Genomic DNA, 82316 nt, shown 5'->3' on the forward strand with positions numbered 1-82316 from the left:
CGGCCAGTTGCTGCAACTTGCGCCCGTTTGGGCTGGCGGCACCGAACCGCGCCACATCCGCATCCCGCGTGTCGAACAGAATCATTCCGCCCGAGCGCAGATAGGCGTTGAGCTTGGCATAGGCCTCGACCGAGGGCTGCGGCTGGTCCGGTGTGATTGGCCAATAAAGCAGCGGGAAAAACGCCAGCTCATCGCGTTCCAGATCGACCCCGATGGGTTCGATCGGCTCCACCGAAGTCCGATAGAACAGCGTTTGCGACAGGCCGCGCATCCCCGCGCGTGCCACGTCGTCGACCTGCGCGTTGCCGGTCAGCACATGGGCGAGCACCAGTTCCTGCGTGGCGTTCAGGGCAAACTCGGTCTCTTCCGGCGTCTGCGCCTGCACGTCGGGCACCAGCAGCACCGCACCCAGCGCAACCGCCGCCGCTTTGGCCAGACCAAGGCGGCCTGACAAGGCCAGCGAGGCAATCACGTCCACGGTCAGCAGCAGCAGCGCAAGGCTGAGCAGCATACCCCCGATGGGCTTCTCATTGGTCACCTCCTGCCCCTTGATCGGCACATCCGAGGGCCAGGTCAGCGGGTTCAGCACCGTATCCTCTGACAGGACATTCAACGCCAGCTTCTGCTTGCCGCTTTCATACAGACCAGGCTGCAAGTCCGGGCCGATTGCGCCCGCGAGCAATTCGGTCCCTTCCACCCCGCCAAGGTTACCTGCATCCGACAAGGTGCCGAACCCGTCCATGACCTGTATCGGCTCCCACGTGGTGCCCTGCAGTTGAGCCTCCTGCCGGGATTTGGCCGCCGAAGCCACGGCCAGACGATCCAACATTTCAACGAACAGGCCAGACAGCGGCAGGCTGGACCATTCCGCATCCGCGGTCACGTGGAACAGCACCACCTGCCCCAAGCCCAGCGCCTTGCGCGTGACCAGAGGCGTGCCGTCCGACAGCGACGCAATGACACGATCTGCCAGATTAGGGTCTGGTTGCGCCATGACCTGCGTGGTGACCGTGACATCGTCGGGCACCTGCAAACCGTAGAAAGGCGAGTTTTCCGGGAAAGGTGCCAGCCCCTTGGCCTCGCCCCAGCTCATCGCGCCGCCGACCGAGCGGCCACCGCTGCGCAGGCGGACGGGCAGCAGGGTGTCCTCGGCGTCTCGGCCCATATCACTGGCGGCCATGCGCGGCCCGGCAAAACGCAGCAGCAACCCACCCTGTTCCACCCACTCGACCAGAGCGGCCTGTTCACCATCGGACAGTTTCGCCACATCGGCCAGAACGATCACATCCGGGTTGGCGGGCAGAACCTCGAGCAACCCGCCTTCGACAAAATCCGCCGTCGGTTTCAGAACCTGCGTCAGGTAATGCAACGGCGAGAGCAGCTCCAGCCCCTCGCGGTTCAGGGCTCCGGCGATCAGGGCGACCTCGCGCCGACGCAAGCTGTCATCAGTCAGCGTCACCGCACCGGCCGAACGCTGGCCTTGGATCTCGAACCGGGTGATCCGGGCGCGCAGTTCGGATGGCAGGGCCAGATTCACCTGCGCCAGGGTTTCTCCGCCGGGGAATTCCATCTCGGCCGATTGCAGAACACGCATCGCACCGGCCGGATCGCGGCCCTGCGCCAGCACCGTGATACGGTCGGCTGGCCCCGGCACCGCGCGTTGGGCGGTCAACTGGATCACACCGTCCTGATAGGCGGCAGGCAGGATCGCAACCACAGGTGCCTTGGATTGATACACCGTCACCGCACCCCGCGCCTGTACCGCCGCCAGAATCCGGTCATGGCCGCCATAGGCCACACGGTCACTGAACCAATGGGTATCAAACCCTCCGTCCAGTTGATCCAGCGCAGCCAGCGCCTGATCAATCTGCGTTTCGGTGGGCTGCCACGGAGTTGGCGTTAGGCCCGGCAGCCGACCGCGCCATGCCTCAGCCGCCTGAAACACCGGCGTTTCGGGTTCGGTCAGGCGCAGGATGGCCACGGTGCGCCCCGCCCGCCCGGCCTCGGACAGTTGCACGTCGATCTGATCCAGCGTCGACGACCACCGCGTCGCCCCCGCCCAGCTGGCATCCAGAACCAGCAAGAGCGGCCCCGTCCCGGTTTCATCCCGCGAGGGGTTCAGGACCGGACCGGCCAGCCCGATGATGATCGCTGCCGCCGCCAACATCCGCAGCAACATCAACCACCACGGGGTGCGGTCCGAGACGCTTTCGTCATCCTTCAGCCCCAGCAGCAGCGTCACCGCCGGGAACAGGCGGCGGATCGGGGCAGGCGGCACCGCGCGCAGGATCAGCCACAGGATCGGCAGGGTCAGCAGACCCAGCAGCACCCATGGGGCGGTAAAGCCGATGCCCGCCAGAACCGTCATCGCGTTCCCCCGTCCAAGGCCCGATAAAGCCACAACAGAGCCGCTTGCGCACTGTCACCGGTATGGTGCAGGCCCAGCTGCCAACCGGTCGCGCGACACAGCTGCGTCAGCGCATCTTTGCGTTTGGCGAGGCGTTCCAAATAGCGGTCGCGCAAATCCCCGGCCTTGAGGGTTTCATGCCGGACCGAGCCGCCAACGCTTTCAAAGATCGTCCGACCGCGATAGGGAAAGGTCTCTTCGCCCGGATCGAGAACTTGCAGCAGCACGCCCCGCACGCCCCGGTCGGCGGCTTTGGTCAAGGCCAGTTCGACCTCATCCAAGGGGCCAAGGAAATCGGAAATGAACACGGCACGGGCGTGCGGGATCATGGCGCGGTGTTCAGGCGGGGTATAGTCGGTGTCGGAATCCTCGGACCAGGCCTGCGCCAGACGGATGACCTGCGCATTGCCGCGCCGAGGCGGCAAAGTGGTGCCGGTCAGGCCGACCCGCTCGCCACCACGCACCAGCAGGATGGCTGTGGACAGGCCCAGCAGCCGCGCGCGGTCAGCCTTGGTGGGCAGAGACTTGTCCGACGCAAACTGCATCGACGCGCCCTGATCGACCCACAGCATCACCGACTGCGCAATCTGCCATTCGCGTTCGCGTACAAACTGCTGATCCCCGCGGGCCGAACGCCTGTGGTCGATCATCCGGCGGCTATCGCCGATCTGCGCCGGGCGGTATTGCCAGAAATCATCGCCAAGGCCCGAACGTCTGCGCCCGTGATCCCCCAGCAGCACCGTTCCGGCTAGATGTTCGGCCCGCGCCAAAAGGGGCGGCAGCCGGGACGCCTCGGCCTCGGATCTTTCGCGAAGGGTCAGCGCGGCATTCACGCCGCAGCCTCGGTGCGGATCAGGCCGGCCGCGGTCGCGTCGATCAGATCGGCCAGACTGTCACCCCGTGCCCGCGCCGCGAAGTTCAGCGCCATCCGGTGGCTGAGCACCGGGCGCGCCATGTCCAGCACGTCCTCGGCATTGGGGGCCAGCCGTCCTTGCAGCATCGCCCGTGCCCGCACCGTCATCATCAGCGCCTGCGCAGCGCGGGGACCGGGGCCCCAGGCGACGGTTTCGGCCACCCGTTCGGACACGCCTGCCTCTTCAGGACGGAAGGCGCGGACCAGATCGAGGATCAGTTCCACAACCGAATCCCCCACCGGCATCCGGCGCAGCAAGACCTGTGCGGCCAACAATTCCTCTTTGGTGAAAATCTCGTGCGCGTTTTCTTCTTCGACGCCCGTGGTCGCCAACAGGATATCGCGCTCGGTCTGACGATCCGGGTAGTCCACGTCGATCTGCACCAGAAAACGGTCCAGCTGCGCTTCGGGCAGCGGATAGGTGCCCTCTTGCTCAATCGGGTTCTGCGTGGCCAGCACGTGGAACGGCTCACCCAGCGAGCGGTCCTCACCCGCCACGGTCACGGTGCGTTCCTGCATCGCCTGCAACAGCGCCGACTGAGTCCGCGGGCTGGCGCGGTTGATCTCATCTGCCATCAGCAACTGACAGAAGATCGGGCCGGAGATGAACCGGAAATGGCGGCTGCCGTCATCGGCGGTGTCCAGAACCTCGGACCCCAGAATATCGGCAGGCATCAGGTCGGGCGTGAACTGGATACGGTTGCCATGCAGGCCCATCACGGTCGAAAGCGTCTCAACCAGCCGTGTCTTGCCCAGACCTGGCAAACCGATCAACAAAGCGTGACCACCGCACAACAGCGCAGTCAGGGTCAGATCCACGACCCTTTCCTGCCCGATAAAGCGGCGGGTGATCGAGGATTTGGCCTCTTGCAGCTTGATTTCCAGCGCTTCGATCTCGGACACGAGGTCGGCAGGTTCGGTCATGACTTTCCCTTCCGTGGACTATTATGATTGAAGTGTATCGCGCTGAGAGGAAATGGCAAAAGCAATGAGCGGACAAAAACCTGTGACACCTTCACCTGATGGCCTGGCCGCATCAGTCAAAGCAGCCAAAACCAAGGGATTGCCCCCCGTTCACCTGTGGAATCCTCCGTTTTGCGGCGATCTGGACATCCGGATCGCAAAAGATGGCTCTTGGAGTTATTTAGGCTCGCCCATCAACCGGTTCGAGCTTGTGAAGCTTTTTTCTTCAATTCTTAAGAAAGAAGATGGGAAATACTTTCTGGTGACTCCGGTCGAAAAGGTGGGAATCACGGTCGAGGATGCCCCCTTTGTGGCCGTCGATTTCGACATTCAGGGCGAAGGTGAGGCACAAAACCTGAGTTTCGCCACCCATGTCGGCGACACGGCGGTGGCCGGGCCGGACCATCCGATCCGCATTGTCATCGATCCCGAAACAGATGAGCCATCACCCTATATATTGGTTCGCGCGAACCTTGAGGCGCGGATTGACCGCAAAAGCTTCTATCGCCTCGTGGACATCGCCGAACACAGCGGCGACTGGTTCGGTGTCTGGTCCGGCGGGCAGTTTTTCCCCCTGATCAAATCCGACGACCTGCCGGGTTAAGCGAAGCTCGCGACCTTCCGGTCCTGCGCCAGCACAACCGCCATCGCCACGATCCCCGCGCCCAGTGCGCGGGTCCAGTTCCACTCTTCCCCCAGCACCAGCATGATGAGCATCACGTAAAACGGCGCGATGTTGATGTGGAACGAGGCCAGCGCCACGCCCAGCCGCCCCACGGACGAGATGAACAGAACCTGACTCACCCCCATCGCCACCAACGCGTAGATCCCCAACATACCGACCTGCTGACCATCGATCGGTGCGGTCGGCATGACCTCCATCCCCATTTGCCCGGCAACGAAGAACAGCAGCAGCGCCGAAACCAGCGCGCCCGTAAAAGTAATGGTGCTGCGCCCGGTCTGACTGAGTTCGGGAAAATCGCGTGCGGTCGCCATACAGGCCCAGCAGAACAAGCCGGTGGACGCGATGGCGCAGGCCGCCCCCAGCCCCAGTTGCGCCGGCGCCACAGCGCTGGTGGCGATCACGCCGCCAATGATCGAAACAATCACGCCCAGGGCAAAGTTCCACCGCAACCGCCGCGTTCCCGTCGCCAGCTCAATCAGTGTCGCAAACAACGGCGCACATGAAGCGATGATCGCTACAGTCACCGGATCGGTCATCTTTTGCGCCAGTATGAGCAGGAACATACCCGCACCCAGCATTCCGCCGACAAACAACGCATGCCCCCAGCGCGCCCGCGACACACGGTCCGACCCATCGATCAGGAACCAGATCGGCAGCATGACCGCCACCGCCACCGCCAGCCGTGCGGCAAGCAACGCGACCGGAGGCCAGCTCTGCAGCAAAACCTCAGCCGCCGGGAACCCGGCCGCCCATGTCAGCATCGAAGCAACGGCCAAACCATTGCCGGACAAAGCTGAATTGCCGCCACCGGACACAGAGAGAGTGTTCCCGCGCGCGGGGTCAGGGCTCATTGCCATGGGGTTCATACCTTCTGTTGGCACGGCGCCGTTGAAATGATTCGCCGTATTATTCGGAACGTCCCTGATTTGCGCGGGGCGTTCTGGCCGATTTTCGACAATCTGTCGTTTTTGATCCTCTTTCGCTGAAAACGTCTCACCGCTAATCTCCGCGCAGAAACTGACCGAGACCGCCCATGCCCAAATTCGCCGCCAATATCTCCTTGCTCTTTCCCGAGCTTCCCTATCTCGAACGGTTTCAGGCGGCAGCCGAGGCCGGGTTCAAGGCGGTCGAGATCCTGTTCCCCTATGAGCTGGCCGCCAAGGAAACCCGCCGCGCGTTGCTGGCCAACGGCTTGGAATTGGTGCTGATCAACGCGCCGCCGCCGAATTACACCGGGGCTGAGCCCGGCTATGCCGCCATTCCGGGTGGTGAGGCGCGGTTTCAATCCGATATCCGCCACGTGCTGCGCTATGCCGATATCCTGAGGCCGGGGCTGATCCACATCATGTCAGGCTATGCCTCTGGGCCGGATGCGCAGGAGAGCTTTGTGCGCAACCTGCAATGGGCCGCAGATTTCGCCCCGCAACAGCTATTCACGATCGAGCCGCTCAACCCGGTGTCGCAGCCCGGTTACTTCCTGAACGACTACGAACTGGCGGCGCAGGTGCTGGACCGGGTAGACCGCCCCAATATTGGCCTGCAATTTGACAGCTTCCACGCCCATATGATCCACGGCGATGCACAAGCGGTCTGGGATCGCTTTCACCCTCGGGTCGCCCACGCCCAGATCGGTGCCGCCCCGGATCGCAGCGAACCGGGCCTTGGGCCAACAGATTTCGCTCGTCTGTTCACCGCCATGGATGCGGCGGGCTATTCCGGCTGGGTCAGCGCCGAATACACACCCTCAACACCTCGAACCCCCGACAGTCTTGGTTGGATGCAGGTCTAGCTCTGGCCTTTTGACGGAAAATGCAGCACATCAGGAACATCTCGACCATCAGGATGCCTAAAATGATTTCTGCCCGTTACACCCGTGCCTTGTTCAGCCTGATCATGTCCGGTCTCATGTCCTGCATCGTGACCGGCATCGCGACCGTGAAAGCCATTGGACTTGGGCCCAACACCGTCAGCGACTGGATGGCGTCCTGGGCCTTCAGCTGGCCCATCGCCTTCACCGTCATCCTGCTGTTTGGCCCTTCCGTACAACGGCTGGTGAACCGCATGGTCAGTCCACAGGACTGACCCGCTGCGAAGAGGGCCCGTTGGGCCTGATGAGCAGCGCGCCCTAGTGCGCCTCGGCCCAGTTGGCACCCTGCCCGGCATCCACGCTCAGCTTCACATCCAGCTTTACGGCAGGATCAGAGGCGCCTTCCATGACGTCGCGCGCCACGTCAATCACCTGATCCACGGCACCTTCGGCCACTTCGAACAGCAATTCGTCATGCACCTGCAGCAGCATCTTTGCAGGCAACCCGTTGATCGCATCCGGCATCCGCACCATCGCGCGCCGGATCACATCCGCCGCAGTGCCCTGAATCGGCGCGTTGATTGCCGCCCGGCGCGAGAAGCCAGCATGCGGCCCCTTGGCATTGATCTCGGGCGTGTGGATTTTGCGACCGAACAGCGTCTGCACATAGCCATGCTCTTTGGCGAAGGCGACCGTGTCATCCATATAGCGCCGAATACCCGGGAACCGTTCGAAATAGCGGTCGATAAAGCCCTGCGCCTCGGCCCGCGGGATGCGCAGGTTGCGCGCCAGACCAAAGCCCGAGATGCCGTAGATCACACCAAAGTTGATCGCCTTGGCCTGACGGCGGATATCCGGCGTCATCTCGTCCAGCGGCACATCGAACATCTCGGACGCGGTCATGGCGTGAATGTCCAGCCCATCGGCAAAGGCCTGTTTCAGCGCCGGAATATCGGCGATATGCGCCAAAATCCGCAACTCGATCTGGCTATAGTCAAGGCTGACCATCACATTGCCCGGCTCGGCAATGAACGCCTCGCGAATGCGCCGCCCCTCTTCGGTGCGCACCGGAATGTTCTGCAGGTTCGGATCGGTCGAGGCCAGACGCCCCGTATTGGCCCCCGTAATCGAATAAGACGTATGCACCCGTCCCGTATCCGGATTGATATGGGTCTGCAGCGCGTCAGTGTAGGTCGATTTCAGTTTGGACAGCTGTCGCCAGTCCAGCACCCGGCGCGGCAGTTCATGCTCGGTCGCCAAGTCCTCAAGAATATCTGCGCCGGTCGAGTATTTCCCGGTCTTGCCCTTCTTGCCGCCCTCAAGCCCCATCTTGTCGAACAGGATTTCCCCCAGCTGTGCGGGTGAGCCGACGTTGAAGTTCTCACCGGCAAGTTCGTGGATCTCAGCCTCTAACCCGGCCATTTTCTGCGCAAACGCGTTCGACATACGGCTCAGCACATCGCGGTCGACCTTGATGCCATGCATCTCCATCTCGGCCAGAACCGGGATCAGCGGGCGTTCGAGCGTTTCATAGACCGTCGTCACCTGCACCTGATGCAGTTGCGGCTTGAACAGCTTCCACAGGCGCAGGGTGATATCCGCATCCTCGGCGGCGTAAGCCGTGGCTTCATCAATCGGAACCTTGTCGAAGGTGATCGCCGATTTGCCCGAGCCCAGCAACGGTTTGATCGGGATCGGCGTGTGGCTCAGATACCGCTCGGACAGCGTATCCATGCCATGCCCGTGCTCACCGCCATGCATGGCATAGGACATCAGCATCGTGTCATCGATCGGAGCCACATCAACACCGTAGCGCTTAAATATCTTGGCGTCATATTTCATGTTCTGCCCGATCTTCAGGATCGACGGGTCCTCGAGCATCGGTTTCAGCAGCGTTAGAGCCTCATCCACTGGCATCTGCCCCTCGGCCAGCGCATCCGAGCCGAACAGGTCATCCGCCGCTCCATCGCGGTGGGTCAACGGGATGTAACAGGCTTCCCCGGCCTCAACACACAGCGAAATCCCCACCAGATCGGCGATCATCTCATTGAGGCCAGTGGTTTCGGTGTCAACGGCCACCCAGCCGCGCTCATAGGTCTGATCAATCCATTTCTGCAGCGCACCGGCATCGCGGACGCATTCATATTTCGACGCATCGAATGGCAGCGCTTCGGCCTCTTCGACCTCGGCAACAGGGGCAGGTGCATCAGCAATCACCGGAGCCTCGGCCCCCAGCTTGTCAGCGATGCGCTTGGTCAGGGTGCGGAACTCCATATCCGCCAAAAAGCCCAAGAGGGTGTCGGGATCCGGGTCCTTCACCTCCAGATCATCCAGGGTGAAGTCCAGCGGCGTCTGCTCATCCAACTGCACCAGCTTCTTCGACAGCTCGATCTGCTCGCGCTTTTCGATCAGGGTCTGGCGCCGCTTGGGCTGTTTGATCTTCTCGGCATTGTCCAGCAGCGTTTCCAGATCGCCATATTCGTTGATCAGCAGGGCCGCTGTCTTGACCCCGATCCCCGGAGCCCCCGGCACGTTGTCCACCGAATCCCCGGCCAGCGCCTGCACATCGACCACCCGTTCGGGGCCAACGCCGAATTTCTCGAGCACGCCATCCCGGTCGATGCGCTTGTTCTTCATCGCATCCAGCATTTCAACGCCGCCGCCGACTAGCTGCATCAGGTCCTTGTCGGAGCTGACGATGGTCACACGGCCCCCAGCCTCACGCGCCTGCACGGCGAGGGTGGCAATGATGTCGTCGGCCTCGTAACCCTCAAGCTCTTTGCAGGCGATGTTGAAGGCGCGCGTCGCCTCACGGGTCAGGGGCATTTGCGGGCGCAGATCCTCGGGCATCGCCTCGCGGTTGGCCTTGTAGAGATCATAGAGATCGTTGCGGAACGTGTGCGAGCCCTTGTCGAAAATTACCGCCACGTGGGTCGGCGCATCCGGCCCGGCGTTGCCCTCGACATATTTCTGCAGCATGTTGCAGAACCCCGAAACCGCCCCGATCGGCAGCCCGTCCGACTTGCGCGTCAATGGTGGCAGCGCGTGATAGGCCCTGAAAATAAAGGCCGATCCGTCGATCAGATGCAGGTGACACCCTTTTCCGAATTCGCTCTTGCTCATGCTGGTGCGCCTCATAAGATCGTGGTCATGTTCAGTCTGCACGTTTTATCGGCCATCGCGCCTGTAACCGCAATCGCTCTTGTCGCCACCGCCGCGCATGCTGGCCCGAAATTGCCCGCAGATTGCTTGGCGCATCAAGGCACATCGGCCAATTGCGTACCGATTCTGGCCTGTTTGGGCGACAGCGGGATTTACTTCACCGGTCGCGCGATCGGTTGGAGCACGGGCACTTACGCCGGACGCACAAGCGCAGAGTTCAGTTGCCACGGCGAGTGGCGCGCCCAGGGTCGTCTCGGGTTCGGAGAAGCCACGCTTGAATGTGACAACGGTCTGACGGGAAACGCATTCTTTACCTATCAGCACCCGGAGACAGGCACTGCCAGGGGCCTGGGGCAGCTCAGCAATGGTGAGTCATTCCACGTGTGGTCCGGCGCCAATGTGGATCAGTTCCTGATCACCAGATATGGCGATGTCGACGCGGGTGCGCTGTGTCGGACCTTTGCCAAACCCGGCACCTGACGGACAATCAGCCCTGTTCGGCGCCTTTCAGGGCGTATTTGCAATCGCAATAGGGGCACTCGACCCAGCCACTATCCTCGGGGATTTGCAGCCAGACGCGCGGATGGCCCAATGCGCCTTCGCCGCCATCACAGGCAACACGGGCGGTTTCCACGATCTTGGTTTCCGGCGCTTCGATTGTCACGGCTTGCGATCCTTCTTCGGTTGTCGGCCTCGCGGGCATGTAATAGGTGCGTTTATGAGCGATGAGCAAACCGGGGGCAAGGGTCACATGCGTGATGCGGCAATCAGGATCGACGGGCTGCGCAAGACCTATCGCGGCAGCAAGGGCCAGCCTGAAAAACACGCGCTGAAGGGCATTGACCTGACGGTGCCGCGTGGCTCGGTGTTTGGCCTGCTGGGGCCGAACGGGGCCGGAAAATCGACGCTGATCAACATTCTGGCCGGGCTGGTGGTGAAATCTGCGGGCAAGGTGTCGATCTGGGGCTTCGATCAGGACCAGAACCCACGCCAGTCCCGCGCTGCAATCGGCGTGATGCCGCAAGAGCTGAACCTGGACCCGTTTTTTACCCCACGTGGCGCGTTGGAGGTTCAGGCCGGGCTGTATGGCGTACCCAAGGCGCAGCGCCGCAGCGATGATATTCTGGAACTGGTCGGCCTCAGCGACAAGGCCGAGGCCTATGCCCGCACCCTGTCCGGCGGCATGCGGCGGCGTCTGCTGCTGGCCAAGGCGCTGGTACATCACCCCAAGATTCTGGTGCTGGACGAACCCACCGCGGGCGTGGATATCGAGCTGCGCCAGATGCTCTGGACCAATGTGCGCAAGCTGAACGAGCAGGGCATGACCATCATCCTGACCACCCATTACCTGGAAGAAGCACAGGAGATGTGCGACGAGATCGCCATCATCAATCACGGCGAAAAGATCGCACAGGACAGCACCGCCAACCTGCTCGGCCGCATGGACAGCCGGACCATGGTGATCGCCCCGGACAGCCCGGTCACCGATCTGCCGGTAGCTGAGGGCGTCGAAGCCACCCTGCGCGACGATGGCAGCCTGGTTCTGCAATACCGCAGCGCCCAGACCAGCGCCGAACAGGTGCTGGAATCCGTCCGCGCTGCCAACATCCGTATCCGCGACGTCCGCACCGAAGAGGCTGACCTAGAGGATGTGTTTCTCGCCCTCACCTCTGCCCGTGCGGATGACACCCCGGCGGAGGATCACGATCAGCCGCGCCGGGGGATGCACCGGGTCAAGCTCTAGGCGCGGTCGATTCGCGCCTGATAGCAATTGTTCCGGGCTGAGCGGACGTGGATATAAGCCACGTCCGAACGGGTAAAGATATCTCTGACTTTCGCGCCAATCTGGTCCGTAGGTGTGATCGCTCCGGTGCCATAAACAATTCTGTCATCCTGCCCATAGCCTTTGATCAGGTAGTCGGGCGAGGAGGTCAAAATTTCGGGCATCTCTTCGTCCTCGTACCGCTCACACGGGGCGGCACACAGAAAGATCGGGCCGGTTTCGGCATAAGGATGTGTCTCTAAAAAGGGGCGATGGGCCAAAATCAGCATCGCTTCGCCCTCGGGGATGTTTTGCAGGCAATGACGGCAGGGATTGCCTAGCCCCGTGGAAACGGCCCGCTCTGGTGCGGCACCATAAGCATCCGGATGACCGGCCTGAAGGGCGCGCACCTCGTCGGTTGGCAATGCGGTGATTTTGAACATATCGGACCTCCTTTTTTCCAACCATGCGCATCTGGAACACCCCAAGCGACCCGTTTCCTGCGCAAAGGACTCGAAAAAGAACAAAACGTGAATATAATGTGGAATCGCCATGTATGCCGAGCTGTCGATCACATCGAACTTCACTTTCCTCACCGGGGCCTCGCACCCCGAGGAGTATATGGAGCGTGCCGTCACTCTGGGCCTGCCCGCCATTGCGATTGCCGATGACAACTCGGTTGCCGGGATCGTGCGCGCCCATACCCAAGGACGCGAGATCGCCCGCAAGGTCCGGGAGCGGCTGGAGTGGGAGACGCAGAATACCGCGATCGGCCCACCCTGCCCCGATCATATCCCGAAACCGCCCTCGTACCCCATCCACGCGGTGCCGCGCCTGATCCCGGCGGCGCGGCTGATCTTCACCGACGCGCCCACCGTCACCGCCCTGCCCCTGAACCGGCAGGGCTGGGCCAACCTGTGCCGCATCCTGTCCAAGGGCCGCCTGCGCGCCGAAAAGGGCGACTGCATCCTGCACCTGTCCGACCTGTTGGAGTTCTCTGACGGTCTCCACCTGCTGCTCTGGCCACAAACGGCCCGGTCTCCGGGCGGCGCGGGCGCATGGCGGACACAGGCACAACAGCTGACGCGCCGCTTTGCCGGGCGGATGCACCTGCTGATGCACCCCCGGTATGATGGCGCAGATAGCGCATATTTCTCTGCGTTAGAGACTGAATCACAGCAGCTCGGCATCCTCACCCTCGCCAGTGCCACGCCGATGATGCATCACGGCGCCCGCCGCAAACTGGCAGATGTGGTGACCGCCATCCGCCTGCGCCGCAAGGTGGATGATCTGGGCCGTGAGGCACTGGCCAATGGCGAACAGCGCCTGCGTTCGGAACCTGAAATGCTGCGCATCTTCAAAGGCCATGAGGGCGCCGTTGCCCGCGCGCATGAGCTCAGCGAACAGCTCATTTTTTCGCTTGATGAACTGCGCTATGAATATCCCAGCGAGGGCAGCGAGCAGGAAACCCCGACCGAACGCCTGCACCGTCTGGCGCATGAGGGGCTGAAATGGCGCTATCCGGCGGGCGCGTCCGAGAAGGCAAAAAAGATGCTCGCCCATGAACTCACCCTGATCGGCAAGCTCAAATACGAACCCTATTTCCTGACCGTCCGCGACATCGTCAGCTTCGCCCGCTCGCGCGGTATCCTCTGCCAGGGGCGCGGCTCGGCCGCCAATTCGGTGGTCTGCTTTTGCCTCGGCATCACTGAGGTCAGCCCCGAGATGGGCACGATGGTCTTCGAACGCTTCGTCTCGGAAGCCCGCGATGAGCCGCCCGATATCGATGTGGATTTCGAGCATGAACGGCGTGAAGAGGTCATCCAGCACATCTATGACCGCTATGGCCGCCACCGCGCGGGCCTGTGTGCCACCGTGATCCACTATCGCGGCAAGCGCGCCATCCGCGAGGTCGGCCGCGCCATGGGCCTGACCGAGGACACCATCTCAGCGCTGTCTTCGCAGCTGTGGGGGTTCTTCTCGGCTGCCGGGCTCGAAGCCCAACGCATGCGCGAGATTGGCCTCGACCCCGAGGATCGGCGCCTGAAACAGACCCTAATGCTGGTTTATGAGATCAGCGGCTTCCCCCGCCACCTGTCCCAGCATGTCGGCGGCTTCATCATCACCGAAGGGCGTCTGGATGAACTTGTGCCCATCGAAAACGCCACCATGGAGGACCGCACGGTCATCTGCTGGGACAAGGATGATATCGACAGTCTGGGCATCCTCAAGGTCGATGTCCTCAGTCTCGGGATGCTCACCTGCATCCGCAAGGCATTCGATCTGATCGGTCAGCACCACCAGACCAGCTATACGCTGGCCACCCTGCCGCCCGAGGACCCGGCGGTTTATGACATGCTCTGCAAAGCAGACTCTGTTGGGGTGTTTCAGGTGGAATCACGTGCACAGATGAACTTTCTGCCCCGGATGCGACCGCGCAATTTCTATGACCTGGTGATCGAGGTCGCCATTATCCGCCCCGGCCCCATTCAGGGCGACATGGTCCACCCCTATATCCGCCGCCGCAATGGCGAAGAAGAGGTCAGCTTTCCCTCGGACGAACTGGGCGAGGTGCTGGGTAAAACGCTGGGCGTGCCGCTGTTTCAGGAACAGGCGATGCAGATCGCCATTGTTGGCGCGGGCTTCACCCCCGAACAGGCCGACCGGCTGCGCCGATCGCTGGCGACCTTCAAGAAACATGGCAATGTCAGCGAATTCCGCGCGTTGTTCCTGCGTGGGATGAAGCGCAACGGCTATGCGGACGACTTTGCCGAACGCTGCTTCTCGCAGATCGAAGGCTTCGGCTCTTACGGTTTCCCCGAAAGCCACGCGGCCAGCTTTGCGCTGCTGGTCTATGCCTCGGCCTGGATCAAATGCCACCATCCCGGCATCTTTGCCTGTGCGCTGCTGAACTCGCAGCCGATGGGGTTCTATGCCCCCGCCCAGATCGTGCGCGATGCCCGCGAACACGGGGTTCAGATACGCCCGGTCTGCATCAATGCCAGCTTCTGGGACAACGTGATGGAGCCCGACGGCCATGGTGGGCTGGCCCTGCGGCTGGGGTTCCGCCAGATCAAGGGCCTCAGCGAGGAAGATGCCAGCTGGCTGACCGCCGCGCGCGGCAATGGCTACCATCAGGTCGACGATGTCTGGCGTCGTGCCGGGTTGGGCCCGTCGGTGATCGAACGGCTGGCCGAGGCCGATGCCTTTGCCGCCTGCGACCTGACCCGGCGCGAGGCGTTGTGGCAGGCCAAGGCGATTGCCACCGCGAAACCGCTGCCCCTGTTCTCGCAGGATCTGGAGGGCGAGGCGCTGGATGAGCCCGAGGCCTATCTGCCGCAGATGACCTTGGGCGAACAGGTGGTCGAGGATTATGTCGCCACCCGCCTCAGCCTGAAGGCGCATCCGGTGGCCCTGATCCGGCATCTGCTGACACCCGAGCCGCGCGACAAAACCACACCTGTTGCGTGACACCTGAACCGGATATCCGCCTAGAACAGAGTCGAAAACGGACCACACATGACCCGCCCCACCCTGCCGCCGCGCTTTCCCGCAACACCGGACCAGATCAACGCACAGGTCCGCGCCTTTTACGCTCGCGTGCGCGCGGACGCCGTGCTGGGACCGGTCTTCAACAACCACGTCACCAACTGGCCCGCGCATGAGGGCAAGATCGCGGCCTTCTGGCGCAATGCGATCCTGTTTGAACGCAGCTATGACGGCAACCCGCAGCGGGTCCATGCCGAACGGCCCGACGTGAAACCCGAAATGTTCGCCCATTGGCTGGACCTGTTCGAAGAGGTCGCCACCCAGACCCTGCCCCCGGAAACCGCCACCCCGTGGGTCGCTCTGGCCCGGCGGATCGGGGTGGGGATGAGGGCCGGTGTACAATCGGCGCGCCAACCCAAGGACGCCCCGCCAATCCTGCGTTGATCTCACAACATGGCGGCCATGCGATGTTAGCGATAAATTAGGGGCTATGCGGGCTGTCGAATTGGGTTTACTCAGGGGCAAGACAGCCCCTTTGCGCTGCGACGGCATAGCGCCACCACACCGACATCACCCGAGGCCAATCCATGAGCACTCAGAACAACACCCTCCGGGGGCTTGGCTATGCGTTTGCAGGCTTTGCCGTCTTTGCCAGTCATGACGCGCTGATCAAGGTGTTGGGCGGCACCTATTCGGTGATGCAGATCATCTTTTTCGCCACGCTGTTTTCCTTTGTGCCGATGGCGGTCACGATCCTGACCGACCGCACGACCGGGAATTTCCTGCCGCGCCATCCGTGGCTGGTGCTGCTGCGATCGGCCCTGGTGGTCACGTCCATGGTCTGCGCCTTCTACGCGTTCTCTGTCCTGCCGCTGGCCGAGGTTTATTCGCTGCTGTTTTCCTTCCCCCTGATCGTCACCGTCCTGTCGATCCCGTTGTTGGGAGAGATCGTGCGCGCCCAACGCTGGGCCGCTGTCGGCGTTGGCCTGATCGGGGTGCTGATCGTTCTGCGCCCCGGAACCACCGAGATCACGCTGGGCCACCTCGCAGCACTGACAGCGGCGTTCTGCAGCGCCTTCGGCTCGGTCCTCGTGCGCAAGATCGGCAACGAGGAACGCTCAGCCGTGCTGATCCTCTACCCGATGCTGCTGGCCATTGTGGTGATGAGCCTGATGCAACCCGCGGTCTATCAACCGCCCTCGCTGCTGCATCTGGCAATGATGGCGCTGGTCGGCGTGTTCTCGGTGATCGCGCAACATCTGATCATCCTTGCCTATCGTGCGGCCCCTGCAGGGGTCGTGGCCCCCAGCCAATACAGCCAGATCATCTGGGCCACGCTGTTCGGCATGATCTTCTTTGGCGAGCACCCGGACGGCTGGGTCGCTGTCGGGGCCAGCATCATCATCGCATCGGGCGTGTTCGTGGTCTGGCGCGAGAGCCGGTCGAACGCCTCGGCCAATACACCGGTTCTGCGGGTTCGGTCGCCGCGGTCAGATACAGGGGCGTCAAGGCCGGGGAAGTGACGCGCAATCAACCGGGCACAGGTGCAACAGAACGGGACCAGCCAACGAAAACGCCGTCATTTAACGTGAGTATTGCAATATGCGCGAATAAACAGAGCGTTGATCGACCCCTGCAATTTAGAGAACATCATATGAGACTTACTTCGACGCTTTTGGCCTTGGTGGTTCCAACCATGTCAGCGATGGCTGCTGACAATACCACGACCAGAATTATCGCCGAACATGATGGATCCAGATTTTACACGGAACTATCTGTCCAGGAATGCACCCTCACGGAAGAACAGTGGGAAAAACAAAAGGATGGTAGTCGTATTCTCTGGCATTATGCAGAGTTGGATCTTGTCGGCGCGCAACTCACCCATCCAATGGACGCCATGAGTGACGACATTAAGGCGCAGCTTGCCGAAGCCGGAAATCCAATCCCGGACTCCAAGGTTTTTGATGGGCGCGACTCGGACAATCCCTATGTCTCATTCACAATTTCTGCGCGTGACGGTTGGTCCGGCCCACAAGAATACTGGCACGAGCGCAAAACCGCTCAGAAGAAAATCGAAAAAGGTAAAGCAATCTGGAGCGATCGCAACGGTGGCGATACGCATGTCGTCATTTCATTGGGTCATATTTTGGTGCTGTTTCATGGCGAGGACACATACTCCAAAACAGAAGAAGTCGCGCTGAGAATTAAATCTTACATTGAAGAAAACTGCGAGTTCCTCGGTTAAGTTCGGAAGGCACAGTGGGAACAGGCCGCGCAATTGCGGCCTGCAATAACCAGGTGTCAGTAAACTACAACCGACCGGATGCTCTCACCTTTATGCATCAGGTCGAAGCCGTGGTTGATGTCGTCCAGACCCATGGTGTGGGTGATCATTGGGTCGATCTCGATCTTCCCTTCCATGTACCAGTCGACGATCTTGGGCACGTCGGTCCGGCCACGGGCACCACCAAAGGCTGTGCCGCGCCACGAACGACCGGTGACCAGCTGGAACGGACGGGTCGAGATTTCGGCGCCAGCGGGTGCCACACCGATGATGATGGACTCACCCCAGCCTTTATGCGCCGCTTCCAAAGCGGTCCGCATCACGCCGACATTGCCGGTGGCATCAAAGGTGTAATCCGCGCCGCCCTTGGTCAGGTTGACCAGATAGGGCACCAGATCGCCCTCGACCTCGGTCGGGTTCACGAAGTCGGTCATGCCGAATTTCTGGGCCATTTCCACTTTGGCGGGGTTCAGATCAACGCCGACGATCTGATCGGCTCCGGCCAGACGCAGGCCCTGGATGACGTTCAGGCCGATACCGCCCAGACCGAACACGATGGCACGGCTGCCGATTTCCACCTTGGCGGTGTTGATCACCGCGCCGATACCGGTGGTTACACCACAGCCGATGTAGCAGATCTTGTCGAACGGCGCGTCCTCACGCACTTTGGCCAATGCGATTTCCGGCAGAACCGTGTGGTTTGCGAAGGTCGAGCAGCCCATGTAGTGCAGGATCGGCGTGCCATCCAACATCGAAAAGCGCGAGGTGCCGTCGGGCATCAGGCCCTTGCCCTGCGTCTCACGGATCGCCTGACACAGGTTGGTTTTCGGGTTCAGGCAGTATTCGCACTCACGGCATTCGGGGGTGTAGAGCGGGATCACGTGATCGCCCGGTTTCAGGCTGGTGACACCCGGGCCGACCTCGACCACTACGCCTGCGCCTTCGTGCCCCAGAATGGCCGGGAAAAGGCCTTCGGGATCGGCACCCGACAGGGTGAATTCATCGGTGTGGCAGATGCCGGTGGCCTTGATTTCCACCAGAACCTCGCCCGCCTTGGGGCCTTCGAGGTTCACATCCATCACTTCCAAAGGTTTGCCGGCCTGAACGGCGACGGCGGCACGGGTACGCATGGTGCTTGTCTCCCAGTCAAATTTGCCCCGACCCTGCGTCAATTGCAGGGTGTTTTCAACTGTCGTTTCGTGACAGATTGGCTAATGACTTGATATTGCAGAAACGACATTGCCGGAAAGAGGAGCGCCAATGCGCCGTTTTATCCCGATCCTGATCCTGCTGGCCGCTTGCACCCAGACCCCGCCCGCACCCGAGGACGCCCGCCTTGCGCCCGAAGCGGCACCGGTCGATCTGGCCTTTTGTGAGGGCGACGCCTTTGCCAGTTCCGTTGGTCAGCCGGTTTCGACCATTCAGGCCGCGCTGCCCGAACGCGCGCGCGTGCTGGGACCCGATGGCCTGGCCACGCAGGATTACCGCATCGACCGGTTGAACGTGTTCGTTGATGAGGGTGGGATCATTCAGCGCCTGACCTGCGGGTAAGCGTAGACTCTGCAGGCGATTCTACGGTAAGAACAAAATGGGAACATTTTGATGTCTGCCGATGCCCAAACGCCGAATACTCTCACTGTGGTTCCCCCGTCTGGGGGCTGAACGGCTGGTCCGCGCCGCGCGGGGCCTGCAGGATGGGCCTTTGGCCGTGGTGGCCGAACAGTCGAACATGCAGGTCATCACCTCGCTGAATACTGAGGCCCACGCCGCCGGTCTGCGCGTCGGTCAACCGGTGCGTGACGCCCATGCCATGTGTGCGGCGCTGGTGACGCGCCCCCGCAACGCCCCAGCCGAGGCCGCGTTTCTGACCGCTTTGCGCCGTTGGGCGGGCAAGTTCAGCCCATGGGTGGCTGAGGAGACGCCGGATGGGCTGATCGTCGATCTGTCCGGCTGCGCCCATCTGTTCGGCGGTGAAGAGGCGTTGCTGAGCGTCCTTGAAACCGACTGCGCCGATATGGGGCTGAGCGTGCAGATGGGCATCGCCAACACGCTGGGCGCGGCCTGGGCTTTGGCGCGCTATGCCGGGCAAGAGGCCACCTCTGACCGCAACGGCGACGCCATCAGCCAAGAGGCCCGCGCCACCCGCGCCCGGGCGGGCAAACGGCGGCACTGGACCAAGGGCGGCGCCGCGCCGCAGGTGATGGCCTTGGGCGGCGGCGCACGCATTGCCGCGCCGGGGCAATCCTATGGCGCGCTCAGCCCCCTGCCCATTGCGGCGCTGCGGCTGGAGGATCAGGTGGTCGCGCAACTGAACCGCCTAGGCCTGCGCCGGATCGGCGATCTGCTGGGGCAACCGCGTGCCTCGCTGGCCCGGCGCTTCGGACGCGGGCTGGTGCTGCGGCTGGATCAGGCGATGGGCAGCGCGCCCGAGCCGGTCTCGCCCGCCCGCCCGCCACACCACTTTGCGGTGCGGATGACTCTGCCCAACCCGATCGGGTTGACCGAAGACGTGATGGCCGCCATCGATCGGGTGCTGCCGACGCTCTGCGCCAAGCTGGAAGAGAAGGGCCGCGGCGTCCGTACTCTGCGGCTTGAGGCGCATCGCGCCGATCAGGCGGCCGAGATCATCGAGGTCGGACTGGCCCGCCCAACCCATGACAAACACCGCATTCGCCCTTTGTTAGAGATGAAAATCGACCAGATCGACGCGGGCTATGGCATCGACATGCTGCGGCTCGAGGCGATCCAGACCGAGCCCATCCACGCCCGCACAGTGGCTGGCCATGCCGAAGCCCGCCGCGTGGCCCGCGAGCGGCTGGAGGGCAACACCGCCGTCGATGACCTGATCGGCAAGCTGGGCGCACGGGTGGGGTTGGAGGCGATCACACGGCGACACCCCGCAGCCTCGCATATCCCCGAGAAAACCGCGCAAACGCTGGCGGCGGCGTGGTCGGAACCGGCACGCGACTGGCCCGCTCCACCGCGTCCGCGCCCCTTGCAGATGTGGCAACCCGAACCGGTGATGGCCCCGGAAACCCCGGACGTTCCAACCGCCTTTCGCTGGCGGGGCCGCGACTGGCAACTGGCGCAGGCCACCGGCCCGGAACGGATCGCCCCGGAATGGTGGCTGGACGACCCCAACTGGCGCAGCGGCGTACGCGATTATTGGGTGGTGGTGACCGAACAGGGAGAGCGGCTGTGGCTGTTCTACGGCCATGGCGGCACCCTGTCGGCGGGATGGTTCTGTCAGGGACAGTTTGGCTGAATTGACCTGATTAGGGTCTATTTTCCGCGATACACCAGCCAATCCGGCAGGTAATCCAGCAGTCGGATCACCCAGGAAAACGGGGCTGGAAAATCGGTACGGAAGCGACGGCGCGACATTGCTTTGACCACCCGCTCTGCCGCATCCTCGGGCGTCATCAGCATCGGCATATTAAAGTTGTTCTTCTCGGTCAGCCGGGTCTTGATGAAGCCCGGATTGACGATCCGCACCGTCACCCCGGTGTCCTTCAGATCGAACCGCATCGTTTCGGCCAGCGAGACCAGCGCCGCCTTGCTGGCTGCATATCCCACCGCAGCCGGCAAACCGCGATAGCCGGACAGCGAGCCGATCAGCGTGATATCCCCCCGGCCCTCACGAACAAACCGCGGCACCGTCTCGCCCATAACCCGCAGCGCGCCGGTGTAGTTCACATCGGTCATTGCCAAGACGGCCTCGGTCTCCCAATCGGCCGAGCGCATCGGCTCATAAGACCCGGCGTTGTACACCAACCCATCCACCTCTCCGGCCTCAACCGCGGCACGACGCACCGAGTCCAGATCGGTCACGTCACAGGGCACCGCCTGCGCGTTGGGTAACGCGGCGCAGATCTCGGCCAGGCGGTCGGCATTGCGGGCAGAAAGAACCAGATGCGCACCCTGACGGCTAAGTGCCTCGGCCAGCGCCCGGCCCAGCCCTTCGCTGGCGCCGATGATCCAATAGGTTTTTCCGTCAAAACTGCTCATGCGCCCATTCCAGTTGCATCTGATCTGGTACGGGCGGGGCCAAGCGCTGGATCACTTCACCAGTCCTCACGACATAGTGCGATCGTGAAATCTTCTAATCCGATTGATCCACCTTCGCCCATCCTGCGTATCCTATTGTAAACTGTCGCACAAAGAGGATGGCATGTTCGACGAAACTCGGGGCGCACGCAAGAAAATCGCAATAGTAGGGGCAGGTATCTCAGGCCTGTCGGCCGCTTACTATCTTTCTGAAAACCACGATGTCACCGTATTTGAGGCCGAACCCCGGCTGGGCGGTCACGCACGCACGGTGATGGCGGGTAAGAACGGGGATCAACCGGTCGATACAGGATTCATAGTATTCAACTACGCGACCTACCCTTATCTGACGCGGCTGTTCGACGAGTTGAACGTGCCGGTCATGAAATCCGAGATGAGCTTTGGCGCGACCATCGACAATGGCCGTATCGAATATGGGCTGAACAACCTGCGCACGCTGACAGCGCAGAAACGCAACCTCGCCCGTCCCGCCTATTACAGGATGATCGCCGACATCCTGCGCTTCAGCAAAGAGGCCCCTGAGGCCGCGCAGGACGATGACACCACGATCGGAGAGTTGGTCGACCAGCTGCGCCTGGGCTATTGGTTCCGCCACAACTACCTGGTGCCGATGTGCGGTGCGATCTGGTCCACTCCGGTAGAGTTCGTGGATCAGTTCCCGGCGCGTTCGCTGGTGCAGTTCTTCAAAAACCATGCCCTGCTGGCCAGCGGCCGCGACAAACAGCATCAGTGGTACACAGTCAAAGGCGGCAGTATCGAGTATGTCCGCCGCATCGACGCCGCCCTGCGCGCACGCGGGAGTGAAATCCGGCTGGCCTCTCCCGTCGATCACGTTCATCGTGATGAAACCGGCGTGACCGTTCACAGCCAGGGACAGGGCGATCTGTTTGATGAAATCATACTGGCCACCCATTCCGATCAGTCGCTGGCCATTCTGGGTGAGGCCGCGACGGATGCTGAAAAGTCCGCGTTAGGCTCCATTCGCTATCAACCCAACACCGCAACCCTGCATTGCGATCCGCGCCAGATGCCGCGTCGTCGGGCCTGCTGGTCCAGTTGGACCTACCGCTCGCAAGCCGGGAATGTCGGGGTCACCTATTGGATGAACCGGCTGCAGAACATTCCGGACAGCGATCCGCTATTTGTGACGCTGAACGCGTCGTCGGAAATTCCCGCGGACAAAATCTATGATCAGGTCGAGTTTGCCCATCCGGTCTTCGACAAGGCAGCCCTGAAAGCACAGGGGCAGATCCGCGAGATGCAGGGACAGAACCGAACCTGGTTTGCCGGGGCATATAACCGGCATGGCTTTCATGAAGACGGGATCGCCAGCGCGATGCATGTTGTCGCGCGCATGAACGGCACCCCGCACACGAACGGAGCTGACAATGGCATTCCTGCAAAACAGCCGGTCCTCTCTGCCCCGGCGGAGTTTTAACATCCTGCGCCCCGCGCTGCTGTCCTTCTGTCTGCTGGTCCCCGGCGGGTTGGCAGCATCATCCGGTCTGTCGGAACTGGACGACCCGCAACTGCGCGGCACCGCGACCTTTCGCTATCTCGGGCTGCCTCTGTATGACGCGCAGCTGTTCACTCCGGGCGGTACGGCGTTCAACTGGAAACAGGATTTCGGCCTGCAGCTGCAATACCGCCGCAACGTGAGCCAAAAGGCGTTGATCAACTCGACCCTAGACGAGATGGCGCGCATTGGCCGCGCCGCACCTGTACGCGATCAACTTCAGACCTGTTTCAGGGCGGTCAAAAAGGGGGATCGCTATCTGGCGGTCTCCGAGGGGCCGAATAAAGTTTCCTTCTGGCTGAACGGACGCAAGACCTGCACAATGGCTTATCCCGGCATCAAACGCAGCTTCATGTCCGTTTTCCTGGGTGAAAACACCCGCTCCGCCGCTTTCACACAGAGATTGCGCGGACAGTGATGCTGTATCCGAGGGTCAGTCTCTATGCGTTGATGCTGGCTGCGGCGGGTATCCCGCTGTATATCCACCTGCCGCGCTTTGCTGCTGTAAATCTTGGCATCGGGTTGGGTGTGATCGGCACCGTTCTGCTGGTGATCCGCATCATCGATCTGGTGCAGGACCCGCTGATCGGATGGGCCATCGACCGCTGGCCGGGGGCGCAAATGCTGTTTGCCGCTGCGGCTGCAATTGGTTTGGCGGTTGGGTTTCCGTTACTGTTCGGCCTGCCCCAAGAAGCCAATATCACTTTGTTAGTATCTGTTTTGGTACTTTTGTTCTCAGCCTACAGCCTCGGCACCATCCTGCTCTATGGCCGCAGTGCGACGCTGGCCAAGCAGGCTGACGCGAATGAACTGATGACACTGGCCGCCTGGCGTGAGGGTGGGCAACTGACCGGAGTCATTCTTGCCGCCAGCGCGCCGGCCCTGTTCGTGGCTTTTGGGGCCAGTGCGCAGGGCTATCCGGCCTTTGGGCTGTTTTTGGGCCTGCTCGCCGTCCTGACCCTGATCCTGACCCTGCCCATGTGGCGCCGCACGCCGATCACCGGTCAGGGCCTGTCCTTTGCCGGGCTGGGTCAGGCCGGAGCACTGCGCCTGCTGTTTCTGGCGCTGGTCAACAGCCTGCCGGTCGCGATCACCTCAACCCTGTTTCTGTTCTTTGTCGAGGACCGGCTGCAACTGCCCGGAAAAGCCGGACCGCTGCTGATCCTGTTTTTCCTCAGCGCCGGAGCCAGCGTGCCGCTCTGGGCCAAACTCGGTAACCGGATTGGCCCGAAACAGACCCTGATGATCGCCATGCCGCTGTCAATCGCAGGGTTTATCGGGGCGGCCACTTTGTCAGCCGGTAACCTGGCCGGATTTGCGGTGATCTGTCTGACATCCGGCGCAGCGCTTGGGGCGGATATGGTGGTCCTCCCAACCATGTTCTCCGTGGTGTTGACGCGCGCGGGGCTGAACGCATCCGCCGCTTTCGGCATCTGGTCATTTGCAGGCAAGCTGGGGCTTGCGCTGGCTGCCTTTTTCACATTGCCGCTGCTGGAACGCAGCGGGTTTACTCCGGGGCAAGCAAACTCGGCCGAGGCGTTGCGCACACTCAACCTCGCCTATGCCGTGCTGCCCTGCATCCTGAAACTCGGCGCGTTCGGACTGGTCCTGACGCTGCCAACCGAGGTCTCAGCCAAATGACAGTCGTCACGATCCTTCTGCTCGCCATCCTTGTTCTGATCATCGCCCACCGCCGGTTTCTCAGCTTCCGGGCGCAGGCGCCAACGGACTACGCGGCCACCGGACCTGCCTTCATCATGAAGGAAAACCTGAACGGAGAGATCCTGTCCGAAGGATTGATCTATGGGCCCAACGGCAAGATGTCGAACAGCTTTGTCGCCCGTATGGTGGGGGAGTGGGACGGAAATACCGGCACGCTGGTCGAGTATTTCACGTATTCCAACGGCAAGAAGATGACCCGCAAGTGGTATCTGACACTGGGCACCGGCAACACCTTCACCGCCACGGCGGATGATATCGTGGGTGAAGGTCACGGCACCATTTCGGGGTCGACCGTCAAACTGACCTACCGGATCATCCTGCCCAAGGATGCGGGCGGGCACACGCTGGATGTCACCGACTGGATGTACCTGACCGAGAACGGCGTGGTCATGAACCGGTCCGAGATGCGCAAATTCGGCCTCAAGGTGGCCGAGCTGGTCGCCACCATGCGCCCGGCGCCCGAGGTGAAGTCTGCCCATGTCAGCGGCTCGAACGGCTATGACGCCACGGCCGAGACGAGGACATTGCAATGATCACCCGCCGGATTCTGATCCTGGCCCTCGCTGTCATCGGGCTTGCCGCGCTGGCAGCCTGTTCGGCCAAGCCGCGCGTGCCCAAGACCTTCCTGTCCGACCGGCAGCTGAACCTTGAGGAATTCTTTGAGGGCAAAACCGTCGCCTACGGTCAGTTTCAGGACGTGCTGGGAAATGTACCCCGCCGCTTTAATGTCGATATTGACGGCACATGGGACGGCGAAACCCTGACGCTGGTCGAGGATTTCATCTATGACGACGGCGCCACCGAGCAACGCATCTGGACCCTGACCAAAACCGGCGAAGATAGCTGGACCGGCACCGCTCCGGGTGTGTTGGGCACCGCCAGCGGGATCGAGCGCGGCGATACGTTCAACTGGAAATACAAGATCGACCTGCCCGTGAAAGACGGCACCATGCGGGTAAATTTCGATGATTGGATGTGGTTGCTGAGCGACGACCGGCTACTGAACCGCGCCTATGTCTCACGCTATGGCGTGCGGCTGGGCGAGGTCATTCTGTATTTCGAGAAACTGTAAGCCACCGGCGGTTCAGTTGCTGGAATAGACAAAAGACAGCGACCTGCTGACACCCCCAGGAGGTTTCGGGAAAGGAGAGGCCGCCTGGACCTGCGCCTTGGCCGCTCGTTCAAGATCCGGTGATCCATTGGTGTCCACGACTTCGACATAGGCCAGGGTTCCATCCGGGTTGATCACGAAAAACACCCGCGCAAAGCCCCGCGCCGCCGTGTAAACGATCGGTGCACGGTTCAGGTGCACCAGCACTTTCCCGTTATAGTTGGTTCGATCCGAATTACCGGGACCCCGCCCGCCCGAGCGTGTTCCGCTGTTGCCTGATGTGAACAGATCCTTGCCCTGACGCCGATAGGTGGTCAGGGGCGATTCGACCTCTTGCGTCGGATATTGCAGGTCACTGAAATCCCGTGCGCCGCGCAACGTGGCCGGAGGCTCTGGCTGCGCACGCCGGTCCGGCAGGCGTGGCCGGATCGACGACGTCAGCGCCTGCTCTGCTTCTTCACTGTTTTCATCAGCGTCGGGCACAGGCTCAGCCGGGGTAGCGGGAATATCAGCTTCGATCGTCTCACTTTCAGAAGGCACGACCGGTGCAATCGAGGGCACCGGGTTTTCCGATGGCTCGGGCAGTGCAGCAATCTGCTCGGCCTCGATGGGCTCGGGTGCGGCCGCGGTTTCTTCTGCAGGTTCCGTGGCTTCGGGACTGCCTTCTGGCGCTTCAGCAACCTCGGCCACCTCGACGGGCGGGGTTTCCTCGACCTCATCGCTGGCGGATTTGTCGCCATCCGTGGTGTCCCGCGATTCGGGCGCCTGGGCCTCGACCGGCTCGGGCGCCACCGGTTGCAGAATTTCGGACGTGCCAGTGTCGGGGGAAAAGGTTTTCTGGGGGTCGTCCGAGGCCACATGCACCTCGCTGGTCGGAATCTCGGCCGGTTCCGGTGCGGGTTCCGGGGGCTCTTCCACCGGGGGTTCCGGCGCCTCGGGCGGTTCGGATTCCACCGGTTCGGCGACCGTGTCCACAAGATCCTCGAAACTGTTGCTCAGCTCAACCGAATCCCCCCGGCCTGCGGCATCCGGCTGCTGTATCAGTCTGGGTGCGGTCAGACCCAACCCCATCAGATGCAAGAGCAGCGACAGCAGCGCGGCAAGGGCCGCGATAACGATCGAGCCCCGGATCATTCCAGCGCCTTTTCAGTCACGACAAACACGGAATCCGCCCCCAGGCGACGCAATTCACCAGTGACCTCGATCAGCCGCGCGCCTGAGGCCTCGCGATCCGGTACGATGCGCACCGGCCCGGGATCACGCCCGGCCATATAGGTTTCCGGCCCTATCGGCGTACCGCGAAAGCTGAGCGTGCCGTCCCGGTGCAGCACCAGCGCGTCCGGGGGCTCGCGCCCGTCAAGTTCCGAGGTGTCGACCAGGTTCAGATCGGGGTCCAGCGGCGTGGCCACCGTGCCCGCGATCAGAAAGAAGATCAGCATCAGGAACACGACATTGATCAGCGCAATGGTCGAGTCGCGTTTGCGGCGGGGGCGGTTATAGCGGATCATTCCAGCACCAGAACGCTCAGACCCTCACGCCCACGCAACAGGACCAGCAGATCCACCAAACGCTGTGCGGTCGTGTCGGGATCAAGGCTGACCAGCACCTGCCCGGTGGTCACCTGTGTCGTCAGCTCCTCCAACGTGATGGGCGCGCCGTTCAGCACCAACCGCTCAGCCCCTAACTGGACAAAGGCGCGGTCTTGGGGCGTGTCCGTCGTTGCACCTCCGGTCGTGGCGCTGCTCAGCTCGATCTCGCCGTATTTCGAAAAAGTCGAGGTTAGCATGAAGAACAGCAACAGCAGAAAGATCACGTCGATGAGCGGTGTCATCGCCATGGGCCGTCTGGCAAAGGGTGCGGGGTTACGCATGTCCGGGCGTGGCCGCCATAGGTTGTGCATCCTCGGCCAGCGGAATGGCCTGCCCCGGAATAAGCACCGTGCGCAGGGCCTTGTCGGCAAACACCCGTTCGCGCGCAGTACGGCTTTCGAACCAGGACAATACCATCGAGGTCGGCATCGCCACCGCCAGCCCCACAGCCGTTGTCACCAGCGCCACCCAGATCCCGCCCGCCAACAGCGACGGATCAACCGAAGAGCCCGCGGATTGCAGGCTGCGGAACGCCTCGATCATGCCCAGAACGGTGCCGAACAGACCCAGCAAAGGGGCCAGCTGCGCCACTGTGTCCAGCAGGCGAAACCCACGTTCCAGACCGGCCAACGCCAACCCTGCCTCGGCATCCAGACGCTGATCCAGACCGGGCGCATCCGGCGCGTCCATCGCAACCCCGACCAGCGGTGCAAGATAGCTGTGGCTTTTGGCCAGACGCGCGCGGGCGGTCTGTTCGTCACCGGCATCCCAGGCCTCCAGCGCCTGCGACAACACCCGGTGCCGCCCGACGCCCGAGGCAGCGAACTGCCAGAGCTTGTAAAGCGTCACTGCCAGCGTCACCACGGACATGGCGATCAGGATGGCGACCACCGGCCCGCCAAGGGCCAGGATTTCTCGCAAGGCGTCAAGAATACTCATCCCAAAAGCTCCACTTCTGTTCGGCTGTTCAAGGTTGGTGTCTGGTCGCAGATATCGCTGTCGGCGCCCCCAACGGTGCAGCTGCTGACACCATTGATCAGAACACGCCCGATGTTTTCGCAGGTGGTGCCCCGGATATCAAACTGGCGCACCCGAGGGCGTTCTGCCGGCAGGTCCCGGAACCCGAAAAGGGTGATCCGTTCGAAAACACCTGCGGCATCGAAAATCACCACTTGATAACTGGCACTGTCGATCGAGGTTGAGGTTTGGTTTTCGACCAGAAAGGTCAGACGGCAGGCGCCTTCGACCTCTTCCACCGCATTCAGCTCGACCATCAGGCCCGGCGCGTCTTGCGCCGTTTCAGCCAGAGCCGCAAATGGCAGCGCGCAGAGGATGGCGGCAAGGGCCGGACGGCGAAACTTCATAGATGCGCTCCTGATTGTTCAACGCAGGCAGGGTTTTGGCGGTACCACTCCCGTCATATCCAAGACCGCTGGGGCGCGAAAGGCTTGCCGACACCATTGTGATAAAGGGCGATTTGCGGCCCGTTCAACCCTGCCGCCGCGTGAGTTCAATCGCGGGAACGCGCTACTGCGAGGGCTCGGGGCCGTGCTGATTGACCAACGCGCAGGCCACCAGCCACTCCAAAGCGTTGGACTTGATCCCATGTTCGGCGCAGATTGCGATGCTTCGGCTTTCGAATATCTGCGCATAGATGGGCCAGTGATCCTGTTCGGCCGGGAATATCGCACCGGCGGTCTTGCGCTGCTCCCACTGATGCAGCTTGCCGCCCGCCACGCCAAAGCTGATCTGCCCCGGGATCGGAGGATCTTCGTTTGGGTCAAGCATCAGCGGGTCCGAGAAGTCCCGGTGTCCCAACCCCTGAACAAAACTGGTGTTGGACGGGTTGCAGCCCAGTCCGAACCACATCCCTTCGGCCACGGCATCCGCCATCTGAGGGGGAAGCTCGCCGTTCACGGCGTGATACAGCGCGAATTCCCCGGCCCGCCAGTTTGACCCGGGCCCAAACCGCAGCCAGCCGCGCCCCCAAGGATAGGTGTCAGTGCTGTGCAGGCCGTAGTCGGCCCCCATCCGGTCGGATCGCTTGGCGCGGTACCCGATCCACCCTTCGATAGCCGCGACAATCTCGGGGTCCGTCAGCCTGCCATCCCGCGCGGCCAGCACATATTCGGCATAGGCGTGCGGGTAGTGCCCCTTTTTGATCCCCTGAGCCGGGGTGTCGGATCGCGGCACAAAGGGGTTGTGGCCTTCAAACACATCGCGGGCCGCCGTATCCCCGCTGGCGCGGTACAGTACCGCAGCAGCCGCCACGCGTGCCTGCGCTGTGACTTCTTCCGCCTCGGGATCGCGCGCGCCGCGCTTTTCGGACAGAAAGTCCTGTTCCGCCCAGCGCCATGCCTGAGCGGCCTCTTCCATCAGCGCATCACCCAGAATGGGATCACCGCAGGTGTGTTTGATAACATGCCCAAGTTTCGCGGCGCTCAGGGCGAAATTGTAGGCGGCCCAGTCCTCGGGGCCATAGGCATAGGCGATCTGCACCGGGTTCCACGACACCGAGCCAAAAATCCCCGGGTTCGAATACTCCACGCCACCGATCACTGCACCGTCGGCGCCCTGCGTTCTGCGCCACAGAGAGATGCCCCACAAAGCCTCATGGATCAGGTCCGGCAGAACGGTCATCCCGTCACCCCGGTCCGCTGCGTTCTTGCGGGCCAGCACATCGGGGTGCGCAAAAGGTTTGCCGCTTTCGGGCAGGTTCAGATGCAGGCTGCGGGTATGGTCGAACAGCTCGACGATATCGGCCATGTGAAAGACGACATCCATGTGCTGAATGCGCCGATCCCAGTCCCCGGCATCGTGCCACCCGCCCCAGGCGTCGGGATTGGCCTGCGCCCGCGCCGAGACGGGCACTCCGTCCAGCCCGGTCACCCCGACAGGCTGTTCCGACAACAGCTGGGTCGCGCTGGTTTTGCCGTAGCCTTCTCCGGTGTCACCAAGCCTCACATCGGTCTGCCAGACAGTCAGCCCGTCCTCGGGGTGGCCATTGCGCGGGCGGGTCCGGCCTTCGCCGTAAGGTTCGGTGATTTCACACCCCGACCTCTGGTGAAAATACCAGCGCGCCGCCAGCCGCAACGCCTCGGCATAGGGCGCTGCTGAGATGCGAAACGGAAACGATTGGCCGAACCCGTCAACCTGCAGGATGTATTCGCCCTCGGTATCAATACCCGAGAAGTCGGCCTCGTAGATATCACAACCGTTGAAGTTCTGACCTTTGCGATGCGGGTCAGAGGCCGGTTTGGCCAGCATCAGACTGCCGCTTTGCACCTTTGCCCCATCGGCGGTCGAAATGACCGTCCAGGTGGTTTCCGGCGACAACAGCGCGTCACTGCTGCCCGATCGACCATCGGCGTCATGTCCCCACCAGGCCCCGACATAGGCCTTTTTCGGACCGCTCAGCGGATAACCGGCGTGACACACATGCAGCGCCTCGTTGAAAAGCTTGGGTGACCTACTTTGTTTGACCGCCGGTATGGAGGGTCCTTCGAGCAGCACCTGTGCCCCATCCGGGATCGCACGATCCAGCACCAGTGTCAGATTGTGCCGCTTGGTGCTTTGCCATTCACGTTTGGCCACGGCCAAGGTCCGGATCGGAACGGTCTTGCGGTAAACCGACACGACGCCAGCGGGGTCTCCGTCAATGGTGACTCGCCATTCACCGGGCTGATCCACCGGCGCGCCGCGCTGGAAAAACCCATTGCTGGCGTTGAAGCCAGTCCATTGGCTGTCCGGGACAATCCTGGGCCATGCTGTAAAGCGCTGCGGCTGCGACGGGTTGGTGTCGCCCGAGAAATACCCCTCGACCCCATTAAACCGCCCCATCGCGCCAAAGCTGTCAAACGGATCAGGCGACCACCTGCGGTCGTCCTTTTGGGAAACCGACACAGTCGGAGAGGTATCAAACAGCGTATCAATGACGGTGAGCTGAACGATATTATCTCCGACAAAACCAACCGCGCCATTGGAGTCAGTTCCGGCAAGCGCCATCGGACCCAGAAACGGAACGGACGCCAATATCGCAGTGCCCTGAAGCAGCACTGCACGTCGGGAAAATGCCATTTGTCAGTGCCTCCCCTCGGGTTTCCCTGGCCCAACGGTACCTTGTTTCGCGGATCGGTCCAAACTTTGCAGGAACCGCCAGATCAGCTTGGGCCGAAACAGGCTGTCGGGGTATAGAGCCGCGCCGCACAGCCCTTCGAACAGGGCGGTGGACTTGCGGCCGTATTGGTATTGGTTGCGGACCCCGGACCAGAAGATATCGATCTGCCGGGCCCGTAGCAGGTGGCGCAGCCGTGGCCCGTATTTTTCCCGCATGGCCGGATTGGCCGCCACTTTCTGCAGGCTGGGCACCCCGCGCGCGAAGACCGAGCCGCGCGCCTGATGATTGGCACCGCTGGCCACCTGACGGTACTGCAGCAGCGGCGGTCCCACGACCACTGCAAACGGCCCCAGCAACGCAACCCGGCACCAGAACTCCCAATCCTCGCCCTTGATCAGGTTTTCGTCATACCCACCGGCCTGCCGAGCGATATCGGTCCTGAGCGCCAGCGCCCCGCCGTTGACCACAAAATTCTTGCACAGCAGCGCATCCAGTTGATCCTGCGCCGGTATAAGCGTCCGATTGTCCGAGCCCCGCATTGGATGGCCATCGATATCCATGCGCTGCACACCAGCCACCGCCCCCACCGCAAAGCTGCCTGTCAGGGTGTCATAATAGGTCTGCAGCGCCTCGGTGTGCAGCAGGTCATCGGCGTCCAGAAACAGCACAAACGGCGTTTTGGCCCATGTCAGACCCAGATTCCGGGCCGCGCTGACGCCTTTGGCCGGGCCCTGCACGGCTTGAAACCGGGCATCGCGCTGCGCGTAGCGGTCAAGGATGTCGCGCGTGCCATCGGTCGAACCGTCATCGATACACTTCACCTCGAACGCCCCAAGACTCTGGGCACATACGCTGTCGAGTGTTTCCGCCACGAACCGGTCCGCGTTGCGGGCGGGGATGATGATCGAAAACACGGGCTGGTCCATCTCAGCGCCCTCCGACCCGGTCGACCTTGACCGCCGCGCTGCTGTACTCGGCGAACTCGAACCGAAGCAAACCGGCCATCATGCCGGCGCCGCGGTATATCTCAAGCAGGCCGCGAACCCATCTGGCGCGCGAGCCGAACCCGAGGCACAGGCACATCACCGCACCCCAGCCCATCGCCCCAACGCTTTTGACCGCCCGCATCTTAACACCCTTGCGCCGGATCAGGGCGATGCGGCTGAGCGTATTGCCCTTGCGGAACCAACGACGCCGCAGCCAGCGAATCGAGGCGCGGTGTTCGGGCACGTCATCCCAGATCAGCGCATCTGCCGCTGCGCGGATCGTGCCGCCGCCCGCGCGCAGACGGGTAAAGAACTCTTCATCCTCGCCGCCGGTGATGTTGAACCGCGGATCGAACCTGAGCCAGCGATCACGGATGACCGAAGCCCGCACCATGGAATTGTTGGTGGCCGCCGACACCAGCACAGCCCCCTGTTCATAGGGCCCCATGCGAAACAGGTTCAGTGCCTCGACCCATGCGGGCGGCGTCTGCTGGTAACGCGGCTCGACCGGACCTTGGGCGGCGACCGTATCGGGCAGCGCCATGGTCTTCAGCATTTCAGCCAGCCAGCGATCGGAAACCACCTCGTCATCGTCGAGAAAGGCGATGAAGTCGGCATCCATTGGCGCCTCGGACAGGGTTCGGTTGCGGGCCGCCACGATGCCGCGCTCGGACTCGGTCACGTAGATCAACGGCCAGCGAGACAGTTGTTGGATGTCGCCCAGACTGGCCGCAGCAGTGGCATCAGGCGCGTTGTCTGCAATCACCAGCGTCACATGCACCTGATCCGGCCCCAGCGTCTGAGCATTGAGGCTTTCGATCAAAGACCACAGCCCTTCGGGGCGCAGATATGTGGCAACGCAGATGGCGATATGCGGCCCGGAGGTCATGGCGCGATCACCGCTCATACCCTGCAAGCTCCAGTGCGCGCCCGGCCAGCTTGTCGAATCGCGTCTTTTGCGCATCCGACCACGCGGCCCAGCGTTTGACCGGGTTGAAATCGGATGGCTTGGCCTGCGGCTGCCAGCGCGCCTCGTTCGAGGCGGATGACCGCGACGACCCACGCACTGGCAAGTGATCGACCTGATCCCATGGATAGGTTTCCGGTGTCAGTTCGGTATGGGCCAGCATCTCGGTCACGAAATGCTGCGGGTCCGCGACGATATCCTCGTAGCGGGCCACCATCGTATTGTCGTTTTCATTCACCCCGCCCTCGGCGAAGCTGGTGATGGCTTCGGTCCCAAGGCGCCATTCATCCGCCAGTTGGCGAAAGGTCTTTCGGGTCAGAGAATACCGCGAAAAGGTGTTCAGCGTGGAATCCACCACATCGCGCCCGTCGCGCAGGCACAGGATCAGCTTGGCGTCCGGAAAGATGTACTGCGCCAGAGTCAGGTTATGCACATGCGGGCATTTCAGCAGGATATGCTTGCCCGGAGCCTGCGCCTGCAAGGTGCGGAACCACGCCCCGGCCAGCATCGCCAGTTGGTCGTATTCTTCCAGAACTTCGGCATTGCGCGGGAAATACCTGAGGAAAGCGCGGCCAAACGCGGCTGCGTCATCGGCGGCGTGCAACAGGGGAAATTCATAAAAACGCCCCGGATCCGCCGCCACTTCGGGATGCATGGCTGCAAGGTCCCGGACGAAATTGGTGCCCGAGCGTGGCATCACCCCCAGCACAAGGATTGGCGCGTTGATCTCGCCACTCGCGCCGCGCGCCAGGGCCGCCAGACGCGCGCCCTGTTCCGGGGAAACCGGCGGCAGGAAATCGTCGATGGTCAGAAACCGCGCCCCGATCAGGCGCCGGGCAATCTGACCCATCTGGTTGATGCGCATCTCTCCGAGGGTCCGGGCTGCCTGATTCAATCGCATCGCTTACACGCCGCCCCTGCGCTCGCGCCAGGCCTGCCAGGGCAGATCCACGCGACCGGTGACCTTGGCTACGAACTCCATGTCCGGCGTGAACAGATCGGTCAGTTTCTTGCGCGTCTCGCCGGTGGGCGGCGCGACCCTGGTTTTCAGATGCTGCCTGTTCATGGACAGGGCCTGTTTCAGCCCCGGCAGCCCCTTCACCGTCCGCACCGCCTCGCGCATCCCCAACGAGCGCATCATGTCTCCGCCCCGGCGCAGCGTGCGCTGCACCGTCGGGTTGCGGTAGGTGACGTTTTCATGGTGACGCTCGGACAGCGAGGCCGGGTTGTGATCGGGGGTGATCGCAAGGTGCCGGCAGATCTGGTCATAGGTCCCTTTGGGATCATCCGAGATATCCTCGGAAAACAGCAGCAGCAGCGCGTTGCGGTCAAAACAGTCCAGCCAACGTTCCAGGTTGATCTTGTACTGGCTCTGCCGCGCATAGGCCGGGTTCTGCGCCAGCGCGTCCTCGAACGAGATCGAAGACGCGATATGCCCCTTGCGAATCTCGTGCAGGTGGTTGGAATAGGCGCGCTCGATCGGGTCGCGCAGGATGCAGATCAGCTTGAAATCCTTGTTGTAGTCGCGCGCCCGTTGCGGGGCATCCTGGCTGAAAAAATAGGTGGGTGAGCATTCGCCCTTGATGGTTCCGTCGGGGCCATCGGCAAAACAGCTTTCGTACCAGATATAGCCCCGGTCATAATTGGCGGTGAAAAAGTTCAGTTCCTTGGTGTCGCCCGTGGTCACGGCAGAATGGTCCGAGAGGACATGGTGCAACCATGTCGTCGCCGCTTTCTGCGCACCGATTCCGATGAATTCAACCTTGCTCACTCCAATGAACCTTTCAAAACCCGCCGCGCTGGTAAATGGTGGCGGTTCAACTCAAATTACCCCTGACGTTCTGCCCTCATCTACGGCCAAAGCGGTTGGGCACGTCCTTGCGCAAAACAATGCTCAGCGCGTGCGGCAGGGTCCGCATATATCTTCCGATCAGATGCCGCGGCCCGGTTGCGACGCGGTGCAGCCATTCCAGCCCCACCGTCTGCATCCAGTCGGGTGCGCGCGGGTAGTCACCGACAATATAGTGAAAGCACCCGCCACAGGTCACGATCCATGCACAATGATCCAGTTTCGGCGCGACCCGTTCGGAAAAAAACTGTTCCTTCGGCTTGCCCAGCCCGACCCACAGAATATCGGCGCCGCTGGCATTGATGTCGGCCACCACCTCGTCTTCTTCCGAGGCGTCGAAATACCCGTGCCGCCGCCCGGCCAGTTTCAGGTCGGGATACATCTCGGTCAGTTTCCGGGCGCAGTCTCGGTTGATCTCTTCGACGCCGCCCAGCAAATAGAAACTCAGCCCGTTTGCCGCTGCGGCTTTGGCGGCCGAGTGGATGAAATCGGTTGTCGCGGTCCGTTCGGGGATACCCAGATTCCCATAAGACAGCCGCGACGCCCAAACAACGATCTGACCATCGGCATGGGTGATATCGGCGGAATCCATGGTGCGGGCGAAATTCTCATCGCTGGCATAAAGCGAGATCGCCTGCGCATTCGACGAGAAGACGGTCGTGGCGCGGTTCAGCTTGCCGCTCCGCCGCCGCTGCACGTCTTCAAGCATTACTTCCGTCAGTTCGTCGGCGCCTGCGATCGCAACTGGCATACCTCCGACGAAAGCATGCGGCAGACGCTTATCCAGGATCTTATTCATGTAAAAGCCAACTGGTCACAAAAAAACAAACACAAAAACAGGTTATCAGGCCCAACGATTCTTGCTAGGAAATTCAGCGATTTTGGACCGGATTGGTTCGAATATCGCGAGTATTTTCGCAATTTCAACCAAACTTGCTTACTTTTCGCCGCCAATTGTGGTTTGCTTGGCGCATTGTTGAGTATTTCTGGCCCGCGGCTGACAGCTGCTGACGCAATTTTTGTTGAGCACAGGCTGCCGGGCTTACGTGAACCATATCTGTGCCACACGTTGTTATGAGTGATGACTGATCAGTACCGCCGAGGGCTAGAAGTAGAGTTATCGGGCCTGGGATATGCCACTGCAGGCGACCCCGAACTCAGAATGCTGTCCAACGTTGCCTGGGCCATCCGAAGATCGATTCTGTGGATTCTGGCCATAGCCGTTGGTGGGGCGTTTCTGGCCTACCTGTTCACCTACACCGCGGACACGAAATACACCTCAAGCGCCAAGGTCATGATCGAGACCCGGGTGCAGACGGAAACGCAGTTCACGCCGCAGGTGTCCGGCCTGCCCCTGTCGCTGACGTCGCTGGAAAGCGAATTGCAGCTGCTGCGGTCCACCGACCTAATCGAGAGCGTGGTGGCACGGCTGGATCTGCAGAACGACCCCGAGTTTTCGGGCGAGGGGTCCGGCGTGAACCTGAACCCCATTGCCCTTGCGCGCGGGTTGAAAAACGCCGTGGTCGACGCGCTTTCGGGCGGCGATGACGGGGCCGAGGATGGAGAACGGTCCGAGGACGTCCTGCGCCAAGAGGCGGCCATCGAAAGCCTGCTGAGATCCAGACGCATCGAACAGGTGGGCGACACCTCGGCCGTCTACGAAATTCGCGTCACCTCGGAATCCAAACGCAAGGCGGCCCGGATCGCCAACAGCCTGGCGTCCGAATACCTGTCGGTTCTGACCAGAATGAAACGCGACGCGCTGGGGCAGTCGCAGGACTGGCTGGCCATTCGCATCGGCCAGTTGCGCGAGGATCTGAACACGCTGAGCTCGAACCTCGAGACGCATTCGATCGAAATCCCCTATTCGCCCGATGAATACGCGACCATCAAGGCACAGCGGATCAAGGCAGAGCGGCGGTCTTCGCTGGCAAGTGAAAGCCTGGTTGAGCTGGAAGAACAGACAACGGCGATCAACCTGATGCGCGAACAGGGAAAAAATCAGGAAGCAGTGGATTACGCGGCGCAGGTCGGTCTGCTTTCACGCAGCTCCAACGGCGACATCACCGATCAGGCTGCCATTGCCGCACTGGATGCAATCCAGACGGCCGCAGAGCGGAAAATAGACCAGTTGAATGCCCAGCTGGCCACGCTGAAACAAAGCATCGAGACGTTCAAGGAACAACAGGCCCGTCAGGTACAGCATGACTCGGTCACCAAGCGGATCGAAAACGAGATTCTGGTCACCGAAGCGATCTATCGGGATTTCGTGTCACAGCTGGGCCGCCGGGCGGAACAGGGCGACTATCTGGACGCTGGCGCCCATATTATCGAACGGGCACGCCCCTCGGTTGATCCGTCCGAGCCCAAGCGGTCGCAGACGGCCATCGGCGTCATGTTTGCGATTGTGTTCGGCGGCCTGATCTGGACCGTCCTTCACGAGATTTTTCAAAAACGCCTCCGGACGACGCAGGAATTCGAAAGCGCGACCGGGTCCAAACTGTCTGCGATCCTTCCGGAAATCAGGGATGAACCGCCCTTCGAGACCTTCTTTGCCCATGCGGGGAAACTGGCCCCTGAGCTGCGGCATTTCGGCCGAAAACTGCTGGCCAGCAGCGATATCGGTCTGCGTGTTTCACCCAGTCAGAGTGACCCTGCCGTCGCACAGAATGACCCGTATATCTTGACCAACCCGGACAAAAAGACCGGTCAATCCGTTCCGCAGACCCATTGTGTGATCTTTTCCGGCGCCTCTGCACTGCCGGACGAAGGCAAATCCTCGGCGCTTTTGTTGTTGGCGGCTGTCTGCGCAAAAGCGGAATACCGGACATTGATCATCGACTGCGATACCGTCGCCTCTGCCTACCGCGTCTATTCCCGTATGACACCTGAAGCCCTGCAACACGCCGCAACCGACCCCGAGTTTCTTTTGAATTATGTGGTCGGAAGCCCGCAGGAGGGGCTTGATATCCTGCCGCTGATCCGCGGGCAGGGCGAAGAAGAGCAGACAAATGCCGGGGATTTCCTGTACTCGCCCGCTTTCCTCGATCTGCTGCATTCACTGTCGGACATGTATGATGTGATTCTTCTGGATACTCCGCCGCTCCTGTCGGCCGTCGAGTCCTCGTACCTGTCGCAAATAGCGCACCGCGTCCTGTTGTTCACCCGTTGGAACAGCACGCGCAAAAACGCGGTGTTCCAGGCGATACGCGAGCTGGAGAACGCTGACCTGCGCCCTTCGGCGCTGGTGGCGACGCGGGTCGATTTGAAAAAGGCCAAACTCTATGGCGACCCGAATTTCGGATGAGACACAGTTTGCACCATCCCGGGACTTCCCCTCAGCACGCAAGAGAAGGGGTCCGGACTTTGTTTCCCATTCACCAAGGACTGTCAGGAATAATGCACGATCAGAACCGAAAACCGCTTAACCTTGCCGGGCTATGCGATGATTCCCGCAACCAAAACGCACCGAGTGGGTGACCGTTATGCGAGTCTTGGCAAGTGAAGTAGATTTCAACACGTACGACGTTATCGTCGCCGGTTCCGGCCTGGCGTCTTATGCGATGGCCAAACGCCTTGGCGTACACGGCAAAAGCGCGATTATGCTTGAAACCGGAGAAGCCCAATACAACGACGACATTCAATCCGACTTTGCCCAGATTTACGGTCGCGGGCATCTGGACGGATCGCACTGGCCGCTGCATTGGGTGCGCGCCATGGGCGGAACATCTGCCGTCTGGGCCGGGTATTGCAGCCCACTGATCGACCGCAACTTTCGACAATGGCCAATCACGCGCAGCGATCTGGACCCCTATTACAAAATCGCCGCGGGATATCTGGGCAGGCCCGATCCCTTCCTGACCTATTCATCGGCTTTTGAGCCGGGATTCGTTTACCGGCCCATTTCCACCGAAGACCCGTTGCGTCTGATCCGGGAACCCCAGCTCTACGATCAACTGCCTGCCACCGATCTGGCGCTTGGCGCCACGCTCAGCCACCTGCACCCAAGGGAAGACCGGCAGGGGATCGAGGCGATCTCGATCTACACGCTGGACGGTGGCACCAGACGGATTGACCTGCGGCCCGGGCAGGTGGTTGTGCTTGCAGCCGGGGCCATGGGCAACGCACAGATCCTGCTCAGCTCGCAATCCGAAACCGGGCCTGCGGTCGGCAACGAGAACGATCAGGTCGGTCGCTATCTGATGGAGCATCCGCATTTCCCCGATTGCGCCAAGCTGATCGGCAACGGGGCCTTTCAGTTTCCCACCGTTCCCGAGGGCTTCGGCGAACTGACCGCCCTGCTGGAACCGGACCAGGATCTGTACCGGCAGATCGGCGAGCTTGAGGTCTCTGTCGCCCTGTACCCCGGAAAGTTCATTTCAGAAGATCCCGTCGAAACGATGTTTGCCAGTAAATGGGGCGACGGTGCCGTGGCCTATGGCATCATCGTCCGGGCGGAAATGGATGCCGAGCCTGAAAACAGGGTCACTGTCAGAGAGGGCACCGACCCGGCCGGGCTCAGAAAGCTGCGCACCGATTTCCACATCGGCGCCCGCAGTTTCAGGGCGGTCGATACCTTTCTTGAGACGTTGGGCGAACGGCTGATCGCCGCGGATACCGGGCGGCTGCGGATGTCCAACGAAGAAATCATGTTCGGCGTCACCGGGGGCGGTCACACCCTGGGCACAACGCGGATGGGGGCCAACCCGAAGACAAGCGTCGTCGATGCCGATTGCCGCGTGCACAGGTATCAGAACCTGTTTGTTGCGGGCTCATCAGTGTTCGCATCCGGCGGTCATGCCAATCCTACGCTCACCATCATGGCGCTTGCGGCGCGGCTGGGCGACAAACTGGGGGTGATAAATGAAGTTTGACGTAACCCGCAGAAACCTCATGTTCGGCGCAGGCGGTTTCGCCGCTGGCAGCGCCATCACCGGCGTTGTCGGCTTCAAGTTTCGCGACCAGGTCCGGCAGCTTCTTGGGGTGTCGCGCCCCAACATCGATCAGCTGGGTCTGGCGACCGGGATAGACGACGAATGGCTTCTGACCCCGGAAGACCGGGAAGAACTTGGCCGTCATCTGGCCGAAAACACGGTCTCTGAATAAGCCCCGTCTTTGCTCCAAGGTCCCTATTTCGGGGTGTCACCGGCATCCAGAATACGGCGTGAGAACAGGAAGTTGATGATCATCCCGGCCAGCGTCGACGGCACCAGAGCAACCACCGGATAAGCGCCTGCGATCTCGTTCAGCCGGATCAGGGCAACAAAGACGGCGTAGTTCACCGCCAGCCCAAAGCTCATCGCCAGCACGTAACTGATGAACTCCTTCACGGTGGGCGGCGCCTGGGTGGCAAATGTAAAGGTTCTGTTCAGATACCAAGTCGTGGTCACCGCACCAAGAAAGGACAGGATACGCGCGACCTCGGGTGCCCAGTGAAGCCCCTCGATCGCAACCATCAGCAGCACCGCATCGACCACAAAGGCAATGGCGCCCACGATGGCGAATTTCAGGAACTGAGAAGAGGGCATCTTTAGAACACCACCACTGCAATCAACTTTCCCAAAGTGCCTTTAACCCTGCGCCTGAACCACCCGTCCGCAGGCTAGTGCTTTGTCGGGTTTATCAATTTTCCTTTTGGCACATGCGTATTTCTGGTACTTCTGAACCTATTCTGTGAATCCAAGTTATTTTAGATTTTGGAGGAAAGAAACTGTGTTGAAGGAAAACGAGGCTTCGGATCTGCAGGGTGTCGCCCCGCAAGTTCAAGCTTCAGGTACCGAGTGTCGGGTTGCAGTTGTTTTACCCTGTTACAACGAAGAAGCTGCAATTGGTTTGACGATTTCTGAATTCAGGGCGGCCCTGCCGGATGCCGCCATCTATGTTTTTGACAACAACTCCACCGATGCCACCATCGAAGTCGCCCGGGCTGCCGGCGCCATCGTCCGGACCGAGGCCAATCAGGGCAAGGGCAATGTGGTGCGGCGGATGTTTGCGGATGTCGAGGCGGATATCTACGTGATGGCGGATGGCGATGCCACCTATGACGCCAGCACCGTCGCCGAGATGATCGATCATCTGCGCCGCAACAATCTGGATATGCTGAACGGCGCGCGCCAACACTCGGACGAGGCCGCCTATCGCCCGGGACACAAATTCGGAAACCGGCTGCTGACCTCGATGGTGCGGGTGTTCTTTGGCAAGAACCTTGACGATATGCTGTCAGGCTACCGGATTTTCAGCCGCCGCTTTGTCAAAAGCTTTCCCAGCATGTCCAGCGGGTTTGAGATTGAAACCGAGCTGACCGTCCATGCACTGCAATTGCGGCTGCCGATTGACGAGGTTCCGGTCAACTATCGCGCCAGACCCGAAAACTCGGTGTCGAAACTGTCGACCTATGGCGACGGCCTCAGGATTCTGAGGATGATCAGCTTTCTGGTGAAAGAAGAGAACCCGATGCTGTTCTTCCTGTCACTGGCCGGAGTGATTTTCGTGCCGTCTTTTCTGGTGTTCCTGTCAGTGCTGCTGGAGTTCGTCGAAACCAGTCAGGTGGCGCGGTTCCCGTCGCTGTTTGCATCCTTGACCGGGTTTGTTCTGGCCATTGTCTGCGTGGCCTGCGCCCTGATCCTGGATACCGTGTCACGCGGACGGCGCGAGGCGCGGCGTCTCAGCTATCTGCAATACCCTGCCCCTGCGCCCTAGGCGCGGGCTTCTTGGACGTTTGGAAGACAAGCAGGGTTGCCAGAAACGGCAGCAACCAGATGACCCGTGCCTGATAGCGGTGATGCGGGTCCGACAACACACCGCAGATCACCGCATTCATCAGCAAGGTTGCAAGGATCAGCACACCCAAGGCCAGCGCCGCATTCGTCACCGACCGGCCGCCATAGATATATGCCACCGTCAGCAGGCTGAAAGCGGCGACCGCATAGACAAAGGTGGACATGAAGGCGAAAGGATAACGGCCTTCGACCGCCATCGAGGCGCCGTACCTGCCCAGATCAGAGCCGCTCATGTAATTTGGGGCGCTTTCGGCAAAGACCCGTTTGGCGGTGTCGAATTCATACAGCCCGAACATGCCCAACTGTCTTGCGGTATTTCGCAGTGATGCTTTCAGCTGCATCATCGGATTGGCCTTTGCGGCGGTCAGAAAGACCGAGAAATCCTCGTCACTCAGCCTCTGCTTGGTGTCTTCATCAGCGGATTGGTAAAAACCGTGCGGTTCCCAGAGGAAGAACTGCGAGCCCCGGTTTTCCAGAGGTGCGGCATTACAGATGGCAAAGTCGTGGCCGTAGCAGTCGTTTTCGACCATCTCGGCCACCGGGCCATCCTCGATCCCGCGCGCGGTCAGGAAGGGCAGGCTCTGCGGCCAGCTGCCGAACACCGCGTGGGACACGAAGGCAAAGGCAAAGACCGCCGACACGCCGGTCACGAAGGCAAGACAGGACAGAAGCCAGCCGGATATCAGGGGCCGGACACGCGGCCACAGCCACAGGATCACCAGCAGCGCCAGCAAACCGAAGGTCAGCAATATGTGGCTGCTGTGGATGGCGACAGACGCGGCGAGAACGACCCAGCAGAAGACCTGTTGGGCGGCGGTCAGGCGGCGTCTGGCAAAGCACAGCAGAAACAGGCACAGCGGTACCGTAGCCGCAAACACATCCGGCATGGCATAGGCCGAGAAATAGGGCAGAGGTGTCACCACAGCGCAGATCGCGCCGGTGACAAGATAGGGTCTTGTGGCGTTGCCCGGACAAATCTGGCGCACCACCAGCCAGACCACATAGGCAACGACAAGCGATTGAAACAGCGCCAGAAGGAAGGCTTCGGATTGCAGGAACACGAACACCAAGGCCCCGTAATAGGGGGACCGTGACATCGGAATGGCGCGTTTGCCTTTCCCGGACTGATCTGTCGTTGCTGCACTCGCGTCTTCGGTCGGGGCGGCGTCCTGAACCGGTGCCTCGGCTGCGCCCAGTTTTCCAACTGCAACCTGCACAACAGCCTTGCCCGCATTGTTGTAGCCGCGCGAGTCGAAAAAGATGAACGGATACCCGTTTATTACTGCGGGCACCGTTTGCAACACCGCAAAGCAAAGCACCAGCAGACAGGCTTTGAGGGTGCTGAGATGTGCACCTTCCGAAGGGAGCGCCGCTTTTGCCTTGAGATATGCCATATCAATGTCTTTGCGTTTGAAATCCTGATGCCGATCCTGCTGTATCGTCTGCGCGCGGGTTTTCCGGCCAATGACAGAGAGCCTCGCGCATTATGGGTTCTATCGGTCCTGTTTTATGGGGGGTCACTCCGTCAGCTGGGTTTGCTGCGTCACCTGCTGAACCGAGATCTCGACACTGTCACCCGGCAGCAGCTGGGTCATCTTGTCGGCCCGCAGCTCTTGCAGCTCGCCTTCAACCACCCGGAAGATCGTCACCGCGTAATCAATGTCGCTGATCAGGCTTTCGGTACCGATTTCGCTGGCGGCGCCGGCAAGGTATTTCGCGATCGTATCCATCTGCAGACTGGCGTCCCGCAGCGCCAGATGGGCGTCCCGGCGCTGTTGCAACAGCCGCAAGGACCGTTCCTGTTCGTAATATTCGCGGTCCCTTCTCAGGCGGGTCAAAACCAGATTGGTGGCGGCCAGATCTTCTTCGACCTCCAGCAAACGTGTGGCGGACAAAACCGTGGTCCGGCGCGTATCAGCCAACCGGTTTCCCGCCGTCAGGCCGCGTTCGATCATGTCGATAACGCGCTTTTCTTCCTCTTCATCAGATACCAACGCCTTGGCCAGTTCGGTTTTCTGTTCTTGCAGAATCTCGATACGTTGCAGGGCCTGTTCTTCGGCGTCCTCGAAAAATTCCCGCTCCCCGGCTTCGTTTTCCTGATTGACCGTTCTGATCCTGAGCTGCTCGGCGATCAGTTCTTCCAGAACCGTGTTCGACACCGAGACCTGATCCAGGGTCGGGGCCACCATGTCCAGATTCTGTCTCAGCTCGGACGTGGTCCGCCAAACCTGCGCCATTGCCTGTGCATGTTGAAGTGCGGCCTGGCCATAAGTGGTCTGCCACCGCATCAGCTGGATCGGGTCCACGGTCACGTCATCGGCCAACAACATGCTTCTGACCCCACCGGCCAGAGCGACAGCCTCGCGCGCTGTAATAGCAGGGCGGAAATCAATTTGCCCGGTCCGCGCCACGTCACCACCGATGATGATGGGCCGGTAGCCGTTGCGCGCAACCTCGATTTCATCGCCGTCCAGCTGGATGATGTAGATCTCACCATTCTGGTTGTATTGCTTGACGATCTTTCCGGCCGCATCCAACCGCACCAGATTTTCCAGCTCGTCCGCCAGCAGCCCCTTGGCCTCAAAATGGCCCAGCCACTTGAGGTTGACGTTGCCATGGGCATCGATGATGGCGTCGAAGGACAGCCCCTCAAGGCCGGTCAGGGACACGCGTATCTGGTCGCCCGGCTCAAGCTTGTAATCCGCGTCTGCCGGTCCCGAGATCAAACCGAGCGCCAAGACACCTGCGCAGATGTTTCGAAACACGCCAAAGCACCCGAACCCGCCAGGCGCCGAACGAAAAGCTGTTTTTATCCTAAACGTCATGGTCGTAGCATCACTCCGATTTCGGGCGTTGCAGTGATCGGTTCAGCGGCCGGTGCCGTTGCAGACAGCGCCGATTGTCTGAAACAGAATCTTGAGATCCAGCCACAGGCCGATCCTTCGCGCATATTCACTGTCGAAAACCGCACGGTGCGAGAACTCGACATCGTTGCGTTCGGACACCTGCCACAACCCGGTGATCCCCGGTTTCATCAGGTGGTAGTCAAGACCAGGATACAGCGCTTGTTGCTGGGGCAGCATGGGGCGCGGACCAACCAGGCTCATGTCGCCGACAAGCACGTTCCAAAGCTGGGGCAGCTCATCCAGCGAAGATACCCGGAGAAACCGGCCGATCTTTGTGACACGTGGATCATTTTCCAGCTTTTGCCGCGCTTGCCATTCCGCTGCGGCCGCTGGGCAATCCCGCAAATGATCCTGAAACAGCTGATCTGCGTCGATCATCATCGACCGGAATTTCAGAAAATCAAACTCGCGCCCGCCAATGCCGACCCGCTTTTGTTTGTAAATCGCCGGTCCGCCATCCAGCCTCACACAGATTGCAACCAACAGCATAAGAGGCAGCACAAATGGTGCGCCAATCAGAACCAGAAGAATATCAAGAAGACGTTTGCCTTTTAGCGTATAAAAACCTTCCAGGTTTGCGCGGTCATCCGATTTAGAAATAAAATGTTGATTTGTATTGTAAATGTCGGTCTCTTCTAAAGGAAAAGAACCTCGGTTGTGGTTCATAATGACCCCCAAAAAACGTACTCACTGACTACAAACAACGACCCATAACTCAGGTATCGCTTAACATCGCCACTCGCCAATTCGCCTTAAATCGAGACGATAGCGGTGGAATTCAAACTTCTTTTGCTCAACAGATCAAAGGCGCAACGTCACTGTTTCCGTTGCCCCTCGCAATTATTTTACCCGACTCGTTAAAGATGGGAAGGTCGGGCTCTTGCCAGCAATATAATCGCATTTATTGCCATAGGTGACAACTTGTTTATTAAGAGCCCGGCTGTACGCCACCGCGCTATCCACCCCAGGGCAGAGGCGTTCAGGTCAAATTTTCGAGAATAGCCACGGCCAAAAAAAATCGGCGCTCAGACTGGAATGTGGATCGAAAAAGACCCGGACCGACCAGCAATGAAAGCGTTATTGCCCGGTTTTCAGGGGCAGTTTGTCGATGGTTTTAAGGCGCAGCTTGCTTTTGAACACAAAATGCAGACAGGCAATTACAGCAGGGGCGCAGACACCGGCAACAAGGCCACCGGCCACGGCCATGCCCGTACTTGCACCCGAAACCAGCAAGGCGGTGATCAAAATCGCGGCAATAACAGGGCCTGACAGTAGATACACAATAATCATATCAGACTAAGCTCGTTCGCTTTGTTCATTTCCATTTGTGACGCACCTGCCTAATCATTGCGCAGCATTATGTCGGTTTTTGGGCAGCACCCTCTTAGCGTGTACTCGTCAGGGTCCACGACCCAAAAAAGAAACTCATCAAGAAAGTCCAGAACAGTTTATCACCAATCTATTCCGACCACGAGAGATGTGTGTTCTTTTTGTAGAAATCCAGACCCGATAGGCAATTTAGCACCACCTTATGCGAGAATTCTTGCCCAACGGACATTAATGCAATGTAAACAAACGCATAATTCGAACGCAGATTACCGCGCTAAACCACCTGCAAGCGTGCTTTTTCCCACACGGCCACCGCCGCAACCTGCCGGACACAAACCAGAATCCCGAACATGACAATCAGACCGGCCCCAAGAATTGCAAATTGCAGCATCAGATTCGCCGCCATTTCGGCGGCAAGCCCAAACGGTGCATAGGCAATTGCCCCCAATGCGGCCTTTGACAGCTCTGACATTGGCACCCGCAGAGGATCGACCTTTCGGCCGATGTAATAATAGGCAAAAAAGCTCACCACGCCGCTGATCAGGAACGCGACCGGGGCCCCGGGCGCGCCGAACCGATAGATGATGACAAGCGACAACAGGGCGTGCACCAACAAGGACCCGACACTGATGCCCAGCTGCACTCCGGTCATTTTCGACCGCATGAAAGCATAGCTAAAATAGGCGCCCTGCAACCCGATGATAAAGGCCGCCGGTGCCAGCAATCTTAGGTACAGGTCGGTTTCCGCGGCAAAACCGGGTTCAAACAACAGGTTTGTGAACACACCCGCTGCACAGACAAGCGCGACAACCACCGGCATCGAAATCAGCATCAGGAACGAGAAATAGCGATCCAGCACCGCATCGGATGAGGCAGATCCTTTGGTTTCATGGGCCTCAAAGACACTGGGGGCGACCACGCGCGAAAGGGTCGTCATCGGCAGTTTCAGCGCCTTCGACGCCAGCGTCTGCGCCGCCGCGAAGTATCCGGCGGCGTCCATCCCAGCGAAATAGGCCAAAAGGGACTGCGATGACATTGCAAAGAACGAAGCGCTGGACGACACCACGGCAAGCGGAAAGCCAAATCGGAAATAGGTTCTCAGGGCATCACGGCCCGGCATGACAATCCCGGACCGGCGCACGGCAAGGATCAGCGAATAGGCCCCCGTCAAGGCCGCCCCCATCGACATTCCGATCACCGCGCTTGCATATCCGCCGCCCTGCAACACGAAACTCACCGCCAGAGACACGCCCAGCGCCTGACGCAGCAGGGTGACAGCGGCAAACTTTGGCCCTTCCTTGTATTGGCGCAGACAGACCGTGCCCAGTTCGTACATCGCGTGGCTGGTGCAGAATATGACGGCCAGAAAAAAGCTGCCGACCCAGGCCGCAGGCAGGATCAACCGCACCAGAAGGGCCAGACACAGCAGAAACACCGCCAGCAGTGCTGCCGCACCCAGAACCGTTGCGATCGTTTTCCCTTCGAATTCCCGGGCATGGTGAAACCGGCCGACGGAGATGGCCAGCCAGTGAAACGTAAAGGAAAACAGCAGCATTCCGGCCAGAAGCGTCAGGTTGTAGCGGCCAAAATCCGCAGGCCCCAGAACGCGCGTCATCACGATCAGAATCGCAATCGCGATAAAAGCCGACAGCATTCTTGGAACAAAGTACCATGTCATCGCGGACTGTTTCCTCCGACCGGACAATCGAAACCCATACACTTCACTGGGCCTGATCAGGGGCCCGAACACTCATTAAACTCATCAACTCCCGCAGTGCCGAAAACAAAACCGGCGACGCACAGATCCAACGCAATAGGACTGGTTTTGCAACCTATGGGGATCCGCATGTCTTACCCATACACGTACCGCATCGCGCGCGTTTTCGATAGGATTTTGTCCGATAGGGCACGAATTGGCGCGTTAAATTGAACTGGTGTGTCTGGATCCGCACCAAGATAGACAACTTAACCGCGGCTTCGTAAGCTTATCGGGTTCGCAATTTTCGAAAAAACCGCCGATTTGGATTTTCAGCTCGGCATTTTACTATTTGGCAAGACAGATTTCGCGATGACGGCATTGAACCCAAATAGACCAAATCCGCCTGTGTCGGGTCCGCCATTCCGCCACGTTATCCTTTTGCTTTGCCTGTTTTTCTTCCTGTGTCTCGGCACCGACTTGTTCAATATCGTGCTTTGGCAGAACAAAATGGCCAACAAGCTACAGATCTTGCTCTTGCTGCCTGTCATGGCCGTAACTGCGCTGTATTACCGGCATCTCATTCGTGGTGCTTTTGCGGCTCCGGAAATTGTGATTCTTCTGATCCTGGCGCTGATTTCGACCAGGCAGAGCGCTATGCCCATGTATACGCTCGAGCGTAGCATACCCCTGTTAGTCACAACCACATTTGCCCTTGTTCTGGGCAGCATGATGTCACTGCGGGGGCTGTTGATGTTCATGGCCACGTTTTATGCGGCTGTTATCGCCCTGACGGTTGTGGCCATCGCCACGCTTCCTCAGGCACGAGGCATCCCGCCCTGGGGCGATACCTGGAACGGGATTTTCCTGCACAAGAACGGCTTGGGGGCCGCATGTGTCATGACCATGCTGACGGCGTTCTATGCCATTGGACAAACCCGAGGGAAGCTGAAGCTGGTATTTCAGGTCACACTTGCCATCGCGTTCCTGCTGTTGGTCGCCTCGGAATCGAGGACGTCACAGGTTGTTGGGCTTGTGTCGATGAGTGCCTTGGTCGCCAGCCTGCTCATTCCCCGGTTCGAGGTGACATGGGCGATTTGCTTTATCCTTCTTTCCGTCCTGCTGGTTGGCGTCATCGCCTTTTTGCTGGCGTCTCCGCTGGCGGATCCGCTGTTTGCCCTGATCGGGCGAAAACCCACCTTGTCGGAAAGGATTCCCATCTGGGAGCACACCTGGCCCTATGTCATGGACCGCTTTTGGTTGGGTTGGGGATACAATACGTTCTGGTATCCCGAATCCAGTCACGTGGTGCTGATGTCCAACAAGGGCAATCTTGGCTTTACCCCCCATTACTCGCATAACGGCTTGATCGAGACCTGGCTGAACACCGGCTTTATTGGCGTTGTTTTTCTGACCATTGCCATCCTGCGATTTTTCTTTTCCTCCTTTTTCAACATGCGGTTTCTCAGCAGTCGCGACGGAATTGTCTGCGCCCTTGCCTTGATGATCACCTTTTTGTTCGCAAACACGACCGAAAGCTCAATGTTAAGCCGGATGGAGGCCAACTGGATGTTCTTTGTCGCCTACATCACCAAGATGCATCTGGTCGCCCGGGCGGTCCGGGACAGTATCAAAAACCGTCCAGCACCTGCGCCAGCGGGCGCTGGTGCAGAGCAATCAGGAGGTTCAGACCCGCTCAGTCGGCCAGCACATAGCCAATAGGGGTGTTTCCGGCGTTTTCTGCCCGTTGTGTGACCACAATGATTGACAGCAGCGGTCCGAGTGGTGTCGAATCTTAGTATTCTTACTTTTAATCGTTTGTTCGGTAACCAGTTCCTTGGGGAGGCACCATTGAAAACAGCCATTTTTGCAGGCGGTAAAGGCTCTCGCCTGATTGAAGAGACCCGCGTCCGTCCCAAGCCTCTGGTCGAGATCGCCAACCGGCCGATTCTGTGGCACATCATGCAGCACTATTCGACCTACGGGCATCATGAGTTTGTACTGGCGCTTGGCTATATGGGCGACCTGATCAAGCGCTACATCTCGAACCTGTGCCAGTATCAGGGCAATTTGCGCATCGATTTCAGCCAGCGCGAACTGTTCGGTGAACCCGACTATACAAATGGGGATCTGGAACCGCAGACAACCCCGTGGACCGTCGATCTGATCGACACCGGCATGGACACAATGACCGGTGGGCGCCTGGCGCGGCTGCAACCTTACCTGGGCGATGAGACCTTCATGCTGACCTATGGCGACGGGGTCTCGAACGTTGATCTGGACGCGCTGATCGCCTTTCACAGGTCGCATGGCAAGCTGGCGACGATCACCATGGTGCGCCCACTGACCACTTTTGGTCACCTTGAGGTGCGCGAGGATGGTCTGGTCGAAGGGTTTATGGAGAAACCGGAAACTACCGCCGACTGGATCAATGGCGGTTTCTTCGTACTGGAGCCCGGCGTGTTCGATGCCATCGCCAGCGTCAATGGCGACGAAATCATGTGGGAAGAAGGCCCGCTGCCCAAGCTGATGGAGATGGGCGAGCTGATGGCTTATCGCCATCCGGGGTTCTGGTATTGCATGGATCATTTGGCGGACAAACGCCGGCTTGAGGAGATGTGGAAAAATGGCAACCGTCCGTGGGCAACATGGGAACATTCAGAGCGTTCTGTTAACGGGTCATCTCGGCTACGTGGGGACGGTCACCGCCCCGGTATTGGCCGAGGCGGGAATCCAGGTGACTGGGTGCGATATAAATCTCTTTGACCGGGCCGATTTTGCCCCCGGCGGCGACATTCCCGACATCCCCAATCTGGGCAAGGACATCCGCGACCTGACGGCGGATGATCTGGCGGGGTTCGATGCGGTGGTGCATCTGGCCGCCCTGTCCAACGACCCTCTGGGCCAGCTGCGCCCCGGCCTGACGCAGAAGATCAACCACGAAGGCACCATCCATCTGGCCAAACAGGCCAAAGCGGCGGGAGTGTCGCGGTTCGTCTTTGCCTCCTCCTGTTCCAACTATGGCCGCGCGGGTGAGGATTTCGTCGACGAGAATGGCCAGCTGAACCCGCAGACCGATTATGGCGTGTCGAAAGTACTGGCCGAACGTGATCTGAAACCGCTGGCCGATGACAGTTTCACACCCACCTTCCTGCGCTTTGCCACCGCCTATGGGGCAAGTCCGCGGATGCGCTTTGATATCGTGCTGAACAACCTGATCGCGCACGCCTATACCTCGGGCCGTATTCTGATGATGTCGGACGGCACCCCGTGGCGGCCGATCATCCATGTTGAGGACATGGCCCGCGCCTTTGTCGCCACGCTTGAGGCCGACCCCAAGGTGATCTCGGGCGAGGCGTTCAACGTTTGCCGCACCGAGAACAACTATCAGATCAGGGATCTGGCCGAGATCGTTGCCGATACGGTGCCCGGCGCACAGATCGACTATGCCGCCGATGCGGGGCCGGACAACCGGTCCTACCGCGTAAGTTCCGCAAAGATCGAAAAACACATCCCCGGGTTTGAACCGAAATGGGATGCGGTACGCGGCGCGCAGCAGCTGTATGACGCGGTCAAGGCCTGTGATCTCAAGGTCGAGGATTTCGAGGGCCGCAAGTACAAACGTCTTGCCCAGTTGGAGGCCCTGCTGCAGGAAAAACAGTTGGACAAGGATTTCCGCCGCACCGAACCGATCACCTGACCGGGCGCCTAGGCAGGCACCCCGATCTTGTCCAACACGGTCCGGGCTCCACGCTCACCGGATTTGAAGGCCTCGTCGGTCCACTGGTATCCCCACTCGCCAAAGCGGCCGACATAGTGGATGCCAACCTGATCCAGCCACTCATGCACGACGGGCAGAGCCTCTTCCCGGTCGAGGTCAAAGATGATGTTGGCATGGGTGATCAGCCGCGCATCGGTGTGCAGGATTTTCTCATCCTTCCCGATCAGCCCGATTTTCACCAGATCGTCGATCACCGGCTGGATCAGATCGTCCGGAGACACATCCAGCGGGCGGTATTTGTGCGAATAATAGCACTCGGCCTGGATCGATCCGCAGCCCGGCGGGCAGGTCTTGGCCGACATTTTGTGCGGGAAACTCAGACGGGTAAAGACGATGTCCTCGTCATAGATATAGGTCCATGTGGCGGGTGTGAAATCATCGCGCGCAAGGCCAAGGTTCACCGTGACACAGGTGGTGCAGGCCAGCTTGGCCGCCGCGTCGCGCACGTGATCCGGCGCGCCTTTGACCATCGGGATCAGGTCGGGCAACGGGATCGAGGAAATCAGGTGCTTGTATTGCTCGGTCACACCATTTTCGAAGGTCACCTCGCGGGCCTCGGGGTCGATGGCCACCACCTTGTGATCCAGATGCAGATCGGTCTTTTCCAGGAACGGCTTGAGGTATGAGATGAACCCGCCCTCGGTCGGGTACCGAAAGTCGGTAATGTAATGCACATCCGGGGTTTCCGCGAAGATCGCACCGCGGATCACCTCATCCATCGAAGGGCGATAGAGCCGCGGCCCCATCCAGACCGTGCTCATCTGATCGGCATCGACCGTGTGGTATTTCTTGCCATATACGGCCGGGAAATGGGTGGCGAAGGTCTCTCCAAAGACCGAAATCAGCCATTCCAGATAATTCGCGGGTTTCTCAACCACCTCCTGCTTCGAAGCTTCGATGAAATCCAGAATACACTGGGTTTTCAACTCATCCGGCAGGTTGTGCAGATTGGCCTGCGCCGGGTGTTTGACCCACGCCCCGTGATAGTAGTTGTTTACGTAGGCCTGCAGTTTTTCGTAATCGCCACCAACATTTTCCGCGAACAGGTCCTGAATACGCGGGTCTTTCGAAAATGAGATATGCGGCCCGTCATCGAAGATAAAGCCGCTGTCATGGGCGAAGGTGGCGGTATGGCCGCCGGGAAACGGGTTCTTGTCATACATCCGGCTGGACACGCCGGCCCCGTGCAGGTGATGGGCCGCGCCCAACCCGGACATGCCGGAGCCTAGGATAACAATATTCTGGTCACTCATATCAACGCTCTTTCGCAATTTCGCGGCGCCACCAGCCGATGGTATCCGCGACTCCGGTTTTCAAATTAAATCTCGGGGCCCAGCCCAGCTGATCCTGCAGCCGGGTGATGTCGGCCTCGACCAGGGGTGGATCGCCCGGTCGGGCCTCGCGGGCGCCCAGACGGATCAGATCCTCGGCCTTGGTCTGACGTCCGATCTCGTGGATCAGTTCGGCCAGAGGGATCGCCGTGCCGCTGCCGATATTGACCGGCCCCTGCAGATCGCTGAACAGCAGAGCACCCATCGCGGTGGCCACATCATCGACATGCAGGAAATCGCGTTTCTGCTGGCCGTGGGTGCACAATGCCTCGCGCCGTTGCAGCAACGAGCGGATCACATCCGCGGCCAGCCGCTGCGGGTTCTCACCCGGACCATACAGGAAGAATGGCCGCGCCCAGGCCCCGGACAGACCCAGCGCATTGCACATCGGTCCAAAGGCGGTGAACAATGCCGCCTTGGCCGCGCCATATTTGGTGGAAGGGGTCAGCGGCGTGCTGTCCTCGCGCAGCTTAACCGCCTCGGACCAGTCATATTCCATGCACGACCCGCAGAACGTCACCCGCTTGCCGCCCGCATCCGCAAAGGCAAACAACAGGTCGATCGAATGCTGCACCCAACGGAAATTCTCCAGAGACTGCTGGTTACCCGGCCCCATATACCAGGCCAGAGACAACAGATGACTGGGGCGATGCAGGTGAATTATCGCCCCCACATCCGAGGCGTTGGTCATATCGACCCGAACCCAATGCACATCGCCATAGATTTTCGGAGGGGGATCGCTTCGGTAAGTCGCAATCACCCGATGTCCATGGCGGGCAAGGTCCCGAACGGCGGCCTGCCCGATGAACCCGCCGGCCCCCGTGACCATCACCGTAGTTTTTTTCGTCTTCGCACTCGTCATGGGAAAGTCGTCTTTCCTTGGAATCGCGGCGGGCTCAGCATTGGATCAGCGGCCACCCCGCATCTTTTTCAGAAACAATCGTTACAGGTTGCGGCCATTGTATATTCAACGCCGGGTCATCGTATCGCAGCCCCTGTTCCACACCGGGGGTGTAGAACTCGCTGGCCGAATAATAGGCCTGCGCCCCGTCGGTCAGGGCCAGATAGCCATGGGCAAACATCTCGGGCACGTAAAGGGCGCGCCGGTTCTCGGCCGACAGCTCGATCCCGAAATGCTGAAGGTAGGTGGCACTGTCCGGGCGCATATCCACGATCACGTCGTAGATGGCACCGGTGATGCAGCGCATGAACTTGGCCTCACGCGCCGGGGCCTGCTGGTAATGCAGGCCACGCATCGTTCCTTTTCTTTCGTTGAATGAAAGGTTTATCTGCGCAATGGCCGGTTTCAGGCCATGCTTTTCAAACTCGTTTGCGCAAAAGGCACGGGCAAAAAACCCGCGATCGTCCGAAATCTCGTGCAGATCGACAACATAGGCGCCCGGTAAATGCGTCTCAGTGAAAATCATTAAAAACCGCCTCTTTGGACTGCAACTAGTTAACCACACCAACCCTCATTCACAAAAATATGCCCTGACGAAGCCGGTCAAATTCAGCTGCGCCGTTTGTTGGCACCTGAAGGCAATATCGAAAGCTAACCAGACAATTGGCCCGGTTTCCATGATTCTCGGGCTTTTCCACCGAAATCCCGTTTTTCGAGACCACCTGCCAAAGCGCGCATGTGAATAAACTGTTTAAAAAATGACACTCTGCGTGTGTAATGCGGACTTATTTCGTGCCGATAAAGGATGAGCATTTGAATCCTGCAGACAGAAACGTCCTGGTTTTTTCGCAGCGCAATCTCAACGACAATGTGTCGCGCTGCTCGGGGTTCGAGTTCGAGGACGTCATTGCCGAGATCGAAGACTGCCAGATCGTAGCGCCACGTCTTGCGAACAGCGGGAGGATACCGCTCAACCCCAGGCGGTGGCTGTCGCGGCGCAGCAGCCTGTTCCAATACTGGCCGTCCGGAGTGCAGAAATCCCCCCTGACCCGCAACTATGACCTGTTCTTCTGCAATGCGCAGAAACCACTGGAACTGCTGGCGCTGGATGCGGTTCCGAACTGGCGCGAGCGCTGCGGTCTGGCGGTCTGCGTTCTGGAAGAGGTCTGGACCAGCGGGATCGAACAGCACCTGCCGCTGATTAAATCTCTGTCGAAATTCGATCTGATCGCCAGCGCCTTTGCCGAGCCCTGCGAGGCGCTGCAGCGGATCACCGGCAAACCTGTCATCCATCTGCCGGGCGCGGCCGACATGGTTCGGTTTGCACCGCAGTCGCTGACCGCAGACCGCCCGATCGACATCTATTGCATGGGGCGCCGACGCCCGGAGCTGCATGATCGGTTGCTGACCATTCTGGCCGAGCGGCAAGGGTTTTACCTGTACGACTCGGCCACGAAGCCCCCGATCACGGCGCAGCACAAGGTGCATCGGGACCTGCTGGCCAACCTGATCCAGCATTCCAAACTGTTCATGGTCGATATCGCCAAGATCGGCCATGACGATCAGAAAAAGGGAAACATTGCCTGGGGACCGCGGCATGTCGAGGGTATCGCGGGCGGGGCCATCCAAGTGGGCTATGCGCCCGAGACCGAGGATTACCTGCAGTATTTCGACTGGCCCGAATCCGTGATCCGGCTGCCGCAGGACCCGGACAAGGCCATCGACCGGATTGTGGCGATCCTGGATGACCCAACCGAACAGGAACGGATGCGGCGGATCAATTTTGCGAACGCCCTGCAGAAACATGACTGGCTGAACCGCTGGACGGATATTCTGAAACACCTGAACCTGCCGGAAACCAGCGCAATGGCGACGCGCAGGCAAAACCTGTCCCGCATGGCCGCGGGGTTGACGGGCAAACATCCGTCGCAACCAAGCTCGACGGAACCTGCCTCAGCGCTCTGAGGCCGGTTGCCAGGTATCACCCGGCACTTGCGACCGAGCCATCCGACAACAGCCCCAGATGGGACAGCTGATTGCTGCAACTGTTTTCGATGGGATGAAAAACACCGGAATACTCAAGTTCGACGCCCGTTTCCGCGGACAGCACAACATTGGTCGAGGTCGCGAATTTGACCACGATGGACCGATCCAGCTTGGCCCGTTTGCCCTCGACATAAGGCAGGTTCCCGGCTTTGAAGTTGAAGATAGCATTCGCCACCTGCCCCGACAGACCTTTTTCGATCAGAAAGGTCTCATACCCATCGCAAAACGCCTGTGCTGCCGGTTGCGCGGCAATGTCAGAGCCATAGACCCGTGCGATGACCCGCCGGGCATGGGCTGCGATCCCGCCGGGCAGCAGGGCGAACCCCACCCCGCCCGCAACAGCGGCCAGACACACACCTCCCAACAATGCGCTTCGTCTGGAGATCATCATCGGACCACCTCGGCCGCGCGCAGCGACATTGCGGACAGGGTCAGGGTCGGATTGGCGGGCGAGCAGGTCGGAAACGACCCCGCCCCCAAGGCAAAGACATTCGGAACCTCGTGCAGACGCAGATACTCATCCACCACCCCCTCGGCCGGGTCGGTGCTGATCCGGTGGGTGCCCTGAATATGGGCCTGGCTGGGCAGAAAGCCGCCTGCGGTCACGCTGTCCAGTTCATCCGGAATGACACCCGGCAATCCGTCCAGCGCGCGCTGCAAGCCGCGATAGGCGTAGGGGTGGTGCCCGGTCCATTCGATCACCGGGGCGTCCTCCTCAAGCAGCACCCGGTTTTCGGCGATGGGCAGGTCCTCGGCCACAAGGGTCAGAACCAGGCGGTTGGTCCACTTGCCCGGCTCCTCGCGGATATTGGGGGGCGCGTTCGAGCTTTCGATCAGCACCGCCGCCGCCTCGGACCGGTCTATGTCGTGATAGAAATGGTAACTGTGGCCGGTATCCGACGTGCCGCCGAAATAGTTCTTCAACGTGGCTGTATCGACAATCACGGATTGCGAGGGTTCTTCGTGCAGATACCGCCCCAACGCAGAGGAGGTGACGCCCGACCGCAGCAAGATTGCCGCGTTGAAAATGGCATTGGCGCCCAGCGCAAACACGGCTCCCTTGACTTTGACTTCTTGCCCGTCCGTCCCGCGCAACACCCCGTGCGTCGCGCGCCCGCCTTCAACGACCACCTCGCGGAATTCGGTATCCAGAACATATCTGGCCTTTGGATGTGCAATCTGTTCAAGGCCGTTCAGGATCGTGAATTTCGCATCAATCGGACAGATGCCGCAAACGCCGTTCACGCAGCAGGTGGGCCGCGTGCCCCCATTTGAACGCGCGGTCGGCAGGGGCACCCAGGAATTGCTGTGACTCTGAAGCACGACGTCCGCGCGGGATCCGGTGTGCTCGGGGTAAGGAAACGGCTTGTCGCGGGGCAGGATATGATCCGACCCGCCCCCTGCGATCTCCATCAGGTATTCGGCCCGTTCGTAATAGGGGGCCAGATCGTCATAGCCGAACGGCCAGTCCATTCCCACGCCGAACCGGGAATGCAGCCGGAAGTCATCCGGGTGAAACCGCGGGGTATCACCCCACCAGAAGTTCGAATTTCCGCCGAAAACGATAAAACTGAGCCAATCTTTCCGGAAGCCGGACGAATTGCGCTGCGTGATGTCCTCTCCGGCGCGCCAGCCGTCGCGAAGCTGCGCCTCATGCGGGCGGAAACCGCCTTTTTCGACGATGAGAATGTCCAGATTCTGCGGCAGGGCGTGCGCAAAGAACATCGATGCAAAGCTGCTGCCGACAAGCACCACGTCCCATTCGCTGGCGGCAACCTCTGCAAGGTCAATGCGTTTCATCTATTCACCCATGGCCTCGCAAGAGGCTCAAACCGAATTACTCATACACTCAAATAAGATATCTCAGCGTACCCCGAGACAGAGGTTTGTCAAATCACCAAAGATGATCGGTTTCTTTCCGGAACCAATCTACAAGCCATTCCGCAGTGTCCCGATCCGGCGGCCACGTCAGTCAGAGGTCTTCGCCCCGCCGGTTTTGCGGTTGCCTGCAGCGCGTATGCGATCGGCAATGCTTTGCGTCCGCTGCGGCTGATCGCCCTGAATTTCCAGGGGTTCGACGCTGTCGGCATCCAATCGGAACGTCGCGCGCATGGGCAAAAACCCGTCCACTACCATCATGTTCTGCTCGGACGGATCGATTGTCAGCTTTCCGGTCAGGCGGACGGGCTCGTGAACATAGCTGGGCGTCCAGTCCTCATTCAGCCGCACCCGGATCATCTGATTGGGCGGCGGCGGCGGCATGTGGCTGCACATCCCGCGCTGAGGCACCAAGTAAGCTATGGCATTGCCATCCGCATCGGGTGGTGCCGGAATGGCAAACCCTGCCAGCGTCACAGTCTGACCGTCGAGTTCGGGGTTACCTGCCGCACCGGCGCGCTCTCGGTTCCGGGCCACGACATGCCGCTGGTCCAGCAGCCAGTCGATATCGATTCCATCCGACGCCAGGGCGTCCTCAGTCTCAATCAAAAGCTCCTGCCATTTCAGCCGTTCTTCGGCGCTGCCCACATCCTTATGCAGCCTGCCGCGCAAGCGTACGACGAAAAGCACATCGTCGAACTGTTCCGGGTTGAGATCGCGATACGGGTCATCGAAGACTTGAACGGACGGGTCCGGCAAATCGGACCAGTCCAGTGCGACCCCCGGAGCCGCCACCGCTGACGGGCCGCACAGGACCAGCGCCAGAATCGTTGCAAGAGGAAACCAATATCGCATGCTCGGACTCTATCGCTCTGCCCGGATCAATCCAGTGGGTTTTTGCAAATGTCGTCTTTGCAGGGCGCTCTGTCGCTGCAGGGCTGCGCCGGGAAACAAACCTCCAAGAATCAAATTTATTATTGACGCATCAGGCCATCTCGGGCAGTCAATCTGGTGATGGTTCCCCCAAAAAGGGGATGAAAAGGGAATACGGTGCGGCCCTGTCAATTGGCCAACTCCGTGACTGCCCCCGCAACTGTAAGCGGTGAGCGACGCCATACACCCACTGGCCCTTTGGGCCGGGAAGGATGGCCTAGCATCGACCCGCAAGTCAGGAGACCTGCCATCATATGTTCAACCAACCCGGGGCGGGGCGTCCTGGAAGGAGGCTATGATGACACGTCTGACACGTGTTCCTATGATTGGCACCTTCTCTGCGCGTTTGAAAACGAGCGGAGCGGGCAATGCCGCAAACACCTGATCATTTCCTGCTGATCTGCGAGACCTGCAAAGGTCCGGAGAATGCCCATGCCTTGCGCACCGCGCTGGCGGGCAGTCTGCCTGCGGGCTTTGCGGTTCGGACCGTATCGTGCATGGCGGGATGCGAAAGGCCGACAACCGTTGGATTTCAGGCCGTTGGCAAAGCGCAGTACCTGTTCGGCGATATCCAAACCGAACGCGACATCAACGCAGTGGCCGAGTTTGCGCGGCAGTATCAGCACAGCGTGGACGGATGGACCAACGCCACCGACCGCCCGCGCGCATTGTTCACCAAAACCTTGGCTCGCATGCCCTGTATGAACGTGGAGGAGCGCCCATGACCAACCCCGCGTTTCTGGTTGCTCGTGACCTGGAATACTATGCGCTCAACGGCGATGTCCTGCTGCAGGGTGCGTCGTTCGAACTGGACAAGGGTGCAATCCTGGCCATTGCCGGGCCAAACGGGGCCGGAAAAACAACGCTTTTGAACCTTCTGTGCGGTGCCGCCGAGATGGTTCTGGGCGATGTCCTGATCAACGGGCGCAGCCTGAAACAGATGTCCGCATCGGAACGCGCGCGCATGATTGCCGTGGTCAGTCAGCAGGAGTTTCCGGACGGTCGGTTGCTGCTGCGCGACTACGTTGCGCTGGGTCAGATTCCGATCCGCTCCGACCGGTCCGCCGACGCCCACGCGGCCGAACTTGACCGGATACTGGACCTGACCGGGCTGGACGCTCTGGCCGGCAAGCGGATGGCCCTGCTGTCCGGCGGCGAACGTCAGCGAGCACATATCGCCCGGGCACTGGCGCAGAACCCTTCGCTTCTGTTTCTGGATGAGCCCACCAACCATCTGGACCCTGATGCCAAGGGCCGGATGCTGTCGCTGGTGGCCGAACTGGGCATCACCGTGGTCATGATCGTGCACGATCTGGTCATGATCCCCGAATTCGCCACCCATGTGGCCCTGATGAAATCCACCCGCCTGACCAGCTTTGGGCCCGTGGCCGAGGTTCTGACGCCCGCGCATGTGCGCGACACGTTCGGCGTCGACTACCTGTGTTTCCAGCACGAAGGCCGGGTAATCCCGGCGCTGGATATCCGAAGAACACCCGTTTCAAACTAAAGCAAGGAAACTCCCCCCAATGAAACAAATCTGGTCTGCGGCCCTGATCACCGCCCTCGCAGGCGGCGCCTTTGCACATGAGGTGACGGTCGACAATTGCGGCGCGCCACTGGTTTTCGAGACTCAGCCCGAACGGCTGGTCGTGCATGACATGAACATGACCGACATGGCCTTTGCGCTGGGTCTGCAGGACAAGATCGTTGGCCTGACCGGCATTACTGGCTGGTACAAGACCAGCCCCGAATTCGACACGCTGCGCGGCGACATCCCCGAGCTTGCGCCGAAATACCCGACCGTTGAAAACCTCGTCGCGGTCGAACCCGACCTGTTCTTTGCCGGTTGGTATTACGGCATGAAACCCGGCGGAGACGTGACGCCCGGCACGCTGGAGCCCTTTGGCATCAAGACCATGATCCTGACAGAAAGCTGCGTGCATCTGGACAAGGATCGCCCCGAGGCCAGCATGGACCTGCTGTTCGACGACGTGCTGCGTCTGGGCAAGGTCATGCATGTCGAGGACAAGGCCGACGCGCTGGTATCCGGCTGGAAAGACGAACTGGCAGCCATCGAAGCCCAGACCGCCGATCTGCCCAAACCCCGCGTGTTCCTGCTGGACGGTCCGGCCGATGCGCCCTTCACCGCGGGCAAATTCGCCATCCCCGACGCGATGATCGCCGCTGCGGGCGGTGAGAACGTCACCCATGACATGGACACCAGCTGGGGCCGCACCTCATGGGAGGTCGTCGCCGCATCCAACCCGGAATTTCTGGTACTGCTGGACTACCAGACCGGAAATGGCGCAGCGGATACGTTCAAGTTTCTGCAGGACCATCCGGTGATGTCGCAGATCGACGCCGTGAAAAACGAACGCTGGATCGGCCTGCGCTACGAAGAGCTGACCCCCGGACCGGCGAATATCAAGGCGATCTCGAAAATGGCCCAAGCCATGCATCCGGGCCTCAACTGAAATGGGCCGATTGGGCCTTGTGCTGATCTTGGGGGCGGTCATTCTGGCCGCCCTCTTGCTGATTTCTACCGTTTACGGCACCACGCCGATCCCCGCGCAGGATGCGTTTGACGCGGTCTTGCTGGGCACTGGTCTGACGGATGGGGACATGTCCCCCCTGCACCGGATCGTGTTCGACCTGCGCCTGCCCCGCGCTTTGTTCGCGGCCGTCATTGGCGCCGGGCTGGGCATTGTCGGCGTGGTTCTGCAAACCACCACGCGCAATGATCTGGCCGACCCCTTCCTGTTCGGCCTGTCCTCGGGCGCGGCAGCCGGAGCCGTTTTCGTCATCACTGTGACCGGCGATGTTCTGGGCTTCTGGACCTTGCCGCTGGCAGCGTTCTGTGGCGGACTCGTGGCCTCGGGCATCGTGCTGGCGCTGGTTCACGGGCTGCGAACCAGTGCGCCGGAAAAGCTGATCCTGGCTGGTCTGGCGGTTTCCTTCCTGTTCTCGGCCATCACCAATTACCTGATTTTCGCGGGCGACAGCCGCGCGGCGCATTCGGTCATCTTCTGGATGCTGGGCGGGCTGGGTCTGGCCCGCTGGGAAACCTTCCCACTGGTCTGCGCCGGACTGCTGCTGATCCTGTCCTATTCGCTCTATCGTAGCCGTTGGCTGGATGCCCTGCTGACCGGAGACCTGACCGCCGCAACGCTGGGCGTGCCGGTTCAGGGGCTACGGTTCAGCATGTTCTTTGCCGCAGCCCTTGCCACCGCCGTCTTTGTCTCGGTCGCCGGGGTGATCGGCTTTGTTGGCCTGATGGTGCCGCATATCGCCCGCGGGATCGCTGGACCGCTGCACAACCGGCTTCTGCCCACCGCTGCTATTGTGGGCGCTGCCTTGCTGACAGGGTCAGACATCCTCAGCAGGCTGCTTCTGGCCCCACAGGAATTGCCGGTGGGGATCGTGACGACCTCGATCGGTTCGGTGTTTGTGTTTCTGCTGCTGTTCAGAACCGCACGGGCTCGGCACTAGATTCGGGCATCAATCCCGCTTCGGCCCATTGGCTTGCAACCGGGGCAGATACCCCCAACAGATCGATCGCACGGGCCGCAATTTGGTTGACGATGTCCGACACGCATTGCGGTTTCAGATAAAAGGCCGGCACCGGCGGCAGAACAATTGCGCCCATCTCGGTCACGGTTGTCATGTTTCGCAGATGCACCAACGTTAGCGGCGCCTCACGGGTCAGCAGAACCAGCCGCCTGCGTTCCTTGAGTTGAACGCTGGCCGCGCGGGTCAGCAGGTTGTCATCCAGACCGTGCGCGATTGCCGCCAGGGATCGCATGGAACAGGGGGCAACGATCATCCCGGACACCGGGACCGACCCTGAGGCGATACTGGCGCCGATGTTGTCTATGGAATGGTGGCGGGTTGCCAATCCCCCGAGGGTCTCAAACGCATCCCCCCCGCATTCCTCAAGAAGCGTGCGCTTTGCCGCCTTGCTGGTGACAAGGTCAATCTCAACGCCCAGAACCGATAGCTGCCGCGCCACTGACACCCCGAGCGCTGCACCCGAGGCTCCGGCCACGCCCAAAATCACGCGCTGCTGGCTCATGACCTTCCTCCTGCCATCAGGCGCGAAACAAGATTCGCCGCAAACTCCGCATCCTTGTCCGCTGTTTTCATCACGGTTCCCCATTCCCGGCTGGTTTCGCTTTCGATCTTGGTCGTGGCGTCGATGCCCATTTTCCCCGACAGCCCGGGTTGTGGTGAGGCAAAGTCCAGATAGTCCATCGGCGTGTTCTCCAGCGTCATCACATCCCGAACCGGGTCCATACGCGTGGCAAGCGCCCAGGCGATGTCATCCCAGTTTGCGGGGTCGATATCGTCATCCACCACCACGATCATCTTGGTATAGCTGAATTGCGGCAGCATCCCCCACAGCGCCATCATCACCCGGCGCGCCTGGCCGGGATAGCGTTTGTCGATGCTGACAACGGCCATGCGGTACGAGCACGCGGCGGGCGGCAGCCAGAGGTCGCGGACCTCGGGGATCTGGGCGCGAATGGTGGGCAGCGCGAGGCGGTTGAAAACCTCGCCAATGATCGCAGGTTCATCCGGCGGGCGTCCGGTATAGGTGGACAGGTACAGCGGGTCCTGCCGATGGGTCACGGCTGTAACCTGCATGACCGGGAAAGGCTCGGCCCGGTTGTAGTATCCGGTGTGATCTCCGAACGGCCCCTCGGGCGCGGATTCGGTGGGCGATACCCAACCTTCAAGGATGATCTCGGCCTCGGCCGGAACCATCAAGGGCACCGACTTGGCGGCCACCATACGGGGGCGGGCGCCGTTAAGCGCGCCTGCAAAGGTCATTTCCGACACGGTCTCGGGCAGAGGCAACGCGGCAGATAACAGCGTGGCCGGGTCCGCCCCCAGAACGATGGCAACAGGTGTCTTTTCCCCGCGTTTCGCCCAGCTCCTGTGATGGGCCGCGCCGCCGCGGTGGGGCAGCCACCGCATGATCAGCTTGTCCCGCTCCAACACCTGTGCGCGGTAGATGCCCGCATTATAGGACGTGACATTGCCCGCCTCGGACCCGTGAGGTCGGGTGATGACCACCGGCCAGGTCACAAGCGGCGCCGCATCGCCCGGCCAATGGGTCTGCACCGGGATAGAGGCCAGATCGATTTCCGACCCTTCCAGTACAACCTGCTGGCTAGGGCCAGACTTGGTGATCTTGGGTCGCGTCGCCAGAGCGGCCTTCAACATCGGCCAGCGCGACAGGACATCCCGCACCCCGTCCGGAGGCGTCGGAGTTTTGAGCGCGGCTAGAAACGCGCCCATCTCGTCCAGTTCCACCGGTTTGATCCCAAGTCCGGCGCATACGCGTTCGGTTGTCCCGAACAGGTTCGCGACAACTGGCATTTTTGAAGGGATACCACCGTCCGACACCGGAAAATCGAACCGCAACACCGGGCCGGCCCGTTCCAGCACGTTGCGGTGAACCGCTGTCATCTGATGACGGACAGAGACGGGTTCCGAAACCGTCAGCAACTGATTGGCATCCCCGCACCAGTCAAGGAAACTGCGCAGGCTGGGGAAAGAGGGCAACGATCGCACGAGAGCTCCTGTTCAAGAAAGCCCGGCCTGCCTATCAGCGAAAATCCACAGCGAAATTGACAATCGTCAACTTGCGACAGCGTGCAAACACTTATGAGTGCCCGGCAAGAGACATGTCGACCGTGCCAAAGGAGCCCTGCTTGTCCCAATCGCCCGCTCAGATTCCGCGCTTTCCGCAGGTGGCCACCTATCCGTTGCGCGTTTTGCCGTTCGCCCCTTTGTCGGCCATTCTGTCCGCCTTTTCCCGCAAGATTGCCCAAAAACACCCGGGCATGTTCCGCAGGCTGGGTGAGTATGATCACAGCCGGTTCATCCTTGATCCGACCGACCTGCCTTTTGTGATCTGTCTTGATCCGAACGGCGGCAACCCGCGTGTGTCCGTCACGCGCGGCCCGGCAGATGGTGCCGCACGGATTGCCGGGCCGCTTGCCGCCCTGCTGGGCCTTGTTCACGGCGCATATGACGGGGACGCGCTGTTCTTTTCCCGCGATCTGGTGATCGAAGGCGATACGGCCGCGGCGCTGGCCCTGCGCAACGCCGTCGATGATGCCGAGCTGGACTTCGCGCAGGAACTCTCGGACCTGTCCGGCCCATTGGCGCATTCCATGCAGAGGGTTCTTGCACTGATCGAGCGAAGAACCGGCGTTAACCTGAGCAGACCTGAAGAGGCAGAACTATGGTAATGGAAATTGTCTGCCCCGCTGGCACCCCTGCCGCGTTGCGTGCGGCAGTAAAGGCGGGCGCGCACACGGTTTACTGCGGCTTTGCCGATGAAACCAACGCCCGGAACTTTCCCGGCCTGAATTTCGACCGGGCGGAAATGCGCGAGGGCGTGGCCTTTGCCCACCAGCATGGTGCCAAGGTTCTGGTTGCCATCAACACTTTTCCGCGCGCCGGGCACGAGGCCATCTGGCACAGCGCCGTGGCCGATGCCGAAGCTTGCGGCGCCGATGCGGTGATCCTGGCCGATGCCGGCCTTCTGGCCCACACCGCACACCATCATCCGGGCCTGCGCCGTCACCTGTCGGTACAGGCTGCCGCCGCCAATGCGGATGTCATCAACTACTATGCCGAGACCTTTGGCGTGAAACGTGTCGTGCTGCCGCGCGTGCTTTCAGTGCCGGAAATCGCCGCGATCAACGCCGAAACCGAGGTTGAAACCGAGGTGTTTGTCTTTGGTGGTCTTTGTGTGATGGCCGAGGGCCGCTGTTCGCTGTCGTCCTACGCCACCGGCAAATCGCCCAATATGAACGGCGTCTGCTCTCCGGCAAGTCATGTGGAATACCGTGACGAAAACGGGGTGCTGGATGCGCGCCTGGGCGGTTACATCATTCACCGCGTCAACAAAGGCGAAGCCGCCCCCTATCCGACCCTGTGCAAAGGATGCTTCAGCGCAGGTGAGAAAACCGGCCACCTGTTCGAAGACCCGGTCAGCCTGAACGCCGAGAAGCTGATCCCGCAGTTGCAAAAGGCGGGCGTTACCGCGCTCAAGATCGAAGGCCGCCAACGGTCGCGTTCCTACGTGGCGCAGGTGGTGCGCAACTTCCGCGCCGCCGTGGATGCGCTGGATGCAGGCCGCCCGTTGCCCGAGGGCATGTTGGCCCGTCTGTCCGAGGGTCAGGCCATGACCACCGGCGCCTATAAGAAAACCTGGAGATAAGCCATGGATCTCACTGCTGGGCCGACCCAGTTCTTCTGGTCCAAAGACCGTTGGCTGGAGTTTCACACCTCTTTGGCCGATACCCCCGTTGCCCGTGTCGTTCTGGGTGAACTGGTCTGTTCCAAACGCCTGCCGTTTTATCAGGAGCATATCGCAGAGGCGATCGACACGCTGCAAAACGCAGGCAAAGAGGTCGCCCTGACCAGCCTTGCACTGGTCACCCTGAAACGCGAGCGCAAGCTGACCGCCGATCTTGTCGAAATGGGACTGCCGGTCGAGGTCAACGACCTGTCTGCCCTGCCCCATCTTCCCAAGGGCACGCCGTTCTGGGTTGGTCCGCTGGTCAATGTCTACAACGAAGGCACGCTGACATGGCTTGCTTCGCTGGGCGCCACACGGGTGTGCCTGCCCCCCGAACTGCCGTTGGAAAGCGTTGAGGTGCTGGCCAAAACCGCCGCGGATCTCGGCGTTGCTGTCGAGGTCTGGGGGCATGGCCGCCTGCCCCTGGCAATCTCGGGCCGCTGCTATCACGCACGCCTGCACGGTCGCACCAAAGACAACTGCCAATTTGCCTGCGAAGACGATCCGGACGGGCTGCAGGTCAACACGCTGGAAGGTCAGCCGTTCATGACCATGAACGGTGTGCAAACCCTGTCGGACACCCACGCCGCTGCCGTTTATCAGACCGACACGCTGGCGCGCGCAGGCGTCACCGCCCTGCGCCTGTCGCCGCAATCACAGGGTTTCCCTGCCATCTGCGCAGCCTATCACGCCCTCCAGCAAGGAGATGCCACGGCACAAACAACAGCCGCAGAGCTTCAATCCATCACGCCGGACGCCCGCTTTTCCGATGGGTTCCTGCAAGGTGCATGTGGCGCGGACTGGTCCGCCGACCGGGCCGTCCCGGCAGAGTGACCTCACGATCATTCTGGGCCGCGCCCTATCGCCCCATGTTCAGCGGCGCGGCGCTTTGGGCGCTTGTCTGTATCGGGTGGTGGCCATTGGGCGTGCGTCTGGGTCTGCCGGCTCCGGCGTTCGAGCCAACCGTGCTGTGGCATGTGCATGAGCTGCTGTTCGGCTTTGCCGCACTGGCTGTCGGCGGTTACCTGCTGACCGCCCTGCCCAATTGGGTGGCCAAGCCCCCCGAACAGGGTCTGATTTTGAAACTGCTGATGGGGTTCTGGGCCTTGGGCCGTCTCACAACGGCCATGGCTGATCGCCTCCCCCTCAGCCTGATCCTGATTTGTAACGGGCTCTATTTCATCGCATTGTTTGGCCTTCTGATATGGCGCATCGCAGCCGCAAACGCCTATGTCAAAACTCCGTTTGCTTTCGCAATGCTGGCTTTGGGCCTGGTCGAAGCCACTTACATGGCTCTCGCTAAATCCGGTGATGTCGCCGCCTGCCTGTCCCTTGTTCGCGCGGTGCTGATCGGCTTTGCCATCCTGATCGCCACCATCGGCGTTCGTGCCGTCCCGGCCTTCACCAACACTTGGCGTCAACACCAAAACCTGCCTGTTCTGGATTTGCCCTACAACGAAAGGCTGCGCGTGATCACCATTGCGTTGTTGGCCTGTGGCGCCCTTGCTTTGTTTCTGGACGCCGCCGATTTCGCCAATGCCTTGCTGATTCTCGCCGCCCTTTCCCTGCTTGCGGCGATGTCCCGCTGGCGCAGCTTCAGCACAGGGCGCAACCCGCTGCTCTTCGGTCTGCATGCGGCCTTTCTCTGGCTTCCCCTCGGGCTTTTGTTGATGGGATCATTGTGGTTTTACCCGGCGGCCTACCCCACGCAAGACGCCCTGCATGCCCTCACCATCGGCGCGATTTCCGGCATGATCATGGCCTTCACCGGCCGCGCTGCATCCCACACGTCAGAGGGTTCGCTACGCGCACCGCGCAGCCTGACCTGCGCCATGGTGCTGCTGTGGTGCGCCATCGCAACCCGCCTTACCGCACCGCTAACCGCCCATGGTCAACTCCTGGAAAATTCTGCGGCCCTGTTCTGGTGCGTCAGCTGGGTGTGTTACCTGATCGCCCTGCGTCCTGCTCTCTTGGGCCCAGCGGTCCGACCTGTGCTCAGCGGCAGAAGCCCTAAGACCCGGACCATGTCCACAACCAAGGCAAAAGGAACAGGATAAGCTTGGGGCAGCCTAAGCCAGCCAACAGCACCGAAACCACAGATAATAAAAAAGTGGTGAGCCGTGCAGGATTCGGACCTGCGACCCACTGATTAAAAGAACGGCCAGAGCCATTTCTCCGCATTTCGCCAGATTTCGCCGCACTGACAAAAATGAAGCAAAAACAGTAATTTAAGTTGACAATCGTTGCGCCTTGAATTCATGAGTTACTCCAGAATTCGCCGCCATTTGCTTCCGTATAGCTTCCGGAAGCAGGTCGGAAGAAAGGAGTGTTCTGGATATGTTCAAGCTGACCAAACGCGCGGTAGAGGGTCTTTCCATTGAGGCCAAGGAGTACCTTGTCTGGGACCGTGACATGCGCGGCTTTGGGCTGCGAATCTGCCCCTCCGGCAAGAAGACCTATCCGGTTCAGTACCGGACCGGGCGCCGGACACGTCGGATCACCATCGGCCAACATGGCGTTCTGACCGCCGAGGAAGCGCGGACGCAGGCAAAGCAGCCTTTGGGCGATGTGGCGCGGGTCGGACCCTTCCGCTGAGAGACAGGCCAAACGGCACGCACCGACCGTTGCGGGTCTCTGTGACCGATTCTTAGAGGAATATGTCGACCAGCATTGCAAGCCGACCACTGCCCGCGACTATCACAGCGTGATCCGCCGGTTCATCCGTCCCAAACTTGGCCCAATACCGATTGCCGAGGTAACCCGCGCCGATGTGGTGACCTTTCACCACGGGCTGCGCGAAACCCCCTATCAGGCCAACCGGGCGCCGGCCATGTTGTCGAAGCTGTTTAATCTGGCCGAGGATTGGGGCTTGCGGCAGCCGGGATCAAACCCCGCGCGCCGGATCAAGAAATTCCGCGAAGAAGAAAAGAAACGCTATCTGTCAGACGCGGAACAGATACAGCTTGGTAAAGTACTGGCCGAGGCGCTGGAAGACGGCACAGAGACTGTATACGTCGTCTCGGCCCTGCTGCTGATCTACACCGGATGCCGCCTCAGTGAGATTCTGACGCTGCGCTGGGACTATGTAACCTCGCACCATCTGGAATTGCCGGACAGCAAGACCGGACGCCGCCGCATCCCGTTGCCGAGAGAAGCCTAGGACATCCTGATGGACCTGCCCCGGCAACCGGGAAACCCCTACGTCATATTGGGCGAGTCTGAGACCGGACCGCTCAACAACCTGCAAAAACCGTGGCGACGTATACGTAAGACGGCTGGACTGGAAGATGTCCGCATTCATGATTTGCGGCACACATACGCTTCTGTTGCGATGAAAGATGGGATCGACCCGTTCACCCTGAAAGAGATCATGGGTCACAAGAATCTAACCACGACCCTGCGATATGCGCATCTGGCAGATGACGCGGTTCAAAGAGCGGCTGGATCAGTGGCGACCCGTTTGGCCCGTGCCGTTCGCAAGGACATTCGTTCTGCGCCCTTGAGGGCAGTCAGCTAATCGGAAAAAGAGGTCTAGTGGAGGACGTTGCGCCATTCATCCGTCGTGCTGCGATTGATCATTATTGGCACATTTGAACAAAAGACTGGCGTCGAGTCACAATTCTAAATGGCGATTAGTGGTCATATCGTTCAGACTTTGGATTTCAGCAAGTTAAGGTTGCTATCGCCTAACGAGGAGAAAATGCCCGCAGAATTCTGGTTAGCGCTGTTGGTGGAAATCATTCTGTGCGCATCTCTTATTGGCTCAACACGTAGCTTCTTCGAACGATTTCTGGAAACCAAGCCATCAGGTAATAATCGCGATCCCAAACGTAACCGCCCTGAGAGAGGTCATCGGACCAATCTCAGAGCTGTCCTCGAAGCCGAAGGACAGGAACCACTTGGGCTGTGGCACCGCGAGTCACGAAAGCCAAAAACGTGGAAATCGCTTCAGGAGAACGGCAACCGACGGTCTCGCGAATTGAAACGTCTCGGACTTAGGAATGACAAAGATGGTTGAAGATGTCTAAGTAGCAGACTGGCTGGGAGGATGTCAGTATTTATGACCTGCAAAACACCTTTGCCCCAGCTGCTATGTAAAACGGGATCGACCAGTTCACCCTTAAGGAGATTTAGAACCACAAAAATCTGACCACGACCCTGCGCTATGCACATCTGGCAGATGATGCGGTGCAACGGGCAGCGGGATCGGTTGCAGCCCGTCTGGCACGCGCCGTGCGCTAGGACGTCCAGGTCACCCCTTTGCGGGTCGTTCAATAGCCTCACATTGCTGCGATCCGTCGCTTTGGCAGATAAGTCGCAAGGTGAGACTTAGGGGCGGGTATTTGGAGCGGGTGCCGCTAGGTAAGGTTGTACACCGAATCTCTGAACTTCAATCGCGTTGCCAAAAAACAACGCGCAACAGCCGAGTTTCTTTTTGACGCGCGAAAAAAAGGCACAAAAAGTCTTTGTAAAACAAGCATGAAATTTGCTGCTTAAATTTTAGGCAAACAGAGCGAAACCTTTAGTTTTTAAGATGAAACGCGTACTCAACACCAAATTATCCGCGCACTTATCCACAAAAGCCGTGGATGTCTTACGTGTTGATTGAAGTCAGCAGCCATGTAAAACAGGTGATTCCAAGAATCTGGGTTACAGGCTTACGTGATTCATCTTCGGAACTCCCCCCGCAAATTATCGGAAGTGAACTTGGTTCGGCTTGCTGGTTTCAGTTCCAATTTAGCCAGCGAGTCCGCTTGGACAAAGCGCACGAGTTGTCTTGATGACTTGCGCTATTCGAACTCCGAGGAACCGCGGCACCACCAAAGGTTGTTCAGTTTCACTCCATTACATGGGGCTCATTTCAAGAACTGCGACGCGGTACGAATTGGCATGCCTGCTTATGCTGCGGCTCCACACCGGAGTTACCCCGGGACACGTCGAATCTCTCAACCCGACGTGGGTTAGGTGTTAAACACCCGTACGCATCAGTGCCTGCTAGAAATTTCAAACCGGACACCGAAAAAGTCTCGGATTGCCACTGTTAAGCCTCATTCTCGTAGTCAGTCCGAACCATAACCGCATGTATGTAAAGGAGTATTTCATGCGCAGGTTTTTCACTGCCGTTGCCCTGTTGCCTTTTGTTGCTGCCTGCGCGCAGTCGCCGGATAAGGTCGGTGCCACGTATGTCAGCCCGGCTATCTTTGATGGGCGTTCGTGCCAGCAATTGCACGCCGAGCGCAACCAGATTGCAAGCAACGTTAACAAGTTGACGGCAGACCAAAAGAAAGCGGCTACGGATGACGCAGTCATTACAGGCGTGACGCTGGTTCTGTTCTGGCCTGCCGCGTTGGCTATGGCTGCGACACAGGATCACGCCGACCAATTGGCGGCAGCCAAAGGGAACTACGACGCCATCACGCAGGCCATGCAGACGAAGAATTGCCCCCAAATCGGCGTGACTGGCTAAAGCTGCCAAGCAGCAACAAGGAAAGGGGAGCATGAAGGTGTGTTCCCTTTTCTTACGACGCTTTGCCACCATCTACTTCTTGAGCAGTGCGGCACGCCTCAAAGGCCGTGCCCAAGAGACATAGCGTTCGCTGCCTGAAATAAGAGAACCTCAGCTCTGCGGGTTGTTCAGTAACGTTACCCTACATAGGCAAAGCAGCAAGGGATTGAGCGCTCTACGTATAGGTTACGTTACATAGGGCACCACACAGCAACCATACGTTAGACAACAATACAGGCTTAGGGTCTATGCTGGATAGTCAGGATAAGAAAAGCGAATTGGATTTCGAAAACATGTAGAAGCAGATGCAACTCCCCTTACCAATCGCGGAAGGGTTTGTTGCGGACATTGGTTGGATTGCTCAGCACAACCACCCCAAAGACCAGCGCATAACACCACTACCAGCGAAAGAGCGCAAAGCGATCTACAGCAAGCTGGACAAGACCATCAGTTCTTTGCTGGAGCAGCTTTCAAACCTGCCACCCTCCATCCAATGGGAGTTTGACGAGGTGGGTATGGGTAACGAGCCGGAAAACTACTTTGAAGACTCTTTGGATTCTGGTCACGAATGTCTTGGCTACAGCGAACATCTCGTAGATGCGGTTCAAGAAAAATTGCCGAAGATTCAATTCCTGATCGGCGAGGCGCTGGAACAGCACAAGCGTCCGCGTGCCAGACCGAAGCAAAATGAAAATCTGGAAGAAACAATTCAGCGGCTCGCGCAGATTTTCCAGCACTATACTGGCCGGAGTCCGATGGAGAAGCACCGCTACGACGAAACCGACGCTGACCAGCCTTACAAAAGCGATTTCTTCAGTTTCCTATATGATTTCTTCTGGGTTGACCCCAACCACAGGTTCCCGACATCGCAAGCCATCGGCAACGCGACATTGCGCGTGTTTGGCCTTACAAAATAGGGGATGTCATAAATGGACAAGTTTTAAGCCATATATGACATTAGAATAATCCGCGCCTACACGAAGTCATAGCTCCACACGTGGTTTCGATGCTTTGGCCGCAGCCGTACACATGATCCGTCATTCAACCAGAGCCGCCCCTTCTTTGGTTGTTTCATTGGCACTTCAAGCCCCTGCCGCCGTCAAAGTCTTTCGACCCGTTTGCCATGCACCTGCCAGCCCAAATCTCTCAGCAGCTCTGCGATCCGGCGAAAGCCGTAGCGACCATACTGGCGGGCCAATTTATCATATCCGCCACCAGTCGCTCCTCGTCAGCTTGACCTCTCGGCAGTTTTCGCTGTGTGGATCGGTGCCGTTTCAGGACACGACACGTGCGGCGTTCTGAGACCCGCAGTTTGGAGCGCACATGGTTGATGCAGGCACTGCGATGGGCGGGGCTCAGCAGTTTCCCTTGTTCGCCATTTGGTTCCTCCGTTTTCTTAACTATAGTAGTGGACCACTTCAGTCGGGGAGGATCAGTGGAAATGGTGATTTTAGATTTCCAGCTTGTTGCCGACAAAACCAAGTTTTGCTAGCAGTTTGTTTTGACAAACAAATATTCGAACCTGAGCGAGCGGATAACCTGCCTGAAAATCTTGTCCAATCTAGTGAGCTGATTACAGCTACTCCCGTTACTTTCCGGCACAAATTGTTGGAATATGTGGTACGTGCGTTTGCACGCGCGCCAATGCCGGTATTGAAGATTATTGCGGGGAAACCGGTAGAAGTAGAAGGCAAACGCCTTGACCCGTTGATGCAGATTATTTGTCAGAAGTTTGCGCCAGATCCTCAAAATCCTCCAACTCTGGAAGAAAAACGAAAGGATCTGGATATCCGCGGTGCATGGCTAGCTCACCGATTAGATTCGAATGTATCCATTAAAACCCTTACCGTTCCTGGGCCGGGTGACGACATCAAGTGTGAGTTGCATTGTCCTACAGGACTGCCTTCTTCGGCGCGTGCTATTATTCATTTTCACGGCGGGGGTCACGTAATGGGATCACCTCAAAGCCATCGCAGAACCAGCAATCGAATGGCCAAGGATACGCAAAGTATCGTGGTCGTCCCTGACTATCGTCTTGCTCCAGAAAACCCGTTTCCCGCAGCGATCGAGGACTGCCTCGCAGTTTTCGATTTTGTGGCCGAAAACCATCAGGAGTTAGGCATCGATCCAAACAAGATCGCTTTAGCGGGTGGCAGCGCTGGTGGTAATTTGGCGGCCGTGGTCGCCAATCACCGCCGATCAGCCCCCATCCCACCGTGCCTGCAGATTCTTTGGTATCCAAATACCGAGCGATCAACGGCGCGGCAGTCTTTTGCCACTCTCGGATCAGGGTTCCTCTTGGATCTGAACGAGATTCAAGAGTTTAATGATGCTTACACGCCGAACCCGAAGAACCTTTTGAATCCGCTTGCCACACCGGCATCAGATGACTTGGCCGGCGTGTGCCCAGCCATCATTTTGGCAGCGGGATTCGACCCATATCTGGACGACAATCTGGCCTATGCTGAGCGACTGCGACAGGCCGGCGCCAACGTAGAAATGCGGGTCTACGCGAGCCTTATCCATGGGTTCACCGGCATGTCCGAGTTATCGCAGGGTGCCCGCGAAGCCTGGACTGATACGATGGTGCTGATAAACAAAGCACTCAACTGAGCATGCGGCATAATACTCAGATGGTTGATTGAGGGGGCTTGCCCCTCCCGCCGCCCTTTATAAAAAAGGTTACTTTCTTGGCGTTAAGTACAGCTTCACCCCTCCGGCCGGGCGAAGCACGATACGAGATGTCGGATAAGGTGTATGACCATCTACAGGTTTTATCTCATTCGACCTGACAATCGAGGCTAGGATAGAGACAGCTTCCAGCATTGAAAGCCCCATTCCAATACAAATCCGCGGTCCGCCCGAGAATGGAATGAACTGAAAACGATGATGGCCTTTGGCTCGGTCCGGTGCAAACCGCTCAGGGTCGAACCTGTTGGGATTCTCCCAGAGCTTTTCGTGCCGGTGCATCGGATATGTAGCCAGAACCACAGTGTCGCCGCGGCGAACAGAGGTGCCATCCGGAAACGTCACGTCCTCCAAGGCAACCCTTTCCTGCGCATAGACCGGCGGGAATAATCGCATCGCCTCCTTCACAACCAATTCGTGTTTTTTTAGCTTGCCGATGTGATCCGGCTGTAGTGGGGCATCGCCGCAGATTTCGTTTACTTCCTCCAGCAGCTTCTCCTGCCACTCTGGACTGTTGGCCAACAGATACATTGCCCACGAAAGGGTCAAAGCTACAGTTTCGTGGCCTGCACTAATGAAAGTAATAAGGTTGTCTCTAACCTCAATGTCGGACAAGCCAGTCCCTGTGTCTTGGTCGCGTGCTGAAATCAGCATACTCAACAGGTCATCGCTTTCCACGCCGGAACGACGGCGGCGCCCGATAGTCCTTGTGCACTCTTCCCGCAGACGCTCAACCGCGTCCCTGCCCTTTCGGGCCCAGGGTTTCGGCAAGTCGCGCGTAATCTTGAAGAGATCAAAGAAATCAATCCGGCCGTTATACTCAAGATACAGGTCGATATCTTTGGATATCGCTTCGGCGTTCAAATCAGACCCTTCACCCGACAGCAGTGTTTGCACGATAACCTTGAGCGATGCCCTGTCCATCTTTTCGAATACATCGACAGGACCTTGTTCCAATGAAAGCAATTCAGCTGTCTCATCCGCGATGCGGATAATGCCGGGCAAAAGTTTGTTCAGATGAATCGAGCGGAAAATCGGAGACGTGGCCTTGCGTTGAAACTTCCAGCGTTCCCCTTCGATTGTCAGCAACCCCTCACCGCCCGCACGTTTGAGAATTGACTGCCAGATTTCCGAACGTGGAAACAGGGTGTAGTTCTTTAGTAGCACGTCCTGAACAATGTCTGGATCGGTTACGTGCACATAGCGCTTGCCGAAGAAATTTACTTCATGCGTGAAGTCTTCGTACAGCTTGCGAGGCCATATCTCGACTGGATTTCTGAACATTCTCCTGAGAAGGGCAAAGTTCGATGCGCCTTCAGACAGGGTGTCCACTGTGACTGGTTCAAAAGGCTTGTGATCGATGTTCATAACGTGTCCTGATTTGATCGCTTCCGAGCCCAAAGCGTCAATGGCGTGGCGAAACGCGCAGTTTCATACCGCCTTCTGCGTGAAGGGTTATGCGTGAATTGGGATATGGGACAAACCCCTCGACCGGAGCCAGCCTTACCGTACGGACGACGCTGGCGAGGATGGCCGTGGCTTCGAACATCGCGTATTTTAGGCCACTGCAAATACGCGGCCCAGCCGAAAACGGGATATACTGAAACCGATGGTATGACGACATTCTCTGCGCATCAAACCGGCGCGGTTCAAAGTGATTGGGCCGTTCCCAGAGCTTCTTGTGTCTGTGCATCGGATATGTGGCCAGAAAGACCATATCGCCTTTTCTGAGTTTCAAGCCATTGATCTCGACATCTGCTGCGGCAACGCGGTGCATGCCCTGGCACGGAGGGTACAGCCGCATCGCCTCTTTCAGAACCATCTCATGCTTTTTTAATCGCCCTAAATTATCTGCAGTCAATGGGGCTTCACCCAAGACTTCTGAAAGCTCATCCACCAATTGATCTTGCCAAAAGGGGCTGTTCGCCAACAGATAGAAAGTCCACGCGATAGCGTGTGAGGTCGTCTCTCGGCCTGCGCCGATGAAGGTCACGATATTATCCCTCAATTCGATCTCAGACAGTTTCTTTCCGGTTTCCGGATCTTGGGCAGCCAATAAAAGAGACAACAGATCATCGGTTGCGTTATCGGATTTTCTACGATTGGACAGTGCTTTCATGGCATCTTCTCTGAGTCTTCCTGCCGCTTTCACCCCCGCGCGCGCCCATGGTTTGGGGAGATTTCTGGTCGCTTCGAACAAGTCCAATGGGTCGACTTTAGCAACAAAAGCCAAAAGCTTGTGAACGTCGTTAGAGATGCGTTCATAGTCCAGATTATCTTCTTCACCCGAGAGCAATGTGTTTGCAATCGTTTCAAAGGTCGCCTTTGAAATAGAGGGCAGGACATCAATTTCGCCGGGATTGGATCTAAACTGCTGTGCAACCTCTTTGCCCACCGCAATCATATGCGGAAGCAAGTTTGACAAGCTCTTGCGTTGAAAGACCGGGGCTGTCGCCTTGCGCAGAAACTTCCATTCTGCACCCTCTGCAGTCAGCAAGCCCTTTCCTATGGATCGTGACATTATCGATTGTGCGATTTCCGGCTTTGGAAAATCCGACTGCTGACTAAGCAAAACGCCCTTTACGATTTCTGGATCGCTGGTCAGGACAACACGGTTACCAAGGATTTGTTTTTCGAAGATGAAATCTTCGTACAAGGAGTCCGGCCAGCCCTCGACGGGGTTTTGCATTACCTTTCTGAGTACTGAAAAGGCTGACGCATTTCTTTGTATCGGTTTTACGGTGACCGGTTCAAAACTCTCAGTTTCCGCTAACATTCATTCAATTCTTGTCAGACGTCCTTTGAACCAACATTGTGAATATACACAGGTTGCAAGAACTTATAGTTATACCACCCTGGGTCGTGCTAACTTACTTTGTCTGAGTTGACAAGATTTCGCGTTCACACCTTATGCGCGATAATCGGTCGCCGCCCGTAAAAGCACAGTTTCAGCCGTGGATCTGTCTCTGGGGTACGGTAATGGGACTCATTGTCGTTTTTTAATCGATGAGGCTCTTAGATTTCTTCAATGTATGTCCGCTTCGAGGAAGGCGCGGCGCAGCATTTGGCATGAACGTGCACGGCAGCTTTGGGCCGCCCGCGAAGGCGACCCATTGGCTCTAGATCTCAATGGCTTCGGCGATGGCCAAGGCATCCTCGAGTTCGACGCCGAGATACCGGACTGTACTGTCCATCTTGGTATGGCCTAGCAAGAGCTGAACCGCTCTGAGATTGCCAGTTTTCTTGTAGATTTGGGTGGTTTTCGTGCGCCTCATTGAATGGGTTCCGTATGCGCTTGCTTTGCAGAACTGAGGCGCGTTCCTTGATCTGACCCGATGATATGACTTCGACCACCTTCATCTTCACCAGATCACAGCCGCGATGCTTGCTGTCGATTGCCATATTGAAGAGTGCAAGATCGCGATGGTTGTCGGCAAGCTCGAGGCGAACACGGATTGCCCAGACATGTTATGGTTTCAGCGGGCGCTTCTGACCCACGATACGGCCTTTGTTCCAGGCTGGGCGAAGTGCGCGAATGGCAGGTAAGTTTGGTGTTTCCATGACTGATCCTCCGATCCGCCGTGCCCACCCACAACGACAACCCGACGTTGACGCGATCCAATATCACAGGATGCTGCGATTGCTCCGAGGTCCTCTTAGAGCCCTTACCAGACCTTCGCCATCCTTCGTAGCTTCGCTTGCGCAGCAAACCGCGGATCGCGCAAACCGGACATTCAGTCCCGCTAGGTGAAAGGCGGTGATGCGAGACATACTACCGCTGCCCAAGGGCTTTCCTGTCAGTCATCGCTCTCGCGGCAATCGTCATATACTGGCTGTGAGTCCTGACCCTAGTCTTTCGATTGAATTGACGATTTTAGCAACAACTGCGTTTCAACTATAAGCTTTCAGCATTGGAAAGAACGTCAAGGCAATACCTTAAGGGGGTGCTTTTCGGCAGCGAACAGTATCCTTTTGACTGCATGGTGTCAGAAGGAGAGTTTCCTCCTCCGATCAGAATGAGAAGAAAATCGTCCAAAGGCGGTAAAAGCTCATTTGAGTTTTTTGCCGTCTCCTCCAACAACAGTGTTTGAAACACTCCAAAAAGCGGAATTTCTATAGTGCCGTCCGCACCCTCGGGATACTCGTGCAGGTATTGCCGCGTTCCCCAGGCAGGCTCAGTGAAAAAGTCGCGATAGTAAGTCCGGTCCAACTGACCGAACTGAAGCTCCAATCCTTCCTGTTCAATCTTCCCGCTGCGGACACTCTGGTAGATTTCCCTTATTTTCTGATGGATCTCGGGCCACCTTACCGCCTCAACTGTTGCGCTTAATGAGATAATTGCCTTTTTCTTTCCCATCACAACGAAGTCTGAGCGTGGATCGTAAGCCGCGCGCATTTCCTGGCGGATGATCCGAAACATCTCGGACCCTTGGTTTGCGCCGATGTAATCTACCAAGACATTTGTCCCAACCTGGTCAGCCTCATCTGCAAACTCTTCAGCTTTGACAAAAAGGATCAGCATCTCGGTAGAGTCGGGGTCGGCAAAGTGAATGACACCCGTCGGAAGGGTGAAGGCTTCTTCGTTCGTACCCATCAACGCTTCAGCCCATTTTGCGAAAGGCAATTCCCACTTTCCTTTCGGGCGGGGAAGCTTGTTGACCAGTCGAAGGGTGCGGCGTTCAACTTCTTCATCCCCAGATCTCAGTATTGCCTGAATGGGCTGGCCGAAACGAAATTTGCCATCCCCGACCTCGGCTTCCGCTTCATCAGGTTCGTACTCCAGGAATTTCGCCACTTCATTCAGAACATGTTCTGGCCTTCTGGTCCTGGTAGACTTGATAGGGTTGGTATACTGCAGCTCTCTTGCGTACCAGCCGTCTGAGTATTCCGGCTCAAGCAAGAGATTTTCGAGGTGGACGAGGGTCTCTGGAAAGACCTCGTTTGGCGCCGAGACAGTGAGCATCAGATTATGGCGACTTGTTTCGATGTAATGCCTGATCCCCTTCAACTGCTTGTACTTAGCAATTTTGTGTGAGGAACGGCTTGATGTTCCTCCTGACACGACACTTGCGAGACCAGCACGTAAGGCGGCCACCCGTTCTGTTGTCGGTCGATCAATCGGCCAAACCAAGGTGAGTTCCGAAATGCCGTTCTTCAGAGGCGTCAGAAAAGCAATATTCGCATCGCCAGTCGTTGCGATCAACTCTGCCCGGACCTGCTGAGCAGACAGCAGGCTGAGAACCACAAAGAGAGTGGCAAAGAAACGGCCTTTGAGTGTTTGCATGTTACTCTGCTTTTTCGGCCAACACGACAGATGTCGCTGATGGCTTGATGACCTTTTCGGCAAAATCAATAACGTCCTGATCTGTGGTATCGTTCAAGATTTCGACAAATACCGACGGGGTGATAGGGGGGAAGCCATCAGAAGCCACGTTCTCCAGGAATGATAGAAACGCTACGGGTCGGCGCGTGGCATTCCGGGCCGAGACGACCTGCGCCTGGCGCGCTTGATTGATTTCATCCCTGGTGATCGGTTCGTTCAACAAATTGGCCAGAGTCTCTGTCAGATGGCTGTGCGCCGCGTCCAAGCTGAAACCGGGCATCAGGTGCAAATCTATGGTAAGTTCTAGGTCAGCATTCTTGGCAAGAAACCAGTCGGCGTCGACGCTGAAAACGCGCTCGTCTTGATAGTACAGGGCCTTGTAGAGCCTTTCTTTCAAAATATCGCTGGCGATGAAAAATGCGCCCTGCATATCAATGCTGGTTGACCGATCTTCGAAGTCCACGAATTTCGCAAACTGGACTGTGTCATGCGCCAGCTTGTCCGACCTGATGCGTTCGACAAACCTGAGCTCGGGATCCGGTTTGTGGTCCAACCAGGGTTTCTGAGGCGCCTCAGAAGGTTCAGTGTCCCCAAATATACGAGCAACGAGTTCCTCGGCTTTATCAGGTTCAGTTTTCCCCGACACGATTAACGTCACATTGGATGGCGCATAGTGTGTTTCGTGAAACTGATAAGCCTTCTCAAGGTTCAATTTGGAAAGATCTTCAATGGTGTTGTTTGCCCGACCGCGCAGAGTGCCATAGAGGTTTTGAAGCGCAATTCTTCGGAGCCAACGGAGCGGAGACTGTCTTTCGCGCAACTGTGTTTCCCGTTGAACGATATCAATTTCGCTTTCCGCAAATCCTGCCGGCAGCGATGGCGTGTCAAGAACGGCCCGAGACAGCTGCAACAACATTTCTATGTCAGAAGGTACTCCGGAATTCGTGTATACCGTCGATACGTTATGCGTTGTCGCATAGATGTCGCGTTCGCGGGGCTTTCTGAGTATTGTGGCATCCGCTGAAAACGCAGCCAGATGCTCAGTTAGATGCGCTGTACCGGATGGTTCCGGATCATCATACGCCCCCGAAAGAACAATTAACTGCACGTCCACACGGTCGAAGTCATCACTCGGAACCACGTAGGCTGCGTATAATCCGCCCTTCTCAGAAAGAGGAATGACGCTCTGAGCTCGAACTGTTCCAGCAAACACCAAGAAGACAAGCGAAAAAACCAATACGACTGCGCGCATCATAATCCTTTGAACTTTGTCACTTAAGCCAAAAACTCCGTCACCAAGCGTTCAACGAAAGTAGCAATGATTTGCTGAATGCTTGCGGGATACGGGCAGTTTTTTCAAGCCGTCAACTGAAAACTTGTCGAAGTGTGTTCGAGTTCAAGTCGGGTGAAAGTCCGCTTTATCCGCATAGCGGACATAGCCGTAGTAGGAATCCGCTCCAAAAAGAAAACGGGCGCCAGACACGCCCGCTTCTGTTTCTTTAAAACGTTGATCAGTGAACCGTCTCAACCTTGTGGAAGTCCAGATCGCGGTCTTCCGGCATCGCGTCGATGCTCAGCACCTCTTTGCGCTTGGCGATCAGGATTCAATCACAACCAGCGTCTCGGCCATTCAACTCGGAACGATGCCTCCAAGCGCCATTCTCATCCGGCAGATAGCGGCCCTTGTTGGCGGTCATTCGGTCAAATTCGCTCAGATTTTCAGCCATATACTCGACGCCATTTTCAATCGGGATCAATGTTGGCAATGGGTCGTCAACTCTAGATTGGATCACCCGCAAGCGCATCCAGACATCGTCACTCATTCTGTGGCGCCACACACCTGTCAGCATCCGCGCAAAGCTATCGTCCTTTTGCGCCAAACCCTCAAAGTGAGGAATCACTGACCCGTAGTGGGCCAATATGTGCTCGGCGAGGCTCGTCGCAATAGCTTGGTAATGATCGTCGGTTTCTGCAACTTCGAGCGCATTCATCATAAAGTCCCACAACGCTCTGGGGTGATACCAAAAACAGAAGAATGTAACCCACCGTGCTGGGTCACCGTTAATCTGATTGCCATCCAAATGAGTCGTGACGTTTTTCAACGTCGTTTGCCCGACGTCGAGACCTTTGTCTTGCGCAAAGCGCACGAGACGCTCCTTAGTACTGTTCAGATGGTCGTACTGACTTTCAGCTTCCAGCCAAAACCTGGCCATAAGCTGCATTTCCGTTACAGAGGATTTTGTCAAAAACAACCGTGGCTATCACCACGTTTTCAATACGCTCGACAGATGAGCGTAACCACGTTGAGTCCCTTTGCTATTACAGTATTTCAACCGCGGTCAACATGTTAAGGATCTCTGAGATTCAGAGAGGGCGTTCTTCCGTTCGCCCTCTCTGCGATTCGTTGATAGATCAGTGAACCGTCTCAACCTTGTGGAAGTCCAGATCGCGGTCTTCCGGCATCGCGTCGATGCTCAGCACCTCTTTGCGCTTGGCGATCAGGA

General features: G+C 59.2%; 79 protein-coding genes, 2 pseudogenes and 1 riboswitch (1 of these 82 only partly in view). Of the genes and pseudogenes, 41 read left to right on the plus strand and 40 right to left on the minus strand.

All coding sequences use genetic code 11. The features are described 5' to 3' along the window. The 3 genes in view from GOX88_RS11145 to GOX88_RS11155 are tightly spaced (each overlapping or abutting the next) and all read right to left on the minus strand, a layout consistent with a single transcriptional unit that may run on beyond the window. Positions 1-2368: the 5' portion of a DUF4159 domain-containing protein gene (locus GOX88_RS11145; RefSeq protein WP_170401305.1), read on the minus strand. Its footprint begins 395 nt before the window's first position; the window shows 2368 of its 2763 coding nt (coding positions 1-2368); its start codon is at positions 2366-2368; the stop codon falls past the left edge of the window. Further along, entirely contained in the window at positions 2365-3240 is an 876-nt protein-coding gene (locus GOX88_RS11150; protein WP_170401307.1) for a DUF58 domain-containing protein, read from the minus strand. Before GOX88_RS11150 ends, GOX88_RS11145 begins: the two co-directional genes overlap by 4 nt. Next, positions 3237-4244, minus strand: a complete 1008-nt coding sequence (locus GOX88_RS11155; RefSeq protein WP_170401309.1) for an AAA family ATPase — start codon at positions 4242-4244, stop codon at positions 3237-3239. Before GOX88_RS11155 ends, GOX88_RS11150 begins: the two co-directional genes overlap by 4 nt. Positions 4245-4308: 64 nt before the next feature. Here GOX88_RS11155 and GOX88_RS11160 point away from each other — a divergent pair, with 64 nt between their 5' ends. Continuing rightward, on the plus strand, positions 4309-4887 hold the full coding sequence (locus GOX88_RS11160) for a DUF1285 domain-containing protein (protein WP_170401311.1): 579 nt from the start codon (positions 4309-4311) through the stop codon (positions 4885-4887). Here the strand turns inward: GOX88_RS11160 and GOX88_RS11165 are convergent. Next, complete coding sequence (locus tag GOX88_RS11165) at positions 4884-5819, minus strand: DMT family transporter (RefSeq protein ID WP_170401313.1); 936 nt, start codon at positions 5817-5819, stop codon at positions 4884-4886. The two genes, GOX88_RS11160 and GOX88_RS11165, sit on opposite strands and share 4 nt — an antisense overlap. 182 nt (positions 5820-6001) lie before the next feature. Between GOX88_RS11165 and GOX88_RS11170 the strand changes: the two genes are divergently transcribed. Beyond that, on the plus strand, positions 6002-6757 hold the full coding sequence (locus GOX88_RS11170) for a hydroxypyruvate isomerase family protein (protein ID WP_170401315.1): 756 nt from the start codon (positions 6002-6004) through the stop codon (positions 6755-6757). 62 nt (positions 6758-6819) lie between these two features. Continuing rightward, positions 6820-7050: a DUF2798 domain-containing protein gene (locus GOX88_RS11175; protein ID WP_170401317.1), complete on the plus strand. Its 231-nt coding sequence runs from the start codon at positions 6820-6822 to the stop codon at positions 7048-7050. Positions 7051-7093: 43 nt separating this feature from the next. On the opposite strand, the gene polA is transcribed toward GOX88_RS11175, so the two are convergent. Next, a complete protein-coding gene (gene polA, locus GOX88_RS11180) occupies positions 7094-9898 on the minus strand; it encodes a DNA polymerase I (RefSeq protein WP_170401319.1) in 2805 nt (934 codons plus the stop codon). A gap of 27 nt (positions 9899-9925) precedes the next feature. Here polA and GOX88_RS11185 point away from each other — a divergent pair, with 27 nt between their 5' ends. After that, positions 9926-10417 (plus strand): hypothetical protein, encoded by a 492-nt coding sequence (locus GOX88_RS11185; RefSeq protein WP_170401321.1) that lies wholly within the window; start codon positions 9926-9928, stop codon positions 10415-10417. Between the two features lie 7 nt (positions 10418-10424). Here GOX88_RS11185 and GOX88_RS11190 read toward each other — a convergent pair whose 3' ends face one another. Beyond that, the gene (locus tag GOX88_RS11190) at positions 10425-10601 is read right to left on the minus strand and encodes a zinc-finger domain-containing protein (RefSeq protein ID WP_170401323.1); all 177 of its coding nucleotides are present in this window, start codon (positions 10599-10601) and stop codon (positions 10425-10427) included. Positions 10602-10688: 87 nt separating this feature from the next. On the opposite strand from GOX88_RS11190, the gene GOX88_RS11195 reads away from it, so the two are divergent. Then, positions 10689-11681, plus strand: a complete 993-nt coding sequence (locus GOX88_RS11195) for an ABC transporter ATP-binding protein (protein ID WP_170401510.1) — start codon at positions 10689-10691, stop codon at positions 11679-11681. On the opposite strand, the gene GOX88_RS11200 is transcribed toward GOX88_RS11195, so the two are convergent. Next, positions 11678-12142, minus strand: coding sequence for a DUF1203 domain-containing protein (locus tag GOX88_RS11200; RefSeq protein ID WP_170401324.1), 465 nt, complete (start codon positions 12140-12142; stop codon positions 11678-11680). The genes GOX88_RS11195 and GOX88_RS11200 overlap by 4 nt on opposite strands. 109 nt (positions 12143-12251) lie before the next feature. On the opposite strand from GOX88_RS11200, the gene GOX88_RS11205 reads away from it, so the two are divergent. The 4 genes from GOX88_RS11205 (at position 12252) to GOX88_RS11220 (ending at position 17433) form a co-directional block, all read left to right on the plus strand. Further along, the gene (locus tag GOX88_RS11205; RefSeq protein ID WP_170401325.1) at positions 12252-15170 is read left to right on the plus strand and encodes an error-prone DNA polymerase; all 2919 of its coding nucleotides are present in this window, start codon (positions 12252-12254) and stop codon (positions 15168-15170) included. A 48-nt stretch (positions 15171-15218) separates the two neighbouring features. After that, positions 15219-15632 carry a group III truncated hemoglobin gene (locus tag GOX88_RS11210; RefSeq protein WP_170401327.1) on the plus strand — a complete coding sequence of 138 codons (414 nt, stop codon included), beginning with the start codon at positions 15219-15221 and terminating at the stop codon, positions 15630-15632. A 143-nt stretch (positions 15633-15775) separates the two neighbouring features. Then, entirely contained in the window at positions 15776-16711 is a 936-nt protein-coding gene (locus tag GOX88_RS11215; RefSeq protein ID WP_170401329.1) for a DMT family transporter, read from the plus strand. Continuing rightward, positions 16708-17433: a hypothetical protein gene (locus GOX88_RS11220; protein WP_170401331.1), complete on the plus strand. Its 726-nt coding sequence runs from the start codon at positions 16708-16710 to the stop codon at positions 17431-17433. The genes GOX88_RS11215 and GOX88_RS11220 overlap by 4 nt, the downstream gene beginning before the upstream one ends. Before the next feature lie 56 nt (positions 17434-17489). On the opposite strand, the gene GOX88_RS11225 is transcribed toward GOX88_RS11220, so the two are convergent. Beyond that, complete coding sequence (locus GOX88_RS11225; protein WP_170401334.1) at positions 17490-18602, minus strand: S-(hydroxymethyl)glutathione dehydrogenase/class III alcohol dehydrogenase; 1113 nt, start codon at positions 18600-18602, stop codon at positions 17490-17492. A gap of 130 nt (positions 18603-18732) precedes the next feature. On the opposite strand from GOX88_RS11225, the gene GOX88_RS11230 reads away from it, so the two are divergent. Both GOX88_RS11230 and GOX88_RS11235 read left to right on the plus strand, forming a co-directional pair. Further along, positions 18733-19023 carry an I78 family peptidase inhibitor gene (locus tag GOX88_RS11230; protein WP_170401335.1) on the plus strand — a complete coding sequence of 97 codons (291 nt, stop codon included), beginning with the start codon at positions 18733-18735 and terminating at the stop codon, positions 19021-19023. Positions 19024-19084: 61 nt separating this feature from the next. Beyond that, positions 19085-20737: a DUF6504 family protein gene (locus GOX88_RS11235; protein ID WP_170401337.1), complete on the plus strand. Its 1653-nt coding sequence runs from the start codon at positions 19085-19087 to the stop codon at positions 20735-20737. A 17-nt stretch (positions 20738-20754) separates the two neighbouring features. Here the strand turns inward: GOX88_RS11235 and GOX88_RS11240 are convergent, their stop codons facing one another. Continuing rightward, positions 20755-21480, minus strand: a complete 726-nt coding sequence (locus tag GOX88_RS11240) for an SDR family NAD(P)-dependent oxidoreductase (protein ID WP_170401339.1) — start codon at positions 21478-21480, stop codon at positions 20755-20757. 163 nt (positions 21481-21643) lie between these two features. Here GOX88_RS11240 and GOX88_RS11245 point away from each other — a divergent pair, with 163 nt between their 5' ends. Genes GOX88_RS11245 through GOX88_RS11265 form a run of 5 tightly spaced genes read left to right on the plus strand, consistent with a single transcriptional unit; the run spans position 21644 to position 25850 of the window. Beyond that, positions 21644-22978 (plus strand): NAD(P)/FAD-dependent oxidoreductase, encoded by a 1335-nt coding sequence (locus GOX88_RS11245; RefSeq protein WP_170401341.1) that lies wholly within the window; start codon positions 21644-21646, stop codon positions 22976-22978. After that, positions 22929-23474 (plus strand): hypothetical protein, encoded by a 546-nt coding sequence (locus tag GOX88_RS11250; RefSeq protein WP_254443327.1) that lies wholly within the window; start codon positions 22929-22931, stop codon positions 23472-23474. Before GOX88_RS11245 ends, GOX88_RS11250 begins: the two co-directional genes overlap by 50 nt. Then, the gene (locus GOX88_RS11255) at positions 23474-24697 is read left to right on the plus strand and encodes an MFS transporter (protein WP_170401343.1); all 1224 of its coding nucleotides are present in this window, start codon (positions 23474-23476) and stop codon (positions 24695-24697) included. The genes GOX88_RS11250 and GOX88_RS11255 overlap by 1 nt, the downstream gene beginning before the upstream one ends. After that, on the plus strand, positions 24694-25311 hold the full coding sequence (locus tag GOX88_RS11260) for a DUF3833 domain-containing protein (RefSeq protein WP_170401344.1): 618 nt from the start codon (positions 24694-24696) through the stop codon (positions 25309-25311). Before GOX88_RS11255 ends, GOX88_RS11260 begins: the two co-directional genes overlap by 4 nt. Continuing rightward, positions 25308-25850 (plus strand): DUF3833 domain-containing protein, encoded by a 543-nt coding sequence (locus GOX88_RS11265; protein ID WP_170401346.1) that lies wholly within the window; start codon positions 25308-25310, stop codon positions 25848-25850. Before GOX88_RS11260 ends, GOX88_RS11265 begins: the two co-directional genes overlap by 4 nt. Positions 25851-25862: 12 nt before the next feature. Here GOX88_RS11265 and GOX88_RS11270 read toward each other — a convergent pair whose 3' ends face one another. The 11 genes from GOX88_RS11270 to GOX88_RS11320 all read right to left on the minus strand — a co-directional run bounded on the left by GOX88_RS11270 (position 25863) and on the right by GOX88_RS11320 (position 36148). Then, entirely contained in the window at positions 25863-27023 is a 1161-nt protein-coding gene (locus GOX88_RS11270; RefSeq protein WP_170401348.1) for an energy transducer TonB family protein, read from the minus strand. Next, a complete protein-coding gene (locus GOX88_RS11275; protein ID WP_170401350.1) occupies positions 27020-27397 on the minus strand; it encodes an ExbD/TolR family protein in 378 nt (125 codons plus the stop codon). The genes GOX88_RS11270 and GOX88_RS11275 overlap by 4 nt, the downstream gene beginning before the upstream one ends. Next, positions 27394-27726 carry a biopolymer transporter ExbD gene (locus tag GOX88_RS11280; protein ID WP_367648070.1) on the minus strand — a complete coding sequence of 111 codons (333 nt, stop codon included), beginning with the start codon at positions 27724-27726 and terminating at the stop codon, positions 27394-27396. The genes GOX88_RS11275 and GOX88_RS11280 overlap by 4 nt, the downstream gene beginning before the upstream one ends. A gap of 25 nt (positions 27727-27751) precedes the next feature. Next, positions 27752-28417, minus strand: coding sequence for a MotA/TolQ/ExbB proton channel family protein (locus GOX88_RS11285; RefSeq protein WP_170401352.1), 666 nt, complete (start codon positions 28415-28417; stop codon positions 27752-27754). After that, positions 28414-28842, minus strand: coding sequence for a hypothetical protein (locus GOX88_RS11290; RefSeq protein ID WP_170401354.1), 429 nt, complete (start codon positions 28840-28842; stop codon positions 28414-28416). Before GOX88_RS11290 ends, GOX88_RS11285 begins: the two co-directional genes overlap by 4 nt. Positions 28843-29005: 163 nt before the next feature. Beyond that, positions 29006-31555: a glycoside hydrolase family 9 protein gene (locus tag GOX88_RS11295; protein ID WP_170401356.1), complete on the minus strand. Its 2550-nt coding sequence runs from the start codon at positions 31553-31555 to the stop codon at positions 29006-29008. Between the two features lie 3 nt (positions 31556-31558). Continuing rightward, positions 31559-32521 (minus strand): glycosyltransferase family 2 protein, encoded by a 963-nt coding sequence (locus GOX88_RS11300; RefSeq protein ID WP_170401358.1) that lies wholly within the window; start codon positions 32519-32521, stop codon positions 31559-31561. Position 32522: 1 nt separating this feature from the next. Further along, the gene (locus GOX88_RS11305) at positions 32523-33488 is read right to left on the minus strand and encodes a glycosyltransferase family 2 protein (RefSeq protein WP_170401360.1); all 966 of its coding nucleotides are present in this window, start codon (positions 33486-33488) and stop codon (positions 32523-32525) included. Next, positions 33478-34449, minus strand: a complete 972-nt coding sequence (locus tag GOX88_RS11310) for a sulfotransferase family protein (protein WP_170401362.1) — start codon at positions 34447-34449, stop codon at positions 33478-33480. Before GOX88_RS11310 ends, GOX88_RS11305 begins: the two co-directional genes overlap by 11 nt. Before the next feature lie 3 nt (positions 34450-34452). Beyond that, entirely contained in the window at positions 34453-35319 is an 867-nt protein-coding gene (locus tag GOX88_RS11315) for a sulfotransferase domain-containing protein (RefSeq protein WP_170401365.1), read from the minus strand. 76 nt (positions 35320-35395) lie between these two features. Continuing rightward, positions 35396-36148 (minus strand): WecB/TagA/CpsF family glycosyltransferase, encoded by a 753-nt coding sequence (locus GOX88_RS11320; RefSeq protein WP_170430857.1) that lies wholly within the window; start codon positions 36146-36148, stop codon positions 35396-35398. A 15-nt stretch (positions 36149-36163) separates the two neighbouring features. Between GOX88_RS11320 and GOX88_RS23265 the strand changes: the two genes are divergently transcribed. The 4 genes from GOX88_RS23265 to GOX88_RS11340 all read left to right on the plus strand — a co-directional run bounded on the left by GOX88_RS23265 (position 36164) and on the right by GOX88_RS11340 (position 40503). Further along, the gene (locus GOX88_RS23265; RefSeq protein WP_170430855.1) at positions 36164-36475 is read left to right on the plus strand and encodes a hypothetical protein; all 312 of its coding nucleotides are present in this window, start codon (positions 36164-36166) and stop codon (positions 36473-36475) included. A 3-nt stretch (positions 36476-36478) separates the two neighbouring features. After that, entirely contained in the window at positions 36479-38704 is a 2226-nt protein-coding gene (locus GOX88_RS11330) for an exopolysaccharide transport family protein (RefSeq protein WP_170401373.1), read from the plus strand. 178 nt (positions 38705-38882) lie between these two features. Then, positions 38883-40271: a GMC oxidoreductase gene (locus GOX88_RS11335; RefSeq protein ID WP_217354208.1), complete on the plus strand. Its 1389-nt coding sequence runs from the start codon at positions 38883-38885 to the stop codon at positions 40269-40271. Continuing rightward, positions 40261-40503: a hypothetical protein gene (locus GOX88_RS11340; protein ID WP_170401379.1), complete on the plus strand. Its 243-nt coding sequence runs from the start codon at positions 40261-40263 to the stop codon at positions 40501-40503. The genes GOX88_RS11335 and GOX88_RS11340 overlap by 11 nt, the downstream gene beginning before the upstream one ends. Positions 40504-40526: 23 nt before the next feature. Here GOX88_RS11340 and GOX88_RS11345 read toward each other — a convergent pair whose 3' ends face one another. Then, the gene (locus GOX88_RS11345; RefSeq protein ID WP_170401382.1) at positions 40527-40925 is read right to left on the minus strand and encodes a GtrA family protein; all 399 of its coding nucleotides are present in this window, start codon (positions 40923-40925) and stop codon (positions 40527-40529) included. Between the two features lie 184 nt (positions 40926-41109). On the opposite strand from GOX88_RS11345, the gene GOX88_RS11350 reads away from it, so the two are divergent. Further along, positions 41110-42096: a glycosyltransferase family 2 protein gene (locus tag GOX88_RS11350; protein WP_367647803.1), complete on the plus strand. Its 987-nt coding sequence runs from the start codon at positions 41110-41112 to the stop codon at positions 42094-42096. On the opposite strand, the gene GOX88_RS11355 is transcribed toward GOX88_RS11350, so the two are convergent. The 3 genes from GOX88_RS11355 to GOX88_RS11365 form a co-directional block, all read right to left on the minus strand. After that, positions 42062-43570, minus strand: coding sequence for a hypothetical protein (locus GOX88_RS11355; protein WP_170401385.1), 1509 nt, complete (start codon positions 43568-43570; stop codon positions 42062-42064). The genes GOX88_RS11350 and GOX88_RS11355 overlap by 35 nt on opposite strands. A 123-nt stretch (positions 43571-43693) precedes the next feature. Further along, on the minus strand, positions 43694-44914 hold the full coding sequence (locus GOX88_RS11360) for a polysaccharide biosynthesis/export family protein (protein WP_170401387.1): 1221 nt from the start codon (positions 44912-44914) through the stop codon (positions 43694-43696). Positions 44915-45043: 129 nt separating this feature from the next. Beyond that, the gene (locus tag GOX88_RS11365) at positions 45044-45748 is read right to left on the minus strand and encodes a sugar transferase (protein ID WP_170401388.1); all 705 of its coding nucleotides are present in this window, start codon (positions 45746-45748) and stop codon (positions 45044-45046) included. A gap of 369 nt (positions 45749-46117) precedes the next feature. Here GOX88_RS11365 and GOX88_RS23270 point away from each other — a divergent pair, with 369 nt between their 5' ends. After that, positions 46118-46351, plus strand: a complete 234-nt coding sequence (locus GOX88_RS23270) for a hypothetical protein (RefSeq protein ID WP_170430848.1) — start codon at positions 46118-46120, stop codon at positions 46349-46351. Between the two features lie 334 nt (positions 46352-46685). Here the strand turns inward: GOX88_RS23270 and GOX88_RS11375 are convergent, their stop codons facing one another. After that, the gene (locus GOX88_RS11375) at positions 46686-48089 is read right to left on the minus strand and encodes an oligosaccharide flippase family protein (protein WP_170401393.1); all 1404 of its coding nucleotides are present in this window, start codon (positions 48087-48089) and stop codon (positions 46686-46688) included. 342 nt (positions 48090-48431) lie between these two features. On the opposite strand from GOX88_RS11375, the gene GOX88_RS11380 reads away from it, so the two are divergent. The 3 genes from GOX88_RS11380 (at position 48432) to GOX88_RS23430 (ending at position 51807) form a co-directional block, all read left to right on the plus strand. Beyond that, complete coding sequence (locus GOX88_RS11380; RefSeq protein WP_170401396.1) at positions 48432-49829, plus strand: O-antigen ligase family protein; 1398 nt, start codon at positions 48432-48434, stop codon at positions 49827-49829. A gap of 129 nt (positions 49830-49958) precedes the next feature. After that, on the plus strand, positions 49959-50873 hold the full coding sequence (rfbF, locus tag GOX88_RS11385; RefSeq protein WP_217354209.1) for a glucose-1-phosphate cytidylyltransferase: 915 nt from the start codon (positions 49959-49961) through the stop codon (positions 50871-50873). Continuing rightward, positions 50800-51807, plus strand: a complete 1008-nt coding sequence (locus tag GOX88_RS23430) for an NAD-dependent epimerase/dehydratase family protein (RefSeq protein WP_367648071.1) — start codon at positions 50800-50802, stop codon at positions 51805-51807. Before rfbF ends, GOX88_RS23430 begins: the two co-directional genes overlap by 74 nt. A gap of 8 nt (positions 51808-51815) precedes the next feature. Here GOX88_RS23430 and GOX88_RS11395 read toward each other — a convergent pair whose 3' ends face one another. The 3 genes from GOX88_RS11395 to rfbC are packed head-to-tail and all read right to left on the minus strand — an operon-like array spanning position 51816 to position 54646. After that, complete coding sequence (locus GOX88_RS11395; protein ID WP_170401402.1) at positions 51816-53141, minus strand: protoporphyrinogen/coproporphyrinogen oxidase; 1326 nt, start codon at positions 53139-53141, stop codon at positions 51816-51818. Position 53142: 1 nt separating this feature from the next. Next, positions 53143-54081, minus strand: a complete 939-nt coding sequence (locus GOX88_RS11400; RefSeq protein WP_217354210.1) for an NAD-dependent epimerase/dehydratase family protein — start codon at positions 54079-54081, stop codon at positions 53143-53145. A 34-nt stretch (positions 54082-54115) separates the two neighbouring features. After that, entirely contained in the window at positions 54116-54646 is a 531-nt protein-coding gene (gene rfbC / locus GOX88_RS11405; protein ID WP_170401409.1) for a dTDP-4-dehydrorhamnose 3,5-epimerase, read from the minus strand. 287 nt (positions 54647-54933) lie between these two features. Here rfbC and GOX88_RS11410 point away from each other — a divergent pair, with 287 nt between their 5' ends. Next, positions 54934-56085: a glycosyltransferase gene (locus GOX88_RS11410; protein ID WP_170401411.1), complete on the plus strand. Its 1152-nt coding sequence runs from the start codon at positions 54934-54936 to the stop codon at positions 56083-56085. A gap of 16 nt (positions 56086-56101) precedes the next feature. On the opposite strand, the gene GOX88_RS11415 is transcribed toward GOX88_RS11410, so the two are convergent. From GOX88_RS11415 to GOX88_RS11425, 3 genes are all read right to left on the minus strand, one after another. Further along, the gene (locus tag GOX88_RS11415) at positions 56102-56557 is read right to left on the minus strand and encodes a hypothetical protein (RefSeq protein WP_170401414.1); all 456 of its coding nucleotides are present in this window, start codon (positions 56555-56557) and stop codon (positions 56102-56104) included. Next, on the minus strand, positions 56554-57966 hold the full coding sequence (locus tag GOX88_RS11420; RefSeq protein ID WP_170401417.1) for a GMC oxidoreductase: 1413 nt from the start codon (positions 57964-57966) through the stop codon (positions 56554-56556). Before GOX88_RS11420 ends, GOX88_RS11415 begins: the two co-directional genes overlap by 4 nt. A gap of 168 nt (positions 57967-58134) precedes the next feature. After that, entirely contained in the window at positions 58135-58899 is a 765-nt protein-coding gene (locus tag GOX88_RS11425) for a DUF3299 domain-containing protein (RefSeq protein ID WP_170401420.1), read from the minus strand. A 143-nt stretch (positions 58900-59042) separates the two neighbouring features. Beyond that, positions 59043-59243, plus strand: a riboswitch (cobalamin riboswitch). 102 nt (positions 59244-59345) lie between these two features. On the opposite strand from GOX88_RS11425, the gene GOX88_RS11430 reads away from it, so the two are divergent. The 4 genes from GOX88_RS11430 to GOX88_RS11445 are packed head-to-tail and all read left to right on the plus strand — an operon-like array spanning position 59346 to position 62466. Further along, positions 59346-59702, plus strand: a complete 357-nt coding sequence (locus GOX88_RS11430) for a DUF1636 family protein (protein WP_170401423.1) — start codon at positions 59346-59348, stop codon at positions 59700-59702. Beyond that, positions 59699-60484 (plus strand): ABC transporter ATP-binding protein, encoded by a 786-nt coding sequence (locus GOX88_RS11435; RefSeq protein ID WP_170401426.1) that lies wholly within the window; start codon positions 59699-59701, stop codon positions 60482-60484. Before GOX88_RS11430 ends, GOX88_RS11435 begins: the two co-directional genes overlap by 4 nt. Before the next feature lie 19 nt (positions 60485-60503). Then, positions 60504-61451 (plus strand): ABC transporter substrate-binding protein, encoded by a 948-nt coding sequence (locus GOX88_RS11440; RefSeq protein ID WP_170401429.1) that lies wholly within the window; start codon positions 60504-60506, stop codon positions 61449-61451. 1 nt (position 61452) lies between these two features. Then, complete coding sequence (locus tag GOX88_RS11445; RefSeq protein ID WP_170401432.1) at positions 61453-62466, plus strand: FecCD family ABC transporter permease; 1014 nt, start codon at positions 61453-61455, stop codon at positions 62464-62466. Here GOX88_RS11445 and GOX88_RS11450 read toward each other — a convergent pair. After that, entirely contained in the window at positions 62441-63049 is a 609-nt protein-coding gene (locus GOX88_RS11450; RefSeq protein ID WP_170401434.1) for a UbiX family flavin prenyltransferase, read from the minus strand. The two genes, GOX88_RS11445 and GOX88_RS11450, sit on opposite strands and share 26 nt — an antisense overlap. Continuing rightward, positions 63046-64554, minus strand: a complete 1509-nt coding sequence (locus GOX88_RS11455) for a UbiD family decarboxylase (RefSeq protein WP_170401437.1) — start codon at positions 64552-64554, stop codon at positions 63046-63048. Before GOX88_RS11455 ends, GOX88_RS11450 begins: the two co-directional genes overlap by 4 nt. Positions 64555-64694: 140 nt before the next feature. Here GOX88_RS11455 and ubiT point away from each other — a divergent pair, with 140 nt between their 5' ends. The 10 genes from ubiT (at position 64695) to GOX88_RS11495 (ending at position 72718) form a co-directional block, all read left to right on the plus strand. Continuing rightward, positions 64695-65237: a ubiquinone anaerobic biosynthesis accessory factor UbiT gene (gene ubiT / locus GOX88_RS11460; RefSeq protein ID WP_254436250.1), complete on the plus strand. Its 543-nt coding sequence runs from the start codon at positions 64695-64697 to the stop codon at positions 65235-65237. Next, the gene (gene ubiU / locus GOX88_RS11465; protein ID WP_170401521.1) at positions 65237-66214 is read left to right on the plus strand and encodes a ubiquinone anaerobic biosynthesis protein UbiU; all 978 of its coding nucleotides are present in this window, start codon (positions 65237-65239) and stop codon (positions 66212-66214) included. The genes ubiT and ubiU overlap by 1 nt, the downstream gene beginning before the upstream one ends. 3 nt (positions 66215-66217) lie before the next feature. Then, a complete protein-coding gene (gene ubiV, locus GOX88_RS11470) occupies positions 66218-67129 on the plus strand; it encodes a ubiquinone anaerobic biosynthesis protein UbiV (protein ID WP_170401443.1) in 912 nt (303 codons plus the stop codon). Then, on the plus strand, positions 67126-68352 hold the full coding sequence (locus GOX88_RS11475; protein WP_170401446.1) for an NnrS family protein: 1227 nt from the start codon (positions 67126-67128) through the stop codon (positions 68350-68352). The genes ubiV and GOX88_RS11475 overlap by 4 nt, the downstream gene beginning before the upstream one ends. Before the next feature lie 280 nt (positions 68353-68632). Further along, a complete protein-coding gene (locus GOX88_RS23275) occupies positions 68633-68890 on the plus strand; it encodes an Arm DNA-binding domain-containing protein (RefSeq protein WP_217354211.1) in 258 nt (85 codons plus the stop codon). Further along, a complete protein-coding gene (locus tag GOX88_RS23280; RefSeq protein ID WP_217354212.1) occupies positions 68862-69455 on the plus strand; it encodes a tyrosine-type recombinase/integrase in 594 nt (197 codons plus the stop codon). The genes GOX88_RS23275 and GOX88_RS23280 overlap by 29 nt, the downstream gene beginning before the upstream one ends. Before the next feature lie 9 nt (positions 69456-69464). Beyond that, complete coding sequence (locus GOX88_RS23285) at positions 69465-69812, plus strand: tyrosine-type recombinase/integrase (protein ID WP_217354213.1); 348 nt, start codon at positions 69465-69467, stop codon at positions 69810-69812. Between the two features lie 183 nt (positions 69813-69995). Further along, positions 69996-70313, plus strand: coding sequence for a hypothetical protein (locus GOX88_RS11485; RefSeq protein ID WP_217354214.1), 318 nt, complete (start codon positions 69996-69998; stop codon positions 70311-70313). 1083 nt (positions 70314-71396) lie between these two features. Next, positions 71397-71762 (plus strand): hypothetical protein, encoded by a 366-nt coding sequence (locus GOX88_RS11490; RefSeq protein WP_170430813.1) that lies wholly within the window; start codon positions 71397-71399, stop codon positions 71760-71762. 344 nt (positions 71763-72106) lie between these two features. Continuing rightward, entirely contained in the window at positions 72107-72718 is a 612-nt protein-coding gene (locus tag GOX88_RS11495; RefSeq protein ID WP_170401455.1) for a hypothetical protein, read from the plus strand. 59 nt (positions 72719-72777) lie between these two features. Here the strand turns inward: GOX88_RS11495 and GOX88_RS11500 are convergent. After that, positions 72778-73172 (minus strand): annotated as a pseudogene (locus tag GOX88_RS11500) (IS3 family transposase); the annotation flags it as partial. A 339-nt stretch (positions 73173-73511) separates the two neighbouring features. Here GOX88_RS11500 and GOX88_RS11505 point away from each other — a divergent pair. Next, on the plus strand, positions 73512-74414 hold the full coding sequence (locus GOX88_RS11505; RefSeq protein WP_302478190.1) for an alpha/beta hydrolase: 903 nt from the start codon (positions 73512-73514) through the stop codon (positions 74412-74414). Between the two features lie 69 nt (positions 74415-74483). Here the strand turns inward: GOX88_RS11505 and GOX88_RS11510 are convergent, their stop codons facing one another. The 6 genes and pseudogenes from GOX88_RS11510 to GOX88_RS11535 all read right to left on the minus strand — a co-directional run bounded on the left by GOX88_RS11510 (position 74484) and on the right by GOX88_RS11535 (position 82025). Then, positions 74484-75857 carry a cytochrome P450 gene (locus tag GOX88_RS11510; protein ID WP_170401461.1) on the minus strand — a complete coding sequence of 458 codons (1374 nt, stop codon included), beginning with the start codon at positions 75855-75857 and terminating at the stop codon, positions 74484-74486. Between the two features lie 37 nt (positions 75858-75894). Further along, complete coding sequence (locus tag GOX88_RS11515) at positions 75895-77265, minus strand: cytochrome P450 (RefSeq protein ID WP_170401464.1); 1371 nt, start codon at positions 77263-77265, stop codon at positions 75895-75897. Positions 77266-77608: 343 nt separating this feature from the next. After that, positions 77609-77945 (minus strand): annotated as a pseudogene (locus tag GOX88_RS11520) (hypothetical protein). 439 nt (positions 77946-78384) lie between these two features. Next, complete coding sequence (locus GOX88_RS23290; protein ID WP_217354215.1) at positions 78385-79773, minus strand: hypothetical protein; 1389 nt, start codon at positions 79771-79773, stop codon at positions 78385-78387. A 1-nt stretch (position 79774) separates the two neighbouring features. Then, positions 79775-81067 carry a M16 family metallopeptidase gene (locus GOX88_RS11530; protein WP_254436246.1) on the minus strand — a complete coding sequence of 431 codons (1293 nt, stop codon included), beginning with the start codon at positions 81065-81067 and terminating at the stop codon, positions 79775-79777. Positions 81068-81416: 349 nt separating this feature from the next. Then, positions 81417-82025 carry a DUF6869 domain-containing protein gene (locus GOX88_RS11535; protein WP_217354216.1) on the minus strand — a complete coding sequence of 203 codons (609 nt, stop codon included), beginning with the start codon at positions 82023-82025 and terminating at the stop codon, positions 81417-81419. Positions 82026-82316: the final 291 nt, after the last annotated feature.

It is taken from the genome of Ruegeria arenilitoris (assembly GCF_013030985.1).
Classification (GTDB): Bacteria; Pseudomonadota; Alphaproteobacteria; order Rhodobacterales; family Rhodobacteraceae; genus Ruegeria; species Ruegeria arenilitoris_B.

What these genes read in the sequence shown, in the direction of transcription:
- GOX88_RS11330 (WP_170401373.1), top strand. Translation starts at nt 36,479, where the DNA reads ATGACTGATCAGTACCGCCGAGGGCTAGAAGTAGAGTTATCGGGCCTG.
- GOX88_RS11375 (WP_170401393.1), bottom strand. Translation starts at nt 48,089, where the DNA reads ATGACATGGTACTTTGTTCCAAGAATGCTGTCGGCTTTTATCGCGATT.
- GOX88_RS11215 (WP_170401329.1), top strand. Translation starts at nt 15,776, where the DNA reads ATGAGCACTCAGAACAACACCCTCCGGGGGCTTGGCTATGCGTTTGCA.
- GOX88_RS11535 (WP_217354216.1), bottom strand. Translation starts at nt 82,025, where the DNA reads ATGGCCAGGTTTTGGCTGGAAGCTGAAAGTCAGTACGACCATCTGAAC.
- GOX88_RS23280 (WP_217354212.1), top strand. Translation starts at nt 68,862, where the DNA reads ATGTGGCGCGGGTCGGACCCTTCCGCTGAGAGACAGGCCAAACGGCAC.
- GOX88_RS11290 (WP_170401354.1), bottom strand. Translation starts at nt 28,842, where the DNA reads ATGAAGTTTCGCCGTCCGGCCCTTGCCGCCATCCTCTGCGCGCTGCCA.
- GOX88_RS11485 (WP_217354214.1), top strand. Translation starts at nt 69,996, where the DNA reads ATGCCCGCAGAATTCTGGTTAGCGCTGTTGGTGGAAATCATTCTGTGC.
- GOX88_RS11240 (WP_170401339.1), bottom strand. Translation starts at nt 21,480, where the DNA reads ATGAGCAGTTTTGACGGAAAAACCTATTGGATCATCGGCGCCAGCGAA.
- GOX88_RS11365 (WP_170401388.1), bottom strand. Translation starts at nt 45,748, where the DNA reads ATGAACCACAACCGAGGTTCTTTTCCTTTAGAAGAGACCGACATTTAC.
- GOX88_RS11450 (WP_170401434.1), bottom strand. Translation starts at nt 63,049, where the DNA reads ATGAGCCAGCAGCGCGTGATTTTGGGCGTGGCCGGAGCCTCGGGTGCA.
- GOX88_RS11255 (WP_170401343.1), top strand. Translation starts at nt 23,474, where the DNA reads ATGCTGTATCCGAGGGTCAGTCTCTATGCGTTGATGCTGGCTGCGGCG.
- GOX88_RS11205 (WP_170401325.1), top strand. Translation starts at nt 12,252, where the DNA reads ATGTATGCCGAGCTGTCGATCACATCGAACTTCACTTTCCTCACCGGG.
- GOX88_RS11420 (WP_170401417.1), bottom strand. Translation starts at nt 57,966, where the DNA reads ATGAAACGCATTGACCTTGCAGAGGTTGCCGCCAGCGAATGGGACGTG.
- GOX88_RS11280 (WP_367648070.1), bottom strand. Translation starts at nt 27,726, where the DNA reads ATGGCGATGACACCGCTCATCGACGTGATCTTTCTGCTGTTGCTGTTC.
- GOX88_RS11210 (WP_170401327.1), top strand. Translation starts at nt 15,219, where the DNA reads ATGACCCGCCCCACCCTGCCGCCGCGCTTTCCCGCAACACCGGACCAG.
- GOX88_RS11270 (WP_170401348.1), bottom strand. Translation starts at nt 27,023, where the DNA reads ATGATCCGGGGCTCGATCGTTATCGCGGCCCTTGCCGCGCTGCTGTCG.
- GOX88_RS11160 (WP_170401311.1), top strand. Translation starts at nt 4,309, where the DNA reads ATGAGCGGACAAAAACCTGTGACACCTTCACCTGATGGCCTGGCCGCA.
- GOX88_RS11170 (WP_170401315.1), top strand. Translation starts at nt 6,002, where the DNA reads ATGCCCAAATTCGCCGCCAATATCTCCTTGCTCTTTCCCGAGCTTCCC.
- GOX88_RS11200 (WP_170401324.1), bottom strand. Translation starts at nt 12,142, where the DNA reads ATGTTCAAAATCACCGCATTGCCAACCGACGAGGTGCGCGCCCTTCAG.
- GOX88_RS11495 (WP_170401455.1), top strand. Translation starts at nt 72,107, where the DNA reads ATGCAACTCCCCTTACCAATCGCGGAAGGGTTTGTTGCGGACATTGGT.
- polA (WP_170401319.1), bottom strand. Translation starts at nt 9,898, where the DNA reads ATGAGCAAGAGCGAATTCGGAAAAGGGTGTCACCTGCATCTGATCGAC.
- GOX88_RS23265 (WP_170430855.1), top strand. Translation starts at nt 36,164, where the DNA reads ATGCGGCAGACGCTTATCCAGGATCTTATTCATGTAAAAGCCAACTGG.
- GOX88_RS11505 (WP_302478190.1), top strand. Translation starts at nt 73,512, where the DNA reads ATGCAGATTATTTGTCAGAAGTTTGCGCCAGATCCTCAAAATCCTCCA.
- GOX88_RS11510 (WP_170401461.1), bottom strand. Translation starts at nt 75,857, where the DNA reads ATGAACATCGATCACAAGCCTTTTGAACCAGTCACAGTGGACACCCTG.
- GOX88_RS11185 (WP_170401321.1), top strand. Translation starts at nt 9,926, where the DNA reads ATGTTCAGTCTGCACGTTTTATCGGCCATCGCGCCTGTAACCGCAATC.
- GOX88_RS11175 (WP_170401317.1), top strand. Translation starts at nt 6,820, where the DNA reads ATGATTTCTGCCCGTTACACCCGTGCCTTGTTCAGCCTGATCATGTCC.
- GOX88_RS11440 (WP_170401429.1), top strand. Translation starts at nt 60,504, where the DNA reads ATGAAACAAATCTGGTCTGCGGCCCTGATCACCGCCCTCGCAGGCGGC.
- GOX88_RS11250 (WP_254443327.1), top strand. Translation starts at nt 22,929, where the DNA reads ATGGCATTCCTGCAAAACAGCCGGTCCTCTCTGCCCCGGCGGAGTTTT.
- GOX88_RS11165 (WP_170401313.1), bottom strand. Translation starts at nt 5,819, where the DNA reads ATGAGCCCTGACCCCGCGCGCGGGAACACTCTCTCTGTGTCCGGTGGC.
- GOX88_RS11335 (WP_217354208.1), top strand. Translation starts at nt 38,883, where the DNA reads ATGCGAGTCTTGGCAAGTGAAGTAGATTTCAACACGTACGACGTTATC.
- GOX88_RS11230 (WP_170401335.1), top strand. Translation starts at nt 18,733, where the DNA reads ATGCGCCGTTTTATCCCGATCCTGATCCTGCTGGCCGCTTGCACCCAG.
- GOX88_RS11345 (WP_170401382.1), bottom strand. Translation starts at nt 40,925, where the DNA reads ATGCCCTCTTCTCAGTTCCTGAAATTCGCCATCGTGGGCGCCATTGCC.
- GOX88_RS23270 (WP_170430848.1), top strand. Translation starts at nt 46,118, where the DNA reads ATGTGGATCGAAAAAGACCCGGACCGACCAGCAATGAAAGCGTTATTG.
- GOX88_RS11310 (WP_170401362.1), bottom strand. Translation starts at nt 34,449, where the DNA reads ATGCGATTGAATCAGGCAGCCCGGACCCTCGGAGAGATGCGCATCAAC.
- ubiV (WP_170401443.1), top strand. Translation starts at nt 66,218, where the DNA reads ATGGATCTCACTGCTGGGCCGACCCAGTTCTTCTGGTCCAAAGACCGT.
- GOX88_RS11490 (WP_170430813.1), top strand. Translation starts at nt 71,397, where the DNA reads ATGCGCAGGTTTTTCACTGCCGTTGCCCTGTTGCCTTTTGTTGCTGCC.
- GOX88_RS11530 (WP_254436246.1), bottom strand. Translation starts at nt 81,067, where the DNA reads ATGATGCGCGCAGTCGTATTGGTTTTTTCGCTTGTCTTCTTGGTGTTT.
- GOX88_RS11400 (WP_217354210.1), bottom strand. Translation starts at nt 54,081, where the DNA reads ATGACGAGTGCGAAGACGAAAAAAACTACGGTGATGGTCACGGGGGCC.
- GOX88_RS11305 (WP_170401360.1), bottom strand. Translation starts at nt 33,488, where the DNA reads ATGAGCGGTGATCGCGCCATGACCTCCGGGCCGCATATCGCCATCTGC.
- GOX88_RS11285 (WP_170401352.1), bottom strand. Translation starts at nt 28,417, where the DNA reads ATGAGTATTCTTGACGCCTTGCGAGAAATCCTGGCCCTTGGCGGGCCG.
- GOX88_RS23275 (WP_217354211.1), top strand. Translation starts at nt 68,633, where the DNA reads ATGTTCAAGCTGACCAAACGCGCGGTAGAGGGTCTTTCCATTGAGGCC.
- GOX88_RS11235 (WP_170401337.1), top strand. Translation starts at nt 19,085, where the DNA reads ATGCCCAAACGCCGAATACTCTCACTGTGGTTCCCCCGTCTGGGGGCT.
- GOX88_RS11275 (WP_170401350.1), bottom strand. Translation starts at nt 27,397, where the DNA reads ATGATCCGCTATAACCGCCCCCGCCGCAAACGCGACTCGACCATTGCG.
- GOX88_RS11340 (WP_170401379.1), top strand. Translation starts at nt 40,261, where the DNA reads ATGAAGTTTGACGTAACCCGCAGAAACCTCATGTTCGGCGCAGGCGGT.
- GOX88_RS11300 (WP_170401358.1), bottom strand. Translation starts at nt 32,521, where the DNA reads ATGGACCAGCCCGTGTTTTCGATCATCATCCCCGCCCGCAACGCGGAC.
- GOX88_RS11515 (WP_170401464.1), bottom strand. Translation starts at nt 77,265, where the DNA reads ATGTTAGCGGAAACTGAGAGTTTTGAACCGGTCACCGTAAAACCGATA.
- GOX88_RS11260 (WP_170401344.1), top strand. Translation starts at nt 24,694, where the DNA reads ATGACAGTCGTCACGATCCTTCTGCTCGCCATCCTTGTTCTGATCATC.
- GOX88_RS11155 (WP_170401309.1), bottom strand. Translation starts at nt 4,244, where the DNA reads ATGACCGAACCTGCCGACCTCGTGTCCGAGATCGAAGCGCTGGAAATC.
- GOX88_RS11295 (WP_170401356.1), bottom strand. Translation starts at nt 31,555, where the DNA reads ATGGCATTTTCCCGACGTGCAGTGCTGCTTCAGGGCACTGCGATATTG.
- GOX88_RS11265 (WP_170401346.1), top strand. Translation starts at nt 25,308, where the DNA reads ATGATCACCCGCCGGATTCTGATCCTGGCCCTCGCTGTCATCGGGCTT.
- GOX88_RS11320 (WP_170430857.1), bottom strand. Translation starts at nt 36,148, where the DNA reads ATGCCAGTTGCGATCGCAGGCGCCGACGAACTGACGGAAGTAATGCTT.
- GOX88_RS11355 (WP_170401385.1), bottom strand. Translation starts at nt 43,570, where the DNA reads ATGGCATATCTCAAGGCAAAAGCGGCGCTCCCTTCGGAAGGTGCACAT.
- rfbC (WP_170401409.1), bottom strand. Translation starts at nt 54,646, where the DNA reads ATGATTTTCACTGAGACGCATTTACCGGGCGCCTATGTTGTCGATCTG.
- ubiU (WP_170401521.1), top strand. Translation starts at nt 65,237, where the DNA reads ATGGAAATTGTCTGCCCCGCTGGCACCCCTGCCGCGTTGCGTGCGGCA.
- GOX88_RS11435 (WP_170401426.1), top strand. Translation starts at nt 59,699, where the DNA reads ATGACCAACCCCGCGTTTCTGGTTGCTCGTGACCTGGAATACTATGCG.
- GOX88_RS11195 (WP_170401510.1), top strand. Translation starts at nt 10,689, where the DNA reads ATGCGTGATGCGGCAATCAGGATCGACGGGCTGCGCAAGACCTATCGC.
- GOX88_RS11415 (WP_170401414.1), bottom strand. Translation starts at nt 56,557, where the DNA reads ATGATGATCTCCAGACGAAGCGCATTGTTGGGAGGTGTGTGTCTGGCC.
- GOX88_RS23290 (WP_217354215.1), bottom strand. Translation starts at nt 79,773, where the DNA reads ATGCAAACACTCAAAGGCCGTTTCTTTGCCACTCTCTTTGTGGTTCTC.
- GOX88_RS23285 (WP_217354213.1), top strand. Translation starts at nt 69,465, where the DNA reads ATGGACCTGCCCCGGCAACCGGGAAACCCCTACGTCATATTGGGCGAG.
- GOX88_RS11245 (WP_170401341.1), top strand. Translation starts at nt 21,644, where the DNA reads ATGTTCGACGAAACTCGGGGCGCACGCAAGAAAATCGCAATAGTAGGG.
- GOX88_RS11425 (WP_170401420.1), bottom strand. Translation starts at nt 58,899, where the DNA reads ATGCGATATTGGTTTCCTCTTGCAACGATTCTGGCGCTGGTCCTGTGC.
- GOX88_RS11225 (WP_170401334.1), bottom strand. Translation starts at nt 18,602, where the DNA reads ATGCGTACCCGTGCCGCCGTCGCCGTTCAGGCCGGCAAACCTTTGGAA.
- GOX88_RS11430 (WP_170401423.1), top strand. Translation starts at nt 59,346, where the DNA reads ATGCCGCAAACACCTGATCATTTCCTGCTGATCTGCGAGACCTGCAAA.
- GOX88_RS11395 (WP_170401402.1), bottom strand. Translation starts at nt 53,141, where the DNA reads ATGAGTGACCAGAATATTGTTATCCTAGGCTCCGGCATGTCCGGGTTG.
- GOX88_RS11445 (WP_170401432.1), top strand. Translation starts at nt 61,453, where the DNA reads ATGGGCCGATTGGGCCTTGTGCTGATCTTGGGGGCGGTCATTCTGGCC.